Source organism: Gorillibacterium timonense (genome assembly GCF_001457415.1).
GTDB lineage: Bacteria > Bacillota > Bacilli > Paenibacillales > NBRC-103111 > Gorillibacterium > Gorillibacterium timonense.
This window is the reverse complement of the sequence record NZ_LN881724.1, coordinates 2,247,054-2,362,396: the sequence shown is the minus strand read 5'-3', so window position 1 is coordinate 2,362,396 and position 115,343 is coordinate 2,247,054. Positions and strand designations below refer to the sequence as shown.

The 115,343-nt window shown below is 49.6% G+C and carries 105 protein-coding genes and 2 pseudogenes (2 of these 107 cut by a window edge); 77 read left to right on the top strand and 30 right to left on the bottom strand.

The features are described from left to right. The 4 genes from BN2684_RS23470 to BN2684_RS23455 form a co-directional block, all read left to right on the top strand. Window positions 1-55: the final stretch of an MFS transporter gene (locus BN2684_RS23470; protein ID WP_058304489.1), read on the top strand. It extends 1,409 nt beyond the left edge of the window; 55 of the gene's 1,464 nt are visible here — the last part of the coding sequence; its start codon lies off the left edge, out of view; the stop codon is at window positions 53-55. 182 nt (window positions 56-237) lie between these two features. After that, the gene (locus BN2684_RS23465; protein ID WP_058304488.1) at window positions 238-585 is read left to right on the top strand and encodes a hypothetical protein; all 348 of its coding nucleotides are present in this window, start codon (window positions 238-240) and stop codon (window positions 583-585) included. 236 nt (window positions 586-821) lie between these two features. After that, on the top strand, window positions 822-1,232 hold the full coding sequence (locus tag BN2684_RS23460; RefSeq protein ID WP_262360947.1) for a GntR family transcriptional regulator: 411 nt from the start codon (window positions 822-824) through the stop codon (window positions 1,230-1,232). Next, window positions 1,229-2,623 carry a DUF5808 domain-containing protein gene (locus BN2684_RS23455; RefSeq protein ID WP_058304486.1) on the top strand — a complete coding sequence of 465 codons (1,395 nt, stop codon included), beginning with the start codon at window positions 1,229-1,231 and terminating at the stop codon, window positions 2,621-2,623. The genes BN2684_RS23460 and BN2684_RS23455 overlap by 4 nt, the downstream gene beginning before the upstream one ends. A 47-nt stretch (window positions 2,624-2,670) precedes the next feature. On the opposite strand, the gene BN2684_RS23450 is transcribed toward BN2684_RS23455, so the two are convergent. Further along, window positions 2,671-3,180, bottom strand: coding sequence for a TetR/AcrR family transcriptional regulator (locus BN2684_RS23450; RefSeq protein ID WP_082652155.1), 510 nt, complete (start codon window positions 3,178-3,180; stop codon window positions 2,671-2,673). Between the two features lie 36 nt (window positions 3,181-3,216). On the opposite strand from BN2684_RS23450, the gene BN2684_RS23445 reads away from it, so the two are divergent. Next, entirely contained in the window at window positions 3,217-3,615 is a 399-nt protein-coding gene (locus BN2684_RS23445) for a hypothetical protein (RefSeq protein WP_058304484.1), read from the top strand. 139 nt (window positions 3,616-3,754) lie between these two features. On the opposite strand, the gene BN2684_RS24800 is transcribed toward BN2684_RS23445, so the two are convergent. Beyond that, the gene (locus tag BN2684_RS24800; RefSeq protein WP_187385797.1) at window positions 3,755-3,922 is read right to left on the bottom strand and encodes a hypothetical protein; all 168 of its coding nucleotides are present in this window, start codon (window positions 3,920-3,922) and stop codon (window positions 3,755-3,757) included. 144 nt (window positions 3,923-4,066) lie between these two features. On the opposite strand from BN2684_RS24800, the gene BN2684_RS23440 reads away from it, so the two are divergent. The 14 genes from BN2684_RS23440 (at window position 4,067) to BN2684_RS23375 (ending at window position 20,209) form a co-directional block, all read left to right on the top strand. Continuing rightward, entirely contained in the window at window positions 4,067-4,750 is a 684-nt protein-coding gene (locus BN2684_RS23440; RefSeq protein ID WP_058304483.1) for a response regulator transcription factor, read from the top strand. Then, the gene (locus tag BN2684_RS23435) at window positions 4,747-6,126 is read left to right on the top strand and encodes a sensor histidine kinase (RefSeq protein WP_058304482.1); all 1,380 of its coding nucleotides are present in this window, start codon (window positions 4,747-4,749) and stop codon (window positions 6,124-6,126) included. The genes BN2684_RS23440 and BN2684_RS23435 overlap by 4 nt, the downstream gene beginning before the upstream one ends. A gap of 69 nt (window positions 6,127-6,195) precedes the next feature. Then, a complete protein-coding gene (locus BN2684_RS23430) occupies window positions 6,196-7,314 on the top strand; it encodes an ABC transporter permease (protein WP_058304481.1) in 1,119 nt (372 codons plus the stop codon). Further along, complete coding sequence (locus tag BN2684_RS23425) at window positions 7,311-7,991, top strand: ABC transporter ATP-binding protein (protein ID WP_058304480.1); 681 nt, start codon at window positions 7,311-7,313, stop codon at window positions 7,989-7,991. Before BN2684_RS23430 ends, BN2684_RS23425 begins: the two co-directional genes overlap by 4 nt. Window positions 7,992-8,306: 315 nt before the next feature. Beyond that, window positions 8,307-9,164, top strand: a complete 858-nt coding sequence (locus BN2684_RS23420) for a VanW family protein (protein WP_058304699.1) — start codon at window positions 8,307-8,309, stop codon at window positions 9,162-9,164. Window positions 9,165-9,355: 191 nt separating this feature from the next. After that, window positions 9,356-10,075, top strand: a complete 720-nt coding sequence (locus tag BN2684_RS23415) for an ABC transporter ATP-binding protein (RefSeq protein WP_058304479.1) — start codon at window positions 9,356-9,358, stop codon at window positions 10,073-10,075. A 326-nt stretch (window positions 10,076-10,401) separates the two neighbouring features. After that, window positions 10,402-12,504: a COG1361 S-layer family protein gene (locus BN2684_RS23410; protein ID WP_058304478.1), complete on the top strand. Its 2,103-nt coding sequence runs from the start codon at window positions 10,402-10,404 to the stop codon at window positions 12,502-12,504. Then, complete coding sequence (locus BN2684_RS23405) at window positions 12,497-13,846, top strand: ABC transporter permease (protein ID WP_058304477.1); 1,350 nt, start codon at window positions 12,497-12,499, stop codon at window positions 13,844-13,846. Before BN2684_RS23410 ends, BN2684_RS23405 begins: the two co-directional genes overlap by 8 nt. 338 nt (window positions 13,847-14,184) lie before the next feature. After that, a complete protein-coding gene (locus BN2684_RS23400) occupies window positions 14,185-14,934 on the top strand; it encodes a response regulator transcription factor (protein WP_082652152.1) in 750 nt (249 codons plus the stop codon). A 3-nt stretch (window positions 14,935-14,937) separates the two neighbouring features. Further along, window positions 14,938-16,077 carry a sensor histidine kinase gene (locus BN2684_RS23395; RefSeq protein ID WP_058304475.1) on the top strand — a complete coding sequence of 380 codons (1,140 nt, stop codon included), beginning with the start codon at window positions 14,938-14,940 and terminating at the stop codon, window positions 16,075-16,077. A gap of 117 nt (window positions 16,078-16,194) precedes the next feature. Further along, window positions 16,195-17,130, top strand: a complete 936-nt coding sequence (locus BN2684_RS23390; protein WP_058304474.1) for an ABC transporter ATP-binding protein — start codon at window positions 16,195-16,197, stop codon at window positions 17,128-17,130. 105 nt (window positions 17,131-17,235) lie between these two features. Then, window positions 17,236-18,363, top strand: a complete 1,128-nt coding sequence (locus BN2684_RS23385; protein WP_058304473.1) for an ABC transporter permease — start codon at window positions 17,236-17,238, stop codon at window positions 18,361-18,363. Window position 18,364: 1 nt separating this feature from the next. Then, entirely contained in the window at window positions 18,365-19,513 is a 1,149-nt protein-coding gene (locus BN2684_RS23380; RefSeq protein WP_058304472.1) for an ABC transporter permease, read from the top strand. Window positions 19,514-19,819: 306 nt separating this feature from the next. Continuing rightward, window positions 19,820-20,209: a MerR family transcriptional regulator gene (locus BN2684_RS23375; RefSeq protein WP_058304471.1), complete on the top strand. Its 390-nt coding sequence runs from the start codon at window positions 19,820-19,822 to the stop codon at window positions 20,207-20,209. Window positions 20,210-20,269: 60 nt separating this feature from the next. Here BN2684_RS23375 and BN2684_RS23370 read toward each other — a convergent pair whose 3' ends face one another. From BN2684_RS23370 to BN2684_RS23355, 4 genes are all read right to left on the bottom strand, one after another. Further along, on the bottom strand, window positions 20,270-20,926 hold the full coding sequence (locus BN2684_RS23370; protein WP_058304470.1) for a DUF998 domain-containing protein: 657 nt from the start codon (window positions 20,924-20,926) through the stop codon (window positions 20,270-20,272). Between the two features lie 381 nt (window positions 20,927-21,307). Further along, entirely contained in the window at window positions 21,308-22,501 is a 1,194-nt protein-coding gene (locus BN2684_RS23365; protein WP_058304469.1) for a trans-sulfuration enzyme family protein, read from the bottom strand. Between the two features lie 39 nt (window positions 22,502-22,540). Continuing rightward, a complete protein-coding gene (locus tag BN2684_RS23360) occupies window positions 22,541-23,359 on the bottom strand; it encodes a class I SAM-dependent methyltransferase (protein ID WP_058304468.1) in 819 nt (272 codons plus the stop codon). Window positions 23,360-23,374: 15 nt separating this feature from the next. Beyond that, on the bottom strand, window positions 23,375-23,779 hold the full coding sequence (locus BN2684_RS23355; RefSeq protein WP_058304467.1) for a CBS domain-containing protein: 405 nt from the start codon (window positions 23,777-23,779) through the stop codon (window positions 23,375-23,377). Window positions 23,780-24,051: 272 nt separating this feature from the next. Here BN2684_RS23355 and BN2684_RS23350 point away from each other — a divergent pair, with 272 nt between their 5' ends. The 3 genes from BN2684_RS23350 (at window position 24,052) to BN2684_RS23340 (ending at window position 27,158) form a co-directional block, all read left to right on the top strand. Beyond that, entirely contained in the window at window positions 24,052-25,020 is a 969-nt protein-coding gene (locus tag BN2684_RS23350; protein ID WP_058304466.1) for a LacI family DNA-binding transcriptional regulator, read from the top strand. A 137-nt stretch (window positions 25,021-25,157) separates the two neighbouring features. Then, entirely contained in the window at window positions 25,158-26,042 is an 885-nt protein-coding gene (locus BN2684_RS23345) for an ROK family protein (protein WP_058304465.1), read from the top strand. Between the two features lie 123 nt (window positions 26,043-26,165). Next, window positions 26,166-27,158 carry a phosphotransferase family protein gene (locus BN2684_RS23340; protein WP_058304464.1) on the top strand — a complete coding sequence of 331 codons (993 nt, stop codon included), beginning with the start codon at window positions 26,166-26,168 and terminating at the stop codon, window positions 27,156-27,158. Window positions 27,159-27,530: 372 nt separating this feature from the next. Here BN2684_RS23340 and BN2684_RS23335 read toward each other — a convergent pair whose 3' ends face one another. Further along, window positions 27,531-28,157 carry an acetate uptake transporter gene (locus BN2684_RS23335; protein WP_058304463.1) on the bottom strand — a complete coding sequence of 209 codons (627 nt, stop codon included), beginning with the start codon at window positions 28,155-28,157 and terminating at the stop codon, window positions 27,531-27,533. A 156-nt stretch (window positions 28,158-28,313) separates the two neighbouring features. Beyond that, complete coding sequence (locus tag BN2684_RS23330; RefSeq protein WP_058304462.1) at window positions 28,314-29,168, bottom strand: helix-turn-helix domain-containing protein; 855 nt, start codon at window positions 29,166-29,168, stop codon at window positions 28,314-28,316. Window positions 29,169-29,275: 107 nt separating this feature from the next. On the opposite strand from BN2684_RS23330, the gene BN2684_RS23325 reads away from it, so the two are divergent. Together BN2684_RS23325 and BN2684_RS23320 are read left to right on the top strand one after the other, a co-directional pair. Then, the gene (locus BN2684_RS23325) at window positions 29,276-30,427 is read left to right on the top strand and encodes an epoxide hydrolase family protein (RefSeq protein ID WP_058304461.1); all 1,152 of its coding nucleotides are present in this window, start codon (window positions 29,276-29,278) and stop codon (window positions 30,425-30,427) included. Window positions 30,428-30,573: 146 nt separating this feature from the next. Further along, window positions 30,574-31,473, top strand: coding sequence for a copper amine oxidase N-terminal domain-containing protein (locus BN2684_RS23320; protein ID WP_148450060.1), 900 nt, complete (start codon window positions 30,574-30,576; stop codon window positions 31,471-31,473). 133 nt (window positions 31,474-31,606) lie between these two features. On the opposite strand, the gene BN2684_RS23315 is transcribed toward BN2684_RS23320, so the two are convergent. Then, window positions 31,607-32,959: an MATE family efflux transporter gene (locus BN2684_RS23315; protein ID WP_058304459.1), complete on the bottom strand. Its 1,353-nt coding sequence runs from the start codon at window positions 32,957-32,959 to the stop codon at window positions 31,607-31,609. A 133-nt stretch (window positions 32,960-33,092) separates the two neighbouring features. Between BN2684_RS23315 and BN2684_RS23310 the strand changes: the two genes are divergently transcribed. The 3 genes from BN2684_RS23310 (at window position 33,093) to mnmH (ending at window position 36,025) form a co-directional block, all read left to right on the top strand. Next, the gene (locus tag BN2684_RS23310) at window positions 33,093-33,779 is read left to right on the top strand and encodes a TetR/AcrR family transcriptional regulator (RefSeq protein ID WP_058304458.1); all 687 of its coding nucleotides are present in this window, start codon (window positions 33,093-33,095) and stop codon (window positions 33,777-33,779) included. A gap of 86 nt (window positions 33,780-33,865) precedes the next feature. Next, on the top strand, window positions 33,866-34,927 hold the full coding sequence (gene selD / locus BN2684_RS23305; protein WP_058304457.1) for a selenide, water dikinase SelD: 1,062 nt from the start codon (window positions 33,866-33,868) through the stop codon (window positions 34,925-34,927). A gap of 54 nt (window positions 34,928-34,981) precedes the next feature. Continuing rightward, window positions 34,982-36,025 (top strand): tRNA 2-selenouridine(34) synthase MnmH, encoded by a 1,044-nt coding sequence (gene mnmH, locus BN2684_RS23300; protein WP_058304456.1) that lies wholly within the window; start codon window positions 34,982-34,984, stop codon window positions 36,023-36,025. Window positions 36,026-36,195: 170 nt separating this feature from the next. On the opposite strand, the gene BN2684_RS23295 is transcribed toward mnmH, so the two are convergent. Beyond that, entirely contained in the window at window positions 36,196-36,663 is a 468-nt protein-coding gene (locus BN2684_RS23295; protein WP_148450058.1) for a hypothetical protein, read from the bottom strand. Between the two features lie 242 nt (window positions 36,664-36,905). Here BN2684_RS23295 and BN2684_RS23290 point away from each other — a divergent pair, with 242 nt between their 5' ends. The 9 genes from BN2684_RS23290 to BN2684_RS23245 all read left to right on the top strand — a co-directional run bounded on the left by BN2684_RS23290 (window position 36,906) and on the right by BN2684_RS23245 (window position 45,117). Then, window positions 36,906-37,361: a CBS domain-containing protein gene (locus BN2684_RS23290; RefSeq protein WP_058304454.1), complete on the top strand. Its 456-nt coding sequence runs from the start codon at window positions 36,906-36,908 to the stop codon at window positions 37,359-37,361. A 180-nt stretch (window positions 37,362-37,541) separates the two neighbouring features. Continuing rightward, entirely contained in the window at window positions 37,542-38,195 is a 654-nt protein-coding gene (locus BN2684_RS23285) for a TetR/AcrR family transcriptional regulator (RefSeq protein ID WP_058304453.1), read from the top strand. Beyond that, a complete protein-coding gene (locus tag BN2684_RS23280) occupies window positions 38,192-39,106 on the top strand; it encodes an alpha/beta fold hydrolase (protein ID WP_058304452.1) in 915 nt (304 codons plus the stop codon). Before BN2684_RS23285 ends, BN2684_RS23280 begins: the two co-directional genes overlap by 4 nt. 200 nt (window positions 39,107-39,306) lie before the next feature. Further along, window positions 39,307-40,920: a copper amine oxidase N-terminal domain-containing protein gene (locus tag BN2684_RS23275; RefSeq protein ID WP_058304451.1), complete on the top strand. Its 1,614-nt coding sequence runs from the start codon at window positions 39,307-39,309 to the stop codon at window positions 40,918-40,920. Window positions 40,921-40,940: 20 nt separating this feature from the next. Further along, window positions 40,941-41,825, top strand: coding sequence for a helix-turn-helix transcriptional regulator (locus BN2684_RS23270; RefSeq protein ID WP_316245530.1), 885 nt, complete (start codon window positions 40,941-40,943; stop codon window positions 41,823-41,825). A gap of 76 nt (window positions 41,826-41,901) precedes the next feature. Then, window positions 41,902-43,113 (top strand): multidrug efflux MFS transporter, encoded by a 1,212-nt coding sequence (locus BN2684_RS23265; protein ID WP_058304449.1) that lies wholly within the window; start codon window positions 41,902-41,904, stop codon window positions 43,111-43,113. A 15-nt stretch (window positions 43,114-43,128) separates the two neighbouring features. Next, window positions 43,129-43,722: a hydrolase gene (locus tag BN2684_RS23260; protein ID WP_058304448.1), complete on the top strand. Its 594-nt coding sequence runs from the start codon at window positions 43,129-43,131 to the stop codon at window positions 43,720-43,722. A 478-nt stretch (window positions 43,723-44,200) separates the two neighbouring features. After that, entirely contained in the window at window positions 44,201-44,566 is a 366-nt protein-coding gene (locus BN2684_RS23250; protein ID WP_058304446.1) for a MerR family transcriptional regulator, read from the top strand. Window positions 44,567-44,613: 47 nt separating this feature from the next. Next, on the top strand, window positions 44,614-45,117 hold the full coding sequence (locus BN2684_RS23245; RefSeq protein WP_058304445.1) for a GNAT family N-acetyltransferase: 504 nt from the start codon (window positions 44,614-44,616) through the stop codon (window positions 45,115-45,117). Window positions 45,118-45,221: 104 nt separating this feature from the next. On the opposite strand, the gene BN2684_RS23240 is transcribed toward BN2684_RS23245, so the two are convergent. Then, window positions 45,222-46,097: an AraC family transcriptional regulator gene (locus tag BN2684_RS23240; protein ID WP_058304444.1), complete on the bottom strand. Its 876-nt coding sequence runs from the start codon at window positions 46,095-46,097 to the stop codon at window positions 45,222-45,224. Between the two features lie 213 nt (window positions 46,098-46,310). On the opposite strand from BN2684_RS23240, the gene BN2684_RS23235 reads away from it, so the two are divergent. Both BN2684_RS23235 and BN2684_RS23230 read left to right on the top strand, forming a co-directional pair. Continuing rightward, entirely contained in the window at window positions 46,311-46,880 is a 570-nt protein-coding gene (locus tag BN2684_RS23235) for a 2'-5' RNA ligase family protein (protein ID WP_058304443.1), read from the top strand. A 15-nt stretch (window positions 46,881-46,895) separates the two neighbouring features. Next, complete coding sequence (locus BN2684_RS23230) at window positions 46,896-47,384, top strand: GNAT family N-acetyltransferase (RefSeq protein ID WP_058304442.1); 489 nt, start codon at window positions 46,896-46,898, stop codon at window positions 47,382-47,384. 25 nt (window positions 47,385-47,409) lie between these two features. On the opposite strand, the gene BN2684_RS23225 is transcribed toward BN2684_RS23230, so the two are convergent. Together BN2684_RS23225 and BN2684_RS23220 are read right to left on the bottom strand one after the other, a co-directional pair. Then, window positions 47,410-48,486, bottom strand: a complete 1,077-nt coding sequence (locus BN2684_RS23225; protein WP_159065839.1) for an SGNH/GDSL hydrolase family protein — start codon at window positions 48,484-48,486, stop codon at window positions 47,410-47,412. 13 nt (window positions 48,487-48,499) lie between these two features. After that, window positions 48,500-49,471 carry a LysR family transcriptional regulator gene (locus BN2684_RS23220; RefSeq protein WP_058304440.1) on the bottom strand — a complete coding sequence of 324 codons (972 nt, stop codon included), beginning with the start codon at window positions 49,469-49,471 and terminating at the stop codon, window positions 48,500-48,502. Window positions 49,472-49,610: 139 nt separating this feature from the next. On the opposite strand from BN2684_RS23220, the gene BN2684_RS23215 reads away from it, so the two are divergent. The 3 genes from BN2684_RS23215 to BN2684_RS23205 all read left to right on the top strand — a co-directional run bounded on the left by BN2684_RS23215 (window position 49,611) and on the right by BN2684_RS23205 (window position 53,997). Then, window positions 49,611-50,735: an SGNH/GDSL hydrolase family protein gene (locus BN2684_RS23215; RefSeq protein ID WP_082652148.1), complete on the top strand. Its 1,125-nt coding sequence runs from the start codon at window positions 49,611-49,613 to the stop codon at window positions 50,733-50,735. A gap of 28 nt (window positions 50,736-50,763) precedes the next feature. Further along, window positions 50,764-52,008: an SGNH/GDSL hydrolase family protein gene (locus BN2684_RS23210; RefSeq protein ID WP_199825335.1), complete on the top strand. Its 1,245-nt coding sequence runs from the start codon at window positions 50,764-50,766 to the stop codon at window positions 52,006-52,008. Window positions 52,009-52,083: 75 nt separating this feature from the next. Next, a complete protein-coding gene (locus BN2684_RS23205; protein ID WP_108722244.1) occupies window positions 52,084-53,997 on the top strand; it encodes a cellulase family glycosylhydrolase in 1,914 nt (637 codons plus the stop codon). A gap of 140 nt (window positions 53,998-54,137) precedes the next feature. Here the strand turns inward: BN2684_RS23205 and BN2684_RS23200 are convergent, their stop codons facing one another. The 3 genes from BN2684_RS23200 to BN2684_RS23190 all read right to left on the bottom strand — a co-directional run bounded on the left by BN2684_RS23200 (window position 54,138) and on the right by BN2684_RS23190 (window position 57,504). After that, window positions 54,138-55,742: a M4 family metallopeptidase gene (locus BN2684_RS23200; protein ID WP_058304439.1), complete on the bottom strand. Its 1,605-nt coding sequence runs from the start codon at window positions 55,740-55,742 to the stop codon at window positions 54,138-54,140. Window positions 55,743-56,248: 506 nt separating this feature from the next. Beyond that, on the bottom strand, window positions 56,249-56,503 hold the full coding sequence (locus BN2684_RS25465; protein ID WP_058304438.1) for a GNAT family N-acetyltransferase: 255 nt from the start codon (window positions 56,501-56,503) through the stop codon (window positions 56,249-56,251). A gap of 155 nt (window positions 56,504-56,658) precedes the next feature. After that, entirely contained in the window at window positions 56,659-57,504 is an 846-nt protein-coding gene (locus BN2684_RS23190; protein WP_058304437.1) for a lipase family protein, read from the bottom strand. Window positions 57,505-57,670: 166 nt separating this feature from the next. Here BN2684_RS23190 and BN2684_RS23185 point away from each other — a divergent pair, with 166 nt between their 5' ends. From BN2684_RS23185 to BN2684_RS23175, 3 genes are all read left to right on the top strand, one after another. Then, window positions 57,671-58,261 (top strand): TetR/AcrR family transcriptional regulator, encoded by a 591-nt coding sequence (locus BN2684_RS23185; RefSeq protein ID WP_058304436.1) that lies wholly within the window; start codon window positions 57,671-57,673, stop codon window positions 58,259-58,261. Continuing rightward, on the top strand, window positions 58,258-59,367 hold the full coding sequence (locus BN2684_RS23180) for an aminopeptidase (protein ID WP_058304435.1): 1,110 nt from the start codon (window positions 58,258-58,260) through the stop codon (window positions 59,365-59,367). The genes BN2684_RS23185 and BN2684_RS23180 overlap by 4 nt, the downstream gene beginning before the upstream one ends. A gap of 71 nt (window positions 59,368-59,438) precedes the next feature. After that, window positions 59,439-60,314, top strand: coding sequence for a PhzF family phenazine biosynthesis protein (locus BN2684_RS23175; RefSeq protein WP_058304434.1), 876 nt, complete (start codon window positions 59,439-59,441; stop codon window positions 60,312-60,314). Here the strand turns inward: BN2684_RS23175 and BN2684_RS23170 are convergent. Beyond that, window positions 60,311-61,192, bottom strand: a complete 882-nt coding sequence (locus BN2684_RS23170; protein ID WP_058304433.1) for an alpha/beta hydrolase fold domain-containing protein — start codon at window positions 61,190-61,192, stop codon at window positions 60,311-60,313. The two genes, BN2684_RS23175 and BN2684_RS23170, sit on opposite strands and share 4 nt — an antisense overlap. A gap of 140 nt (window positions 61,193-61,332) precedes the next feature. Here BN2684_RS23170 and BN2684_RS23165 point away from each other — a divergent pair, with 140 nt between their 5' ends. The 15 genes and pseudogenes from BN2684_RS23165 (at window position 61,333) to BN2684_RS23100 (ending at window position 79,360) form a co-directional block, all read left to right on the top strand. After that, on the top strand, window positions 61,333-62,226 hold the full coding sequence (locus BN2684_RS23165; RefSeq protein ID WP_058304432.1) for a LysR family transcriptional regulator: 894 nt from the start codon (window positions 61,333-61,335) through the stop codon (window positions 62,224-62,226). A 266-nt stretch (window positions 62,227-62,492) separates the two neighbouring features. After that, the gene (locus BN2684_RS23160; RefSeq protein WP_058304431.1) at window positions 62,493-62,873 is read left to right on the top strand and encodes a hypothetical protein; all 381 of its coding nucleotides are present in this window, start codon (window positions 62,493-62,495) and stop codon (window positions 62,871-62,873) included. 77 nt (window positions 62,874-62,950) lie between these two features. After that, complete coding sequence (locus BN2684_RS23155) at window positions 62,951-63,463, top strand: DUF2971 domain-containing protein (protein ID WP_159065838.1); 513 nt, start codon at window positions 62,951-62,953, stop codon at window positions 63,461-63,463. A 207-nt stretch (window positions 63,464-63,670) separates the two neighbouring features. Further along, on the top strand, window positions 63,671-65,716 hold the full coding sequence (locus BN2684_RS23150) for an ATP-dependent nuclease (protein WP_058304429.1): 2,046 nt from the start codon (window positions 63,671-63,673) through the stop codon (window positions 65,714-65,716). After that, a complete protein-coding gene (locus tag BN2684_RS23145) occupies window positions 65,713-67,419 on the top strand; it encodes a UvrD-helicase domain-containing protein (protein WP_058304428.1) in 1,707 nt (568 codons plus the stop codon). The genes BN2684_RS23150 and BN2684_RS23145 overlap by 4 nt, the downstream gene beginning before the upstream one ends. Before the next feature lie 135 nt (window positions 67,420-67,554). Next, entirely contained in the window at window positions 67,555-68,298 is a 744-nt protein-coding gene (locus tag BN2684_RS23140; protein WP_058304427.1) for an RNA-dependent RNA polymerase family protein, read from the top strand. Between the two features lie 174 nt (window positions 68,299-68,472). Beyond that, complete coding sequence (locus BN2684_RS23135) at window positions 68,473-68,787, top strand: hypothetical protein (protein ID WP_058304426.1); 315 nt, start codon at window positions 68,473-68,475, stop codon at window positions 68,785-68,787. A gap of 17 nt (window positions 68,788-68,804) precedes the next feature. Next, window positions 68,805-69,362, top strand: coding sequence for a hypothetical protein (locus BN2684_RS23130; protein WP_058304425.1), 558 nt, complete (start codon window positions 68,805-68,807; stop codon window positions 69,360-69,362). Between the two features lie 113 nt (window positions 69,363-69,475). After that, a pseudogene (locus BN2684_RS24100) lies at window positions 69,476-69,634 on the top strand (DUF255 domain-containing protein); the annotation flags it as partial. 231 nt (window positions 69,635-69,865) lie between these two features. Beyond that, window positions 69,866-70,477, top strand: coding sequence for a DUF6273 domain-containing protein (locus BN2684_RS23125; RefSeq protein WP_058304424.1), 612 nt, complete (start codon window positions 69,866-69,868; stop codon window positions 70,475-70,477). A 169-nt stretch (window positions 70,478-70,646) separates the two neighbouring features. Further along, complete coding sequence (locus BN2684_RS23120; protein WP_058304423.1) at window positions 70,647-72,989, top strand: transglutaminase domain-containing protein; 2,343 nt, start codon at window positions 70,647-70,649, stop codon at window positions 72,987-72,989. Between the two features lie 81 nt (window positions 72,990-73,070). Beyond that, window positions 73,071-73,994: an SDR family oxidoreductase gene (locus tag BN2684_RS23115; RefSeq protein WP_058304422.1), complete on the top strand. Its 924-nt coding sequence runs from the start codon at window positions 73,071-73,073 to the stop codon at window positions 73,992-73,994. Between the two features lie 117 nt (window positions 73,995-74,111). After that, the gene (locus tag BN2684_RS23110; protein WP_058304421.1) at window positions 74,112-76,199 is read left to right on the top strand and encodes a thioredoxin domain-containing protein; all 2,088 of its coding nucleotides are present in this window, start codon (window positions 74,112-74,114) and stop codon (window positions 76,197-76,199) included. Between the two features lie 262 nt (window positions 76,200-76,461). Continuing rightward, on the top strand, window positions 76,462-77,481 hold the full coding sequence (locus BN2684_RS23105) for a LacI family DNA-binding transcriptional regulator (protein ID WP_058304420.1): 1,020 nt from the start codon (window positions 76,462-76,464) through the stop codon (window positions 77,479-77,481). A gap of 250 nt (window positions 77,482-77,731) precedes the next feature. Beyond that, window positions 77,732-79,360 carry a glycoside hydrolase family 13 protein gene (locus BN2684_RS23100; RefSeq protein ID WP_058304419.1) on the top strand — a complete coding sequence of 543 codons (1,629 nt, stop codon included), beginning with the start codon at window positions 77,732-77,734 and terminating at the stop codon, window positions 79,358-79,360. Between the two features lie 65 nt (window positions 79,361-79,425). Here the strand turns inward: BN2684_RS23100 and BN2684_RS23095 are convergent, their stop codons facing one another. Next, window positions 79,426-80,259 carry an oxidoreductase gene (locus tag BN2684_RS23095; protein WP_058304418.1) on the bottom strand — a complete coding sequence of 278 codons (834 nt, stop codon included), beginning with the start codon at window positions 80,257-80,259 and terminating at the stop codon, window positions 79,426-79,428. A 97-nt stretch (window positions 80,260-80,356) separates the two neighbouring features. Then, entirely contained in the window at window positions 80,357-80,917 is a 561-nt protein-coding gene (locus BN2684_RS23090) for a sugar O-acetyltransferase (protein ID WP_058304417.1), read from the bottom strand. Window positions 80,918-81,086: 169 nt separating this feature from the next. Here BN2684_RS23090 and BN2684_RS23085 point away from each other — a divergent pair, with 169 nt between their 5' ends. Further along, on the top strand, window positions 81,087-81,500 hold the full coding sequence (locus BN2684_RS23085; protein ID WP_058304416.1) for a MerR family transcriptional regulator: 414 nt from the start codon (window positions 81,087-81,089) through the stop codon (window positions 81,498-81,500). 66 nt (window positions 81,501-81,566) lie between these two features. On the opposite strand, the gene BN2684_RS23080 is transcribed toward BN2684_RS23085, so the two are convergent. Continuing rightward, window positions 81,567-82,247, bottom strand: a complete 681-nt coding sequence (locus tag BN2684_RS23080; RefSeq protein WP_058304415.1) for an SDR family NAD(P)-dependent oxidoreductase — start codon at window positions 82,245-82,247, stop codon at window positions 81,567-81,569. A gap of 151 nt (window positions 82,248-82,398) precedes the next feature. On the opposite strand from BN2684_RS23080, the gene BN2684_RS23075 reads away from it, so the two are divergent. The 4 genes from BN2684_RS23075 (at window position 82,399) to BN2684_RS23060 (ending at window position 86,343) form a co-directional block, all read left to right on the top strand. Beyond that, a complete protein-coding gene (locus tag BN2684_RS23075; protein ID WP_058304414.1) occupies window positions 82,399-82,974 on the top strand; it encodes a TetR family transcriptional regulator in 576 nt (191 codons plus the stop codon). Window positions 82,975-83,056: 82 nt separating this feature from the next. After that, entirely contained in the window at window positions 83,057-83,602 is a 546-nt protein-coding gene (locus BN2684_RS23070) for a recombination protein NinG (protein ID WP_058304413.1), read from the top strand. Further along, window positions 83,580-84,326, top strand: coding sequence for a type I methionyl aminopeptidase (gene map / locus BN2684_RS23065; protein ID WP_058304412.1), 747 nt, complete (start codon window positions 83,580-83,582; stop codon window positions 84,324-84,326). Before BN2684_RS23070 ends, map begins: the two co-directional genes overlap by 23 nt. A 265-nt stretch (window positions 84,327-84,591) precedes the next feature. Next, a complete protein-coding gene (locus BN2684_RS23060) occupies window positions 84,592-86,343 on the top strand; it encodes an alpha-glycosidase (RefSeq protein WP_058304411.1) in 1,752 nt (583 codons plus the stop codon). Between the two features lie 205 nt (window positions 86,344-86,548). Here the strand turns inward: BN2684_RS23060 and BN2684_RS23055 are convergent. The 3 genes and pseudogenes from BN2684_RS23055 to BN2684_RS23045 all read right to left on the bottom strand — a co-directional run bounded on the left by BN2684_RS23055 (window position 86,549) and on the right by BN2684_RS23045 (window position 89,255). Next, window positions 86,549-87,011 (bottom strand): annotated as a pseudogene (locus BN2684_RS23055) (STAS/SEC14 domain-containing protein). A 60-nt stretch (window positions 87,012-87,071) separates the two neighbouring features. Next, on the bottom strand, window positions 87,072-87,827 hold the full coding sequence (locus BN2684_RS23050) for a PIG-L deacetylase family protein (protein ID WP_058304409.1): 756 nt from the start codon (window positions 87,825-87,827) through the stop codon (window positions 87,072-87,074). 90 nt (window positions 87,828-87,917) lie between these two features. After that, window positions 87,918-89,255, bottom strand: coding sequence for an MFS transporter (locus BN2684_RS23045; protein ID WP_058304408.1), 1,338 nt, complete (start codon window positions 89,253-89,255; stop codon window positions 87,918-87,920). A gap of 220 nt (window positions 89,256-89,475) precedes the next feature. On the opposite strand from BN2684_RS23045, the gene BN2684_RS23040 reads away from it, so the two are divergent. Both BN2684_RS23040 and lpdD read left to right on the top strand, forming a co-directional pair. Then, complete coding sequence (locus tag BN2684_RS23040) at window positions 89,476-91,260, top strand: methyl-accepting chemotaxis protein (RefSeq protein ID WP_058304407.1); 1,785 nt, start codon at window positions 89,476-89,478, stop codon at window positions 91,258-91,260. Between the two features lie 249 nt (window positions 91,261-91,509). Beyond that, window positions 91,510-91,869: a prenylated flavin chaperone LpdD gene (gene lpdD / locus BN2684_RS23035; protein WP_058304406.1), complete on the top strand. Its 360-nt coding sequence runs from the start codon at window positions 91,510-91,512 to the stop codon at window positions 91,867-91,869. 161 nt (window positions 91,870-92,030) lie between these two features. Here lpdD and BN2684_RS23030 read toward each other — a convergent pair whose 3' ends face one another. Next, on the bottom strand, window positions 92,031-92,642 hold the full coding sequence (locus tag BN2684_RS23030) for a beta-class carbonic anhydrase (RefSeq protein ID WP_058304405.1): 612 nt from the start codon (window positions 92,640-92,642) through the stop codon (window positions 92,031-92,033). A 155-nt stretch (window positions 92,643-92,797) separates the two neighbouring features. On the opposite strand from BN2684_RS23030, the gene BN2684_RS23025 reads away from it, so the two are divergent. Then, entirely contained in the window at window positions 92,798-94,315 is a 1,518-nt protein-coding gene (locus BN2684_RS23025) for a carboxypeptidase M32 (RefSeq protein WP_058304404.1), read from the top strand. Between the two features lie 778 nt (window positions 94,316-95,093). Here the strand turns inward: BN2684_RS23025 and BN2684_RS23020 are convergent. Beyond that, window positions 95,094-95,741, bottom strand: coding sequence for a hypothetical protein (locus BN2684_RS23020; RefSeq protein ID WP_058304403.1), 648 nt, complete (start codon window positions 95,739-95,741; stop codon window positions 95,094-95,096). 401 nt (window positions 95,742-96,142) lie between these two features. On the opposite strand from BN2684_RS23020, the gene BN2684_RS23015 reads away from it, so the two are divergent. The 6 genes from BN2684_RS23015 (at window position 96,143) to BN2684_RS22990 (ending at window position 103,286) form a co-directional block, all read left to right on the top strand. Next, window positions 96,143-98,623, top strand: coding sequence for a glycosyltransferase family 39 protein (locus tag BN2684_RS23015; RefSeq protein WP_058304402.1), 2,481 nt, complete (start codon window positions 96,143-96,145; stop codon window positions 98,621-98,623). 21 nt (window positions 98,624-98,644) lie between these two features. After that, window positions 98,645-99,667: a glycosyltransferase family 2 protein gene (locus tag BN2684_RS23010; protein WP_058304401.1), complete on the top strand. Its 1,023-nt coding sequence runs from the start codon at window positions 98,645-98,647 to the stop codon at window positions 99,665-99,667. A gap of 304 nt (window positions 99,668-99,971) precedes the next feature. After that, the gene (locus tag BN2684_RS23005; protein ID WP_058304400.1) at window positions 99,972-100,970 is read left to right on the top strand and encodes an ABC transporter substrate-binding protein; all 999 of its coding nucleotides are present in this window, start codon (window positions 99,972-99,974) and stop codon (window positions 100,968-100,970) included. Between the two features lie 41 nt (window positions 100,971-101,011). Further along, a complete protein-coding gene (locus tag BN2684_RS23000; protein WP_058304399.1) occupies window positions 101,012-101,800 on the top strand; it encodes an ABC transporter ATP-binding protein in 789 nt (262 codons plus the stop codon). Continuing rightward, a complete protein-coding gene (locus BN2684_RS22995) occupies window positions 101,797-102,624 on the top strand; it encodes an ABC transporter permease (protein ID WP_058304398.1) in 828 nt (275 codons plus the stop codon). Before BN2684_RS23000 ends, BN2684_RS22995 begins: the two co-directional genes overlap by 4 nt. A gap of 164 nt (window positions 102,625-102,788) precedes the next feature. Continuing rightward, a complete protein-coding gene (locus tag BN2684_RS22990) occupies window positions 102,789-103,286 on the top strand; it encodes a GNAT family N-acetyltransferase (protein ID WP_058304397.1) in 498 nt (165 codons plus the stop codon). A gap of 202 nt (window positions 103,287-103,488) precedes the next feature. On the opposite strand, the gene BN2684_RS22985 is transcribed toward BN2684_RS22990, so the two are convergent. Beyond that, a complete protein-coding gene (locus BN2684_RS22985) occupies window positions 103,489-104,454 on the bottom strand; it encodes a helix-turn-helix domain-containing protein (RefSeq protein WP_058304396.1) in 966 nt (321 codons plus the stop codon). 227 nt (window positions 104,455-104,681) lie between these two features. Then, a complete protein-coding gene (locus BN2684_RS22980) occupies window positions 104,682-105,482 on the bottom strand; it encodes an AraC family transcriptional regulator (protein ID WP_234340307.1) in 801 nt (266 codons plus the stop codon). Window positions 105,483-105,980: 498 nt separating this feature from the next. Here BN2684_RS22980 and BN2684_RS22970 point away from each other — a divergent pair, with 498 nt between their 5' ends. Together BN2684_RS22970 and BN2684_RS22965 are read left to right on the top strand one after the other, a co-directional pair. Beyond that, window positions 105,981-108,656, top strand: a complete 2,676-nt coding sequence (locus BN2684_RS22970; RefSeq protein ID WP_058304393.1) for a glycoside hydrolase family 9 protein — start codon at window positions 105,981-105,983, stop codon at window positions 108,654-108,656. 33 nt (window positions 108,657-108,689) lie between these two features. Then, on the top strand, window positions 108,690-111,605 hold the full coding sequence (locus BN2684_RS22965; RefSeq protein WP_058304392.1) for a glycoside hydrolase family 48 protein: 2,916 nt from the start codon (window positions 108,690-108,692) through the stop codon (window positions 111,603-111,605). Window positions 111,606-111,914: 309 nt separating this feature from the next. Here BN2684_RS22965 and BN2684_RS22960 read toward each other — a convergent pair whose 3' ends face one another. Next, window positions 111,915-113,240 (bottom strand): glycosyltransferase family 39 protein, encoded by a 1,326-nt coding sequence (locus tag BN2684_RS22960; protein WP_058304391.1) that lies wholly within the window; start codon window positions 113,238-113,240, stop codon window positions 111,915-111,917. Window positions 113,241-113,407: 167 nt separating this feature from the next. After that, window positions 113,408-113,554, bottom strand: a complete 147-nt coding sequence (locus tag BN2684_RS24635) for a hypothetical protein (protein ID WP_159065837.1) — start codon at window positions 113,552-113,554, stop codon at window positions 113,408-113,410. A gap of 319 nt (window positions 113,555-113,873) precedes the next feature. Between BN2684_RS24635 and BN2684_RS22955 the strand changes: the two genes are divergently transcribed. Continuing rightward, the gene (locus BN2684_RS22955; RefSeq protein ID WP_058304390.1) at window positions 113,874-114,845 is read left to right on the top strand and encodes an aromatic acid exporter family protein; all 972 of its coding nucleotides are present in this window, start codon (window positions 113,874-113,876) and stop codon (window positions 114,843-114,845) included. 20 nt (window positions 114,846-114,865) lie between these two features. Here the strand turns inward: BN2684_RS22955 and BN2684_RS24630 are convergent, their stop codons facing one another. After that, window positions 114,866-115,030, bottom strand: a complete 165-nt coding sequence (locus BN2684_RS24630; protein ID WP_159065836.1) for a hypothetical protein — start codon at window positions 115,028-115,030, stop codon at window positions 114,866-114,868. Between the two features lie 56 nt (window positions 115,031-115,086). On the opposite strand from BN2684_RS24630, the gene cotE reads away from it, so the two are divergent. Beyond that, window positions 115,087-115,343 carry the 5' portion of an outer spore coat protein CotE gene (gene cotE / locus BN2684_RS22950; RefSeq protein ID WP_058304389.1) on the top strand. It continues 304 nt past the right edge of the window, so only the first 257 of its 561 coding nucleotides appear in the window; its start codon is at window positions 115,087-115,089; its stop codon lies off the right edge, out of view.

Here is a 115,343-nt window from a genome sequence, read left to right as displayed (position 1 = left end):
CTGGCGGATGTTGAATGCTCGCAAACGGGCAGGAGAGGAGCAGGTCGAGGCTTGATCTGCCCTGCGATTCCCGCATGCCTCGTTCATGCAGCCTTACTCGCATGGATACGAAACGGCGTTGAGGGGGAAGATGCTGGGACTGGCAGCTCGTCGTACTGGAGTTGACAACAGATCAGGCGTAATCGTACTCCTGTCCGCATACAGTTATAGGAAAGGACGCGGATAGGAGGAAGTGCTATGAAAGAGGAATTGGCACGCTATTATGAGCTGAAGGGACTTGTTCGCGAAGCGGAAAGGGAGTTGGCTGGGCTGCGGGAGAGCCTGCTTCGCGAATGCGAGGAGCAGGAATGCTCTGAGCTGTTCGGAGAAGGGTATCGGCTGAAGCTGGTCCATCAGGAGCGCAAGGAGTTTGATGACCGGAAGCTCTATGAAGCCCTTCCGGATGCGGAGCTGTGGAGGCTTGCGTCCAAAGCGGACCCGGCGAAAATTGCCAGCCTGTTGAAGCTGGGCGCGATAACGGAAGAGCAGTTGAAGGGGACCTATGCGAGCAAGGAAATAACCTTACTTACGGTTGAGCGGCTTTAGATGCAGCTTTTCCGAAAAAAAGCGTATCGACTCAAAAGAGAAGTCACCTGACTCCATCCCCTACCATTTGACGCGAAAAACATAGCAAAACATAAACCCGCTACCGACAAAGGTTAGCGGGTTTTGAATGTCTTGCTGCGTTGGCGGCAGCCGAAGGATTCGACTTGTTGGAATTAAGTATTACTTGTTATAATACAAGTAAGATAAAATTCGTGGAGAAGGTGAACCTCTTGATCGTGACTCTGGATTTCGGCAGCGATCTGCCGCTCTATCTCCAACTGCGCAATCAGATCGTCCTCGGCATCGGAGCCGGGGAGCTGGGGGAAGGGGAACGGCTCCCTACTGTACGCCAGCTGGCGGAGGATCTCGGGATCAACCCCATGACGGTGAACAAAGCATATGCCGAGCTCAAGCAGGAAGGCTTCATTGAGATCGACCGAAGGCGAGGTGCCGTCGTAAGAGGCGCGGAGCCGCTGAGCGGCGCGGCGGCCGAAGCATTCCAAGTGAAGCTGGAGAAGGACCTCAAGCTGGTGATCAGTGAAGCCATGCTGCGGGGAATGCGCAAACCGGATTTCATACGGCTCTGTTCGGCGATCTTTGCGGGGATGCCTGCTGCGGCGAGCGGCATAGGGGAGGGAATGGAATGATCAGCTATACTCTGTTTGCGGTTGCGCTTGGAATCGGAGGAATCTTTTCGTCCGTTTGGCACTATCAAGCGAAGTATCGCAAGGGACGGCTGTGCGGCGTGACGCTTCCTCCCGACGGTATGGAAGATACCGAGGTGGAGAGCGTCCGAGCCGAGTTTCGCCGGAGCTCCCTCAAAGCTATGCTGTTCCTCTTGGCGGTCCTCGCTCCATTCTTCTTTTCGCGCGAGTATTTTGCCGTCAATTACGCGTATTTCTTCGTGTGGCTGATGATGGCTTTTCTCCTGTCCAGCCGGCCCTTCATACTGGCAAACCGCGCGCTGAAGCGGATCAAGAGGGAACGGGGATGGAGCTCCGGCAGCACTCGATTGGTTCAGGCCGACCTGCGGGTCTCCCGCGACAAGGAACGAGGCGCCCTGCCGCTTGCTTGGTTCTTGCTGCCGTTGATCCCGGCCGTTCTGCTGCTTGTCCACAGCGCACAGACTGGGCAAATTCCTGTCCTTCTCTCCAGCACGGTCTCAATCCTGATGACCTTGCTTTCTCTGATGATGACAATGCAATCCCGCAGGCTGAAAGCTCGGGTCTATCACTCGGACAGCTCCTTAAACCTTGAACTCCGGCAGAAGAAGCTCCATGTGCAATCGCTGTTTTGGCTGCTGCTGGCCCTGTTTGAAGCGGTGTTCTCCTTCCTCTTCGCCATATCGATTGAAGGAGAGAGCAATGGTGAAGGAGCTTTTCCGCTCTGGGGTGTGCTGATGGTGGCCGTTCCGGTGCTTCTCTTGATCTTTTTTCTGCGTTATTGGGAAGCTGTTAAGAACCGGGTCTTGCCCGAAGAGAGGGAGGACGCTTCCATTCTCTTGGATGAGGACGACTATTGGGTGGATGGACTCTATTACTGCAATCCCGACAATCCAGCGGTGTTCGTCGAGGATCGGACCGGCTTCGGAACAACCGTGAATTTCGCCACGAGGAAGGGGCGGGCAATCCTGAAGGGTAGCCTCGGGCTGACAGTGTTCCTAGTTCTAGGCGCAGGGATTCTGATCGGAGTGCTGGATAGTGTCCCGCCTAGGATGGAGCTTCATTCGAACGGCAAGGTTCGCATTGATTATCCGGTATACTCGTATTCGTTTGACCTGGATCAAGTGAAGTCCGTTTCCTTGACCGACAGCTTGCCTCGCGGTAAGCGTACAAACGGCTTGGGGACCGATCAAACGGCTCGGGGCAACTTCCGGCTCGACGGCTGGGGACGCTCGAAGGTGTATATCTACCGGAATAATCCACCCTACCTGGTGGTTGAACTGAGTGACATGCATGTGGTTTTCAACAAGAAAAACCCGCAGGAGACGCGAGAGCTATATGCGAGTCTGCGGGCGGCTTGGAAGGATGGGAAGTAGGTTGTGAACGGGAGAGGTGTGAGAGGGTCATGGAGCGAGCGGTATCGTCATGGGAGGCAAAGTCCGTCGATATGAGAGGACAGCACCCGGATGAGCCGCTCCGGTCCCAGCCGGTCCGGCTCGAGCAGTGCATGCAAGGCGAGGCCGTCAACCACAGCATACAACCGTTCCACCTCCAATTCCTTGTTAACCTCCGGCCGCAGCTGACCTTGCCTGTCCAACTCGTCCAACACCCACTCCACCAAACTTAGAATGACGTCCGGTTCTGTTCCAGACAGCTTTTTGGCATGGTTTCGTTGGTGGGTAAAGGCAAACCAAACATCCATCTCCGCCATTTTCTCCTCATTGACCGGTACTAATTCCAAGAGAAGGCGGAACGCCTTCTCCTTTGGAGGCAGATCGAGCTGTGATCCACTCCGGATTCGCGCTTCTCCGCGTTCCCTCACCAGGTTCATGGCAAAGGACAGCAGCTCTTCTTGCGCCGAGAAATAATGGCGCAGCGCGCCAAGGGAAATGCCGGCCTCGGCGGCGATGTTCCGCACGGTTGCACCTTGCATTCCATCCCGCAGAATGACCCGCCAAGTTGCTTCGATTTGATACTGCTCGTACTGACTGGTTATGACCTATACCGCGGAGCGACTGCCACAACGGCTCATGGACTCGCCGCGGTCTACATTGCCGTATCGGTCATGTTCGGTCGTGATCTGATTCGCTGGGCCGATGAACGATTCAAGTATTACCTCATTCGGACAGGTTCGAAGCCCGTCAAGCGTTTCGGCTTGGAGCATTCGCGCCACTATTTCAAGGGATTCCTGAAGCATGTGGGCGCTTATCTGATCGGCTCCGCTCTGTTGCTGGGGCTTGTCGCTCTTATTGATACCCCTCCCCGTACGACCGCGCTGTCAGGGGTAACGCAGGGTTGGGCCGTCATCCTTGGGATTGATTTGCTGATCACCACCAGCTATTTTATATGGCCAAGGAAGCAGTCTTAACGAACAGCATCCTGTTGAGGTGTTATGGGACAAGAGCAAGAACGCAGGGATGAGGGAGATTAAACAGAAGCCCCCTTTGTCCGGCTCCGCAAAGGAGCGGGACAAAGGGGGCTTTTCGGCTATATCGGTTACTATCGGTTTACGGTTCGTCTTCAACCAAATCTTCGGCATCCAGGCTTGCGGCGGGCTTAGCCACCCATTCATCGGCTTCCGGCTCGATATCGACGCCGCTTTCGATTTTTTTCTTCTCCGCGAGGGAATCGCCTGCTTCATCCAGCTTGTTGCGGACTTGCTCTTCGTTTGCCATTCGAACTCCTCCTTTGGATGCTGATTACATCGGCATTTCCCGTTTATTCTTACCCATTATCCAGGCGAATCATTCATCTTCAGGTTAAAGAACCGGGTTTGTCTGCCTCGCAAGGTATGCTATTCTTGTCCTGACAGGAGGAAGATAAGGATGAAGCACTTACTGATCGCGGATGACGATCTCCATATTCGAGCCTTGCTCCGGCATGTCTTGCTGCGGGAAGGATATCGCGTTACGGAAGCGGAAGACGGTCTGGCCGCGGACAAGCTGAGCCAACAGGAACGCTTTGATTTGGCGATTCTCGATGTCATGATGCCTGGACTAGACGGGTTTACCCTCTGCGAACGGCTTCGAGAACGGGAGGATATTCCCATTATTTTGTTGACGGCAAGAGACCAGTTGACCGACAAGGAGAAAGGGTATCTCCACGGAACGGATGATTACGTAACGAAGCCCTTTGAACCCGAAGAGCTGCTGTTTCGGATTAAGGCGCTTTTTCGGCGTTACCTGCGCACCTCAAATGATCGCATCCGTATGAATCGGATTGTCATCGACCGAAAGACGGCAGAGGTGACCGACGGAGACACGGTCTTTCTGCTGCCGCTTAAGGAGCTTGAGCTTTTGTCGCAGCTGGCTCAATTTCCGGGAAGGGTCTTTTCCCGCGAAGAGCTGATCCGGCTCATCTGGGGAGCGGATTACGAAGGAGACGACCGAACCGTGGATGTTCACATCAAGCGGCTGCGCCAGCGTTTCTCCGCCTATGAAGAGGATTTCAGCATTGAGACTGTCCGGGGACTCGGGTACAAGATCGAGGTGCCGGGACGATGAAATCGCTCTACTCGCGAGTTTTTCTCATCACCATCTGTACGGTTCTGTTCAGCAGCCTCTTTGCGTTCCTGATCTCGAATATCTACTATCATATCAAGCTGAAGCCCTATAACGATGAAAAGCTGACCTCCATCACCGAAACCATTCAACAATATGCGGAGAAGCATCCGGAGGACTTGACGGAGTATCTGCAAAATTCCGCTGCGCTCGGTTATGAGATGTATTTGGTCGATGCCAAGGGAAACGGCCGCTTTTTTGGAAGCCCGTTCCGCAATGCCAATTTGCCGCAAGAGATCATTGCGAGTGTGCTTGCGGGGGAGATTTACCACGGGGTAGCCCAATTTCCTAACAAGCCGTTTATCACTGGTTTTTTTGACAACCGGCTGACCAATACCATCGGCGTTCCGATCCGGGGGGACGGGGCGGTTTACGCTCTGTTTCTTCGCCCCGATGTTTTGCTGCAATTCGGCGAGCTGCGCATTTTCTTCGCGTTGATCGGTGCACTGACCGTGTTTTGCAGCCTCGTGTTTTTTCTCTTCAGCACCCGATTTATCGTGAAGCCGATTACCCGCTTGACCGAAGCGACCCAGGAAATGGCGGAAGGGCGTTTTCATAATAAGCTGCCGGAACGCCGTAAGGATGAGATCGGCCAATTGGCCGTGCATTTTGCGAAGATGAGCCGTGAGCTGGAACGGGCCGAGCTTGCCAGGCAGCAGTTCGTCGCTAACGTCTCTCATGAAATTCAATCTCCGCTCACCTCCATCCAAGGCTTTGCGCAGGTGCTCGCCGACAGCGAGCTGCCGGACGAGGAGCAGAGGCGCTATGCAGAGGTCATCGCACAGGAGAGCCGCCGCCTGTCCCGGCTCGGCAAGGAGCTGTTGACGCTGTCTGCCATCGAGCAGGGCAAGGAAGGTCTCCATGTGAGGCGCTTCTCGCTGAAGGCCCAGCTGCGGGAAGCGCTTCAGGTGCTTGAATGGCAGCTGGAGCAAAAGGAGCTGGCTGTGTCGCTTTCGGTGCCAGACCGTATGGAGCTGGAGGGAGACGACGTGCTGCTCATGCAGGTGTGGATGAACTTGCTCGGCAACGCCATCCAGCACATACCGGCGGGCCGTTCCATTCAGGTGAAGGCGGAGAAGGAACCAAGCCGAAACGTGATTCGAATAGCGGATACCGGCGAAGGGATCGCTCCCGAACATCTCCCCTTCCTGTTTGACCGGTTTTATCGGGTCGATCCGGCTCGAGAACGGGAATCCGGAAACACTGGTCTTGGCCTCAGTATCGCCATGAAGATCGTCCGGCTTCACGGAGGAACATTGGATGTGGAGAGCCGGCTTGGTGAAGGAACGGTCTTTACCGTGATTTTGCCGCAGCTGTAACGGGATGTTCATACGGAATTCATATTCGCCTCCTATACTGGTTTCATACAGACAGGAGGGAAATCTTACATGTATTTGGCCCTTAGAGAAATGCGCTATGCCAAGCTGCGCTTCGCGCTGATCGTAACGATCATGCTGCTGGTTTCGTTTCTGGTCTTGTTCGTGACCGGGCTTGCCCGCGGATTGGCTTACGATACGACATCCGCTTTGGAGACGATGAAGGCCGATCATTTCATTTTGGAGCAGGGCTCTGAGCAGCGCTTTGGACGCTCCATCTTATCCGAGAATCAACTGGATGAAGCGAAAAACGCGCTCGGAGCCGACAATGTCACACCACTTTCCGTACGCATGACTACCGTAAGCAATCAGGACGGTGTCAAGAAGGATGTGGCTTTGTTCATCGTGGATTCCGACAGCTGGCTGATGCCAAATGTGATGGAAGGGAACTCGTTACCCGGTGAAGCCTCCGGACAGGTGCTCGCTGACAAAAAGCTCAAGAGCTCGGGAGTTGAGCTCGGCAGCATCGTGAAGGATCAAGCCACCGGACTTACCTGGACGGTAAGCGGTTTTGTGGATCAGTCCTCCTACAGCCATCAACCGGTCCTATTCTTGAACGAAAAGGAGGGGGCGAAGCTTCTAGACGCATCGGGAACGCAAGCCTCCGGTGACGAGGGGAAAGTAAACTACAATGTGATTGCAGTGAAAGCAACCGCGGACCAAGCCGCAAAGCTGGCGGATCAGGTGCCGGGGACGGAGGTCATCACGAAGGGAGACGCCATCTCGGCGATTCCCGGTTACAGCGAGGAACAAGGCTCACTCAATATGATGATCGCCTTCCTGTATGTCATCGCTGCCTTCGTACTGGCTGTGTTCTTCTATGTCATGACGATTCAGAAGACAAGTCAATTCGGCATTCTGAAAGCGATCGGAGCCCGTACGAAAGTATTGGCTTCAGGGCTTATCATTCAGGTGCTCTTGTTGTCCGTCGGAAGCATGGGAATCAGCCTTCTGCTGGTACGAATGATGATGCAGGCGCTGCCGGATACGATGCCGTTTCGCCTCAGCGCGACGACGATGGGACTCACAAGCGTCGGGTTTGTCCTGGTGGCGATTCTCGGTTCGCTGTTATCCGTAGGTAAGGTTGCGCGCACCGATGCGCTGGAAGCGATGGGGAGGGTTGCCGGATGAAGACGAAGCTTGCACTCGACAAGGTTACGCATTCGTATCACGATGGGACAGATGAGCGATCGATTCTCCGCGAGTTGTCGCTGGACGTGAAGCAAGGCGAATTTATCGCTGTCATGGGGCCTTCCGGCTCTGGCAAAAGCACGTTTTTGTCGATAGCGGCCGCGCTGCTTACGCCGACTGGCGGCGAGGTGCGAGTCGATAGTGAATCGCTTGCAGACAAGACGGACAAGGAGCTCGCGGATCTTCGTCTTCACAAGTTCGGGTTTATCTTTCAGAGCGCTCACCTCGTTCCTTACTTGAAGGTGGAGGAACAGCTGCTGTTTGTCGGCAAACTGGCGGGGATGAGTCCTTCCGAGGCGAAAGCTCGTGCGAAGGAGCTGCTGAACCGGCTTGGTCTCGGCGACAGGCGCAAAGCCTATCCGGAGAGGCTGTCTGGCGGCGAAAAGCAGCGGGTTGCCATCGCTCGCGCGTTCATGAACAAGCCGGATATCCTGTTTGCCGACGAACCGACGGCCAGCCTGGATGCCGCAAGAGGCCAAGAGGTCGTAAAGCTGATCGCCGAGCAGGTGAAGCAGGAGGGAAGCTCCGCTGTCATGGTTACCCATGACGACCGCGTCCTTCATCACTGCGATCGGGTTCTCCATTTGGACAATGGCGTGTTGAAGATCGCCGGATAACGGATGAAGCCCAATTTCTTATTTAGAAGGACCTCGCCCTCCGCTTTAGCGTGAAGGATGAGGTCTTTTCGTGTGTTAGAGGGCCTGTACTCGTACCCTGCATGTCGATTACCCAAGTGTGACCGATGAAGTCATACGGATTTTAAAGGACGAATCCGGAACCTGCCTCCAAGTACATGAAGGAGGCAGGTTTCTTTTCATCCGAAGATGCTATCGACTATTCAAATGAATGGGCTTGAAAAAGGAAAAATCATGCAACGTTTTGGCTGCTTTCAACGTTATTATTATGCGAAAGAGAGTAAGAGGGGGGTTCTCATGAAACAAGCTCTTCTAAAACATTTTCCGATCCTGTATAACCTCAGAGTCAACCAACTGCGCATGACTAGACGGTTGAGTGACCACAGTCCTGCGATTACATTCGCAAGCTCTCGAAAACCTGAAGCTTACCCTTACACCTGCAAAAAGCACCAGTCTCTGCTTCGGAGAAGGCTCGGCTCAAGCGATCCTCAGCTGCAGGAAAACAAAGTGACCAACCTGAAGCTGGCTGTCGCCACCATGGACGGGATTCTAATTCGGCCAGGAGAAACGTTCTCCTTTTGGAAGCTCGTCGGTAAGCCGACCGCCGATAAAGGGTACATTGAGGGATTGCTCTTGTCCCAGGGAGAAGTAAAGACCGGTGTTGGCGGAGGACTTTGCCAGCTCGCGAATCTTCTCTATTGGATGGCTCTTCATTCTCCGTTGGAGGTAATCGAACGTCACCATCACAGCTTTGATCCTTTTCCGGATGATCATCGCGTCCTCCCATTCGGGAGCGGGGCCAGCGTCTTTTTCAATTACATCGATCTTCGATTCTATAACCCGACTTCCTCCACGTTTCAGGTGAAATTGTGGTTGACGGACCGCCATTTAAAAGGTTCGCTCTCCTCTGAAGAGGAGTGGCCTCTTTGCTATCACGTGGAAGAACGGAATCACCGGTTTCTTCGCAAGAACGGACGCAACTATCGGCAAAACGAAATCTGGAGAACCGTTGTCGACCGAAAGACCGGATGGACGACGAAGGAAGAGAAGTTGATCAGTAACTTTGCGGAAGTGAAATACGAGCTTCCGGTGGAGAACCCCGATCTGGAGGGGGAAATCAGCCTGCCGCAGCAACCGATCCAGAGCCAAGATTGAAGGCTGCGTCGAACCGGTCATACATGATCAATTCTTGGTCGGCTGCTTCGACAAAAATGGTAGTTTTTCCATTCTACATGAAACATTGAAGGCTCTTTTAGCGTCTAATCTATGGGTGCTGCCTTTCGTAAAAGGCATCGCCTGCCATACATAAGTAAGAACCATGGGGGACAGGAGGGAACACATGCATCGTGGGGACACCCATCATTGAAATCAAGGATTTGCGCAAAGTCTATCGGATCGGGAGCGAAAAGGTCGTCGCTCTCAACTCGATCAACCTCACCATCGAAAAGGGAGAGTGCTGCTGCCTGCTCGGCACATCCGGCTCAGGGAAGTCGACGCTCCTCAACATGATGGCCGGCTTGGAAAAGCCGACCAAAGGAACGGTGGCGATTCGCGGCGAGCTGGTGAATGCCATGAGCGAGAAGAAGCTGGCGCGCTTCCGCCAAGACTATCTGGGTTTTATTTTTCAATCGTACAACCTGCTGCCTTCGCTCAGCGCGCTAGAAAATGTCAGTTTGCCGCTCACCTTCAAAGGGATTTCTCGTAGAGTTCGGGAGAAACGTGCGAGCAAGCTACTCGAAGCGGTCGGACTCGGTACGCGCATCAAGCACAAGCCTTCGCAGATGAGCGGCGGTCAGCAGCAACGGGTGGGGATCGCCCGCGCCTTCGCGGCGAATCCGGAGATCATCTTCGCGGACGAGCCGACAGGCAACCTGGACACGAAGACGACCATTGAAGTCATGGAGCTCATGAAGAATCTCGCTCGGCAAAAAAATCAGACGCTGGTGATCGTCACGCATGATTTGGAGATTGCCTCTTACGCGGATCGGATCGTCCGGATTCGGGACGGCAACATTGAAGGAATTGAAGTCAAACACATGAATGAATCGGTCGGGGTGGTTAAGTGAAACGGAAAGTATGGGTAGCGGTATTGGCAATGGTCTGCATGATGTCCTGGATACTTCCAGCAAAGGTCTCCTTTGCGGCAGGACCGGAATTATATGTGCAAAAGTATAGTTTGCCAACCGGAGTGACTCAAATAAAAGCAAAAGAAAAAGTGAGTATTCGTCTAACTATAAACTCAAACAGCGAAGTTATAACAAAGTTAATTGCAGAAATTGATGAGTCAAGTTCATTTTACGGACAAAATTCAAATACAATTCCTGCGAAAGATGAAGATATAAAGGATCCTTCAATTCTACTGCCTCTCGTATACACAGGTGATGGAAATAAATTGAAGGTCACCTTAACTTATACGCTGGATGATGGAACAACGGGAAACATTCAACAAACACTAAACATTAATGAAGCAGTTTCTAATAGCGATATTCCATCACCGACACCCGCGCCTACGCCGATCAACATCGATACGAGCAAGATCGTTCCGCGGCTCAGCATCGTCGGTTCCGGTACGATCCCGACGGTCAAGGCGGGAGAGACTCTTGAACTCAAGCTGCCGATCAAGAATTCTGCCATGTACGGGGCACAAAACGTTACAGCTACCCTCGAACCGGAGGATAAGACCAAGATCCCTTTCCAGCCGGGAATGACGAACCTGCAGGTATTCATCGACTCCATCCCTGGGAATATGACGAAGTCGGCCGACTTCTCCATTCCCATCAAGGCGGAAGCCGCATCCGGAGTTTATGCCATTAAGGTAAATCTCCAATTCTCCAACGGGTTTGGCGACCCGCAGACGTACACGGAGACGGTCTATGTCAAGGTGAACAACGACTCGACAAGCCCGGTCCTCACCTTGGAGAAGGTCGAGAAGCAGCCTTCCCAGGCTGTTCCGGGAGGCAAGGTCACGCTGAAGGTGTCATTGTCAAACTCGGGAAGCCTTGCGGCGAACGACGTTCGCGTTACGTTGACGGGTTTGAAGCCTGACGGATTTACGCTGGATAGCTCCACCGATGTCCGCAAGATCAATCAGGTGAAGGGGTACAGCATGGAAAGCGTCAGCTATCCGCTGAGCGTGTCCTCTGCAATTGCCGGAGGCAGCCAGCCTCTTGGCGTCAAATGGCAGTACAAGGATGAGAACGGCACCGTTGTGACCGAAGAGAGCCAAATCTTCATTCCGGTCGCATCGAAAACATCCGGGCAAGCGGTGTTGACCCTCGACAACATCCAAGCGCCGCAAGCTACTCTTCTGCCGAAGGATGCCTTAACGGTTTCCTTTGTCGTGAAGAATACAGGAACCGCCAAGACCCAGAACATCAAGACGGCGCTTACCACGGACAAAGAAGTGATCCCGAAATCGCTCAGCACGGTCGTCATCCCATCGCTAGGTCCGGGGGAGAGCAAGAAGCTCACCTTCGCGTTTGAGATCGCGCCGGATGCGGCAACGAAGAGCTATCCCATTGGAATAGCAGTGGAATATGACGAGACAAAATCGACGGGTGAGCCTGTCAAGAATACGCTGAACCAATACGTTGGCGTCTATGTCGAAGGCAAAACGCCGGCCGCGGATGGGGAAAACAAGACCGTTCCTCGCATCATCATCAGCAAGTATCAGTTTGATCCGCAATCGGTGCTTGCGGGACAGGACGCTCTCTTGTCCATGTCCATTCTCAATACGAGCCGTCTCACCAACGTACGCAATATCAAGCTGACCGTGACCTCGGATGACGGGACCTTTACGGTGGACGGTAGCAATACCTTCTTCTTGGAAAACATCGGGCAGAACGCATCGGTAGAACGGGAAGTGAAGCTGCGTGCTAAACCGGATGCCGATCCGAAGATGTACGCCATCTCGCTGAACTTCGAATACGAGGACGAGAAAGGGAATCCGTTCACCTCCAAGGAAACGGTTAGCATTCCCGTCATGCAGAACAATCGTTTAGTCGCGGGAGAAGTGAATGTGCTCGGCGAGGCATTCCCCGGGCAGCCCGTTCCGCTGAACCTCGACTTCTACAACATGGGCAAATCCATTCTGTACAACCTCATGATCAAGGCCGAAGGTGACTTCACCATGACCGGCGGCAGCTATTACGTCGGCAACTTTGCTTCGGGCCGAACGGATACGTACGACGTATCGATTATCCCGAATGCGGCGGGCCAAGTGAAGGGCAATATCGTCTTCACCTTCGAGGATGCGGCAGGCAAACAGACGGAGATCCGCAAGGAATTCAACCTGAATGTCGTCGAGCCGCCGGTGATAGACCCCGGAGCAGGTGGGCAGCCGGGAATGGAGCCGCCTATGACACCCGGCAAGATCAAATGGAAGAAGCCACTCTGGATCGGCGTTCCTGCAGCCGTCGTTCTCGGCGCTTTGACGGCGGGACTGATCATCCGGAAGAAACGTCGCCGCAGAAAGGAACTCGAGCTGGATGAATAGCTTCGATCTGATTCGTCTGGCGACGATCAATTTCCTGAGAAGCAAGATTCGCTCGTTCTTGACGATACTCGGCGTGGTGATCGGAACCGCATCGATCGTCGTCATGCTGTCCATCGGGATTGGTCAGAACGAGAGCTTCAAGCAACAGGTCAGCCAGATGGGAAGTTTGACCACCATTGATGTCTACCCCGGCGGCAACGGAGGAATGTACGGAAATTCCACGGGAGGCAGTACAGCGAAGCTTGACGACCGGGCTATCCAAACGATAAGCACCATGAAGGGGGTTAAGGTGGCGACTCCCCTTGTCCAAACCTCTGCTAAGCTGGTTGCAGGCAAATATATCGCCTGGCTCAATCTCATCGGGATAAGGCCGGAGGCGTTGGAGAAGCTGGGGTATCAGGTATCCGCGGGTCGGCTCCTCACCGAGACCGATACGGATTCGCTGCTGTTTGGCTTCGGGATCACGAACAACTTTTATAATCCGAAAGCCCGAGGCTATCAGCAGCCCCCTAAGATCGACCTCATGACCGAAAAGCTGCAGTTAACATTCGATACCATGTACGGGGAAAACGTCGGGAATTCCGAAAACCCTGGACAAGAGGAAAAGCAGCCCGCCAAGCTGTATAAGATCAAAGCGAGCGGGATTCTCGCGGAATCGCGTAATGAGCGGGACTGGTCCGTGTATATGAACCTGGAGCATCTAAACAAGCTGATTCGAGAAAATGCGAAGGTGCAGAAGAACCAAGGCATGAACAACAGCACCCAGCAGGGGTATCAGCGGGCGATTGTCCAAGTCACCGACATGAAATATGTGGAGCCGGTTCGCGATGAGATCAAGACGCTAGGCTTCAGCACGAGTGCTCTGACCGATGTCCTAAAGGGGTTGCAGCAGCAATCCAAGATGATGCAGACCCTTCTTGGGAGCATCGGCGCGATCTCCCTCTTGGTAGCGGCCATCGGGATCGCCAACACGATGATCATGTCGATCTATGAGCGGACCCGCGAGATCGGTATCATGAAGGTGCTCGGCTGCGAGCTGAAGGATATACGCCGCTTATTCCTGTTGGAAGCCGGATTTATCGGTTTCCTGGGCGGCGTGATGGGCGTTCTGTTCAGCATTGGAGCCTCCTATCTGTTGAACAAATTCGGCGGAAGCCTGTTCGGTTCGATGGGTGGAGGCATGTATGATCCGAGCGGGGCACCGCTCAAGAGCTCCATCATCCCGACGTGGCTGATGGGTTCAGCCATCGTCTTCGCTACATTGGTCGGATTGATCTCCGGCTTCTACCCGGCCCGCCGGGCCATGAAGCTGAGCGCTCTTGAGGCCATCAAGACGGAATAGCCTGCCTCTCTTTTTCTTCCAGAATGCGCCATACGGCTGATGAGTTATTCATCGCCGTATGGCGTTTTTCGTTTCGCTTGATAGTCGAAACTCACCATCGAATGGAGAAACTGAACATGGCATGGGCCAAGGATTCGTGAACGCACAATTCGGAAAACCCGCTCCTCACCCGATTGCTAGAAAATGTCTTGCTTTTGCAGAAGGAATATTGTCTAATAAAGCCGTTGCTAGGGCGTGTTGATACGCAAAGGGAACTGAAGCGAGAACAACTCTCTTTCGGGAGCTTGTTGCTAGTTCCATACGGTATGAACACACGCTGTTGGGAAGGAGAACACCCTGTGAAGATTAAAGTGCTGATTGCCGATGACAATTCCTTCATCCGGGAAGGCATGCGCATCATCCTGACCAGCTTCGAGGAATTCGAGGTGGTCGCGGCTGTGGAGGATGGCGTACAGGCGGTTGACTACTGCAAGGCGAATCCGGTGGATGTCGTCTTGCTCGATATTCGCATGCCGAATATGACCGGAGTGGAAGCCGCGCGTCGGATCGTCGCAGAAACGCAGGCGAAGCCGCTCATGCTAACCACCTTCGATGACGACGAATTCATCCTGGAAGCGATCCAAGCGGGGGCGAAGGGCTACCTGCTCAAAAATAATGATCCCGAACGCATCCGCGACGCGATCAAGACGGTCCATCACGATCATCACGTCCTTCAGGACGTAGTGGTGGAGAAGATCCGGGCGAGCCTGGCGGCCGCCGCATCTTCCTCGGTTCCTTCCTCCGCGCCGGATAAGGAGCTTGGCCGTCCCTCGGCCCAGGAAAGGTCATCGGGGGGACCTTCAGGTGGACAATCGATTGGACCTTCTGACGGCCCGATCGACCGTTCTCTGTTTACGGAACGGGAGCTCGATATTATGGAGCTCATTGCGAAGGGACTGTCCAATAAGGGAATCGCTCGAAAGCTCTTTCTGTCGGAAGGAACGGTCGCCAATCACATTACATCCATTCTCGGCAAGACGGGGCTCTCTCATCGAACCCAGATTGCCATCTATTACTTGACTGGGGAAGTCCATTTGACGGAGGAATAGAGAATGCCGAGATCAGAGCTGTGGTCACTCGGTAATAAAATCGCGATTGTCATCTTTCTGCTGATGGATCTTTACTGGAACCGGACGGGATCGGCCTCGCTGCAGATCCTTGCTATTCTTCTCTATTTGGCCTTCGCTCTTGCCGTCGCGATCGCCCATATGTGGCGGATTCCTTATCGATTGCTTGCAGGTGTATCGGCAGTTTATGTGCTGCTGTGCGCCATTCGCTTGGAGGAGCCGTTCTACTTGCTTCTGCCGATTACCTTGTGTGAGCTGAACTTCGAGCATCGCATTCGCTGGCCAGTGACTCTGGCTGCGATTCTTCTTCCGGCACTCTTCCTGCCATTGGACCTTTTGCCGGAATATGGCCTGACGGCTCTGCTTACGTATCTTCTTCAGTACGGGATAGCTAGATTCACGGCACGCTTGACTAAACAAGAAGAGGAAGCGGAGCAGATGAAGGCCAAGCTCGCCGGGCTCACTCGCTCGCTTCGCGAGAACAGCGAGTTGTTCCGTCAATCCGCCTATACCATCAAGCTGGAAGAGAGGAATCGCCTCTCTCAGCAGATCCATGACGATCTCGGCCATTCGATGGCGGGAGCACTTATTCAGATGGAAGCGGCCAGGAGGCTGATGTCTCAAGACACCAGCCGAGCGGATGAGCTGCTTGGCAATGCCATCGCGATCTCCAAGGAAGGCCTCGACCGCATCCGACTGACCTTGAAGGATGTCAAGCCGAAGGCGGAGGAGCTCGGCGTCCAACGGCTGCGGCTGTTCGCGGAGAAGGTCTCCGCCGAGCATCTCTTTCAAGCGACGGTCTCCTGCAGCGGGGATATGAGTGAGGTGACGGCGCTGCAATGGAAGGTCATTCACGAGAATGCGATGGAATCCGTGACCAATTCCCTTCGTTACAGCCAAGGCAGCGCGGTCCATCTGGAGGTGCAGGTGCTCAATCGCTTCGTAAAATCGGTTGTCTCGGACAACGGCCGCGGAGCGGAGAAGGTTGTGAAGGGGCTTGGTATTGTCGGGATGGAGGAACGGGCTGCCACGCTTGGAGGAACCGTCACCGTTGACGGAACGAACGGGTTTTATGTGACAACTCTGCTTCCGCGTTCCGATCGAACCCACTCCGGCAAATCATGAGAAAACTCACGGGCTGTCTGAATAATTCCTATCCAAGGGATGAACTTCTGCACTGGCAGAGGGGCATCCCTTTTTTTACAATGAAGACATGAACGAACGGTATGGGGGGAACGATGGATGAACATTTTGGAGATTCGCAATCTAACCAAGAAATTCGGCGACTTCGTTGCAGTCGACAATATGAATCTGAACGTGCAGCAGGGGGAAATCTTCGGCTTTCTCGGCGCCAACGGAGCCGGTAAAAGCACGACGATCAACATGATCGCTTCTTTGCTGAGGTACACGCGGGGCGAAATTCTGTTGAATGGGAAGAGCATCGACTCCGAACGGCATTATGCCAAGATGAATACCGGAATCGTCCCGCAGGAGCTGGCGATTTACGAGGACATGACGGCTTATGAGAATGTCAGTTTTTTTGCGGGACTCTACGGCTTGCGCGGCAGCACACTCAAGGAACGGACAGAGGAAGCGCTCGAATTTGTCGGACTCGGCGACCGCATGAAGGGGATGCCCAAAAATTTCTCAGGCGGCATGAAGCGGAGATTGAACATCGCATGCGCAATCGCTCATCGGCCTCAGCTCATCATTATGGATGAACCTACCGTGGGCATCGATCCGCAATCCCGTAATTACATCCTGAAATCGGTCCGCAAGCTGAATGAGATGGGAAGCACGATCATTTACACGACCCACTACATGGAGGAAGCGGAGGAGCTGTGCACGCGCATCGCCATTGTGGATCACGGCAAGATCATAGCGGAGGGAACGTCGGAGCAACTGAAGGCGACGATCACCGACTCCAAGGAAATCTGGATCGGACTCAAGCTGGAGGATAATCCCGATTTCACAGCGCTGAATCGCCTGCCGGGCGTTACCGCTGTTCAACTGGAAGACCAGACCTTGAAAATCATATCCAAAGCGGAAGTGAGCAACTTGAACGGGATCATCCAGCAGCTCATTCACGATGGGATCGAGATTCGCTCCGTCGACGAGAAGGCGCCTAATCTAGAAGCGGTGTTCCTCACCTTGACGGGACGCAACCTGCGGGATTAAGTGGCGATCCATGTCCTGCAAATAACAGAATTTGGACATCGATCGGCAGCAAATCTTGTGCAGGTCCAAAGGGATTGAGTTGACAACGGACAGGAGGAAATCCCGATGAGGAACACCTTACAAATTGCATGGAAAGAGATCAAGGTCTATTTACGGCACAAGCAAACCTTTGCGTTCATGGTTGCGTTTCCTATCGCTTTGATGATGGTGCTTGGCTTTGCTCTGTCGAGTTCATTCTCCAGCCAACCTTCAATGGGGCATATCGAACTCCTCTACAAAGATACGGTGCAGAATGCGCAGCTTCAGCAAGCGTGGCAAAGCTTTAAGACAGGGTTGGAAGAACGGGGAATGAAATGGGAGGAGATCAAGCCTGCCGTAGACGGAACGAAGGAAGTAGCTCATGACCGGTACACCGCTTATCTGGAGGTGAGCGATGACGGAATTCGCTATGTCAATCGAGAGACAGGCGGGGTAGAGAACAACATTGTTCAAGGGATGCTCATCTCCTTTGCCGACCGATATAATCTGACGATTGCCGCCTTCGGACAATCGCCCGAAATCGGAGCGGAGATTGTTAAGGCTGGAATGGATAACGTCCCCACCATCAAGGAATCTTCTCTCAATCCGGATCGGGAACCCGGGGCGATGGATTATTACGCGATGGCAATGTCCACCATGATCGCTTTCTATGCTTGTATCTCCAGCAACTATCTGATTCGGGGGGAGAGAGTCCGCCACACCGATATCCGGCTTCTTTCATCCCCGCTTTCGAAAGCCGAACTCTTCGCGGGGAAGGTGATCGGGTCAACCGTCGTGAATTTTATTCTCGTCTTGATCGTGGTTTTGTTCAGCCGACTCGTCTTTAAAGCCGAGTGGGGCAGTCATTACTTGATCATTCTGGCTGTGCTGTTCACCGAAGTTCTGTTCGCGGTAAGTCTCGGTCTGGCATCCAGTTATTTGATCAAGGGAGAAGGCGGAGAAGCTGCGATGATCATCATCACGCAGATTATTTCCTTCCTTGGAGGGGCTTACTTCCCAATTTCGGAATTGGGCGATGTGTTCACGAAAATCGCCTGGATTTCACCGATTCGATGGGCTCATCAAGCCCTCATCGATATTGTGTACAACAACCAGGTGAGCGCAGCTGTTTTACCCATCTCACTCAATATTGGCGTTTCCGTGTTGCTATTGGCCATTTCGGCTGTACTCATGCGGCGAAAGGAAGGGCTCTGAGATGCAGAATATTCTATGGCTTATTCGAAAGATCTACAAGAATACGTTTCGCAAAAAAGGCAGCTGGATCATCTTTTTCTTCATGCCCATGATCGGAGTTCTCCTCTCGATGATGCTGTATGCGAGCAGCGGGACGATGCCGCTTCGAATCGGAGTCGTGAATCAGGATGGGCAAGAGACGATTGCGAAGGATACGATCGGCTATTTGTCCGGGCTGCAACAAGTCGCCTTAACGGAAATGACCGAGGAAGAGCTGAATTCCAAAATCTCAGCCGGAGACCTGGATGCGGGAGTCATCTTGAGAGCGGGTTATACGGAAAGCCTGTATCGGGGAGAGCTGGAAGGGTTGGAGCTGAGGTCGATGAAGGGAGCGGAATCGACTGCTTTCATCAAAGCCATGCTTCAACAGTACACGGGCAATCTGACGTCCATCGGCAAAGCGGCTGACAAAGACCGGGATGCTTTCGAACAGCTCTACACCAGCTTTCAGAATCAGAGCTTTGTCGTACATTCCGAACCGATTAAGGATCCGGTCGCTGCGCTGAGAATCACCTATCAAGCAATTGGTTTTCTGGTCATGTTCATGCTTTTCTCCGCAAGCAACATGACTCAGCTCATCCTTCTTGAAAAGGAAAACCGGACGTATCTGAGGCTGATGTCTTCCCCCATGTCAGCCCGGGCTTATGTGCTCTCGAATGCCATCGTCAGCTTGATCTTCCTATTCGTCCAGAATGTCTTTACCCTCTTGATCATGAACGAGGTACTCGGTATCGATCCCGGCGTCGCTTACTGGAAGATCCTGTTGGTCCTGCTTGTCTTCAGCCTGGTGGCGATCAGTCTGGCCCTCTTGCTTGTCGCCTATTCCAAATCGAGCAGCAGCCTAAGCTCTATGCAAAGTCTGGTGATCGTGCCTACCTGCCTGCTTGCCGGCTGCTTCTTCCCGATGGAGATCATGCCGAAGGCGGTGCAGCGAGCAGCGGCCTTCATGCCGCAGCACTACGTTCTCGATGCGATCACACGGCTGCAAGAGGGGACTTCCTTGTCCAGCCTCGGATTGAATGTGGCGATCCTGCTTGCTTTCGCCCTCGTCTTCAGCCTCATCGCCATCTACCGCTTCGGGCGTAACAATGATACCCGCATGTTTATTTAATCCGCTCTTCTTGGATGATCCTCATGAAGCTTAACTTTGTTGATGAGGAGCTACATGCCGAACGATAGCCTTATAAAAGCAACGGCACTCTAAGACTTTACCATCAAAGTCCTATAGTGCCGTTGCTATATTTTTATTCATTTAGAGCGGGGACTAACCTCTCATTCCTTCACTCAGCTCCAATTTGCTCCAACCTATATAAGTTGAATTAAAGGAATTCCGCTCTTTTCAAACATTTTGCACTTAAAATAGGTTTTGTTATATTAGAAATAGTGAAAAGAATTTTGAACGATTAGGGGAAGTGTGATGGAAGGAATGAGAATAAGTGTATTAGCCAAGCGATCTGGCGTAAACAGTTCCACGATACGTTACTACGAGGAACAGGGGATATTACCTGCGCCTAAACGCTCGGACAACGGGTACAGGGTATATTCTGAAGATTACCTAATCAAACTTGAACTTATTCAAAATGCCAAGTTATTAGGATACTCCTTAAATGAAATCAAAGAAATATTAAACATGTTAGCAGGCAACATGGATGAAAAAACGATTAGACTTTTACTGAAGGATAAATTTGAAGAAATCGATCGGCAAATCGCTGCTCTAAAAACAGTTAAGAGAAGCATCTTGGATTTATTAAAATCCTCCTCTGAAGAAGTAAGCGAGTATCTCCAACTCTTCAGAGAAGATGAATAATCATATAAATCACGTAAAGCCTAGTTTCCTTCAATCGGAAACGTAGGCTTTTTCATACGATCAGTTTAGTTCCACTTTGCTCTGCCTGTAATAATTCCTCAGGATGTTAAATCCAAAGAAAAGATCCCATGCGATGATTGTATAAACCGACATTCTTTCGAATACAGCAGGATACCCTAGATTGTGGGTCACCATCATGACTAAAGCAAAAATACCGACCATTCCTATTATCATGCTCACAGTACGTAGTCGAGGAAATAAGTGTCTACCCGCCAATCCAATCATAATCAAGGCAAGATTCCCACCCAGTATGGCCATTGTAGCACCGATGACATGAGTACTTACTTTATCGTAGGTTTCACCTGGGAACTCCGATACCAAAATGATACCAATCGAGTGAACAAAGACAGGAATTAATCCAATGATTTTCGACTTGCCTCTAAGCAATGGCAGGACCAGTAAATAAGCGATAAGGAATAGAATCCCGTGTGATTTAAAGCCGAAGTTCATCACATAGGCTAAAGGGGAGAGTACTTCCCTCCCTTCTACTATCAAGTGTTTGGAAACGCCTAGATCGCTTATATAATTATAAGAATAACTATATTCTGGAGTGCTCCAGGCGTTAGCTGTTATTGCTTCCGAAGCGAGATAAATGAAAGAAGCAAGGATGAATAAAATTGAACCCATGAGTAACCTTTTTACATGTTTATGTTTCATTTAAAGACCTCCATGACTAGAATCATTGATAGGATACTGCCCCTCGATTGATGTGAAATCGGCTCCCGATCGGTGACTTTGTTAGTATAAACCTTAAACCACACTTGAAGGTCAAGAGTGAATTTCAGACATCATGTGGGATAACGTTCTTGGCATCATTCTGGCTGTATGATGATAACAAGAACTCCAACGGGACATTGAAGAGTAGATCCATTTTTACAATAACGAATAGTTACAGGCCCAAAAAAACGGCCTCAGTCCGATGGAATTCAGGACCAAGGCCGCTTAAACATCTTTTCTTATTTGAACTGTCTACTTGACGGGGTGCAGTTCACAACTCATCATTGGATGCCCGCTCTTCCGGCAGAAGTGTAGTTCCGCTCACAACAGCCCCACTTGCTGAAGCGCTTGTTGAATGTCGTGAATAATGTCTTCCACGTCCTCAAGCCCAACGCTGAATCGGAAGAAGCCGCGGTGGAATTCCTCCGGGTACAAATATTGCCGTTCGTCGTCAGGTCCAAGGAAAACGATCAGACTCTCGTCATGTCCGAGAGATACCGCCGAGGTGATGACCTTCAGATGGCTGACAAAGCGGTTGTGGGTGTCCGCATCCGCATCCAGCCCAAACGACATCATGCCGGAGAAGCCCTTCTGCATCTGAGCGGATGCGATCCGATGGCCCTTGTGGCTGGCCAGACCGGGATAGGCGACGAACCGGATGGATGGCAGACCCTCCAGGAAGTGGGCGATCGCAAGCGCGCTTTCACTGTGCTGCCTCATCCGCAGCGGGAGGGTGACGGCCCCGCGCATGATCAGCCAAGCGTTGAAGGGGCTGATGCAGCCTCCCTGATTGACCATGGCGTCCGCCCGGATGCGGTCGATCAACTCCTTCGCGCCCATAACGGCGCCTCCCATGGCGTCTCCATGCCCGTTGATGTACTTCGTCAAGCTTTCCACCGTGAGGTCAGCTCCAAGCTCAGCCGGACGTTGATGATAGGGAGAAGCAAACGTGTTGTCCACAGAGAAAAGGGCACCTGCGGAATGAGCGATGGCGGCGATCTCCCGAATGTCGCTGATCGTCATGGCAGGGTTGCCTGGCGTCTCGATATGGACCAGCTTGGTGTTCGGGCGGATTGCGGCTTTCACCGCTTCCAGGTCCGAGGAGTCCACCAAAGTGGTATCAATGCCGTATTTGGTCTTCAGTTGATCCGTTAAAAGCCGGTATACTGCGATATAGGTGACGTTCGAGCATACGACATGATCGCCCGATTTCAGGAAGGTGAAGAAGATGCCGGATAAGGCCGCTACCCCCGAAGCCAGTACGACGCAATCCTCCGTTCCTGCCAGAGCGGCCAACTTCTCCTGCAGGTAGTTCTGATTAACCCCTCCGTTACGGGTATAGAGCGCTTTCTCGGCGCTGCTCCAATTGATGTCCGAAGGATCGTAGGGAAGCTCGTAGCTGTTGCCCATCGTGATCGGCCTCTTTATGGCGCCAGTGTCCTTGTCCACATCGTTACCCGTATGGACAGCACGGGTCATAAAACCGAATTCTCGGCCATAACTGCGTTCACTCATTTCTTTCCCCTCCTGATAGTTTCCCGGAAATACCCCAGATTATTTCACGCCAATTCTCATTCGATAGCAGAAGAGCACATCCTTGGGTTCATCGCCGAAGGCCCGCTCCGCCCGTTCGCGGAATTCCGCAACCGCCTCCGTCAAGGCATCCGCATCGGTACGGAGCACAGCTTGCAGTCCCCCTTGGCTGAGGGCGATGTTCACATACCGTTCCGCCGTACAGGGCTCCCAATTGTGAAAGACGATTTCCCGGCTATACCGGAACAAGCCGGATTCGCGGATCTGCTGCAGATGGCCTTCCTTATCCCACGGTTTGGCAAGGCTGTCTGGGTCCGGATGAGCCGCTAACAGCCGTTTGACCTCTTCCTGCAGGGATAGATAGGCGCTCTCAACTTCCCAGTTGAGTACCGGCGGCCAGTCGCAGTCGTAGGCGGCAAAGACGCCGCCTGTTCTCAGTACCCGGGCGAACTCCTTCAAGGTCGGCTGAGGGTTCATCCAGTGAAAGGACTGGGAGCAGGTGATGAGATCCGCTTCTGCATCCGCCAGATCAAGCTCATGCGAATACCCGCGAATGAAGCTCAAAGCTTCCGTTCGTTTTTCTTCGTCAAGTCGAGCTAGAGCTTCGGCGCGCATATCGTCATTAGGTTCGACGCCGATAATTCTCTTCGCATGATCGAGCCAGATGAACGAGGAGAGGCCTGTCCCGCATCCGACGTCTACGACCAATTCGGGCGTTTCTTCCACGTAACTCGTCAGAATGCGAATGACTTCCGTGGGAGGAATGGGCCGATTTTGACCATACAGGCTGCTGAACCCGGAAAATCGTTCCACATTGTTGGATAAGATTTCACGTGCCATTCCATCGCCTCCCGATCAATCCATGATGCTTTCGTTGTAGTATTCAATGATATCCTTGCGCCGGATGATGCCGAGAAAAAGACCGTCTTTGTCGACAACCGGTATAAAATTTTGGTCAGCGGCCAAGCTCAGCATGTCTTCCATTTTGGCATCGATCTGAACGCTCTCCAGCTGGAATCGCTGTTCCACCTCCGATAGAGGCACTTGGTCCATATTAGCGAAGGTGAGACCCGGCGTTCTCTTCATCTTCCAGAGCAAATCGCCTTCCGACAAGGTGCCGATATATTTCCCGTGATCGTCAATGATCGGAATTGCGGTATATAGATGCCGCTCCAGATGTTCGGCCGCCTCCAGCATACTGATGGTGGAAGCGAGATAGGACACCTGTTCTTTTGACAAGAGAAAGGATGAGACCTTCATGGTGTTCAGCTCCTTTGCTTGGTATGGCTTGATTCAGCATCAAAGCGCTTTCTACCATTAAAGCATAGCAGAAGGGGGAAGAAAAGGCTTGAGAGAAAATTCACATACTGGAAATCAATGAAAATTGGATTTGGATTGAGCAGACTGCCAACCGGAAATGAATGTGTTGAAACGTTTCATTTGAGGTGGTATAATCCGATTGTTGGGTTTGACGGATGAACGGAATCTCGGTTCCATTGATTTACATTCTTAGTAAAGCAGGTGGAGTCCTCATGCCGAGCATCAAGGACGTTGCCGCCCTTGCCGGTGTGGCGGTAGGTACGGTATCCCGCGTCATCAACAACAATGGGACTGTCACCCCGGAGATCCGGAATCGAGTCATCGCTGCAATTGAACAATTGAAGTATGTGCCAAATGAAGTCGCACGCAATTTCAAAATGCAAAAATCGAATTTGATCGCCCTGCTTCTGCCTACCGTTTGGCATCCCTTTTTCTCGGAGCTGGCTTATTATGTTGAAGATGAACTCGACGACTGTGGGTACAAGCTCCTGCTGTGCAACAGCGGAGGGAAGCCTTGGAAAGAGAGCTATTACCTCGATATGCTGGAGCAGAACAAGGTTGCAGGCATTCTCGGAATTTCGTACAACAATTTGGATCATGCGGTCAAGCACGACATTCCCATGATCAGCATCGATCGTCATTTCCGATCGAATATCGCTTGCGTTACATCGGATAACCAGACGGGAGGACGCATGGCATTGCATGAGCTCCGAAAGGCGGGAGTGCGGAAGCCAGCTTTTCTCGGCAGCACGCCCCAGGTCTCGAGCGAGATCACCTTGCGCCGGGAAGGCTTCGTGCAAGCGGCAGCCCAAGCCGGGCTGGAGGTCATCGTCTATGAACCGGATGAACCGATTGTGGACGAGGACACCTATTTCGCTGGGTTCTTTGAAGTAGCGGAAGAGATCGACGGTCTTTTCGCCATCAACGATCTTTTGGCTGCCAACTACATCATTCGAGCTGCAAAGCGGGGAATCCGCGTTCCGGAGGACGTAAAGCTCATTGGATACGACGGAATCCAGAATGACGGACTCTTTCATCCGAATCTGTCGACCATCCGCCAGCCGGTGGAAGAGATGGCGCGGATGTCGGTTCGTCTGCTGCTTCAGCTTATCGCGGGACAAAGCTTGGAGGAGAAGGTCTACCGGCTGCCGGTCTATTATCGCGAAGGCGATACAACATGACGTGACCTTTTGAAGAGGCAGCCACGTCGGATACGAATGCGGCTTATCATCTGGATCGTCTGATCTTCATCGCGAGAACAGCGATTCGAATTTATAGGGTTCTGCAGGAAGGAACCCAACCCAAGGAGGAATTCACCATGCGCATCGGGGCAGTTGAAGCTGGAGGAACAAAGTTTGTTTGTGGAGTGGGCAATGAGGAGGGCGTCATTGAGGACCGCATCAGCTTCCCGACAGGGATGCCGGAGACCACTCTCCCACAGGTAATCGAGTATTTCAAGGACAAGCAGGTAGAGGCCATCGGTATCGGCTCGTTTGGTCCGCTCGGCGTTGACAAAAACAGCCCCAACTACGGGCATGTGACGACTACCCCGAAGCCAGGCTGGAACGGTTATGATTTTCTCGGAGCCATGAAGGCCGCATATGACGTTCCGTTCGGCTGGGATACCGATGTCAATGCAGCGGCATACGGCGAAGCGATTTGGGGAGCTGCCAAGGGAATGAACAGCTGTGTCTATTACACGGTAGGAACGGGCATCGGGGTCGGGGTATATTCCCAAGGCCGACTCGTCCATGGGCTGGTACATCCGGAAGGCGGACATGTGCTGACCCGCCGTCATCCGAACGACAGCTATGTAGGCTTCTGCCCGTACCACAACGATTGCCTGGAAGGAATGGCGGCAGGTCCCGCTATTGAGAAGCGTTGGCAGATCAAAGGCAGCGACATCCCGAAGGATCATGCCGCTTGGGAGATGGAAGCTTTTTATCTGGCGCAATCGATCTCCAATACCCTCCTGGTGATTTCCCCGGAGAAGATTGTATTGGGCGGCGGAGTCATGAAGCAGGAGCAGCTGTTCCCCCTGATTCGCGCGGAAGTGCGGAAGAACTTGAACGGCTATGTCAGCGCCAAGGAATTGCTGGATGGTCTCGATGACTACATCGTGGCACCCGGACTCGGAGACAATGCCGGCTTGGCCGGATCGTTGGCGCTCGGACTCGCCGCTCTGCGCAATCAAGAGGTTTAATTACGTAAGCCACATCGACTATATCCAACAACGGGATGAACAGAAATTCTTTCTGCTTCATCCCGTTTTGCTATTTCTGCTCGCATATTGTCGATTTCCAAAGATAGATCTGGAGGTGAACAAATGGAAGCTATTAAAAGAATGATCAAGAAAATGTTGGACACCATGTATCCCAATTATGAGCTGCAAGAGAACACGATTACTCCGCTTAAGTCCGGATGGGCGGGAAGCGTTTATTCATTTACGATAGCCGTTGATAAGAATAACGATAAAGAAAAGAAGGACTATATCCTAAAAATCTATTCCGGAACTAAAAGCGGAGTAGAAAGTGTTGAAAAAGAATGTCAGGCACTTATCTTTTTAGGCAAGAGCGGTTACCCTGTACCCGAATATTTGGGGCATGATCTATCGATGAGTGAAGGGAATAACGCCTTTCTCGTAATGGAGCGGATTAACGGAAGGATGTTTTGGGATGTTTACGCGGAAGTGGACTCCGATCAAAAGAAGGATATGGTAAAAACATTTAGCAGATTGCTTTATGAACTCCATAAAAAGGACATAGGAATTGCAAAAATGGAGTATACGGAAACGGCCTCGATGAGCCTGATTGATAACGAATTGGCGGAAATAAAAGCGTTATTGGATCACAATCAGATTGAACAGCTATATCCCGTTTATTTCTGGCTGCAAACTAACAAGCAAACGGTAGAGGATTTGAGCCCGGCCATCCTTCATCGGGATTACCATCCATGGAATGTGATCCTGAACGAGAACCAACAGCCGGTCGTCATTGATTGGGTGTGGGGAATTGGCGATTACCGATTTGACCTTGCATGGACCCTTGGTTTGATGGAGAGAGGAGGATTTGATTCTTTTGCAGCAGAAGCGCTGGCCGCCTATACCCAATTATTGGGAAAGGAAATAAAGAACCTTGATTATTTCAAAGTTCTTTCGACTCTAAGATGGTTGCTTAATGTCTCGGTCTCCCTTATTTCCGGCGATAATCTTAGAGAGGGAGAGGGTCAAGCCTTCCGAGATTTTTTACAAACACCGGTTAGTAGAGCCTGTGAAACCTTTACCCAAATCATGAACACAGAAATCCTTTATCCATTATAGAGGTGGAATCAGGTCAAAAAAAGATTTCAGGCAAGTGATTCATTCGTCTGCTCCAATGAGTTGACAGCCGAATCCGCAGAGTATGAATTTGCGCTCGTATGATAAGAGGAGGATTCCTCTATACTGGGAATTACCGTATTGGGGATGGAAGGGGAGTAGCTACAGCCTGCCAAGCCCACAGAGAGCATTAAGACCGACATCAGGGAGATCAGCTTTTTCATGAGGATCGCTCCTTCGGGATGAAGTAAATCTACTGTCATCATAGGAGAAATTGCTTAAAAGGAAGTGAAAAATCCCTGAACAAGAGGTGAAAAATAAAAAAGACCGGGGCTGAGGAGATGTCTCCTTAACCCCGGCCTTCAGGTCATCGTTTCATTTCTTGAAGATGCCAAAAGGCTTGCCCACCGGCAGGAAGACCCGCCCGAAATGGGTGTTGAGAACCGATGCCGCGGAACCGTAAAACGAAGCGATCGCGATCAGGAATTCCGCAATTGCCGCCATCCGGTGGCTGGCATGCTCCGCGATCCCGAAGGCGTTCAGCGTAAGCCCGAGGAACAGGAAGATGATGAGGAAAAAGATGACGAAGAGAACCTTATTCGCTTCCATCGCTCCTATCGTCATGTAGACGGTGAAGATGAGATACCCGAGGAAGGCGAAGCCGAGCTGCTTGGGATCATAAGCGCTTGCCATTGCGGCCCCGAAGACGCCAAGCTTGATCATCCAGGTGAAGGCGACGCCGAGCCAGAAGAAGGCATAAGCGCCGAATGCCGTCGTCCCGAAGGTATTGTTGCGTTTCGAATCGTTGATACAGGCGAAGAGCTGGGCGCAAGCCCCGAGAAATATCGCCCAAGGGATGATGCCGGACACGCCGTTCGTCCATTCCAGCTTCTGGCTGGATGCGACCAGTGTGACCATGGCAAGGCCGAACAGTCCGATAGCGGACGGGTCGGCAGCCGTGACCGAGACGGTCTCCGGTTTAGCAGGCTTGACTTCGTTCACGTTGACAGATTCCCCCTATGCTCGTGTGAAACATACTCATTTATTCTACAAAAAATGTCAGAACGAAGTTGTGGAGATATTGTGAACAGGCCTCCCTTTACGCTTTATGAGAAGGGGTGCGCAAACGATGGTTTTTGAGTTGATACGCACGAGAAGTCATTGGGCATGGGCAACCTTTCGAGTTATGATCCGATATTGGGTAGGGGACATCCCTTTTTTAGCTTTAAACTGCTTGATCAAGTAGGTGTCATACTCAAACCCCGTAGCATGTGCAATGTCATTCAGCTTCATATCGGTATGGGTCAAAAGATCACACGCAACCTTCAACCGATAGTCAAGCAGGTAACCGATTGACGTTTTTCCGCATCTTTCCTGAAATAATTTGTTTAGCGTTACACGGTTCAAATGAGCACATTTCGTCAAATCCTCCAATGAAATCTTCCTCGAGTAGTTCGTGTGTATGTATTCTAATGCAAAATCCACAGGAGATCGTTCATGGGTCCGGCTTAACTCCTCAAGCAACCCCATAATCTGGATAAGGTACTTCTTAATTCGGCATACCCAGTTTGAATCGCTTTGCGCCTGAACTTCCATACCCAGTATAAAAAAACAATCAAATAGAAACGGAAACGCCTTTTCAGTTATACGAGGAACACCTAGAAGAGGATGATCCCGTTGAAAAAGGGAAAGACCGGTTAGTATTCTCGGACCCGTTGGATAAAACCCTTGCGTATCGGAAAGTGTAACGGTGTTGAGAAAATCGTTATCATAACAAAAGGATTGCGCCGCTACGTTAAGCTTCTCGTTGATCTGGATAACGTCATCTTCACTCAAGCAAAGGACACCCGGAGCGACTATGGATAGAGGATGCCCATTTAAAAGCCCGTTCAAGGTTCCTGAGGTAACTAAGATAATCGTGAACCGCCTAGCATAAGGAAGGTTGCTAAAATCCTCCACGGGGAAAAATTCAATGTTCACGGATCGATTTTTGTAACGGTCGGTCTGCGGCATACGATTCCCCTATCAAATAGTATAGTGAGATGCTTCGTTTTTGACATTGTACCCCTAAAGGTGAAGGGATATCATTTGCGATATCGACGAAAAAGGTGGGAAGCCTCATGACCATTGAACGTTTTCACATTCACATCACAGATGAAGTCCTGGATGATGTAAAAAGAAGATTACATCACATCCGTTGGCCGGGTCAACAGGTAAGCTCGGGCTGGGATCAAGGAACCGATTTATCTTGTTTAGAGTCGCTTGTTTCGTATTGGCGGGAACAGTATGATTGGCGCAAGCAGGAAGCTCAGTTAAACCGCTTTTCGCAGTTTCGCTGCAGCATCGAGGGAATGGACGTGCACTTTGTTCATGAGCGCGGCAAGGGACCGAATCCCATGCCCCTTATTCTCACTCACGGATGGCCAGACAGTTACCTTCGATATCAGAAGGTCATTCCCCTTCTTACAGATCCAGCGAGCTATGGCGGAGATCCTGCAGATTCCTTTGATGTCATTGTCCCGTCCTTACCAGGATTTGGGTTCTCTAGCTGCCCTGACCGTCCTGGTGTCAACAATGATCAGGTCTCCGAGATGTGGGCAACTTTAATGACAAAAGAATTAGGATACGAAAAATTTGCTGCAGCGGGCGGGGATATAGGCTCCGGAGTTACAAGATATCTGGCGTATAACCATCCTGAGCTTTTATATGGAATCCACCTAACGGATATTGGCATCATAAGAGATCTCCTTGCGCCTCATGGGCAGGGGGAATTATCAGAAGAAGAGCTTCACTATAAGAAAAAAGCATCGGAATGGATTTCCCAAGAGGGAGGGTACATGTCGATCCAATCGACACGTCCACAGACGCTTGCGTATGGACTTTCGGATTCACCAGCAGGCTTAGCGGGCTGGATTCTTGAAAAATTTCGTGCTTGGAGTGATTGTGGAGGCGACCTCCAGCAAAGCTATACCGAAGATGAGCTCATTACTCATATTATGGTTTATTGGCTTACGAACACAATAGGGTCATCTACGCGTATGTATTATGAAAATTCACATTCTCTGCCGCCATTAGGCTATATAAAAGTACCCACTGGACTTGCCTTATTCCCAGCAGATATTGTATTACCGCCAAAAGAGTGGGCCATGCGAAATTTAACGATTACTCGCTGGACGACAATGGCTCGCGGCGGTCATTTTACGGCCATGGAGGAGCCAGAGCTTTTTGCCCAAGACATTCGTTCCTTCTACAAGCCTTATCGTGAGAAATAGGCCGGAATATTCGTTCCCGCCAGTTCAAACGGTTCGTTAATCGCATATTTGGCGAGAATGGCTCGTTTTTTTGCAACAGAAAGGCGGGAGTTTTCGTTCTTTAAGTAAGGGGAAAGGATGAAGTTTCCAATGAAGGAGTGGAAAATGTGAGGAAGGGTCTACTGTTGATGATTGTCAGCACTCTTCTTATGGTTATGTTGGGGTGCAGGTCGGAGCCGGTGATGCAGGAGGTGCAAGCCACGGTTCCTGGAGTTCATCTGGATCAGGTGCAGATTTTCCCGAATGAATCATCCAACGACGATGACTACTTTATCCAGTATGAAGACGGTACGAAGGAAAAGATTCAACCTGGCTACGTGGGCTTGTTTCTCAACGGGTCGATCGTCAAGCAGGCGAAGGTCAAGATGGTGGAGAGCCAGCCATTTGTTGCTCTCCATCCGATCGTGGAACGATTCGATATTTCCATGATGGAAAAGGAGGGGCAGGAAAAGGTTGCTTTATCCGACGGCAACCGGACAATTGAGCTTACACCAGGGGAAAAAACGGTCTACCTGGACGGGAAAGCGATCCAATTGACGACTTCTCCCGAACGCATAGACGGGGAGCTCTTCGTTCCGCTTGAGTTTGTGACGGATGCTCTGCAGGGAGAGGCTTCTTACTTCAGCGGAATCGACGACAGTCCGCTTCGAATCATCCCCCGTCTGCCCCATGTGATGATCAGCCGTTATCCGGAGGAAGCCGTGAAGCTAACGGCAGAGGAAGCTCTCGCGAAAGTGAAGAATCAGTTGATTGAGGCCTATGAGAAGAGATACGGCCTTTTTGTTCCTCTGGCGGTGAACCAGCAGGACGATGGGGCATCCATGCGGAAGATCATCACGAATTTATCCATTCGATCCGAGAATGATCGTTTCTATGTGATACCCGTCGTCTACGATTTCTGGGTGGATAAATACACCGGCGATGTATATACCTTTTACAATGGACTCATCATGACGATTCAGCTTTTTGATCCCTATGCAGAGGGAGCGTTGGCGTTTCCGGGATGATTTCCGCTATCTCGAAGAAACGGCTTCTGATCCCGGGAATCATCTGTGATCCTCCGGAGTATTCCCGCTCATGTACATAAAGAAGGTAGGATCAGGGAGCACCCTTATCCTACCTTCTTGCGTGTTATGGTTTCTATTGGGCTAGAGCATCCAAATCCGGCTGTAATTTGTTCCGCAGAACATACAACATGATGGCTCCAACCAGGAATGCGACGGCATCCGCAAAGACGAGCGACCAGACCACTCCGTGGAAGCCATTCATTCGATTGGCTATATACAGCACGGGAATTAGCGTAACTCCTTGAGTAACGGACATAACAAACGCGGCGGTTCCTTGCGCAGTTGCTTGGAAGATTCCTGTAAACAATGTGGTCATTCCTGTGATGAACAAGGATAAGAACGTCACATGCAGAATGTAGCTGCCCATTTCAATTAATTGAGGGTCATTCGTAAACAAACCAATTAAGTGGTCGGAAATCAAATAAACGATAATGCCGAACACGACGGCTAACGCCACAATCGCTTTGATCGTGAATTGAATGGTATGCTTCATGCGTAATTTATTCGCTGTAAATGAGAAGGCAATGAGCGGTACGACTCCCTCGCATAATCCCATCAGAATAAACTCAGGAAATTGCAATAAACGGGATGAAATTCCGTAAGCCGCTACGGCTTGATCCCCATATTCGACAAGATAATGGTTAAAGATGAGTGACATGGCCCCCAAGAAGATGCTCATCACAAAGACGGGAACTCCGATTTTGAATACATTGCTCAGAATCTCCTTGGTAGCCTTGAACCATTTTATAGAGATCGTTAAGAAGGGGCTCTTATATCCGATATGGAAGGCGAAAAAGACAGTCGCAACCAAGTTTGAAAGGACCGTTGCAGACGCAACGCCAATCACGCCCCAATGGAAGACGAAGATGACAAGCGCATCGAGAATCATATTCACAACAACACTGAGAATCATACCGATCATCGATGTGATGGCAGCACCCTCCGAGCGTACGATATTCTCCAGCGTGAAGAATAATACGACGATGGGTGAACCGATAAGCATAATCGTGACATAATCCTTTGTATATCCGAAGGAATCCGGCGTTGCCCCCAGACCATGAACGATAGGATCGATGAACGGGAGACCGATAACCACCACGATAAGACCAAGAACCAAACTGCTGTAAAAAGCGAAGGAAGACACATGCTTGACATCCTCATCATTTTTCTCTCCCAACAAACGGGAGATGAATGTCCCGCTACCGATGCCAATCAAGTTGCCTAGAGCCATAATGACTGCAAATAACGGCAAGGTTAGTGCGAGGGCGGTTAACATGGCCGTATTGTGGAGTGTACCAAGGAAATAGGCATTCAAGATGGAATAGATAACACTCATTGACGTGCCTAGCATCATCGGTACAGCGAAGTGAGCTACGGCTTTTGTGATGGGTGCTTTTTCAAAATAATGAAGGTTTTCTGCATCCATGCGGATCACTGCTTTCTTTAGTTTAGTGTTAATCTAACGGTGTTAGATTGAACCTTACAGTGTTAGATGATATCATGAACCTAAGAAGCTGTAAAGCATAAACTTACACTGTTAGATAAAAGGGCGGATGTTGATGAAAAAGCAGCAGCCTCAGATTTCAGAGGATATGATTTTGGATGCCTCATGGAAGCTTCTGGGGGAGGAGGACATCGAGAAATTCAGCCTGAGACGATTGGCCGACCGGCTGGGGATTCAGGCTCCCTCTTTGTACTGGTATTTTAAGAGCAAGCAGGATCTTTACTACCGTCTGGCCAACCAAGTATCGAAGATTATCCTGGAGGAGCTCCTCTCTGAGGGGGATTGGAAGGAGCAGCTGACAGACCTTGCGGTAACCATACGGAGTGTGCTCAGTCGGTATCCTTGCTCCACACAGCTCATGATGATGACGCTGCCCCACGAACCGGACATGATCCGGTTCACCAACCGTATGCTGCTCTGCGTGGAATCGACGCCGCTAGAGGAAGAGCAGAAATTACAAGCGGTTCTTACGCTTGTGAACTATGTCTTCTTCTTCGTTCTGGACGATTATCAGCATCAGCGTAATGTCTCCGCTATTCTTAAGGAGCAGGGAGAGCATTCGAACAGGGAGATGATCCGTCTTCTGGATTCCATGAGCGAGACGGAAGCGGGACTGTTCCGGAGGATCTACAAGAGCGGGTTGTTCGATCTGATGGGGACGGATGGGGCATTTGAATTCGGCGTAAAGTTGATCCTGTTGGGGATTGAGCAGGTGATTCAGGCGAAGACAAACACACTCTAGCAGATGATGAACCCGTTTGGACAAACTCGAAACATGATGTAAGATGGAGGCATAGGCCGAATCCGGCATAAAGGAGCGGAAATAGAATGAATCAAGCCGAACCGATCAAATTGACTTCTCTCTCTTCAAAAGGAGGCTGCGGCTGCAAAATCGGACCTGCCGATCTGATGGAGGTCATCCGCAGTCTGCCGCCTGCCGTTCCCAATCCAAATCTGCTAGTTGGACTCGACACAAGCGATGATGCGGGAGTTTACCGGCTGACGGACGAGCTGGCAATCGTTCAAACCGTCGACTTCTTCACACCAATCGTGGACGATCCGTACTCCTTCGGGCAGATTGCCGCGGCAAACGCGCTCAGTGATATCTATGCGATGGGCGGCGAGCCCTTAACGGTGCTCAATATCGTGGCGTTCCCGATCTCTACGCTAGATAAGAGCATCCTCGCGGACATTCTCCGCGGGGCGGCAGACAAAGTGAAGGAAGCCGGTGCGACGCTGGTTGGAGGGCACTCGATTGACGACAAGGAGCCGAAATTCGGGCTTGCCGTTACCGGACTCGTTCACCCGGACAAGGTGCGGACCAATGCTGGTGCGAAGCCGGGAGACCAGTTGATTCTTACCAAGCCGATCGGAGTTGGAATCCTGACGACCTCCATCAAGAAGGATCAGCTTACCGAAGAAGAAACGAAACGCCTCACCTCGGTCATGTCGACCTTAAATAAAACGGCAGCGTCCATCATGGCTTCCTATGATGTGCATGCTTGCACGGATGTCACCGGCTTCGGTCTGCTCGGGCATGGCTCCGAGATGGCAAAGGGAAGCGGAATGGGGCTCATCATCCGCAAGGCGGCTGTGCCCATCCTGCCGCGTGTCCGCGAATTGGCCGAGCAGGGCTTCGTACCGGGCGGAACGCGGAATAACTTCGCCCACCTGGAAGGGAGCATCCGCTTTCCGGAAGAGATGGACCAACTCGACCGCTACATCCTCTGCGATGCGGTCACCTCAGGCGGGTTATTGATTGCCGTTGCTCCGGAGGACAGCGATGAGCTTTTGGCCAAGCTGAAGGAAGCCGGCGTCGAGGCCGCCCTGATCGGTGAAGTTACCGTCCAGCATCCCGGAGAGATCACGGTCCTGGCCGATTCGAACTAGACAAGTTCCCCATGCTGAACGCCGGACCGTAATCGGGCAGAAGGAGAGAATCTCTTGTTCCAGGACCTTTCAATTGAGAAAATAAAGGAGCGTCAAGCCACCAAACCCGTCGCATTGATCGATGTGCGCTCCCCTTCGGAGTTCAGAGATGCGACCATTCCCGGGAGTCGAAACATCCCGTTCTTCACAGATGATGAGCGTGCCGAAGTGGGAACCTTGTATGTTCAAGTAGGCGTGCATGCCGCCAAGGAACGAGGGCTCGAAATCGCCTCCGCCAAGCTGCCGCAGTTCGTTAAGGAATTCGCCGCCATTCCGGGCGACAAGGCTGTTTTCTGCTGGCGGGGCGGTATGCGCAGCAAGACGGTTGCGACGGTGCTATCCTTGATGGATATCCATGTCTATCGCTTGTCAGGCGGTTATCGGGCTTACCGGCAATGGGTGTTGGACAAGCTGGAAGCCTTCGATTTCCAGCCCAAACCGTATGTCATCCACGGCTTGACGGGCACTGGGAAAACGAATCTGCTGCGGCGACTAAAGGCGAAAGGGTACCCGGTGCTTGACTTGGAAGGGATGGCCGGACATCGCGGCTCTGTATTCGGTCAAATTGGTCTTCAAGCGAACAACCAGAAGACCTTCGATGCCCTTCTCGCAGAAGAGCTGCTGGGGCACCAACATCGTCGGTATCTCTTATTCGAAGCTGAGAGCAAACGGATCGGCAAAGTCGTCATGCCTCCTTTTCTCGCGGAACAGAAGGATCAGGCGACGCAGCTCTGGATTGAAATGCCGCTCGAAGCCCGCGTACGTCAAATTCTTGCGGATTATCGACCGGAAGAGCATAAGGAAGCTTATCTCGAAGCGTTCCGGTTCATCAAAGGGCGGATACATATTCCGGTTGCAGCCGAGATTGAACAATGTTTAGGAAACGACGAGTTCGGGGAAGCGGTATCCCTCTTGCTAGAGCATTACTATGACCCGAGGTATGAGCATTCCTCTCCGATTAGGGAGAACGTCGAGAAGATCATCTTTGACGTTCGGAATGCGGATGAAGCGGAAGCGGCCATTCTGGCCTATCTAGCTTCACGCGATGGCTCCTCATAAGGTGGGGTAGGGATGCTCGGTCGTGTTCCCGCAGTTCTCTGCAAAAGGGATCGGCATTATGCCTCACAGACGGTCTCTCCTTACCCACTTCGCAAAAAAATCGCCCTCCGCTTGGCTGAGATGCCAAGAAGACGGGCGATTTTTTATAGAGGGTGGTTGACGGTCCAGCCTCATTCATCATCCGAAAAGAAGGCTTTCAAGCTTGTAAAGAGGGTGTCCTTCGGGCGGGACCGCAAACGAATCGCTTTTTTTCCACCGTTCAGGCTAATGTCGCCTTCGCTGCTTATGACCAGACTCACGTGTTTTTCCTTGCCGTCATCCACGCAAACCAGAATCATCATCATGGACTTTGGGGCAACAATGCCATTTCGTCCTCCCAGCAACCGGACGCCACGCACTTCACGAAATTTATCATAAAACTCCGAGATCCTTTCCCGATCCTTGATATAAATGTCCCTACCCTTAAACTCTCTATCTGCATAGAAGGTCCCATACATAATCGCTTGAATCTTTTCCTCAGGCGGGAGATACCGATCAGCTGTATAGGGGAATTTATACCATACAATCCCCCCCGCGAGTAGCAGGGCCAGGAATACCAGACCGATAGGGTAAAGTCTTCTCGATTCCTTCTGTTTCATCTTGTTTGCCCCCCAAAAATACCTGATATTCCAGATCCACCTTATCACTATAACATTCTGAAAAAAACGAGCTACTGTGAATAATGTAATCATTTGTCGTTCACAAAAAATCAATATATCCATATACTCTGCGAGGGAACTCTAAACCTGCCATATTGCAGAAAGATGATACGAAAGCGTATACTTTTTATTGCATCCTGTAAGAGTACGGCAATCAGACTGATCGACAATGGAGTGGACGCATGAAGGCTCATGAAATCATGATCCAGCAGGTTTATAAAATCAAAGAGACCGACACGGTTCGGACGTTTATCGAGAAATGCATTACTTATCGCATCAGCGGCATGCCCGTTGTGAACGAACGAAATGAGATCGTCGCTTATCTGAGCGACGGCGACATCATGCGCTGCTTGGGCAAGCATGAGGATTTAATTGTTGATTTTTATTTCCACACCGTCCTTCTCAAAGGGGATGACGACGAATTCGAGGAACGTGCCCGGAAGCTGCTCGATCTTCATGTCATGTCCATCGCCAAGAAGAAGGTCATTACTGTGCAATGGGACGAGGAGATCGAGAAGATCGCCGCCATCCTCGGCAAGAAGCGGATCAAGAAGGTTCCGGTCGAGCGGAACGGGGTGCTGGTCGGTATCATCAGCCGAGGCGACGTGATCCGCCATGCCTTCAAGGCGCTGCTCTAAGTACCTATTCGGGATTAGGTATCCGAATCCTAGCATTTATAACGAAGGAAAACTTCTTCACCGCATAGGCGGGGAGAAGTTTTTTTAGTTGATGCCAAATTTATCTTGATTACTTAACGAACGTTAAGTAAAGTGGAGATGAGTCTTAATCGATTCCAATTGGAAGGAGTAATGTCTGTAATGGTAAAGGGAGACGAGGATCGAACCGATACGAAGCAGCTCATTCTAGACACGGCATTGGAATTATTTTCGATAAACGGCTACCAAGCGGTATCCATTCGTACCATCAGCGGCGCCATCGGTATGAAGGAGAGCGCCATCTATTATCACTTTAAGAACAAACAGGACATTTTCGACCATTTGCTGCAGCAGGTCCAGGTTCGAATGGATCACATGCAAAGGATGTTTGATGATCGCTTTGATACGGTCAATGAAATATGGCCGGATGAATTTGCCTTGGTGGCGATCGGCATCGTACAAGGCTACCTTATGCATGAACCCATCAACAAAATGCTGCGCATGCTGACGATTGAACAGTTTAGGAGCCGCGAAGCTGCAGAGCTTTATAATCGATTGATGTTTGAACAGCCCTGGAATCAGTGCCGGAAGACGTTTGCCAGAATGATCGAGCGCGGGTTTTTTATCGAAGCCGATCCCGGCCGGCTCGCCAGCGAGTATTACGGAATGATTTGTTTTCTCTATCAACGGAATTTGGGCAACGCGGAATCGAATGCGGAAGATCGCGCGCAACGGATGCAGAACGTTCAACAGGAGCTAAGCGGCTTCGCTCATACCTTTTTTGCCCGTTATCAAACAGGAGGGTCCATTCTATGAACATTTACCGAAGCGCAAAAGCCGAACAGCGGATCATGAAATCCTATGACGAACTTCTGCAGCAGTGGGGGACGGATTTCGAAGAAAAGGAGATTGCGACTACCTATGGTACGACCCATGTCATCGTTTGCGGGAAAGAAGAAGGAAAACCGGTTGTCCTTTTTCACGGTGTCGGAGATGATTCCGCGCTTATGTGGATCTATAACATGAAGGCATTGGCAGGAGAATTTCGCTTGTATGCCGTTGATACGATCGGCGGACCGGGGAAAAGCCGACCGAATGATCATTATGGCAAAGAGTTTGACGACGTCACCTGGATCGATGAAGTGTTGTCCGGCCTATCTCTCGTAAAACCTGATCTGATGGGGGTCTCGAATGGCGGTTATTTAGCCCAGTTGTACAAAGCGGAACGCCCTGATCAAGCAGGTAAGGCTATCGTTATCTCTTCAACCGTTCCGGTGGAGAAGGTGGGTTCGGTTCTCAAGACCATGATGAAAATTTTCATGCCGGAGGCTCTGTTTCCCACGCGAAAAAACATCATTCGCTTGTTGAGAAAGCTTACGGGAGACCGATATTCTGTGTTTACGGAGCACGAAACAATCATGAAGCATTATACCGAGCTCTTGAGAGGTTTCAACAACATGGCGATGAAATTCCACAAAGTTGGTTATTTTACCCCGGAGCAGATCGAACGAATAAAACCGGATGCCTATTACATCGTCGGGGAAGAAGATCCTTTTCAAAAGCTGGGCGGCAAGGACGCATTGCTTCAAATGAACATGAATGTAAGGTTTTATCCGGGAGTCGGACATGGACTCAACCATGAAATCGCCGACGAAGCGAATGCTTTGATCAGCCAGATTCTCAATGATCGAGTAAAGGACATCCGGAATTCAGAATCTGCAGAATGACTTCGCAATTGATGATGCGGGTTGACTTTAGGGAAATTATGTATAGACGGACATCGACAAAAAACCATATAATTCGAAATTATAGGATGAAGCACGAGGAGGAACTCAATGAAAGGCATAATACGATCAAATGAGGCATCTGAAACGCTGAGCGAAACCAGCATAATCGATTGCACCAAGGGATGGGAGCGGATGAGCGTATGAAGCTGTCGAAACGGTCTCTAGTCCTTTCTCTTCTGATATGCCTTCTTATCTTCATTCCTGTTCTTCCGCAAGCGGATGCAGCCGGGGAGAGGCCGATCAAAATCATCATCAACGGGACCGCGCAAACGTTCGATACCCCTGCCCGATTGGTGAATGGCTCCGTACTTGTGCCTATGCGAAGCATTTTCGAAAAGCTGAAGGCTACGGTAAACTGGGACAATGCCAACCAGCGCGTGACTGCGACGAAGGATTTTACCAACATCCAGCTCACGATCGGGTCCAAAACGGCCCATGTGAACAATAAGAGCGTTAGCCTCTCGACAGCACCGCAGCTCCTAAACGGGAGTACGATGGTACCGCTGAGGTTTATCTCAGAGGCTATGGATGCGGATGTGAAGTGGAACTCGTCGGCCAATACCGTCACCATTACCTACTCAAGCAAATGGGAGCAGCTTCCGAAACCGAAAGTTACGGCGATCACCTCTGTAGCCTGGTCCCCTGACGGCCTGTTGACGATCGGTACGAACGAAGGGATTCAACAGTACGCTTCGGGTAATTGGGAGAGCTTCGGGGGAGCCGGTTCCCCCGTTTCGAACCGGTTTGTCAAAGATCTGAAATGGTCTGAGGACGGGAAGCTTGTCGCCGTCGTGCAAGAGGAGAACAAGCTCGATTATTTGTGGATGTACGAGAAGGGAATCTGGAGTAAAATCCCGCTTCCTCAAGCAACGAGTTCATTAGGGGGGCAGCCCATTAAAGCCGCCGTATTCAGCGACGATCTTTGGTATCTGAACTGGACCTCAGACGGTGCGCTCACAGCATCATTTGGTTCCTGGAAATATGGAGTGAACTTCGGAGGACTCTGGCAATACCGGGATCATCAGTGGACTCAGCTTCCCGGTTCCGATCAGGCAGGAACCATCAGCGACGTCGTCATCCAATCCGACAGCTGGTATATGATCAATTCGAATCATGAAGCCTGGAGATACTCGAATGGACAAGCTCAACCCTTGAAGGGGGCCGGGATAAAACTGGATCGTCTCTTTGTTCAGGGTGACTCGGTATATGGCGTCGGGGAATCCTTTGGGGCCTACAAACTGGCGGGAGACTCCTGGGTAAAAGCAACCGGAACCCCATATGATGATCTGCAGAATACGCAAATCCGAGGGTCGAGAGTGTCAGCCGTAGGAGCAGCGGTATCACTAAGCGGCAGCAAGATGAATTCTCTCTGGTTATCCGCTTCGGCTCTATGGGCCAAGCTGGATGAATCGGCAGAACCGTTTGTTACCGGGCCGCAAAATGCTCCAATACCAGATAGCTGGAAAAAGCGGATCGAGGAAGGCGGGAAGTCAACGACAACCGATACGACCTGTTACAAAGGAAAATGCGAGACGACGAAAGGGAGCAAAACGTACTCCATCTTCACCAAGTTTTCCGAAGGGGCCTTCATCGAGCAGATTCATCTCTCTTCTTCCGGGAAGTCCCTCTTCTTAGCCACCTACAAGAATCTTGAGCTTACCTACAAGAATCCCATGACGAAAAAGGACGAAATGATCGATTATGTAGAAGCTCCCCTCCAATTCTGGATTTACAAGGGGGCTTTCAATCCTTAACAGATCACATCACGAAAACCATGATGGAGCCTCGCAGCCCCTCATGGTTTTTGCTTATCTCGAAGGAGGATAGTATGATTTTGCCACATCTCTTTTTTCACATTCATACCTGCAACGGAAGGAGTGGGAAAGCTCCCGCAGCGTATTCCCGGCACATTTCGCGGACACTCCAGCATCATATGCTCGCATTGGTTACCGAAGGGAAGGGAGTTCTCCAAGTGGGAGATCATCGGCATCCGGCCAAAGTGGGCATGTTGTTCTATATCGCCCCAGGCGTTCCCCACATCTTAGAGCGAGATCATGAAGACCCCGCCCTCTTTTTGACGGTTCATTTCAGTTATGCGCGAGTGAGCCTCCAGGAGGGGAAATGGGACATAAGCGACGAGACGCCCGCGCTGTCGCTGCAGCCTGTTCAAGTCGTTAAGGAGTATTATCCGGTTGAGGATACGTTTGGTAAATTGATCGATTGCTGGAATACGAAGCTGCCCGGCTATGAATTTATGGCAAAAACCTTGCTTCAGCAGCTGATCATCACCCTGTATCAGGATGAGCGAAAACAGACGCCGAATTTTGCTGCTTCTCAAAAAGTAGAGAAGATGATTCACTTCATGCATCAAAATAGCCAACAGAAGATCACGCTGAAGGAGCTGTCGGGTCAGGTGGATTTGTCTCCGGCTTATCTGTCCCGCATGTTTAAGGAAACAACAGGGTATTCTCCAATTGAGTATTTCAACAAGATCAAGATGGACAAGGCCAAGGAGCTCCTGATCGAAGGGAACCGTAAGGTCAAGGAAGTGGCGCAGGCGCTCGGCTATTCAGATGAATTCTACTTCAGCAGGCTATTTAAGCGAATGGAAGGGATCAGCCCCTCCGAATATTCCAGCAAAAAAGTCCATGGATTATAAGATGATGCATGGGATAAGCCTGATTTCAGTGCGATAATGAGGATCGAAATGGTCATGGAAAGGAAGGCTTGTCCGCATGCCGTTATGGAAACGTAATTTGTGGGTCTGCTGGTTCGGCATGTTCGTAACCGGCGTGGGAATGAGTCAGATCGCTCCGGTCATGCCAATCTTCATCAAGCAGCTAGGCGTGAACGATCCTGCGTCCGTCGCCCAATTGTCGGGGATCGCGTTTGGCATCACGTTCATCGTCTCGGCGATCTTCTCGCCGATTTGGGGGCGCCTCGCGGATAAATACGGACGCAAGCCGATGCTTTCGCGAGCAAGCTTGGGGATGGCGGTGGTCATCGGACTCATGGGCTTTGCCCCAAACGTATACACCTTGATCGGACTTCGTCTGCTGCAGGGGGTTATTACCGGATACAGCACAGCCTGCACGACTTTGATCGCGACCCAAACGGATCAGGAGCACGCCGGCTATGCATTAGGAACCCTGTCAACCGCGAACATTGCGGGTTCTCTGCTCGGACCGACGATCGGCGGGTTTATCGAAGTGAATCTCGGAGCGCAGAACGTGTTCTTTATCACCGGCGGGCTGATGTTGATCGCCTTTCTCACCACTGCTTTGTTCGTAAAGGAAGCGTTCGTTCGTGAGGATCAGCATGTACCTGGTATCAGGGACGTATGGGGAATGGTGCCCGAGAAAGGGCTGACGATCACCTTATTCGTGACATTCTTTGTCCTGAGTGTCGCCTTGTATTCCGTTGAGCCCATCATCACCGTCTATGTTGCCGAGCTTGCTCCGAATACCCGACATGTTGCCCTTCTCGCCGGCATTACCTTCTCCGCATCCGGGCTGGCCAATATCTTGGCCGCAACGAGGCTGGGCAAGCTTTCCGACAAGATCGGAGCGCATAAGGTCATTCTCGTTTCCCTTCTTGCGGCCGGTATTCTCTTTATCCCCCAAGCCTTTGTTCATCAGGTTTGGCAATTGATGGGCCTTCGTTTTTTGTTGGGGTTAACAGCGGCTGGCTTGAATCCCTCCGTGAATATTCTCGTCAAGAAAATTACGCCTTCGGAGCTAACCGGGAGAGTATTTGGTTATACGATGTCGGCGGGATATTTGGGTGTATTCGCCGGGTCCGTTCTCGGTGGACAGATCGCCGGCTGGTTCGGAACCCGCTATGTCTTCGTCATCACGAGCGCCCTGCTACTGCTCAATGCGGTCTGGGTCTATTACAACGTATACAGAAAGCTGTCGGCTGCACCTATTCTACCGACAACCCAATGAAAAGGAGAGATCGAAATGAAGGAAACTCATGCAAAGGCAGAAGGAAGCTTGAACGCTGGGAAAACAGCACTGGTTGTAATCGACCTGCAAGAGGGAATCGCATTCCGGCCCGGCCTTGCCCCTTATTCAGGTGAGCAGGTGATCGAGAAGGCCGCCGGTCTGGTGGACGCATTCACGGAAGTAGGAGCTTTCGTGGTGCTTGTCCGGGTTTCCTTCGCGGATGGCAAAGATATGCTGAGGCCGAATCTTGATGTAGAGCTGCCCAACACCCCCACGCCGGTAGGCTGGAACAGCATTGTCCCCGCATTGGCGAACGCCAAGAACACCCATCTGGTTACGAAACGGCAATGGGGAGCCTTCTACGGCACGGATCTTGACTTGCAGCTTCGCCGCCGCGGGATCGACACGATTGTGCTGTGCGGCATATCGACTTCGATCGGAGTCGATACGACAGCGAGAGACGCTTATCAGCATGGCTATCAACTCGTATTCGCGGAGGATGCCATGACCGCTTCGACCCGAGAAGAACATGACTATGTCTGCAAAACCATCTTCCCGAGAATTGGCCGGATCCGGACGAGCGAAGAGGTCGCGTTGATGCTGGGATAACCCCGGCCCCGTAAATAGGTTCTTTTAGTAACCGCTAATGCCCCCAAATCAGGTGCCCACCTCCCAGCGGAGGAGAGGCGCCTGTTTTTGATTTTCTCTGGAAACTTCCTGAAATGAGGATGCTCTAAAGGAAATATCCCAACAGCAGGCTGACGGATATCACGCACCGAATCGCGAGGTGTACAGGATTTATCCGGCCATTCAGGACGATTCCATTCAGACCCGCACAGAAGAGAAGCCCCAACAGCCCGATTGGGATGAATATAGAAGAGAGAACACCTCCGACCAAGCTGCAGGAAAACAATAGATTTGCTGTGGTTAAGCGAATGCCGAGCTTTTTACGCTGAGATACCGCCGCGATACTCATTAGAACGGCGTATGCAAGGATCATGAGAAGAATCATATTCACAGGCCCCCTAGATGTGGTATAGAAGAAGTAAACCATAGGGGGTTAACCCCATGGCAAGGGGGGAGTTCCATGCGGATGGGGCAATATGTGAACCAGATGAGTACGACCTTGGATACGGTTCGGTATTACATGGAGCTGTCTCTGCTACGTCCCGAGCTGAAGAATAACCGTTACGACTTCACTCAACGGGAAATGGACAACTTCGAAACGATCGTCCAACTGAAGGAATGGGGATTTGCGATGAAGGAGATCCAGGAGCTGTTTGAACACAAGGAACGTACAGGCTGCGGCTCTGTTGAATTAATAGTTTATGCACGTGACATGCTGCAAGCCAAATGCGAATCGATCGAGTGCAGCATCGTAACACTGAACAAGCAGAAGGAAGAGGTCCTGCACCATTTGGGAGAAGTGGAGCAGCTGTTGGCGGAGGCGTGATAGGGGCCGAGTTCATCGGCTTATACATTAAGATAAGAGGGGATTCTGTGAACATTTCGCTAAAGCCTCGAACGAGGGAACATGTCACGATGTATTGGGATCGGATTCAGGACGAAGAAATCAGCAGATGGCTACCCTCTGGCGTGGAATCGCTGGATCAAGCGTTGCTTCTTTTTGAAGAAACTCTCAAAGAAGGAGCCTCCAGCTATGGCAGAGTGGTGGAGTACGAGGGAACCTATATCGGAGATGTCTGGTGCTACGGCATAGATGAGCAGGATGAGAAAATGGCGATGGTCAGCTTTGTTCTCTTTGCAAAAGAATGGTGGGGCAAAGGAATAGCGGCGCCGGCAATCGCTAGGTTTCTCGAAGAGGTATTCGGCAAATTCGCTATCGATAAGGTGGGGGCCTTCACCTACGCCAATAATTTCCGATCAATCGGAGTGTTGAAGAAGCTTGGATTTCAAGAAATGGAAGCTTTCACGGAGGACGGGGTAGATTCCCTCTATTTCGAAAAAGGAAAAGAATCGCTTACCTGCCAAAAGGAGTCCTGATGAACGACTTTATGCAGGTCGGTTATAGGCGACGGTTCATCAGCCTCATCCTATTGAACGGTCAAAGCTCCTGCCATTGAGAATAGCAGGAGCTTTGCAGTTGCTCACAAAGATGCTGTAGCCCCTTTCTTCACGATCGGGAGCCAGATTTCGGAGCGGTAGGTTGGGGCTTGCTGATCCCCATCCGAGTAAACTTCGATGTCGGGAGCATCTGCATACTCGTACCCGGAGGTAGGCAGCCATTCCGTAATGATCCGCTTCTGAAGCTCTTGCATGGCGTGCGGCAGCGGACCTATACACTCGAACACAGCCCAGGTTGCAGCCGGAACTTCATAGGAAGCCATCCCCTCCGGTGCCGGAAGGTCTGATGCGACCGCAATGTAGTAGGCGAGATCGGTTCCGTTCATGCAGGTGCTAACCCCGAGCACGCCGAAGGGAGGCTGGTTCATCAGCCCGATGATCTGGGGAAGCATCCCGCTCTGTGCGGTTTGCTGCCAGAACAACGGCACTTTCGTGAAGTTCTCTTCCAGGTTGATGTCCATCTGTTCGTTCACGCCAACAATGCGAAACGAGGCTTTGCTTTCGATCCGATAGTTCATTTCCTCTTCTCCTTTGATCGATAGGGTGAAGGTGATGCGGGGGTAGGCTTTTAGAGCGATTCCTTCTTTACGGGCGGCAGACGGGGCGATCCCATGCAAACTCTGAAAGGCCCGGTTAAATGAAGTCGGAGAGTCATACCCGTACTTTAAGGCGAGATCGACGATTTTCACATCGCTTGTCTGCAGATCAAACGCAGCCGCCGTCATTCTTCTGCGCCGGATGTACTCGGATAGAGGAATACCGGCTATGTACGAGAACATTCGTTGAAAATGAAAGGGGGAGCAGCAAGCGATCTTCGCGGCCTGCTCGCAGTTGATTTCGCCAGACAAGTTCTCTTCGATATACTTCAAGGCTTGATTTAATCGGTCCATCCATTCCATGCCATCATCTCCTTCTTTGTTAGAATAGCGTAGAGTGGAAGGATATTCCTCTCTTTTTTTGCACGAAATTGCGAGATTTCTTAGGAGTGAAACCACCCACAGTACTTACGTCAACTTGATCGCATTTACTGAGGGGATCAAGCATATGCGCCTATTTCCAACAGGACCACCATTTTCGATAAACACTAGATACCAGATGGGGAGAGGAAAACAATGCCTTTTGCAATAGTTGGTTACTTTGATCCGGATTCGGACAAGGCCGTTCATGCATTATGGAAAACATTCGCAGACACTGGCGTCTGCGATTACTTGCATCGCTCGGACAATCATCCCCATATCAAGTTTGCGATGTTTGATTCGGTCGATATTGAGGAGACTCGGGCTAGGCTTGCCGATATCACTCGGCAGACAAAGAAGCTTGAGCTTCATTTCAAAAATTATGGCTTGTACCCGAACGAACGGCCCATCGTGTTTCTGGATATTTCCGCGACAATCGAAATTTTAAACCTGCAGTTAGCTATTCAAGAGGTGTTTGCTTCATTCGGGACGCGATCTGCCGGGCCTTATTTCGACCAAGGGATCTGGAAGCCGGACTGCTTCTTGACGATCGGGCTTGAACCGAACAAGCTGGACAAAGCGACTCGCCTCTTGCTGGAATCGCCGCTGCCTTTCAACGGAAGCTTGGATCGGATCGGATTGATTGAATTTCATCCGGCGAAGCGGTTGTTCGATTATCCTCTTCAGGAGAATGGAGCGGGTAACGATCATGATCATGAAGATTAGCAGAGGACCAGAGATATGAAGATTATTGCCACGAATGAAGTGGAGAAACGCCTGCTTACCGATTTCTTTACCGTTCATTGGGGAAGTCCCCGAATGGTCCTCTCAAGCGGAGTTTATATCTGTGATGAGTTGGATGGCTTCGTTGCGATGAGTGATGCGGGAAGCCTAATCGGCTTATGTACCTATACGGTAGAGGGAGACGACTGTGAAATCATCTCGCTGGACAGTTTGGAGGAAAACAAAGGAATCGGGACGGCTCTGATGAAGCGAGTGGAAGAGGAAGCCGAAGCAAGAGGCTGCCAAAGAGTAAGGCTGATTACAACGAACGACAATGTGCATGCGCTGGCCTTTTATCAAAGGAGAGGGTACAGGCTTATGGAGTTGTTTCCCAATGCCGTTGAGAAGGCAAGGAAAATCAAACCCGAAATCCCCCTTATGGCCGATAACGGCATTCCAATTCGGGATGAGCTATTGTTGGGGAAGGATTTAGTATTACACAGTTAACTCCGATGTCATCCTAAATCGTGTGCTACACGACCAATACGCCAAGCAAGACAAACCCCATCGCTTCGGAATCCTCGGCCATGCTAAGGACAATCTCATAATCCTGCGGATCGGGACCGTCAATGACTCTACTGCATACGGGATTGTGCCAGCCGTATAGGCTCTCCCCGTTAACGGTTGCCGCCACGATCCCATTCACGCTCACCGAGAGCTTGCCATACTCCAGATGCTGGCTGCTCACCTCATAGACAAGAAACAATTTGCTGCAGCGAAGCGATAACGATAGGCTACCATTTTTATTCGGCTGATAGGTCCAGCCGTTTGGAAACCGTTCGTGTGTAAGCGAAGGAAGGCATCCGCCTAAGGCATGAACGGGCAGAGTCTTGTTATCGTAATACATCAGCCGTTCAAGAGAATTGCCATAACAGCAATCCCGGGGGATGGGAGGGAGAGCTTGAACAGAAGCGGCTTGGTCGGATGAGGCTGATTCTTCGAATAAACGCAGGATACAATCCGCGATCAGCCTGTGACCTTCTTCGGTGGGATGCACGGTATCCCAGGAGTAGTCCGACCACAGCATCCCATGCTCCCGTCCATAATCAATCGCCGCTCTTACACTGATGAGAGGCAAGTCGTAATGCTGCGCGATTTCGGCCATATAGGGTTCGCAGGTATAACCCGATTCCAGAAGCGTACAGATGATGACAACAGCCACCTGCGGATCTTCGAGCAGGATTCTTCGGATCAAGCTCTCAAAGCTGTCGGCGCTCTCCTTATCGAAGCCGTTATTCACGGCGAATTCCACAAATACCATCGAAGGCCTGCTGCGACCGAGCTCTTTTGCAGCGGTGGCGATCCCCATATCGGAGTTATAGCCCGATAATCCCCAATTCTCATGCTCGACAACACAAGCATCTGCCAAGTATTTGCGGCAGCCGTCTGTGACAAGCTTCGGATAGCATGCCTCCATAAGACCGTTCGGGTCATACCCATAGGTAATCGAGCCTCCGAGGAAAGACAGTTGATGAGGGGATTTCTTCTTAACCTGCTGAATGAATCTTGAGTTGGTTCGCGGCCACACAATCGCTTGATCCAGCATCATGCGATACTCCCTGTTATCCATAAACTCTCCATGTTCCGCTTGATATCAGCTGCTTGAGGATTTGGCTGTACATCATCGCCGCCTTGGTCAGATAGCGATTTTTTCGCATGATCAAGCAGATCTCATTCTGGACGTATCGGCTCTTGATGCTGTAATAGGACGGATGCAGCCTGAGGTTTCCATATTTGATGAAACTATCGGGGATCAAGGCAATCCCCATTCCAGCGAGAACGAAGGACATGACCGTGTTGAGATTTCTTGTCCGGAGGGATATGGTCGGCTGCAGGTTCGCTTCGGCAAGCAGCTTCGCGGTCAGGCGGGTAATATTCTCGCCTTGTTCAAATACGATAAAGCTTTCCTGTTGAAAATCGCTGATGCTGCAATCGGGCACTTTTAACAGTCGCAAAGTATTGTGAAGGATATCATCCGCCGTGATCCGGTACTCCGCGAGCTGATCGGACAGCCGATTTCCATCCGGGACCGCCAGGTACAATTTTTCTCCCGACAGAACCTCGACATGGAACACCTGTTCATCGAATTCACCGGAGGCAATGCCGATATCGATTTCGCCGTTTTGCACTCCGTGTGATACCTCCTCAACGGTCCCCTCGAAAATCGAAATCGCGACAGTAGGGTATTCCTTATGAAACTGATAGACGCTTTTCGAGAGGAGGGTCGACCCCCGGAATGGAGTGGTCCCGATTCGCAAGGTGCCGTACTTCAAGTCCTCCAGATCCGCAATCCGGTTTTTGAGGTTGTCGTGAATGGCCTTTGTTTGCAGTGCAGCCTGATAATAGGCCTCGCCGGCCGCCGTCAGCTTTACGGGGGAGGATTTTCGATCAATCAGCTTCGCGCCGAGCTGGTTTTCGATTTTCATGATAAATTGACTGAAGGAGGGCTGGGTTACGTAGAGCCTTTTGGCCGCCTTGGAGAATGATTTCTCTTCCACGAGAGTGAGAAAGTAGTGGATTTGCTGCTCCGTCATATAGTCTCCTGATTATAGGTTTTATATCAATATACCAATTTGGTTATGAATGCACAATTTGATAAAGTAAGATTACTTACGTATTTCCTATCTGCCATTCTCTCGCACCAACCATACCATTCAGGAAGGACGTTCCACCATGTCAAACGATGCAGCATCCAACAGCTTCTCTCAGCCGGCGCCAATAGATGGAGAAGCCGCAACTCTTCAAGTCTTTAAAGCGAATGATGACACGGTCAAAAAAATCGGGCGGACTTACTTCCATAACGATGCATTATGGATGGCCTTGTCCGGTTGCGGCGTTGAATTTCGTTTCTATGGGAAAAAGGCGGAGATCGCCATAAAGGGGGATGAAATCGCTGTCAGCCCCACCAATCATACGAGAATCGGGATCGTTGTCAACGGCGAACGCGTGATCGACGATCAGGTGGACGCTCCGTTGAAGACGTATACCGTATTCGAGAGCGATACCGCACAAAACGTAACGGTTCAGGTCATCAAATTATCCGAGGGCATGTCCACGATCGGGATTCACGAAATTCGAGTGGATGCCGAAGGCGGGATCAAGCCAACCCCTGAGCATGCACGCAAAATCGAGTTCATCGGCGATTCCATCACCGCTGGCTATGGGGTTGACGCGGAGAATGAGCTGCGGCCGTTCTCGACGGTAACCGAGGACGTTACGAAAACCTATGCATACAAAACGGTGCAAGCGCTTCAGGCCGATTACAGCATTGTGGCTTACAGCGGGTTCGGCGTACTATCGGGCTATACCAGCAATGATCAACGATCTGACACGATGAGGGTTCCTCTCTACTACAAGAAAATCGGCTTGTCTTCCGGTCATTTCGACGGCACGGTAGAGGTAGAGTCTCTCCCTTGGGATTTCACGACCTTCGTGCCCGATCTGATCGTGCTGAATCTGGGTACGAATGACGACTCCTACACCAAAGATGATGAGGACAAACAGGCGGAGTATGCCAGCCGGTACGTGGAATTTCTTAAGCAGATCAGAAGTCATAATACCGACGCCATGATTCTCTGTGCTCTCGGGATCATGGGAGACCGGCTGTATCCCTTTGTTGAAAAAGCGGTTGCCGATTATACGAGCGAGACAGGAGATTCCCATATCGCTACGATGAAGTTTGATGTCCAGCTGGCAGAGGATGGTTATGGAGCAGATTGGCATCCGTCGGAAGTGACCCAAACCAAAGCAGCCGCGAAGCTGATTGCTCGAATCAAGGAACTCATGAACTGGTCATGAGCCATCACTTTCCAAAGGATGATGTCCATTGGCAATTTCCAAAAAAATCGTGTTAATTGGATTAGCCTTTACGATGCTTCAACTAGCAGGCTGCTCATCGAGCGAACGTTCTTCCGAGAGCAGTCCTGCATCCACAAAACAGATCGAGAAGGAGAACACCGTGCAGCCTGAGCCCTCTTTGACAGCCAATCCGGATAACCAAACCATGGTGGAGCGATCCCTCGTTAGCACCGGCAATACCTACCGGATGAAAAAGGCCATTGAAAAAGCCCGCAGCGGGCAGGAAACCACCATCGCCTATTTGGGAGGATCGATCACGCAGGGGTTCAACGGAGGAGAGGAGAACTACGCGAAGCTTTCCTTCCAATCCTTTGCCGATCAGTATGGAACAGGCGACAACGTCAAGTACGTCAACGCGGGGATGGCCGGCACCCCCTCCATGCTCGGGTTGATCCGAGCGGAGCGCGATGTGCTGCAGCATGAACCGGATATCGTCTTCGTCGAGTTCGCGGTCAATGACGCGAATGACGAGCTGAACATGACCGCTTACGAAAGTCTCTTGCGCCGAATCCTGGATAGCAAGAAACAGCCGGCTGTGGTGCTGATTTTTACAGTAACCGATACCGGATACTCCGCTCAGAAGGAAATGGAGAGCATTGGGCGCCATTACGACTTGCCGATGATCAGCGTGAAAGATGCGATCATGCCGGAGATCGAGGCGGGCGCCATGACTTGGCTTGACTATTCCGACGACACGGTTCATCCGGATGTGAAGGGACACGCGCTCATCACGGAATTCGTCCGGCATTATTATCAGGTCCTCGAAAGCGAGGAGAAAGACAACAAACCGGTGATCCCCGATACGACCGTCTACGGCAAAGTCTTTGAGAACATGGTGATGCTGGATGCCACAAATACGAAAGCGGTTACAACGGGAAGCTTCGCCGAAGAGGCGACGATTCAGCAGTTCCCGAGCGGCTGGACTCATCGGGCGGATGGGGGAAACGACAGCTTCGTGCTTGAGCTGACAGCCAGCAGTCTATTCATCGTGACGAAGGAAAGCAATGATGCTTCGACCGGTACCATCGTCATTCTGGTCGATGGCGAGCCAAAGCTCTCGATTGACGGATACAACACCTCCGGCTGGAACAATCCCGCGACGAAGCTTGTCTTCCAAGAAGAGAAAGCCGGAAAACATCGGATTGAGATTCGTATGGGTTTGGGCTCGGAGACAAAGGAGTTTTCTATTCTGGCATTTGGGGTCGCGAAATGAAGAAGGAATCGAGTTCCGAATGAGCGTCTGACGACAGTACAACCAGGTCTTGAATAAGGGAGAGTATCCATTAGCATGCGGAGAATGAGAGCACACCGATTTGGAAGCGCTTTTCTGTTGATTTGTCTATGCATGGGCTTGTTGGGGATCGGACTGCCGACTCGATCCGTTAACGCCGATCCGTCCGAAGCGGCCAGCGACTTGCAGCATTTTGTCGAGGCTATGCAGCCGGGCTGGAATATGGGCAATACCTTCGAGGCGAGCGGTGATGAGACGTCATGGGGTAATCCCGCTGTGACGAAGGAACTGATCCAGGCGATCAAAGACCAGGGCTATCGCAGCATCCGGATTCCGATCACGTGGAATCACCGATTGGGAGACGCGCCAGACTATAAAATCCAGGATGAATTCATGTCCCGGATTCAAGAGGTTGTCGATTGGTCCCTTGCTGCGGGATTAGCGGTTATCATCAACGTGCACCATGATTCTCACTGGATGCTGAACATGGCGACCGAGCACGATACGGTTATGAGCAAATACAACGCGGTATGGCGTCAGATCGCGGCTCATTTCAAAGACTACCCGAACACGCTCCTGTTCGAAAGCGTCAATGAACCGCGATTCTCTGACGATTGGAACAAGGATGATCCTACGTATTTCGAGATGGTGGATGAATTGAACACTTCGTTTACCAAGCTCGTAAGGGAGAGCGGAGGGAAGAACCGAACACGTCCGCTTGTCCTCTCCCCAATAACTGCGAATCATACTCAGGCGAGGCTCGATGAGCTGTACAAGACGATCAAGAAGCTGAACGATCCCAATCTGATTGCGACGTTCCACTACTACGGCTACTATCCTTTCAGCGTCAATGTTGCCGGGTCGACCACTTTCGACGAGACGGCCAAGAAGGAGGTTACCGATGCATTCGACCGCGCCTATAACACCTTCGTCGCTCGCGGAATCCCCGTCATTATCGGTGAATTTGGACTCTTGGGCTTTGACAAAAGTGTGGAAACGATCCAGCACGGAGAAGTGTTGAAGTATCTGGAGTACGTCACGTATTATGCTCGAGAGAAGAAGATGCCCGCCATGCTGTGGGATAACGGCCAGCATTTCGACCGGAATGCCTTCTTGTGGAAAAATCCCGACTTCTACGCCGTCATGAAAGCGGGTCTTACCGGACGATCGTCCAATGCGCTCTCCGACTCCATCTATCTGCGGAAGGGAGAGGAGATTCAAGATGTTACGGTTCCGATGAACTTGAACGGCAATACGCTAACCGGCATCAAGTCCGGCGATCGTGTGCTCGCAGCCGGAACCGATTATGTCATGAACGGGGAGAGCCTGATCTTGAAGGCGGATCTGCTGCGTTCTCTAGCGGCGGAGGAACTTGGAAGCAAGGCCACACTCACCTGTTCCTTCTCATCGGGAGCCGACTGGCAATTCCATGTAATCCGTTATGATACGCCGGTTACGCGAAGCGCGGAAGGGACGCGGGACTTGTCGGTTATCCCGGTCAAGTTCAATGGAGATCGGCTGGCGACCATGGAAGCCGCCTATACGGCGGGAGGCAATGCGGGACCAGATGATTGGACGCCTTACAAGGAATTCGGCAAAGCCTTCGAACTCGACTACGAGAACAATCTCATCAAGCTGCCAAAAGCATTCTTCGAGCAAGTGAAGGACGGCGATGTGCAGATCAAGCTGCATTTTTGGAGCGGCAACGTACTCGATTACAAGCTGTCTGTCAGCGGCAGCCAAGTAATCGGCACGTCGCCAACCGACGAGAAGGTTGCACAAGAAAGCAAGGAAGCGACGGTTTCTCCTACACCTGCCGCTGCGGCAACAACAACGCCAGCTCCTGATGTGAAACCGGCAAGCCAAGGGGAGTCGAGCCATCAGATTTATTATTGGGGTGGCGGAATCGCATTGCTGTTGATTTTGCTGGGGCTCGTAGTGGTGATGGTTCGGAGGAATCGCCGCAAATAGCCGTGAAGGCGCTCTAGCTCACACCGTGCGCTTGGATCATACACGTAACATCATAATAAGGACGCTCCTCAGCGGGAGCGTCCTTTTCCTTCATGGGTACTTGTCTGAAGAGCGCCTGAAATCCTTGTTAATCGTTGCTCTTAATTCACGCCAACCGCCGTATACGCCTTGGTGACGGCGGTCACTTGAGCCGAACCGGAACCGTACAGCTCGATTGCCGATTGAATCACCGCTGCGCGGGCGGCCGAGAAGTTGGAGGAGGTCGTCAGGTAGTGGACGAGTGCGTTGTAGTAGATTTGCACGGCAGCCTCACGTCCGATCCCCGTGATCGTTACGCCGTTGAACGTTCCGCCTTGGACAGCCAGGTAGAAGGCTTTGTTGTTGATTCCGCTGTTGGTATGAACGCCGCCGTTATCGCTGCTGCCGGTATAACGGTTAGCGTACTTGTCTGGTTGACCGTACAGGGTGGGGTTAGCCAGAGAGCGGAGGGCGTCTCCCGTTACTCCCGGAGTGTACACATCGTCTCCGATCAGCCAGCCGTCGGCTTCAATTGAGTTCCCGATGATGTCGGAAAAGGATTCATTGAGCGCTCCCGGTTCCCCGTAATACTCCAGGTTGGCGGTATGCTCGGTTACACCGTGGGTGAGCTCATGGCCGACTACATCCAGATCGCCGGACAGAGCTCGGAAGGTAACGCCATCTCCGTCTCCATAAACAATCTGGGAGCCATTCCAAAAGGCATTGTTATACGAGCTGGAGTAATGCACGGTGGATTTGATTTGCAGCCCGCTGCCATCCAAGCTCTTACGGCCAAAATGCGAGAGGTAGTAGTCATAAACTTTTTCCGCATAAGCATGGGCATCGACCCCAGCACGATCGGTCCAGACGTTGGTGGTGCTGGTCAAGAGCGTTCCGGGCAGAGAAGTCTTGTTCTTGGCCGTATAGGTTACGATGCCTTTCCCCCGGGTGCTGTCATAGAGCTGATAGGTGGAACCGGAAAGGCGAGTCTCGAAGGTCTTGGTATCTCCCAGCACCCCGGTCCCTGTGCCGGTAACATTTTCGAGAATGTTGTACTTAAAGAGGACGCTCCCATCTTCGGCGGAGATGAAATAGCGAATGCGGAGCGGTTCCGGTTCCAGGACATTGACCTCCGTTTTATAGGCCAGCTTGGGCACGCCATCAACGAAGAAATAATACAGATCTGCTTTCGGAGTAAGCTCATCCTCGCCAAGCGGTCCATACTCTAGTGCGGCATCCTTATCGGCAGCCAAGATGGCATCCTTCTCGGATAAGAGGCTGGCTTTCGATAGAGTTAGCGGATACGTCTGATAGACGGTTTGAACCACACTGCCCAGCAAGGCGGTTACATTCCCATCCTTATCCACGTGCAGCGTTTGGTCCGCTCCATATACCGGGATGCCGGAGATGGTCTGGGTTAACCGATAATGTGTCGTTCCCGTAGCGCTGTTCGTTTGCTGTTCTTGGATGACAAATTGATTGCGGATATCGTCTTGTGCATTGACCTTTAAGCTGTCTTTGACGCTGTCCAGATAGGCCCAAACCTTGTCCTCTGAGCTGATTCCCGCAGGTGCCTTCCAAGCATCACCCGATAAAGTGATGGTCGACGATTCCGTGAAAAGCTCGCTCGGTTTGCCGTAATCTTCACGCTCAGCCGCAGTTCCCGCCGAAGCGAATGAACCCAAAGCTAGAAAGCCTGCAAGAAGGGTTGCCATTTTCTTTTTCATAAATCATAATTCCTCCAATCTGAATAGTTGGATTTTGGGTAATGAACTGACACATAGGCATTCTTCTTGGCTGATTCCAGGTGCGATCTAAGAGGCAAAGAAAATCGCGACAGGACGACAGGCAACGGAACCGGAAGCTAGATTATTGGGCTTAGGGCATCACCCCTCTCGCAAAATGGATATAATTACCTAAATGATCTATTATTTAGTGATTCTACAATTAAAATTAAAGAATGTGAATATGAATTTAGAAATAATGGTATTGTAAGCGATATTAAGTTTGACAAAATAGTGAATGGAGCAATTACAACCAATCACAGGACTGATGAGCAGAATGATAGAAAAGCCGCCTACCTCTATCAAAGAGATAAGCGGCTCGTATTCATTTATTCGTACATCATTCGGAACGTGAGACCTTCATACAGAGCTGCGGTTCCGTGTCAGGCTTTCGGCAAGGCTCGCATTCGGTAACCCCAAACTTTCTGGCACTTGCGATCGATGCTTGGTTATGGGGGTGGGTCTTGCTTCCGCTCTTGATCCCAATAATGATACCCGCATGTTCCAATAAACGCATCGGTTTCTATATCGAACATTCCATAACGAAGGTAGTCTTTTCCCTCTGGTTGCAGGTAATGGTCAATGATAGCGATGGCTTCTTCTCGATCACAAGGCGGTTCACTGAAATAGCTGCACATATCCGGGTCGGAGAATTGCCTATGAACAGCCTCTATATCTGCATGAGTAAGCAAGCGGAATTTCATCCGTTTTGTCTCAAAAGGGTCTGATAACCTCATTACGATCCCTATTTCGTGGAGGGAAGAAACAAAGATTCTAATCCTTAGGTCAATCGGATCTAAGATCGTCAGGCTTCTTTCCCCTCATTCATTTTGGATAACACATCGATCCTCTCCTTTCCTCAAAATTTAACCGTTTCAATCCTATCCCTATCTTTTCCAGGAGTCAAGGGTTGATCTTCTTTCATAGCCGGACAGAAGCCTGGATTCGCCCTGCATAATGCTAGTGCATAGGTGGGCTGAAGCTTGGCGAGCTCAGTAAAATAGCTGGAGATGACATGGTTGAGACCGAAGGCACCGTTCTGGAAGGACATGGAGATGTGACCGGGAACGTGGCGATAGAAGTAGGTTATCTCTTGCTTGGGGAGCTTGTAGGCGGTTGGAGGGACATAGGTGACAACATCGAAGAGATTGGCAAAGCGATAGCTGTCGGGCACATAGCCCGCAAAAGCTTCGGAGAACGCCGGATCGCCTACGCGGGGAGAGCCGAAGGTGTAGAGGCTGAAGGACGGGAAATCCGTATTCGTGGCGATGTCAAAGGCACATAAAGTCGCAAGCGCCGCGCCGAGGCTGTGTCCGGTTATGGTCACTCCTTTATCCGTTGGCAATTGCGTCAGAGCGGTGAAGATCCCGTCGCGTGCGGACGAATAAATGTCGGTAAAGCCCCGATGGGTCATACAGAGCTCATGGACATAGCGGAACTTCTGTTGCGAGGCGATGACGTCCGATATCCAATCATTGGCGGAGCTGGTGCCCCGAAAAGCGATGAGAATCTCCAGCGGCGATTCCAGGATAAACCCGAAGGGCTCCCAAGCCGAGCTGAACGAGGTCGCTTGGATCGTATGCCGAAGCGAATAGCCCTCCGGAAGAACGAACGAGCCGTTCGGATTCGAGTATTGCGCATAGGTCTGGGAGCAGACTGCGGCGAGAAAGATCGCCCGCTGTTCAATGTCGGATTTTCGGAGCATCCCAAGCCCACCTCCCTTCCTTATCCATGTATGATTCGGAAAGGGGATCGGTGCTTGCTCGTTTTTGTGCGCTGCTCTTGAAATTGGAAATCATCAGTGATATGATTTTATTGAAAATAATCTCAATGAGAAATTTCTCAACAAAAATCCTTCCGAGGTGAAAGGTATGGGCAAACGCGAGGAGCAAAAGGAACAACGCCGCAATGAAATCCTGACTGCAGCCTTGGATTTGTTTGTTAAAAATGGCTACGGGGCAACCCGAATCGTTGATATTGTCGAACAGGCAAAGATCAGTATGGGACTTCTGTTTCATTATTTTGGATCCAAGGAGCAGCTCTACCACGAGCTCATCAAAACGGGTTACCATACGATCAATTATGAGCTGAATGGTGAAGGCTCTCCACTGGCTATATTTGAAGCTGTAGCCCAAAGCATCTTCGATAAGTTGAGAGATGAACCGGATGCCGGGAAAATCTTTGTTTTGTTGGGGGAAGCTTTGCGCAACGACAGCATACCGGCCGCATCAAGAGACTTGATGGCTCAAGTGGATGTGGTCACTCGAAGCGTTCCCCTTATCGAGAAGGGACAAGCATTGGGCGAAATTCGGGAAGGAAATTCTTTGGCGTTGGCCCTTGTTTTTTGGGATGCGATTCAAGGGATAGCGGAGAGGGTTGCCGTCAACCCGGAGCTGCCTTCACCTGAGGTAGACTGGATTCTTGCGATTTTAAGAAAAGATAGAGGAGAGAGGCTGTTATGAACAAGATGCTGATCGCAAATTTAGTGAAGAGTATGGAATTGAAGAGAGAGGATATCGTTCTGGTGCAGTTGTGGGGAGAAAATGAGCAGCTCGGAACTCTCGATGACTTCTGTGTAGAAATTGCCTCATGGGGAGCCGCATTTATCAAGCTGCAGCATTCAAGATTGCTTTACAAGGACATTTTCGAACGGACACCGGAGGACGCCGACTGTTATACGGAAGATTATTTCAAGGTCTTTGAGCCCGTAACGGTTGTGATTGATTTAATGGCTTACCAACCGGCCGTTCCCCATCCAGATTTTCCAATAACCAAAATGAATTCGTATAAGCGATATATGAGAAGCTTAATGACGGCTTTGGCATCCAAAGAAACTTTTATCCAGCTTCGACTTCCTACGATAGAGATGGCGATGGAATCCGGGGTCGCCTATCCGAAATTTAGCCGCATGCTAGAAAATGCCTATGCAGTCGATTATGACGACCTGAAGGACCGATGTGAAACGGCAATCAGCCGCTTTAAAGGAACGAAATCGATTGAAATTGTGACGGACAACCAACATACGTTGACTTTATCCGTTGAAGGCAGAGAGTGGTACAAAGATGCCGGGAATGGCGATTTCCCTTCTGGCGAAGTCTACATAGCACCTTTGGAAGCATCCGCTAAGGGCAGTTTGTTCATGAAGGAGGCTTTCTTCGAGGGGACCTCCTATCGAGAGCTGATTCTCGTATTTAGCGACGGGATTCTTGCATCTACGAATCATGACGATCTCAATGACGTGATCGAACAACTGCCTGAACGTGCGAATGTTCTATGCGAGTTTGGAATTGGTTTAAACCTAAACATCGATGAACTTACTGGCTTTCCGGTCTTTGATGAAAAAGCATATGGCACCTGCCATATCGGTCTTGGAATGAACAGCCTATTTGGCGGTCAAAACCATTGCGCGTACCATACGGATATCGTGTTTAAAGGCGATGTGTCAATCGATGGGAAGCGAGTCGTCTCAAATGGAGAATTGGTGGACGAGTGGATTGAAAAACATAACGAACAAGAACGATTAAAGTTAATGCCTTCTTCTAGTCATTATAGTGGGATTTCCATGTGAAAAGTTGAGAGACACAATCATTTTATGACGGATTTGTGTCTTGATCGAAGCAATAGGAGTGTGGGAAAAAGATGGAAATAAAGGTATATACCTTACATGCATTTGCGAAAACAAAAGAAGGCGGAAACGCTGCAGGGGTTGTCATGAACGCAGATTCATTATCAGAGCTAGAAATGAAAAGAATTGCTGCTTTTCTAGGATTCAGTGAAACTGCGTTTGTGATGCAATCAGACGTGGCCGACTTTCGGGTAAGATTCTTTACACCTAATCAGGAGGTGGATTTATGCGGTCATGCTACGATCGCAACCTTCTATGCCATGGCAAGTCTGGGATGGGTAAAACAAGGATTCTATAAACAGGAAACCAAGGCTGGGATACTGGGAATCGAAATTAATGAAGATAACTCCATCATGATGAATCAGTCCGCCCTTGTTTTTTCGGAAATCATCGATAAAGATGAGCTTGCAGATTCATTAAACATCAAGCCTTCGCAGCTTCTAGAACATTTGCCGGCACAAGTTGTATCAACAGGACTTCGCGATATTCTGGTTCCGGTAGCTAGTATGGAGGTTCTACATGCAATCCAACCTGATAGAGAGAAGATTAAGGAAATCAGCAGGAAGTACAACGCAGTTGGCTATCATGTTTTTACCCTAGAATCCTTATATGGTGCTAATGCTCATTGTAGAAACTTTGCTCCGCTCTATGAGATCCCGGAGGAATCGGCAACAGGAACATCAAATGGCGCACTTGGTTGCTACTTGTATCATTATGGAAAGATCAATGACAAACAAGCCTCAAACATAATCTTTGAACAAGGGTATTCCATGAGCAAGCCATCTGAAATTCGGGTTTCTTTAGTTGTAAAAGATCATGAAATTCATGAAGTCAAGGTTGGAGGGAGTGCGATGAACTTCACTTTAATGGAAGTTGAGAGCTTAGGTTAATCCATAATGATTTCTATCATTTTTTGCATAGCTTTTTTTGCTTCTGGAATGGGGAATACAGGGAACACATGGTTCATTTTGGGGTACTCGTGATAATGGATGAATACTTTTTCTTTATCAGCTAGAGTCTTGAATTTTCGGGCATCCGGCAAGAACAATTCGTGAGTACCAACGAATAATGAAATTTTACCTAAGCCTTGAAGAGGTCCGTTAATCGGACTTAATAAAAAGTTACTTGTTTTCGTATCCCCAGCAAACGTTTTGCCAACCTCAATCAAAAGATTTACATCAAGCATAGGTTCTTTCGCTTCCATTGCGGTTATTTTCGGGTTCTGTAATGAGATGTCCAGCCATGGGGAGAGAAGGATGATATTGCCTGGCTGGGGAATGCCCTTTTCCAACAAGAGTTGTGCTAAAGCAAGTGCAAAGCCACCCCCAGCGGAGTCACCCATCAAGACAATATTGTCTGGCGAAGTCTTAGTTAGCAAGTCTTCATAAATGGGAAGGACCTTCTCGAAAGCTTCCTTGTACTGATGATTCGGTGCTTTGGGATACACGGGTACCGTTATTGTTCCATTCAACTTTTGGGATAACTTGTCCAAAAAACGCCAATGCCAGGAAAGGGGTTGTTCAATATACCCTCCACCATGCAGATACAGAATTTGTCGGGTATCCGGGTGTAAGGCTGATTTCAACATGTAGGTATCTAATGAATAGGAATTATTAATCAGGATGTTATAGTTTTGCTTCAGCTTAGCGGGTAGTACATAAGGGGTTTCATTGGCTATCCTTCTTTGTTCCATATAAGTAGAGGTGTTGATTTGTTTTTTATTTAGGAAAAGTAACCGTTCGACAAGAAAACTTTGCCAACTTCTCATCCTGATGACCTCCTTGCTGTGAATAAAAAAACTAAGTCTATAATAAGTACCCTTGATTTATGTATCATACCAATGAATTGTGGTAAAATAAATTTAATTAAAATTTACTTATATAAATTATTTATTTAGGATGAGGGAGCATGAATATCACGCAACTCCACTATTTGATTACGGCTGCTAGTTGTGGAACTTTCACTAAGGCGGCCAGTATGCATCATATGACAGTGCCTACGATTAGCCAATCGATACGGCAGTTAGAAGATGAATTGGATACTGTTATCTTTCATCGCACGAAGAAAGGGATCGTTCCAACGAAAGAAGGACAACTGATCCTTAAACACGCAGCATCAGTTCTCAAAAATGTGGAGATGATGAAACAAGAACTATCCCAACTTAAAGAGGACTCTTCAGAAACGATTATTATTTCCACCATACCTGGAATGGTTCCACAAGTTGTCCAAACGACGATTGAATTTGCTAAAAAATATCCTTTACTCAATGTTCAAATGATCGAGGGGGATACGCAGACCGTACTAAATCACGTCAATGAAGGGTATGCAAGCATGGGGGTGATTTCTTACAGTTCTGAACAGCAGGATGATTCTATGGAGTGGATGCCGATCATTCAAGGTAAAGCCGTGTTGATCGTGAATAAGAAGTCCTCTCTGCGTTTTTTAGATGCTGTAACTGCTGAAGATTTAGAGAATGAAGGATTTGTCCTTTATAAAGATGAATTTATTGAATTGATTGCTCAAGAATTGATATCTGCACATCCTACAAATCGCATTGCCCTCTCTACCAATAATATGGATGCCTTATATCAAATGGTTGTTCATGGGGACACCATTACGATTGGACCTGATTTTATCATTCATTCCTTGCCTTCGAGTTATCAAGAACAGATCGTGACGATTCCATTGAAGCAGTATCATTCAAAACCGGTTTTTTTAGGAAGGATCACTAGAAAAAAGGAACAAGCTACGAGGATGGTTGAGGAGTTCACAGCGAGGTTATCCGAATTGTTCAATAGATAGGTAATGGGTGATACAAGCCTGTCTTCCCACACGTACTTCTCATTGATGGGATGTTCGCGCGGGTCTATTTTTGATGCTTTCGCCGTTGGATTTGGCGGAGGCTTTTTATTTTGGTGGAAAAGGACATCGTTCGTCATATTTTTCCATTTCATTGTATAATAAGTGCAAAGTCTATAGGACAATTTGAGTCTCGTGGGAGATTAACAAACTTCGTGAATATTACGTTATAAGAAATCCACGCACATTATATTGATAGGAGCTAAAGCATGCAACCAGATTCATGGATTGATGAATATATTAAGCTACTATTTCCAATATCTAATAGTGATTTGAAAATTGAAGAGGCATTAAAACTTAAATTTAATAACACTCCAAATTCACTCTATAAATTTAGGAGCTGTAATGAGTATTCCTTTAAGAACCTAGAAGAAGACTGTATTTGGATGTCAAACCCTGTTAACTTTAACGATCCATATGATTGTGGTATTTCATTTAAATCGGAATCACTTCTAGTTTCTTTACTACGTTCCAAGCTAAATGATATTGGAAGTTATATGGGTGTTAATCTAAGTGAAAAAGATATTTTGTTTCTTGAAAGTAGTAATAATTTTGTTCACGATTTTTTTCACTTACTTTTTCTAAAATAGATATCAAGCTAACTGGTGAGGATGTAAAACTCTTTGCTCAGAGTATGAATAACTACTTTCAAAATGAGCACAAGATAATGATAGAAAATCATAAGAATATGATTTTGAGTAGTAACTATGTTTCATGTTTTAGTGAAACTTATGAATCAATTCTTATGTGGAGCCATTATGCAGATTATCATAGAGGCTTTTGTATAGGATATGATTTTAAATCATTAGGTCTTTCTGATATGAGATTCAGGATGTTAGAACCTGTTGTGTATAGAAACGACATGTTTGATCTATCTTCATTTTTTAATCCTGATACATTAATAAATAATTCTACTAATATTTTTGTCGCACTATACGCTTCGATAGTAAAATCGTCTGAATGGGCATATGAGAAAGAATGGAGAATAGTATCTTCTAATGGAGTATTTGAGAAAGAATGCGTCTTTGTAGTTCCAAAACCAAAAGCAATCTATCTGGGTGTAAAAGTACTTAATAAAGACAGAGAGAAATTATTAATGATTAGTGAAAGAAGAAATATACCAATATATCAAATGAAAATGAGTGAAAATAAGTTTCAATTATATAGTGAGAAAATCTGATGAGTTTATCCAAATTAGGCGTTGACATCTTATAACACCGTATCTTCGCTGCGGGCCATTTATTCGTATGGTACAATATACCTAAATTAGCTATTATCAGACATAGAATCGTAATTTAGAAGCACATTTAGTAATTTGCTGATTTTGGAAATGGATAACTATAAGTATGATTTGATCGTTATATCTCATGAAACGAGGAGGTTAACCATGTATATACATAAAATGATGATTAATAATTTTAGAAATTTCAAAGAACAAGTAATAGAATTTAATGATGGAGTGAATGTAATTATTGGTCATAATAATGCTGGAAAGTCAAATTTATTTAAAGCATTAGCTTTGGTACTTGATTCTCAAAGAACAAAGAGATTGAATGTATATGATTTCAATAAAAATGTTACACTGGCAGAATTGATAGAGAATCCACCTCAAATTAACATATCTTTAGTAATAAAGCAGAGCTTAAATGAAAATTTGAATTCTGATGATTTAGTGACAGTTGGGAATTGGCTTACCAAGTTAGACGAACCATACGAGGCAGTATTAACCTACGATTTTTTTCTTCCTGAAAAAGAAAGAGTTAGTTATGTAGAAGCTATTAGAAATGCCCCTGATTTAGATATAGCTTGGAAAATAATTAATCATGACTTTATAAGGCACTATGTCTATAAAATATGGGGTGGAGATAAGACTACTCGAAACGTTGCTGATAGTGAATCATTACAGAAGTTTGATTTTCAATTTTTAGATGCCATCCGTGATGTTGAGAGAGATATGCTTTCAGGAAGAAATTCTCTTCTTAGAGATGTGTTGGACTTTTTTATGGATTACGAAATCAAATCAGATTTAGATAAATCTGAGGAAGTTAAGAAAATGGAGATTAAGCAGAAAAAGAAGGATTTTAGTGAGATTGCAGATACGTTGTTACGTGACTTACAAAACAGAATGAGTGTTGGTAAGGAACAGATTTTATCATATGCCAAAGATACGGGAGCTTCATTTAACAAAGCAATACCTAATTTTGAAGGAAGTCTCTCAGATGTGGAAATTTTCTCTGCACTTAGGCTTATTGTTGAATATGAATCCGGTATAAAGATACCGGCTACACATAACGGTCTCGGATATAATAACTTAATTTTTATGTCACTGCTTCTATCAAAAATGCAAGTCAATGCTGACGGAAAATATCTAGGGAGTAATGCGAAGGTATTTCCGATATTGGCAATTGAAGAGCCTGAAGCACACCTGCATCCAGCCATGCAGTATCAGTTTTTAAAATTCTTAAAGAAGAATAAAAATGAAAAAAAGGTTAGACAAGTTTTTGTTACTACTCATTCAACACATATTACCTCCTCTGTTTCTCTAGATGAGATGATTTGTTTGCATAGCGATGGAGGAAACACCTCTGTTGGATATCCAGGAAAAGTATTTTCCACTGATGAAAGTAGTAAAAAATATGTACAGCGATTTTTAGATGCGACCAAATCAGATATGCTTTTTGCTCAAAAAGTAATTTTAGTAGAGGGTTTAGCAGAACAATTGTTGCTGTCAGTTTTCGCTAAATATGAAGGTGTTTCTTTAGAAGAAAATCATATTGCAGTTATAAATGTGGGTGGTAGATATTTCAATCATTTTTTACATCTGTTTGACAGTGAGAAAATAAATACTATAAGCAAAAAAATTGTTTGTTTGACAGATCAAGACCCTGAAAGAAAGAAAAAATCATCTAACACTAATTTCAAAAAATGCTATCCGTTTGAATACGACGCTAATACTAAAGAGTATGAGTATAAAAGAAACACTATATCATATCAACCAGGTACTCACCCTAATATTGCATTTTTTAGTCAAGATGAAGTTGAAGGAAAGACATTTGAATATGATTTGATTTTATTTAACCCTTCCCTAGAAATATTAGTGACAGATTCTATGAAAAATCAAGATGAAATTAAAAACTTAATGCAGCTTTATGCATACCAAAAACCACAGACCGATTACGAATCCATACTGAGAAAAAGCGATGAGAATAATAGAATTAATGAAGGTATTAATCAAAATACTTCTTGGAGCGAGAAGCAAAAATGTAGAGGATTAATTGCTTCACGATATCTTAATTTAGTAGGGAAAGGAGAAAACGCTTTGGAGCTTGCATATATTTTGAATGAAAATTTTGAAAACAAAGGAACTGATAAATATTTAAATTTTATTGTTCCTGATTACATAAAAGAAGCCATTGCGTGGTTATGTAAATGATCCCAATAAACTCTGATACATTGATTCCTATTGAGCACCATTTTCGAGTCTCTGCGGGTCCAGGGGCAGGGAAGACTCATTGGTTAGTTGAACATATTAAAAATGTTCTCCATAAATCAACAAGATTAGAGAAAACTCGTAAAGTAGCGTGCATTACGTACACTAATATTGGAGTAGAAACGATTTTGAACCGTTTAAACACTACAATAAACCAAGTGGAAGTATCTACTATCCATAGCTTTCTATACAAACATATTGTAAAACCATACGCTGTTTTCCTTGTTGATGATTATGGATTAAAAGTGGAAGCAATAGACGGACATGATGATATTATTTTATCAAATTATTCTTTTTTAAACGAATGGAAAGACCGAACTCAACAGCAAAGATTCAAGGAAGATAAATTAATTGTTGAAGCTCTTAATTCAACAAAATGGAAATTTGATGATTTAGGAAATTTAGTAGTAAAGCCTGATTATCCTCGTAAGATTGGTAAATATTCTATCAAGAATGATTCGTACTATGAATATAAAAAAATGGCTTGGGAAAGAGGTATAATTCACCACGATGATGTACTCTTTTTTAGTTATCAATTAATTAAGAAGCATCCATTTATTTTAAAAGTGTTACAATCCAAATTCCCATACTTTTTTGTTGATGAATTCCAGGATTCAAATCCTATACAAGTTAAGATTATGGGGTTAATTGGCAAAGAAGAAACGATAGTTGGGATAATTGGTGATAAAGCTCAGTCTATCTATAGCTTTCAAGGAGCAGAACCATCTCAGTTTCATTCATTTAGCTTAAACAACATAGTTGACTATGTAATGGAAGATAACAGACGAAGCACAGATCAAATTATAGATATTTTAAATACAGTACGTGTAGATATAAAACAAAACAAATACAGAAATATAAATGGAGAAAAACCCATAATCATTGTGGGAGAGCGGCTTGATGCTCTAAGATTAGCTAAAGAAGAGAGTAATAACGAGTTGGTAAATTCTTTGTCAAGAATAAATATAATCTCGAATGTAATGAAAAATGAAATAAAAGGAGATTTATTTAACGATAAGCTAATTGAAGAACTTTTAACCGAAGATAATCCTAGCAGTAGCAATAAATACAGAAGTAAAGTGATTATTGCTTGTATAAAGGCAACTGAGCTAGCTCGCCAGAACGAATTTAAAAGTGCAATAAAAGAATTAGAGAGAATTTTCAAAGATAAGAATGACAAAGATAAAGGGAGAAAAGAAGCTTTGAAATTTCTTTGTGTACTCCTTTCTCAGTATGGGGACTTTAAAGAAAAAAGCCTACTAGAATTCCATTCTTTTGTAAAAAGAATAATAAAACCTGATATATCAAATTTATCAAGGGGCGCAGCTAAAACTTTCTATGAAAATCATAGTTACCGGCAATTGGCTTTGTGTGTAAGAATTGATGAAGATACTAGCAGACACAAAACAATTCACAAAGCAAAGGGAGATGAATTTAAAAATGTCTTGGTTGTTCTAAAAGAAGAGAGCGACATCGAATTTTTACTTAATCCTAACTTAAACGATAACGATAAAGAAGAGCAAAGAATAAACTATGTAGCAATAAGCAGAGCTACCGATCGTTTATTTATCAATGTGCCAACATTATCCGAAAAAGAGTCGAAGAAGTTAAAATCACTGTTTGACATTGTAAGAACTGAAACATAAATATTTCATTAGCGATTAGAATCATTCCACAGGAACCAAAGATATTAAACGTACTCATTTCCAATTAATGAAATAACTAAACTAATGACTCCCAGAAGTTTCTCGGAGTTTTTAGCAGATAATAGGGAGAAGAAAATGATAGACGAGTTATTGAAATACTATAAGAGTAACTTATCAACCTATTCATTAGTGTTCAAGTATATGCCATTTTTAAATGCTATGGTCTCATTCCTGTTCGTATTACTTATAATTTCCGGCTACATTCTGATAATAATCTTACCATTAAGTTTCGCTGCTCCAAGTTATGTTAAAGGGTCAGCTATTTTTTTCGGAGGAATATTGATTCTGTCAATACTAGTAATAAGTTTTTTTAACACAAAGGCTAAAAGAATTTTGAATAATCATTATTCTATTCAAGTTAAAAAAGGGGGGTGGAGAACAGAGCAGTTTGAAGATATGCAGAGAAAATTTCTATCTGAATATTTGAAAAGTAAGGGATTATATTCTGAGGAAAAGTTGAATTTATTAATTAAAATATTAGAAAAAGAAATCGTACGAAGTAAACCCCCAACCTTTTTAGCTCCCGGTGCTTTTTTAGCGTTATTTATACCAGTTTGGTCACAATATGCTGTATTCTTTTTTAAAGCTTTTGATAGTACAAAATTCAATGAATCAACCAGTGTTTTTGTAACTTTTACTGTAGCATTATTTATTTCAGTATGTATAGGAACTTTTAAAGCGATGTTTAGTTTAGTTGAAGATTTTTTTATGATAGAAATAAATATTAAAAAGAGATTTTTGGAAAAAGTGGAAGATGCGTTGCTCTTTTATAATGATACATGTGTTGATTTAGAATACGTTCTTAACAGAAGTAATTAGAATAGTGAAACTACTACTCTTGATTAATTGGAAATATTATTAAGAGAGAGAATAGATGGTTGTTTGAAATAAAATGGAAACATAATGCTAGAGTTAATTCGAAAGGGTTCTTTAGGTCGATTTATATGACACGGATCAGGGTTGGAATAATTATCATCTAAGGAGTTTTTTATTATGAACGAAGAGCAGAAAATTAGAGAACTAAGTTATCTTCGCAATCAAAAAGAGAATCCTACGTCAGGTAATTATAGAAGATATATGGTGAATACTTACAATTATATTTTACAAAATTCCAATGCAGGAAATATGGGTTGGAGCAAAGCAAATACTCGGGAAATGCTAAATTTTGTATATGAAGGAACTCCGGATCATATGGGCTATGAAATGGTGGAGAAATTCAAAAAAACTCTTAGAGATTTAGGATATATTAAGACAGTAAAAGAAGAGAATGAGTGGCGTACTTACATACTCAAAGAATTGGATTTTTAACTGTTTTAAGGAGAATTATGAAAAATACAACTATTATATTTGAAAATGCAAATAAAAAATTCTTAAATAATGAAGTGGATTTGATTCTTAGTGGTGTCTCAGAACGAACATTATGCGGTTCTTTAATGAAATATCTTCAGGAAGAGATTAAAGAAACTAATTATTCGAAATATCATGTGGATGTGGAATATAACAGAAACAATGGGAAAGTAAAGACCATTATTGATCAAAACATCGAAGTAATACCTATTAATTGTGATATCATAGTGCATAGCCGTGGCGAGATTCCTGAACAAGATAATATAATTGCAATAGAAATGAAAAAATCCACAAATAGAAATTCTGAAAAGATAAAGGATAAGAATCGTTTGATAGCTCTAACTAAAGAAACGTTCGATGATGTTTGGTCATTTGACGGAACAAATCTTCCTGAGCATGTGTGTAGATATAAATTAGGTATTTATTATGAAGTCAACATTAAAAGAAGTGAAGTTTATGTTGAGTACTATAAGAAAGGGCGATTGAGTTCTACAAAAATATTTAAGTTAAAGCTTGGGAGCAATCATGACAGGTAACCCATACCATATGGAGGTACTTTGTTTGCTTTACCTGCGCTTTCTCCCACCTTTTTGGGTAAACTAACCCTAAGTAATACTTCACCAAAATCCCACCGAAGAGGTGATGCCCCATGGCAACTCAAAAGATACCCAATAGATTAGCTAAGGAAAAGTCACCATATTTGCTGCAACACGCACATAATCCGGTGAATTGGTTCCCTTGGTCAGAAGAGGCTTTTGAAGTCGCCAAACACCACAACAAACCTGTCTTCATATTTATTAGGTATAGCTAATTATTGACCCACACGTACATTTCATTGATGGGATGTTCGCGTGGGTCCATTTTATGTTGCTTTCGCCGTTGGATTTGGCGGAGGCTTTTTATTTTGATGGAAAAGGACATTGCTCGTCATATTTTTCCATTTCATTGTATAATAAGTGCAGAGTCTATAGGACAATTTGAGTCTCGGTAGAAGGAGTGTTTAAGGCAGATTACCTATTACAAAGAAAGAAGGGCTTAAATGGAAGAGATTACAATCGACTCCTTATTATCATTCGGCGGTTATATTTGGCGTGTACTTGACATTCAAAACAAGACGGCATTGATTATAACCGAAAATATTATTGAACAACGCCCTTACCATGATGCTTATAAAGATATAACATGGGCTGACTGCGCGTTAAGAAAATATTTGAACGGTGAATTCTATGACAAATTCTGCGCAACGGATAAGTCAAGAATCATTCCGGTGTTAAATAAAAATCCTGATAACCAGTGGTATGGTTCAAAGGGCGGAACAGATACTCAGGACAATATCTTTCTATTAAGCCTTGAGGAAGTGTGCACCTATTTCGGTGATAGCCTTTCAAAACTGTACAACCCAGGAAAAAATCAAAGATATTGGTTTGAAAGAAAAGATGAAAACAACAGGAATCGACTAGCAAAGCTTCTGGGTAAAGAATGGGGTTGGTGGTGGTGGCTTCGGTCGCCCGGCCGCGTTAATGTAAAAGCCGTATACATCTTCGGGACGGACGGTAATATAGGGATCCAAGGCAACAATATATTGAAAGGCAACCTCAGCGATGGCAAATGTACAGGTGGTGTCCGTCCCGCTTTGTGGTTGAAGCTGTAATTTGCACAATCAGTACATCCCGAAGCCTCAAATTCAAAAAGGATAATATTGTCGAATTTTAGCCATTCTCTTGGTTGATTTTAGGTAGTTTATCATAGAATCACCCGAGATTTTGTAATAAGCTAGGGTCATACATACTATTAAGGGATCAAGAGGTGGCAATAGCGACGTGAAGAAACGATCGGCATTCCTGATGGCTGTACTATTGACCGTGATGGCCGTACTGCCAAGAAGTACCGCTTCAGCGGCTGCGCCTTATTTTTCAAACAATGCGGCACTGAACAGCATTTTTCAACAATTGGAGAAGCAATTTCTGCAATATCCCAAAGATGAGGTCGTTCCCTTGGAATACTATGAACTCATCGGCGACGAAGATGATAAGAAGGACAAGGTCACTCGAACGGTGAAGAAAATATCCGATCAGCAGAAGAAAGAAGCTGCAGAGCGGAAACTGAATGAGCTCCGGGCCAACATCGAGATCAAGGAAGAGGAATTAGGCGGACTTTCTGCACAGGAATACAAGATCATTGCGGACCATCTGGCCCAGCAAATGCTTCTAGGCAAACTCAGCAGCTACGGCTGGGATATAGCGGGCAAGAAGGTCAGCTTCTATCTGGACATCAGAGAAGAAGGGCTCTATGATTTCAAAGGCTTGGTGGGCAACCTTGCCCGCATGGGCAAGGAAAAGGACCAGGTCAGCAAGTCTGATTTGCTGGTCAAAAGTAAGATCGACCGGTATTTGAATCAATCGATCCAGAAGGGGAACAAGGTTGGAGCAGATATCCTGAAGCGGCTGCCCGGTGAAGTGGAGAAGCTGTTCGTAGAGCAGGGCTATTCGAAGATTGTCGCTTCTCGGGTGTTGGCGATCATCCATGATAATATCTTTAATCCGGAAGAAACCAAGTATGACGGAACGGAATCGGTAGAAGATCTGATCGACAGCATGGGCACATGGGCAGAATGGGCGGTTCAGGACAGGGAGAAGGAAATGGAGCTGGAAAATTTCGAGTACCCTGCCGATGTGCCTTCCTTCGATTTCAAAGATTACATAACCAAGCGAATCCTTAATGAAGAGTTATCTGAGTCATTTACATCCGGGTTTTCGAAAGCCATCACCTTGGATGAATTGGCGAAGCTGTATTTTAATAATCGGGAATTCAACGAGAAATTTGTCATTGATGATCCTGCCGTTTCTGCAGATAGCCCCGATTATATTAAACAAGCCTACATCTACGGTATGCTGGATAATACGAAAAACCTGACCAAGCCGATGACTCGGCTGGAAGCGGCCAGGCATCTGGTTGACGGTACGATCTATGACACCGGCTTTAACAATTGGTTGAGAATTACCGATGCGAACAAAATCCCGGTTGCCGATCAGAAGGTAGTGTCCATCACGATAACCGGCGGCATGGGCACCCGTAACGATAACTTTGATCCACAGGGCAGCTATACCAAACAAGAAGCGATCAGGGACAACGAATACTTTCCGTTTGATGGCTTGCGAGGCTATAATATTCCCATTGGTGAAAGATTAGTCTCGCAGGTCATCCTTGGAAAGAACACCATCCACCTGCTGTTTGATACGAAGGAAGATGTTACCTCCTATGTCGAGGATTATTTGGATGATACAGTCCTGAACAAAATCAACCCGAACGGGAAGTACACCAAGGTGGATACAGGCGGCGCGGTGATCGAGCTGTATACACCGGAGAACGGTGTGAAATTTACGATGAAATCGGGCGTGACCTTCTTTGATCTGAAAGAAGGCTCCTACGGTCCGGGAATGGAATACACCATCGAGCCGAAAGTCGTCAAAGCGAGCGATAAGCTGGATATGACAATCCAGCCCGATGCTATCAACAAGAAGCTGAATCCGAAGCTGGACGCCATTCTAGCCAAGATCTTCAAGCCGAACATGACGGACCAGCAAAAGGTGAAGGCGATTCACGATTATGTGGTAACCCATGTTTCCTATGACATCAAGCTGCGCGATGAACAGACGGTGGAAAGCATTCTGGTCTCCATCGACAAGGGAAAAGGCGTCTGCGGCGACTATGCTCTCCTGTTCATGTACCTGTGCCGACGAGCCTCCATTCCATGCGTCTATGAGGCTAGCGTTGAGATGGAGCATGCGTGGAATTCGGTATTTGTCAATGGGCAGTGGTTGTTCGTGGATACGACTTGGGACGATGATGACAGCAGCAAAATCAAGTATACGTATTTCCTGAAGGATCGGTATAGCTTCATGAGCGATCATGATCCGATCATGGGCGTCCCTGAGCCCGAGCTGTTCAAGAATCTCGATCCGTTGAAATTGAAATCGCAGGATGAAATAAGAGCTTATCTGATGCAAAATTTTGTTTGGACGGATGGATACAAGCTGACCTTCCGCGTGACCGACAAGTCCATCAAGCCGATCATCCCCTATATGAAGGATCGCGATGTCACGGTCAAGTTAACGTATGATGCCAAAACCAACCTGTATACGGTCACCGCAAAAGACAAATAAGGTTTATTGAAATCAGTATAAAGGCCCGCTCCCTGGAGTGGGCTTTTCCTGTAAAATGACAATAAGGAGATGAAATCAAGGATGGGCAAAATATTGGATAATCATATCGCGCTAGTTGCTGGAGCGACTCGAGGTGCGGGTCGAGCGATTGCAGTTGAACTCGCCCGTGCCGGGGCTTTTGTTTATGCCACAGGGCGAAGCAGCCGCAAAGAGGGTCCTTCCGATATTAATCGTCCGGAAACCATTGAAGAGACTGAAGAGTTAATCCGAAGTGTCGGGGGAGAGGGACTTGCTATCCGAACGGATCATCTAAACCCCGAAGAAGTTCGTTCCCTTATCCAACAGATTGACGATCGGCACCATCGTCTCGATATCGTAGTTAATGATATTTTTGGCGGCGATCGGTATGCTCAGTGGGATAAACGGCTGTGGGAGCATGACTTGAACGGTGGGCTCAAAATGATGCGCATGGGTATCGATACCCATCTAATCACTCTGCATTATGCATTGCCATTAATGCTTCGGGGAGAAAAAGGGATCGTCATTGAAATGACCGATGGAACAGCGGAGGCAAATACGGAGTTCCGGCAAAACGTAGGATTCTATTATGACTTAGCAAAATCAAACGTCGCGCGTATTGTGAAAGGGCTTACGTACGAATTAGCTAATGCTCCCGTGACGGCTCTTGGAGTTACTCCAGGATGGCTTAGATCCGAAGCCATGCTTCAAAATTTCGGTGTAACCGAGCAAACATGGCGGGAAGTTTGTCAAACCACACCTGGGTTTGCGATATCCGAGTCGCCAACCTATGTTGCTCGAGGCATTGCCAAACTGGCAGCCGACCCGGAGAATTCACGATATGCAGGAAGCATACTAACAGCCCGCCAGCTTGCCGAGTTCTATCATGTCACGGATATCGATGGATCGCGACCCGATTGCTGGGGACTTATCGCCAAGCATGGCTGGAACTGCGAAGATGGTAACGTAATCCAAAAATTCCGCTGATGACGGACTTCCATCTCCTTGCGCTTTCCCGCGCCATTTTGGGTAAACTAAAGCTAAGGATGGTTTTGCCCAAATCCCATGTTTTACCCAAATCCCACCGTAAAGAGGTGATGCCCCATGACAACTCAACAAGTACCCAATCGATTAGCCAAGGAAAAGTCGCCGTACTTGCTACAACATGCCCATAATCCCGTGAACTGGTTTCCTTGGTCGGAAGAAGCATTCGCGGCGGCGATTAGAGAGGACAAGCCGGTGTTCCTCTCCATTGGCTATTCCACTTGTCATTGGTGCCATGTCATGGAGCGGGAGAGCTTCGAGGACGAGGAAGTCGCGGAGCTGCTTAACCGCGAATATATCGCGATCAAGGTGGACCGCGAAGAGCGTCCCGATGTGGATCAAGTCTACATGGCAGTCTGCCAAGCGATGACGGGCCAGGGAGGCTGGCCGCTAACCGTTCTTATGACGCCGGACAAGAAACCGTTTTATGCCGGGACGTATTTTCCAAAACGGAGGAAATACGGGCGGTACGGCTTGATGGAGATTCTCGAAGGGCTGGCGGAGAAATGGCGAGAAGACCCGGACAGCATTCGAGGGACAGCGGAGAAAGCCGTTCAGCAGCTGAGCGGCTTTGAAGCAAGGACGGCTCCAGAGGGGGATGGCGTCACGGCTGAATGGATGCGGACGGTGTTGGATCGGGCCTTCACGATGTATGACCGCTCCTATGATCCCATTCACGGTGGATTCGGCGGAGCGCCGAAATTTCCGGCTTCACACAATCTTTCGCTCCTGCTGAGGTATTCTCATGAAGTCGGCAGCGCTGCTGCGCTTGAGATGGTCGAGAAAACGCTGGATGCGATGAGAAGGGGCGGCATCTACGATCACGTGGGCTTCGGATTCGCGCGGTATTCCACCGATGAGAGGTGGCTGGTGCCGCATTTTGAGAAGATGCTGTATGACAATGCCTTGTTGGCCATGACCTATATCGAGGCTTACCAACTTACGGGTAATGAAAGCTATGCGGAGACGGCCAAAGAAATCTTCACTTATGTGCTGCGGGACATGACCGATACGGAAGGGTCCTTCTATTCGGCGGAGGATGCCGATTCGGAGGGAGTCGAAGGCAAGTTCTACATATGGACGCCGGAGGAAGTTCAGGAAGTGCTGGGCGAGGAGGACGGTTCGCTCTATTGTGATCTCTTCGCAATCACGCAGGAGGGGAACTTCGAAGGCAGTAGCATTCCGAACTTGATCGGTATGAACTTGGCAGAGTTCGCAGAACGGCATGGTTTGACTGAAACAGAACTGCACACTCGCGTAGAGGCTTCTCGGCAGAAGCTATTTCTGCACCGAGATAAGCGGATTCATCCCCACAAGGACGACAAAATCTTGACCGCCTGGAACGGCCTGATGATCATGGCGCTTGCCAAAGGCGCCAAGGCGCTTCATGAACCCGGCTATACGGAAGCGGCGGAGCGGGCGGCTCGATTTATCCGAAAGCATCTGATTCGGGAGGATGGAAGGCTGCTGGCCCGCTACCGGGACGGGGAAGCCGCTTACCCGGCATATCTGGATGACTATGCCTTTCTAGCCTGGGGGCTGGTGGAGCTGTTCGAAGCCACCGGGAAGGCAGAGCATCTGGAGCAGGCGGCCAAGCTTGTGGAGGAGATGCTCCGGTTGTTCTGGGACGCGCAGAACGGCGGGTTCTACTTCACGGGCAGCGATGGTGAAAGCCTGTTCCTGCGGCCGAAGGAGATCTATGACGGAGCGATGCCGGCCGGCAACTCCGCAGCCCTGCTGGTCCTGAGCAAGCTTTCGCGCTATCTGGATAATAGCGAGTGGAGCGAAACCGCCGAGCGGCTCGTGACCGTCTTTGCGAAGGAGGTGGAGACGTATCCGCCGGGCCATTCCCTGTTCCTGGCGTCCGCTCAAGTGGCGATGGCACCTGGCAAGGAAATTATCATTGCTGGCGCTGTGGATGATCCGACGGTCCGCGCCATGCTTGCAGAGAGCAGAAGACGATATGCGCCGGGTGATCTGATCCTGTTCCTTCCAAACGGCGAGGAAGGGGACGCTCTCCGCAAGCTGTGTCCGCTCGTACAGGACAAGGGCATGCTGAACGGTAAGGCGACAGCTTACGTCTGTGAGCGGTTCGCGTGCCTTGCTCCCGCAACCGATTATGAGACGTTCCTGGAGCGGCTTGGGTGACCGGCGCCCTCCTATATTCATCGGCAGAGAGCAGAAAACACGCTTGCTGGAAGGCACGCGCGATTTCTGCTCTTTTCGATACGATGAAATTAGCCAAACCGCCACCGGGTTACGATCCTTCCTTTCATGGGCGAGCACTTGAATGATTAAATTGACATTCAGTCGGCCAATTTTCTATACTCGGATTAAACGTTTACTTTAACCAGCAAAATAACTTTCACTTAGAGCGTAGATGCAATCCGGCTCTAGCAAAGAGGTCATAATGAAAAACCCGCCAACGATTAAAGATGTAGCCAAAAGAGCCAACGTATCCGTAGCCACCGTCTCGAGAGTTCTGCACAACTTATCGGGTTATTCGAGTGCAACCAAGGATAAGATTCTGGATGCGATTGAGGAGCTCGGTTATCAGCCGAATGCGATTGCTCGGGGGCTTGTCAATAAACGAACTCAAACCATAGGAGTCTTATTCCCAGCGGTATCCGGTTACTTTTCATCCACTCTCTTGCATGGGATTGAGGAATATGCCCATAGCAAGGGATTCAGCGTAATTGTCTGCAATACGCAAGATGACGGCAAGCGAACGATGAAGTATTTGCAAGTCCTTCGAGAGAAGCAGGTGGATGGGATCATTTTTGCCAGCGCAGAGGTTAAGGATGAATACGATCAAGCGATCTCTGAGATGCGCGTACCGGTTGTGCTCGTGAACACCTTTTCCCAGAAACAGATAATCCCGTACGTGAAAATAGACGATCGTCTGGCGGCTTACCAAGCAACCTCTTACTTGATTCAGAACGGGCATCGCGAGATTGCGATGATCAGCGGAACGGTAGGGGACAGGATTGCAGGTTCTCCTAGACTTGAGGGGTATCGTCAAGCATTAGAGGACCACGGGATTGCTTGCGTAGAATCAAGAATTGCTTACGGCACTTTTAATATGGAAAGCGGATCACAAGCGATGGAGCGTCTGCTTGAGGGGGGGGTATCGTTTACGGCTGTGTTTGCTGCAAGCGACGAAATGGCGATTGGAGCCATGGGAGCCGCAATGAAGAAGGGGATCACCATTCCCGAGGAGCTCTCTGTAATCGGCTTCGATGACCTTGAGCTTTCCAGAGCGGTTTATCCTTCTTTAACGACAATCCATCAGCCTCTTGCTCAAATGGGACGAATGGCGTGCGAGAAGCTGATTGCGCTTATTGATGACGGGGAAGATGTCGCGAGCAGTATGGTGGCTCACAAATTGATCGAAAGAGAGAGCGTATCTCCCTTGCATCGACCATCGTGAATTCGTGAATTCGAAGTGACGAATGAAACGAGCACGAATTCATTGACAACAAAATAAAATCATTGTACACTCCAGGTAAACGTTTACGTATATCGAAAAAGATATTTTTTTGAGCTCTTACGTAAACGTTTACTGTAAAAGCTGTGAAAGAGTATACATGCGAAATCCCCCGGATTGTTCATGACTTATGCTTCACCATGCATCAGGACGTAAACGTTTACTGAAATCATTAAGCTTAGGAGTGAGGAAATTGAAATCAAAATGGTGGCATTCCGCAGTCATTTATCAGATTTATCCGCGAAGCTTTCAGGATAGCAACGGTGATGGAATTGGGGATTTGAAAGGCATCATCCGCCGCTTAGACTATTTGGAGACTCTTGGGATTACGGCAATTTGGCTCAGTCCCGTGTATCAATCTCCGAATGATGATAATGGCTACGACATCAGCGATTATCAGGCGATCATGACGGAATTCGGAACGATGGAAGATATGGAAGAGCTCATTCATGAGGCCAATCTCCGCAATATTAAAATCATCATGGACCTTGTCGTGAATCATACATCGGATGAACACCGGTGGTTTATCGAAGCTCGGAAAAGCAAGGACAACCCGTATCGAGACTATTACATCTGGCGCGATCCGGTTGAAGGTGACGTACCGAATTCTCTTCGTTCGACGTTCAGCGGCTCGGCGTGGGAGTTTGACGAGCAGACGGGTCAATATTTTCTACACCTCTTCAGCAAGAGACAGCCTGACCTGAACTGGGAGAATGAAAAGGTCCGGCAAGAGGTTTGGAAGATGATGAACTTTTGGTTGGACAAGGGGATCGGTGGATTCCGCATGGATGTCATTGATCTTGTCGGTAAAATTCCCGATGAAGAAATAACGGGGAACGGCCCGAAGCTGCATGAGTATTTGCAGGAGATGAATCGCGAAACCTTCGGCAATCATGATGTGCTGACCGTAGGGGAAACGTGGGGGGCAACCCCGGACATCGCCAAACTTTATTCCGATCCGAAGCGAAATGAATTGTCGATGGTCTTTCAATTCGAACATGTGGGGCTGGATCAACAAGACGGAAAAGATAAATGGGATCTCAAGCCATTGGATATCCAAGAATTGAAGCGAGTTCTGAGCAAATGGCAGACTGCGTTAGGCAATGAAGGCTGGAACAGCTTGTTCTGGAACAACCATGACCTGCCCCGAATTGTTTCGCGTTGGGGCAATGACAAGAGCTATCAGGTGGAAAGCGCGAAAATGTTCGCGATCCTGCTGCATCTGATGAAGGGGACTCCCTACATCTATCAAGGTGAAGAGATCGGGATGACCAATTATCCGGTTCAAGATGTAAGCGAATTGAATGATATCGAAAGTATAAATATGTACAACGAGCGCTTGGCCAACGGATACTCCAAAGAAGAGATTCTGGTTTCCATTAACGCCAAGGGAAGGGACAATGCCCGAACACCGATCCAGTGGGATGATTCCGAGAATGGCGGCTTCACAACTGGAACCCCTTGGCTCCATGTCAATCCCAACTATAAGAGCATCAATGTGCAAGCCAATCTGGCCAATCCGAATTCGATCTTCCATTGCTATCGGAAGCTGATTCAGCTGCGAAAGGATCACCCGATCGTGATCTGGGGCGACTTCGAGCTCGTTACGGATGTACCGGATCATGTCTTTATGTACTTGCGCCAGTACGAGAATCAGACATGGGCGGTTGTAGCAAACTTCGGAGAGGAAGAAACCGTGCTGCATTTGCCGGATAGAGGCCAGAATCATGAAGTCATTATCAGCAACTACGAACGGGAAACGGTTGATTTCCATTCATTGACCTTGAGGCCTTATGAGGCATTCGCAGTAAAGCTGGGATAATCATGAACCGTAAAAAGAAACCTGAAAATCAATCGATTTTCAGGTTTCTTTTTATGTTTTTTCGTTCAATCTTGGAAATCGGCGTTCACCGATACCTCTTTCCATTTTTCAATGGTTTTCAGTAACTCCGTATATTTGTTCACTGCGATATGATAAGCATCCGATCCAAGCAGCAAACGAAGCGGCGGCTCTTCAGACTGCACAATGCTAACGATTGCCTCTGCAGCTTTTTTAGGATCACCGGGTTCTTTTCCGTGGTTTTCTTCATTTACAAATGGAGAGATGAGATCCGCATACTCCTTGATAGCTGATTTGGTTTTCGCTGCCGAGCGTCCGGACCAATCCGTACGGAAGCCGCTCGGTTCAATCAACGTTACGCGGATATTGAAAGGAGCAATCTCTTGGGCAAGGCCCTCAGAAATACCTTCAACCGCATATTTGGTACCATTGTAATAGCCCACCCCAGGGAATGAAGCTAATCCACCAATGGACGAGATGTTGATAACGTGTCCCGACCGTTGGTTTCTCATATGCGGCAAAACAGCATTGGTCATATGCATGAGACCCCATACGTTGATTTCAAACATTTTCCGTGTTTCTTCTTCAACAGCTTCCTCAACGGAACTAAAATACCCGATCCCAGCGTTATTGACCAGCACGTCAATCCGACCAAATTTCTCTATTGTCGCATTCACTGTTTTTTCAATTTGATCGGGCTTTGTAACATCTAGCTCCATGGCCAGCACATTGTCCGGATTCCCACGGACAAGATCAGCAATGGATGGGAGATTCCTCGCGGTAACAACAACAGGATAGCCTGCTTGAATCGTTGCTTTTGCGAGTTCTCTGCCGAATCCAGTGGAACATCCCGTGATCAACCAAACCCTGTTATTCCTCATTTGTTTCTCTCCTTAAGAATAAAGTTTTTTGATGCAAACAAACTCTAATCCTTAGAGACTGCTCGAAGTCAAGCATTTAAATGCTTATCGACATGACCTACGATTCTAACTCTTTGATGAACTTAGCAGGCACTCCTCCCACAACGCAATGATCGGGAACATCTTTCGTAACGACAGCTCCAGCCGCAATAATGACATTATTGCCAATGGTCACTCCCGGAAGAATGACACAGTTCGCGCCGATCCAAACATCGTTGCCAATCGTCACAGGTTTGATGATGGATAACTTTTCTCTTCTCCCTTTAGCTGTCATAGGATGATTGACTGTGGAAATTATGCTATTAGGCCCGATCATGCAAAAGTCACCGATCCTAACTTGGTCAACATCAAGAATGGTAACGTTATAATTGGTTAGAAAATCTTCTCCTACATGAATGTTTTTGCCTACATCACAGTTGAAGGGTGGCTGCATGTACACCTTGTTTCGGTAGGATCCGAATAACTCCTGAATCACTTTATTTTGCTCTTCCAAATCGGACGTATCAATCTCATTGAATTTTTTACAAAGGCGCCTTGCATTCTCTTTCATCGCAGCAATCTCTGGGTCGAGAAAGCAAAAAGCTTCGCCAGCAAGGTATTTTTCCATTTCTGTTTTCATAAAAGATCCTCCTTAAAAATCTGCTATCCATTAACGATAAGCCTTAGAGAAAACTCTAAGGCAAACATCTTTTCTTGAGATGATCAAGGTTTTGGATACTCTTTTTTGACTTAGAGTATACTCTAACCTATACAATCAATATTATTTCGTAAAGAAGGTGGCTTATACATTGGGATACACAATTAGTCAGGTTGCGGATAAGACAGGAATAACGGCACACACCTTGCGTTTTTATGACAAGGAAGGCTTATTGCCCTTCGTTGATCGGAATAAGGCAGGGAATCGAGATTTTAAAGAGAGCGACTTTGAATGGCTTGCCGTCATAACCTGCTTGAAAAAGAGCGGCATGCCCGTGAAAAAAATCAGAGAGTTTGTGGATTGGAGCATGGAAGGAGACGGTACGTTACAGCAGCGTCTTGAAGTCTTTGAAATCCATAAAAAAGCTGTTATGGAGAAAATAGCGGAACTCGAAAAGTATATGGAGAAAATTGAGTATAAGATTTGGTATTTCAAAACGGCTATTGATTATGGAACAGAGGCGGTGCACTCACAAAATAAATGTGTATTGGCCGATGATGAATGATCCTGTAAAAATGCAAAAGGACAGCCATTTCCACATGGCTGTCTTTTTTTCAAAATGCTTATTATTTCAGAGGTTAGTCGGATCAAAGCCTTGTGGGAAAAGTTCTTCAAAGCGGTCTTGCTTCTCATATAAGCTATACCAAAGCTCAGCAATGAGATCGGGGTCACCAGCTGTTCCGGCTTGGATAGCGGTCCCGATTGAAAGAAGTCCGACATATATACCCTTATCTTTCAACTCATTGTGCAAGTTTGTTGCATAATTTCGAATACCCGACATTACGATTCCGCCATTCCCAACAAAAGGTAATGGGTACATAGCAGATAATCCTGTTGTAAATAGAATAGCTCCTGAATCGGTGTTCATCATATCGGGCAGCACCTCATTGACGGAAAGAACAGCGGGGAGTAGATAGCTGTTTATTTGCTCTAATACACTTGCGGGTGTTGTTTCCAGCACATTTGTGAACGTATGCCAGCCCGCATAGGGGCTAAACTCCAAGACATCGATGGAACCAAATTCGGTTTTCACAGCTTGAAGAGCTTGTTTTAAAGCAGCCAAATCCGTAACGTCAGCTACAAAAGATCGCGCTGTAATCGCTAGTTCTTTAAGTTCCTTCATGAGAATCGATAATTTCACAGGATTACGCGAAATAACGGCGATTTGAAATCCCTTTTCACCGAATTTTTTGGCTAGAGACAAGCCCAAACCAGGTCCAGCCCCAACGATTACAATCGTTTTCGTATTCACAATAGATCGGCTCCTTATCTGTGATATAGTAAAGTAACACGTGTTGCTTTAATAAGAACTATACATCGGACAATTCGCCGTAACAACCAACAACCGTATTGCGAATGTTGCTATAGCAACAAAATTAAACAATTGTTGAGCAGGAGGAAGCATGGCTAATAAAATGATGAATATCCGGATGACTCAAACGAAGGGATCGCTCATCAATTCCTTTTTTGACCTGGTATCCAAAAAGGATTTTGATAAAATCACCATTTCAGATATAGCTGCAGGAGCAAACGTAAACCGGGCGACATTCTATGCCCATTTTCAAGATAAATTTGAAATGCTGGATTACATCATGGGAGATTCCGCATTAGCGGCCATCGCAAAACAAACGAATGGAGAAGCTAAATTTGATTTGGAGAGCATGGAGCAGCTTGTTCTAGCGGTCTGTGATTTCTATCAACAACCCGACATGCAATGTCGCAGCAGTTATGTAGGATTAATCGTGCCCCAATTGAAAGACAAGATGGTACATGAATTGAAGGCCTATTTGATGAAAGGCTTGGATTGCAGAGCTTTCACAAATAACATGAAGCATTTATATGGCTCTATCTTTGCGCAAGCCATCCACGAAGGGGCTATTCAATGGGTCACCGGGAATACCATGGAGAGTAAAGAGGAAATTGCAAAAAGAGTTGCATTGCTACTAGTAGGCGGATTCCAATCTTCGATCAGCGATTGATTGAAACACAGAAGTGTGGTATAAATGCATTGAGTGTATCAATCCATTTAATCCAACATAGACTAATAAGGAGCAGCTAACCATGAGTCCCACTTTGTCGCGGGAAAATTACTTTCTGACCGTGATCAATCGTATAGAGGAGCATCGAGTAGATGCGGGCAGTCTGGAGCAGGAGCTGCAGCAGCTTTTGCTTGACCTTGCCCATATGGTGCTTGAGAAGCGGAGCTTTACGGAAGCGATGATCCAGCGAATTAACTTTCTATTCGAGCAATATCAAGCCATCCATCTTAAGCTTAGGATTGTGCCGTCGACGGGGGATGGGGCCGAGCATGCTCCGAATGAGCGGCATGTCACAGGAGAACGGCAGTCCATTTTGCTGTACACAGATTTTACCGACGGACCCGACCATCTTAAGAGAATGTATATGGAAGCCATCATCAGCTTGCTGGAGACGATGGAGAGGAAGCCGTTGGACCTGCAAACCTGCAGGCAGTGCGGCAGTTGGTTTATTCCGTACGAACGAGCACAGGTAACCTGGTTTTGCAGCACCAAATGTCGCAATCGTTATCATTACTTGCTTGCCAAGAAGAAACGGGAGGATGATCATGATCATCTTGAAGTCCGATGAAGAGATCAAGCTGATGCGGGAAGCGGGTCGGATCGTTGCCGAATGCCATGAGATGCTTGCAGACGTCATTAAGCCAGGAGTAGATACGTTAACGCTGGACCAACTGGTGGAGGAGAAGATCCGTTCACGGGGGGCGATTCCCAGCTTTAAAGGGCATCAAGGATTTCCAGCTTCGATCTGCGTAGCGCGCAATGAAGTGATCTGCCACGGCTTCCCGGATTCCAATCGCCTGATGGAAGGCGATGTGGTGACCATCGACTTGGGAGCATGCTACAAGGGCTATCATGGTGATTCCGGTTGGACTTATGCGGTTGGAGAGATATCCCGTGAGCGAAAGCAGCTCATGAAGGTCTGTCATCAAAGCTTGCTTCTTGGGATCGATCAAGCACGGGAGGGCAAACGAATCGGGGATATCGGTTATGCGATCGACATGAACGCCAAGAAGTTCGGATACGGGAACGTGAAGGAATTTTCGGGGCATGGAATCGGAAAGGATATCTGGGAAGAACCGAGTGTTCCAAATTATGGCATGAAGGAAAAGGGGACCCGGCTGAAAAAGGGCATGGTGATCGCGATTGAGCCGATGTTCACGCTCGGCGGGTGGCGCGCCGTCATCGAAAGTGACGGTTGGACGGCCCGCACAGTGGATCGTTCGATCTGCGTTCAATTCGAGCATACGGTTGCCATTACGGACAACGGCCCGCAAATTCTCACGATTTTATAAGGTGGGGCTTATCCATTTGGGCGAGCCTCGATACTAAGCCATTGCAGGATAAGAAAAAACTGGACATTGCGAACGAACGAATCTATACTCTAGATAGTAATGGTCAAAAATTAAAGGGCAATGCCTGTTTTTATCCAACGCGGATGGAAAACACAACCCCGAGCACTTCTTCGGGATTGTGTTTTTTTGTTTTTCCGAGAGCTTATTCAGAGCGGTCTGTAAGCGCAGTCATCAATCATGAAATCGTTTGGAGGAGGATTTGTCTATGTTCAAGGAAGCCATTTTTCACACGCCCAAAAGCAATTATGCCTATGCCTACGACAACAACACCCTGCACATTTCCCTCAAGAGTAAAAAGGGCGATCTGACAAACGTGAACTTGCTGTACGGAGATCCCTATTATTGGGCTGACGGGGAACAGGTGATGGAGAAGATGGCGATGTCACTCTCCGGTACGGATGACTTGTTCGATTATTGGTTTGCTGCCATTTCCATTCCGGTCAAACGGTTTTCCTATCTGTTTGAAGTATCGGACGGACAAGAGACGCTGATCTATGGGGAGAGAGGCTTTACCGCAGAGAAAGCCCGGAACCGGATTTTCCGCTTCCCTTATTTGAATGAAACCGATGTCTTCAAAGCGCCGGACTGGGTGAAGCGGACCATCTGGTACCAGATTTATCCGGATCGCTTTGCGAACGGCAATCCCGAAGGAAAGACCGGCAAGCTCAGTGAATGGGGAACGGAGTCACTGCCGGGTGCGGTGTTTGGCGGCGATCTTCAAGGCATTATCGATCATCTCGATCATTTGGTAGAGCTTGGGGTAAACGGCATCTATTTAACACCAATCTTCAAATCCCCGTCGGATCACAAATACGATACGATCGATTATTTCGAGATCGACCCTCAGTTTGGAGATAAAGAGACGTTCCGCCAACTGGTCGATGCCTGTCACGAGCGGGGAATCCATATCATCCTGGATGCGGTCTTCAATCACAGCGGGTTCTTGTTTGAAAAGTTCCAGCACGTTCTCACGCATAAGGGCCAGTCTCCTTATGTGAACCACTTCCACATTCAGGAGCTTCCTGAAGAGGGAGATCCGGTTTACGAAACCTTTGCTTATGTGAAGGAAATGCCGAAGCTGAACACGGAAAATCCGGAAATGAAGCAATATTTGCTGGATGTGGCGAAATATTGGGTAGAGGAGTTTGGCACGGACGGCTGGCGTCTGGACGTGGCCAATGAGGTGGATCATGCCTTCTGGCGCTCGTTCCGTCAAGCGGTGCGGGAGGCTAACCCTGACACGTATATTATTGGAGAAGTAGCCCATGACGCCAACGCTTGGCTTCAAGGGGATCAATTCGATGCGGTCATGAACTATCCGTTTACAGAGATGGTGGTCGACTTCATCGCCAAAAATCGCATCAATGCCGAGCAGTATGCGAATGAAGTGGTGAAGCAGCTGCACAATCATTCCGCCAATGCGAATGAGGTCGCCTTTAATCTGTTGGGCAGCCACGATACTCCCCGGATCTTAAGTGTTTGCGGAGATGATAAGGATAAGCTGCGACTGGCTTTCCTGCTGCTGTTGACGTACACCGGTGCCCCTACCATCTACTATGGGGATGAGATTGGATTAGATGGGGACGGTGGAGACTTTTCATACTACCGGAAATGTATGGAATGGGATAAGGAGAAGCAGGATCGGAACTTGTTTGCTTTCATGCAAAAGCTGATCTATCTCAGAAAAAATGTGAAGCCGTTGTACGCATCCTCCCAGCTGTCCATCCTTGAAGCGGATGGCGACGCTAACTATCTCGTATTTAGCCGGAGCTATGAAAAGGAGACAGTTCTGGTCGCCTTGAATAACGGGAATCGTCCGGTGACGATTCCTTGGCCGGCGAATGTAGCGGGCAAGCATGCGGTTGATCTTCTTACAAATGAAGTGCTCCACTTAAGCCCGGATGCAGAGCTCACCTTGCAGCCTATGCAATACTCGCTCGTCCATGTGGTTTCTTGAGGGCATCATCAAACTCCGGAGAATCTGACGGTGCTAAGAATGATCTAATAGCTTAGTGCTGTAAAAGCAAGAAGGCTGAACCCTCTATTCGGGGTCAGCCTTCTTTGTTTTTGGTTCTTTTCGAAAATAGTGATGCTAATGATAAGTCTGTGATTTTGTTCCAGCTGTTAGAATCTGCGATGAGCAAATGGTTCAATATAGGTTTTCATATTGGATATCCATTTAACCAAATAAATGCTTGTTCATCATTATCAAAAAATTTTACGGATTCTTTTGTATTGGATTGTTGTAAATAATTCATTATCTCTCCTTCTTCAAGGAGAAATGCGATTGCCTTACTATGATTCAAAATGATTTCATTGAAGAACTTATCTTTCCATGCTTTTTGAACGGAAAAATGATCAGGAGTGTACCCTTTTCGATCGACTAACAATTTGTATTTCCGACCCTCGGAAATGAATTGCTGACAAACCTGCTCGAAGCCAACAAACCATTCGTTAACATCATCTGTTGTAATCTTGCCAATTAGATGGGTAACAATTAAATCTCCTGAAACGGTTGTGCTAATATTCGGCTTGCTCAACTTGGAATCAACTCCCTCAGTTGCAATTATGCGTAAAAAACTTAATAAAATCAATAAAGATAAAGTTCTCACGCAATAAAGCGATTTACGAAAGGAGCCTTGATTTTGGAAGAGTTTAGCAACCAGGGAGCTGATGCTCTGACCTTTAAATCAAGGAAGCATCCACGAAGCAGTGGAGATGAAGCGGAGATAGCACCTTCAGGCCTTCTCCCCATTCGAAGCCCCGATCGGCGGCGAGCTGCTTGCCTTTTTGCCCGAAATAGAAGCGATACATCGCCAATATCTCAGCGTTGAACTGGCTAGCATGCATTGCCATCGCTTCGAATTTCCGCTCGAAGAAGGATGCGGCCTCGATAACCGTGTTCGGTTGGGCAGTAAAATAGAAGCCGATGGCTGAAGGCTGCCAAGGCTTAGTCGAGGTTCCGCGCGGATAGAGCGGAAGGCCCGAGGAGAGGAACGCCTGCGCGGTCGCTTTACCGGTGATGACGTGATCGTGATGCGCTTCATAAGTCAACCACGGATCGGGGCAAAAGACGGCATCCGGCTGAACGGTCCGGATGACCTCGGCCAGCTCGGCGGCGAGTGTCGGGATGCTGTCGAGCGTGCCGTCGCCATGCCCGAGGCTGTGGAACACCGATACGCCGAGATGGCGTCCGGCGTCCTCCAGCTCACGTGCGCGTATTGCGGCGATCTCCTCGTGGGATAGGGCCGGGTCAAGCGCTCCCAGATCGCCGTTCGTTACCGTCACATAATGGATTTCGCAGCCGCGCGCCGCGAAAGAAGCGATGATCGCCCCCATGCCGACCTCGTTGTCGTCCGGATGCGGCTGGACGCAGAGAATTTTACGACAGGCGGTGAGATCAGGTGGGGACATGAGAGCTTGCAGGGCGGAAGAGTCCATCGAAATTCACTCCTTATGTGTAGTTTCGTTACTATATGGATTTCGTCTGGACCATCGGGATCATCCGTTTCAGACCGGTTCTCAAACCCGTTAAGAGCTCCGGCTCTGATCCAATTCGTGAAGAATTTGCACGCGCTTCTTATCTGTTATGCTGTAGAAGAGGATCGGCAGAACGGCAGCGGCAAAGCAGATGGCGGGAAGGATAAACATGATCAGGCTGAGACCGTGTTGAAGCTGTGGCGTGACCGACTGATTTTCCACGTAATTCAGGATGCCGAGGCCTGCTCCGATGATCATGCGAGAGAGCGCGCCGCTAAATTTGGTGATGAAGGTATTGGTGGAGAAGACGATCCCTTCTCCGCGGAAGCCGAGCTTCCACTCGGAATAATCGATGGTGTCGAGCAGCATGGAGGTGCTCACGATGGTCGTCATCCCCGAGAAGAAGAAGCTGACCGCGAACCAGATGAGCGTAGGCAGAATCTGGCTGTCGCCTGCGAGGTAAGGGATCAGGCACGAAAGGCTTCCCAGGAGGCAGGAGGTGATGAACAGCAGCTTTTTGGAAAAGACATTCAGCAGCTTAGGGGTTACGATCATGCCAAGCAGCATCCCGACGACGAGGCTCAAGCCGAGCTGGGTGACATAGGCGGCATCGCCCCATACATAGATGACGTAATAGAGTTGGATGGCCTGCCGTATGCCGATGATCATGTTGATGATGAGGAGCGATCCGAGCAGGGTGAGGAGCGGCTTGTTCGTATAGATCGTTTGCAGATTACGGCGAAAGGGGATCTTTTCGATGGAGGGGGCTACTCGCTCACGGGAGGTAAGCCCGGTCAGGAAAATGGCGAGCGCGGCAATGACGGCGATGATGATTGCAGAGTACTGGTAGGCGGAAGGGTTTCGCTCACCGCCGAAAGCGAGTAAGAGCTGGATGCCGCCGATCGTCACGATCACCGCGCCGAGAGTGCCTCCGATTTTGCCGAGGGTTACGATCAAGTTGCGTTCCTTCGGCTCTTTTGTGACGACGGATGATAACGCCCACAGCGGAGTATCGCAAACGGTATAAAGCATTCCCCACAGGAGGTACGAAGCCGCTGCTAGGAGCAGGGTTGCCGTAGCAGAGCCTTGAAAATCCGTAAAGCAAACGACGGTAACGGCGGCGATCAGGAAAGGAGCAAAGAGCAGATAAGGCCGGAACTTGCCCCAGCGTGTCCGTGTTTTATCGGCGATCATGCCCATGACCGGATCGAGACAGGCGTCCACGATACTGGCTGCGACCAGAATGAGGCTGGCCGTCGCAGCCTTAATGCCGAGCAGATCGGTGTAGAAAAAAAGGATGTACGCAGACATGAAGCTGTACAGAATGTTTTGCCCGAGTAGCCCTCCCATGTAGAACAGCTTCTCGCGTGCGGGTACCTTGGTCTCCATGACATCCCCTCTTCCAACTCACACTTTGATAGTTAGCTTCTATTATTTGGTGGTTTGGTAAGGCTGTCAATGAAATCTTGGGACGAAATGACCAGGGAACTGCTTCAAAACGACTTTTTGGCGAAATTATCCTTCCAAAGACCTACTCTGTTTCTTATAATGAACTCATTGCGCAGAGCAACAGATAGAGAGTTTAGAAACGGGAATGGGGTAGAGATTCATGCGAAAGATTCGTTACAAGATTTTGCTCGCTTTCCTGATCAGCAGCTTGCTGCTAACCGGATTGTTTGGCGGGTACAATGTGGTTGTGCTGGAAAGGAATCATCATCGGGAGCTGGCAAGCTACCGGGATGAGCTCTACGAGCAGTATGATAAATTGATCAAGAGTGAAGTGGACAGCGCATACAGCCTGATCGCTTCTTATCAAAAGCAGGAGAAGGAGAAGGGGCTGACCGAGAAAGAGGCCAAGCAGGCCGCCGTGGATGCGATCAAGAGCTTGCGCTACGGAGAAGCGGGTTACTTCTGGATCGATCAGTCCGATGGGGTGCTGGTGGCCCACCCGATGAATCCGCAAGATGAAGGCAAGAACCGGATCGCGATCAAAGATTCAGAAGGAACGGAATTGATCAAGAACCTCATCGAAGCGGCGAAGGCTAATGAGAAGGGCGGATATACGAATTACCTCTGGGATAAGCCCGGTGATGACGGTGGGACCCAAGTTCAACCCAAGCGCGCTTATTCTCGCTATTTCGCTCCCTACGATTGGGTAGTCAGCACGGGAAATTATGTGGATGACATCGAAGCCCTGATCACGGCGAAAAATCACCAGCTGGAGAACGAATTTCAAAAAAGCCTGATCGTAACCGTTTCTTTCATCGGCGCTGTCTTGCTCGTCATTGCGATCGTCGGCTTGTGGCTCAGCGCCCGAATTTCCCGGCCGCTCCTGGAGATTGTGCAATCCATTCATCAGGATGATCAAGGTCGATTCGACATTCAACCGATTGCGGTCAAGACCCGTGATGAAATCGGCATGGTGGCTCGGGCGTTGAACCAGATGACGGAGCAGATTCGGCAGTTTGTCCAGGAAGCCAGGACGAGCACGGAACAGCTTGCGGACAATGCGCGGCAGGTGAACGACATCGCGGAGCATGTTCAGACGAGCACCCGTGATACCAACGATAAAACGGCTCAACTCGCGGAGGTGATGGACGATATCGCTGGATCGACCGAGCAGATTGCCGCGACGCTCGAGCAAGTCGATGAAGCGGTCAGCTCCATTGCCGTCCGAACCGAGGCAAGTGCAGCCAAGTCCAACGAAACAAGCGAACGCGCGAGAGTGCTTCAGGAGACATCCCTGCAAGCCATCACCCGCACCCGTGAAGTCTACGAGGAAGCGAAGGAGAAGATGAGACTGGCGATTGCGGATGTGGGGAAGGCGGAGGAGATTACTCTTCTCAGTGAAGCCGTCTCGCAAATATCCAATCAGATAAATCTGTTGTCCTTGAATGCGGCAATTGAGAGCGCCCGCGCTGGAGAAGCGGGCAAGGGCTTTGCGGTCGTGGCGGCGGAGATTCGCAAGCTGTCCGATAGCTCGAATTCGACGGCCCAGAGCATTCAACAATTGACTCAGGAAGCTCTGCAAGCGGTGGAGTCGCTGGTTCACTCCTCGCAAGGGATCATGGGGTTCATCGAAGAAGACATTTTAACCGGGTATGAGAAGCTGGTCGAATACTGCCAGCAATATCGGCTGGATGCGGAGAGCATCCATCATGTGATCATGGAGCTGTCTGCTACTTCGGAGGAGATCAGCGCAGCTGCAAACGAAGTTGCGGCTCGCACCGATGACGTTGCGAAGAAGATTGTGACAAGTGCCAGCTCGATCGAGGAAATCAGCGGTCAAACGGGTGAAATGCTCGAGCAAGTGAATCGGCTGCAGGTGAATGCAGATTCCAACCGCGAAAGCACGGAGCGACTGAAAGGATATGTGGACACGTTCAAGGTATGAGGGAGCGGGCTATTACGAACTGACTGCAACAAACGTAGGTACGTGAGTAAGCTCGAATTGTATGGACTGTAATGCGAGGCAGCGGGCAATCGCTTAAGGGCGATTGCCCTTTCATTGAAAAAATTCAAAAAATAGGTATGAAAAAGGTCACACTCATTTGAAAGTTGAAGTGAATGCGCATACAATGGAAAAGAGACGTTGAGAACGTTTCGCAATGATGTAATCATTCTCAGGAATGGGGGAAACCGAATGAACAAGGCAGCGAAACCGCCGTTTGATATCCGTATCCATACCGAGCGGATGGGGAAGGATTACTTGTTTCTCATAACAGGTGGAGAAGCTCACATCGGTGCGACCGCGATGGCTTTTTATCAGGACGGCAAGATCCATACGGAGCTTGCCGTTGTTCCCGGACATCGGGAAGACAGGCTGGCCTTGGAATGCGCGGGTATGGCCTGCACCCGGCTTAGCGCTACGGTTACCGTGGTCATGGGAATCCACATTGAGGCGGCGTCTCGCTCTGATATCGAACTGGCCGTACAGACCGTTCGAGAGGAGATGAACCGGGTGCTGGACGAACTTCTTCCGGTCGTTCACTCACAATCCTAATCGTGTCGGTAGAAGCGGGCGTCAATGGATATGGGATATTGGAAAAGGTGCGAAACCTTGGAATTTTGAATGGATAGCTCTAGTTGAATACAAGTGGCCGCTCCGATGGGGAGCGGCCTTTTCTTTAAGTCACGAGGGTAGACCCGAGTAGGACGGCGTGATTATTCGTGCGGATGATGATGAACCGGGATTGCCGAAGAATCCTCGCCTTCTTGCTCTTTGCCGCGTGTGACGATGCTGAGCTCGCCCGTCTCGGGGTTCATCACAAGCCCGTGAACGCCGATATCGGAAGGCAGGAGCGGGTGATTGCGGATGACGCGCACGCTGTCGGCGACAGCATCCGAGACCGAATGAAAGCCGGTCAGAAACCGTTGAAGGTTGATGCCGGAATTCTCCAAGGTACGGATGGTTTCGCTCGAAATGCCGCGAGCCGCCGCCTGATTCAGCACTTCCTCCGAGTTCAGGCTGGTCATCCCGCAGTCGTGATGGCCGATCACATAGACTTCCTCGGCCCCGAGGGAGTAGATGGCGACGAGAATGCTGCGCATGATACTGCCGAATGGGTGGGCGACGATGGCTCCTGCGCTTTTGATGATCTTGGCGTCGCCGTTCTTGAGATCCATCGCTTTGGGAAGAAGCTCCACGAGGCGGGTGTCCATGCACGTAAGAATGACCATTTTCTTTTCGGGAAATTTGGTGGTACGGAAAGCTTCAAATTCATGGTTTTGCACAAACGAGCGGTTGAATTCCAGGATTTCTGTCAGACGCGACATGGTGTCCCTCCTTTTGGGATGAGAATGAGATGGGTGTTCGGTTGTTATTCAGTGTAGCACAAGCGCGGCTGCGGCTCCAAATCAATGACGAATTGAAATTATTTCCGAAAATCAGTAAGATCGTATAGAGTACATATCGGAAATGAGGCGAAACCATGGGTGTTTTTGAAGACAAACAAAAAGGTTTTATGGAATTAATCCGCAGGATGAAGAGCTATTATGAGGCAGTCGGCGTGATGTATTGGGATCTGCGGACAGGCGCTCCGAAGAAGGGGGTTCCAACCCGCTCCGAGGCCATCGGTCTCTTGTCCACTGAAGCGTTCAAGATGTCCATCTCCGAGGAGATGGCCGGATACCTCGCTTTCTTCGAAGAGGAAGAGAATGCGAAGCAGAGCGATCCGATCACGAAGAAGCTGGTGGAAGAATGCCGCAAGCAATACGACCGCAGTGTGAAAATTCCGTCCGATCGCTATAAGGAGTATGTGGTTCTGACCTCGCAGGCCGAATCGGCTTGGGAAGAAGCCAAGCATGCGGACGATTACGGAAAGTTCAGCCCTTATCTGGAGAAGATCATCGCGTTCACGCGGGAATTCGTGGAGATCTGGGGCTATGACGCGCATCCTTACGACTCTCTGCTCGATCAATATGAGCCGGGAATGACGGTGGCCAAGCTGGATGAAGTGTTCGGGTCCTTGCGCGAGAAGCTCGTTCCGCTTGTTCATGCGGTTCAGAATGCCGAGCACAAGCCGCAAACGGACTTCCTCTACAAATCCTATCCGATCGACGATCAAAAGGTCTTCAACCGCTATATCTTGAACCAGCTCGGGTATGACTTTGAAGCGGGCCGGGTGGATGAGACGGAGCATCCGTTTGCGACCGGGTTGAACCTTGGCGACGTGCGGATTACGACGCATTACAAGGAGCATCATTTCGCGGATGCGCTGTTCAGCACGATTCACGAATGCGGACACGCTCTCTACGAACAGAACATCTCGCCGGAGCTGGACGGAACTCTGCTTTGCTCGGGCACGTCGATGGGCATTCACGAATCGCAATCCCGCTTCTGGGAAAATATGATCGGCCGCAGCCGTCCGTTCTGGGACCGGTATTATGCCGATCTGCAAAAGCAATTCCCCGAGCAGCTGGCTGGCATCTCGGAGGAAGCCTTCTACCTCGCCATGAACGAAGCGAAGCCTTCGTTGATCCGTACGGAATCCGATGAGCTGACCTATAACCTCCACATCATGATTCGTTATGAGCTGGAGAAGGACATCATCGGCGGCAAGGTGACGGTTGACGAGCTTCCGGCTCTGTGGAATGCCAAGTATGAGGAATACCTCGGCGTGACGCCTCCGAACAACACGCTGGGCATCCTGCAGGACGTGCATTGGGCTGGAGGAAGCTTCGGTTACTTCCCGTCGTATGCCCTCGGCAACATGTACGCCGCTCAGTTTGAACGCACCCTGCGGAAGGAGATCCCGAATCTTGACGAGCACGTTCGAGGCGGAGATTTCCGTCCGATCAAGGCATGGCTGACGGAGAAGATCTACCGTCACGGCGGGCTGAAGACTCCGTACGAGCTGATCACCGGAGTGACCGGCGAAGAGCTGAACCCGGATTACCTGGCTCAGTATCTGACGAAGAAGTACAAGGATGCTTATCAGCTGGCGTAAACCGGGTGCATACTAGCATTCGGTGAGCTCTATACACGATTTGATGAGCGTATCGCCATAGGGATGATGATTACGCGATTTTGAAGAGCCTATCGCCGATGGTGATTAAGATTACACATTTGAAGAGCCTATCGCTGATGGTGATATTGGTAAGGTTCGTTCATACACTACCCTGGCGCACATAAAAAAGCAGAAGAAGCCAACCTATGTGAGGGTTGGCTTCTTCTGTATTGGTGATGCTGCGGATGGAGAATGACCCCGACAAGGAGGAAGCTCTGTACAGAGGGAGTTATAAGCGCAGGATAATGCTCGAATTATGATAGAGGGGATGCAGGAAGCTCGCCGTTCGCGCGAACCATTAAGGCGGATAAGTAATAAGCACAGTACAATATGGAATACCTCAGCGATGAGGGTGACTAGGAGAGCGACGTCGCAAATTACCTTTGGGATCTACAGCGAATGCGATCCACATCGAAGGCATATGAGGGGTTTTCTCTTCGCGATCCGCGTCGAAGGATGATGCGATTTTTCTAACGGAAACAGCTGCAGCTAATTAGCTCAAAAAGGCACCTTTTCAACTCTAACGGAAGTGTGCGATGCTATTTGTCATACTTCTGAGTAAAAGGCGGCCATTGACTGCAATTAGCTGCGTGTAGCTCCGTTAGAAATTCAAAGCACTCTCTATCGATAAAATAGTGGCTCTTGCCGCCGTTAGAAAATTCGAACGAGTTCGGCTGCCCCACCTTCCGAATACGAGAAAAAGGAGGTTACCCCCCACTTACTGTCCGAGCCGATAGGTGCGATATCGCTGATTGCCGCTAGCGACAACAAGCATTTTTTTGTTAACTAAATGATGAAGAATGTCCCTTGTGTGGCGATCGGATAACCTTAGATGGGCTGAAAGCTCTCGTGGCAGGAAAGGACGCATCAATCTACGGGCGAAGCGAAGAGTTTCGGCTTCACCCCAGTTTAACTCGGACGGAGTTGCGGTGGACAGAAATTTCCCAACAAAGGCAAGCGTCAGTTGTTTGCATACAGCAGGGTCGTCTCGAATTGACAAGTAAGCAATGGGTAAGAAGAGCCAATCATCCAGCGTGAGCAAGGCTTGCTTCAAACATAAATCCTTAAATCGACCGGTTTCAATGTCTCGGGCGTGAGTTCGGTAATCCTGGATCTCAATACAGCCCTTGGCCCCTGGCAGGATGTAAGCCAGATCAAGATATCGGAAGCTGTTGTTCATGTCCCGAACCTCGTACTCTGGGTATAGATGATCGAAGTTTCCAACGGCAGGGAACCATATCGAGCTCAAATAGGCTATGGTACTATGTCCTAATCCTTTTTTCAGAAGTTCCCGCCTTCTGGGGTTCCTTTCCTCGGCGATCTGCTTAGTCATCCATTGCTCACAAGCGTCATCGAACAAACTCATCTCATCACACATCCCCTCGGAATAAACAAAAAGCCGCCCTCATACGAAGTTAGCTCAAATGAGCTGATCGTATCAAAGCGGCATGTGCTTCACGCCAATCAATTGATTCAAATGTAACATATCATGTTGGATTTTTCCAGGGTGAGGTTTTCACAGACCTTTTAGTTCATTCGATCATCGAAAGGGTTTAAGCTTGAAGCTCGGCTGATCGATAAATGCGCAGAAGAATCTGCTTAGTTGTCGGTCATTTTCTTATGCAGAAGATGAACGACTCGGATGATTATTTTCGCTCTTAAGGTTCTTTTAAGCTAACGATAACGTGCGGTTAAGGAGGAAGGTTCACAATACAGAAAACAAGCCGCGAGATGCGGATGCATGGATGAGAGAAGGAGTCGGTGGGGATGGAGAAGAAAGGGAGAAAAATCGACTGGTATTTAACCGCGATAACGGTGATGTCGTTATTCTTGAACGTATTTGGCATCTGGAAGGATAAATACTCGAACTCGTATTACACGGCTGCTGTTGCGAGCATGATGGAGAACTTTAAATCGTTTTTCTTCGGCTCGCTTGATCCGGTCGGATTCGTGACGGTGGATAAACCGCCGGTTGTCTTCTGGATCCAGACCTTGTTTGCGAAGATCTTCGGCCTTTACGGCTGGAGCGTCATCCTTCCGCAGGCGCTCGCGAATGTGGGTTCGGTGCTGCTGTTGTACTTCCTGCTTAAGCCGACATTCGGCAAGCTGGCGGCGCGGATGGGGGCGCTCATTCTGGCGTTAACGCCGATCGCGGTTGTGATCAGCCGCTCCAACAACATCGACGGGATGCTGGTCTTCGCGCTACTGCTTGGCACCTGGATGCTGATGAAGGGCGTTCGCGACAAGAAGGCGGGCTGGATCATCGGCGCTTTTGCCATGATCGGAGTCGCGTTCAACATGAAGATGCTTCAGGCGTATATGATTGTTCCCGCCTTTTATCTCTTTTATTGGATAGCCGTTAAGCTCAACTGGAAAAAGAAGCTTGGCATTCTCTCCGGAGCAACGGCTGTGATGTTGGTGATCTCCGTTTCTTGGGCAGTCATTGTCGATTCGATTCCCGCTGACAAACGACCCTATATCGGCAGCAGCCAAACCAACTCGGTTCTCGAGCTTGCATTTGGCTATAACGGAGTAAGCCGCCTGACGGGGGATCGAAATAACGGCGGCGGAGGAGGCTTTGGCGGACAAGCGCCAAGCGGTTCGATCGAGCGTTCCGATCGGTCCGGCGCACAAAACGGAACGAGTGGAGCCGATGGGGGGCAGGCCCCTGCCGGAGCAAATGGCAATAACCAAGGACAGACTGCTCCATTTGGGCGGGATGGTCAATCTGGGCAAAATGGCCAAGCTCCCGGAGGCAGCCAGAACGGCGGCAACGGAGGAACGATGCCGCAGGGAGGACGGGATGGCCAAGCGGGGACAACCGGAACAACAGGAACGACCGGCAACGATGCGGTAGCCGCGGCTTCCCAAGGAACCGACGGGGAGCAGGGTCAACAGCCCGGCTTCGGGGATGACGGCGGAGCTGGCGGGCAAGTGCCGGGCGGAATGGGCCAAATGCCCGGCGGAGACGGCGGCACGAATCGCAGCGGTGGGGGCGGCGGAATGTTCAACACCGGTCAGGCTGGAGTATTCCGGCTATTCCAATCCGAGCTTTCCGGCCAAGCGAGCTGGCTGCTTCCCTTTGCGCTGCTTGCGAGCATCGGCCTGCTCTCCGGCATCCGCTTCCGCAGAAGCATGACGGATCGGGAGAAGGAGACATTGTTCTGGTTGGCCTGGCTCATCCCGGTCGGCGGCTTCTTCAGTATTGCCGGCTTCTTCCACCAGTATTATCTGATCATGCTGGCTCCTCCGGTCGCAGCACTTGCCGGTGCTGGCTGGAGCGCTCTGTGGTCCTTTTACCGCGACAAGCAAGGCTGGAAAGCATGGATTCTACCGGCTGCGCTCCTTGTCACAACCGCCTTTGAGCTTTACGTGCTGAATCCCTATTCGGAAACGATGGGCAAAGGCTGGGTCATCGGGGTCGGAGCAGGCGGGATCGTCGTAGCGCTTCTCCTGCTGCTTCGCCTTCTTGAGAATCGTCTGGCTTTTGCCGCATCTGTTCTGGGGATGCTCGTGCTGCTCGCCGCTCCGGGTTATTGGTCTTATCTTCCTTCAACCCAGGACAACCCAAATTCCTCCGTTCCGGCGGCGGGACCGACGGGTTCGACGGGATTCGGAATGGGGAACCGGAACGTAATGGCTGGGATGATTGGCAACTTCGGCGAACGAGATGGTAACCGGGAGCGATTGAACGCGAACGGAACGAACCCTTTCGGTACTAACCAAGGCGGGTCAAACCAAACTGGAACAAACCAGGACGGCCAGACCCCGACCGACTCAAACCGGACGGACACCAGCGCGGCTAATAGCGGAGGAGGCTTCAACTTCTCGCGGGGTGCTTCCTCGGTGGATCAGGATCTCATCAACTACTTGACCGTGAACAATACGGGGGAAAAATACCTGTTTGCCACGACCAGCTCGCAGACGGCCGCTCCTTACATCATTCAAACCCGCAAAGCGGTTATGGCTATGGGCGGCTTCTCCGGTTCGGACCCGATCTTGACCGTCGACAAACTCAAGCAGATGGTCGCAAACGGCGATGTGAAGTATTTCCTGCTGTCCGGTGAAGGTGGCGGTGGTCGTGGTGGATCGTCCGAAGTCACCTCCTGGATTATCGAGAACAGCACCGCGATTACGGAAAGTGAATGGAAGAGCGCGACGGATACGCCGACTTCGACGGACAGCACCAGCGGAGTGATGGGGATGGGCGGCTTTGGCGGAACCACGCTCTACGAAATCAAAAAATAAGACGGAGGAGGAGAGTCAGCAATGGATGGACAAGTGCGTTACAGCATCGTCATTCCGGTCTATAACGAGGAAGCTGTGATTCATGAAACGTATCGGCGCTTGCAGACTGTCATGGATACAACAGGCGAGACGTACGAGCTGCTGTTCGTCAACGACGGCAGCCGGGACCGCACAGTCGAGATCTTGAGGGGCTTCTGCTCCGTGGACGATAACGTGAAGCTCATTGATTTTTCTCGTAATTTCGGTCATCAGGTCGCCATAACAGCAGGCATGGATTATGCGTGTGGGGAAGCGGTCGTCGTCATTGATGCGGACCTGCAGGACCCTCCCGAGCTTATCCTCGACATGATCGCCAAATGGAAAGAAGGCTTCGAGGTCGTTTATGCCAAGCGGATTGCTCGCAAGGGGGAGACGTGGTTCAAAAAAACGACGGCGCGCATGTTCTACCGCGTCCTGCGTGCTTCAACGGAGATTGACATTCCGGTGGATACCGGTGATTTTCGGCTGATTGACCGTCGGGTATGCGAGGAGATGAAACGACTCCCGGAAAACAATCGCTTCGTTCGCGGTTTGGTCAGTTGGGTCGGCTTTCGGCAGACGGCCATCGAGTATGTCCGCGACGAAAGGTTGGCCGGGGAGACGAAGTATCCGCTTAAAAAGATGATCAAGCTGTGCCTCGACGGAATCACATCCTTTTCCTACAAACCGCTCAAGCTGGCGGGTTATGCCGGTTTCCTGTGCTCAGTTGCGGGGTTCCTCTATATGATGACGGTCTTCTATCAAAAGCTGTTCACCGATCAGGTTGTCCCGGGCTGGTCTTCTCTCATGATCATCCAACTCTTCTTCAGCGGCTTTACCTTGATCATGCTTGGGGCGGTTGGCGAATACATCGGCCGAATCTACGACGAATCGAAAGGAAGACCGCTGTATATTGTCCGCGACTTCGTCACGAAACAGCAACAGCACCAACCCCTGCAAAGCGTTCCCGGCCGAATGGAGGCCTCCAATATTCGCGAGCTGGCCAGCAAAAGAAGACCGTCGTAAGACCAGCTATTCGATCAACAGGATTTGTTAGTTATGGCGTGTTTTAAACCGAATTCCGGACGAATAGACATGAAGATTTTACTTGATATGAGCGCCTTAGGCTCATTCTTCACGCGGTTATGATCGTCCGGTTCATTCCTATCCATGGTTTGATAACATGCAGTAGACAAACAACCGCAGGAAGCTCTGTGGGAAGTTTCTCCCCTGATGAAGGGAAGAGCTTCCTTCAGGGCTTTTTTCATGGACCCCTTCGCCCATAGGCGCATACACTGTCGTAAGCCAGAATGACATGGGAGGTATGGAGATGACGAAAAGCTTGAAGGTAGCCGCACTTGCCGTGCTGGCGCTGTCTTTGGCGCTTAGCGGCTGCGGCAAGAAGGACGCTTCGAAGGTCAAGGTCGGGGAAGTGACGCGCTCGATTTTTTACGCACCGCAGTATGTGGCGCTGACGCAAGGCTTCTTCAAGGATGAAGGGCTTGATGTGGAGCTTCAAACAACGGCGGGCGGCGACAAAACGATGACAGCAATTCTCTCTGGTGTGGTCGATATCGGGCTTGTCGGCTCCGAAACCTCCATTTATGTGGAGCAGCAAGGCTCGGAGGATCCGGTAATCAACTTCGCTCAATTGACGCAGACGGACGGGACTTTCCTGGTTGCTCGCGAGAAGAAGGAATCGTTTGATTGGAACGAGCTGAAGGGAACGACTTTCCTCGGACAGAGAAAAGGCGGCATGCCGCAAATGGCAGGCGAATTCACGCTCCGCAAGCACGGGATTGACCCGCAGAAGGATATGAAGCTGATTCAGAACGTGGAATTCGCCAATATCGCGACAGCCTTCGCTTCCGGTACGGGCGAATACGTCCAGCTGTTCGAGCCGCAGGCTTCGGTCATCGAGAAAGAAGGCAAAGGGACGGTCGTCGCTTCCTTCGGCGTGGAGAGCGGGCATCTCCCGTATACGGTATTTATGGCGAAGAAGAGCTTCCTGACGAAGAATCCGGAGATCGCCCAGAAATTTACGAATGCCCTGTACCGCGCTCAGAAATGGGTGGAGGAACAGCCGGTCGATAAAATCGTTGAGGCGATTGCGGAATACTTCCCGAATACGGACAAAGAGATCATGAATTCCGTTGTGAAACGCTATAAGGAGCAAGGCTCTTACGCCTTGAATCCGGTCATCGACGAAGCGGAATGGAACAATCTGCAGGATGTAATGGAGCAGGCGGGTGAGCTGAAAGCCCATGCCGACTATAAAAAGCTCGTGGATAACACCTATGCCGAAAAGGCGATCGAAACCGGCAAGTAAAGGAGTCACGGGAGGAGAAGCGCGTAAGGAGGGATGGAACGATGAGCGAGCCTTCTTTGCTTCTTGACGGGATCACGCATGTCTATGTCACCGAACGGGGGGCGTCGCTGGCGGTGGACGATATCACCTTCGCCATCCACCCGGGCGAATTTGTCAGCCTGGTCGGTCCAAGCGGCTGCGGCAAGACGACACTCCTCTCGATCATTGCCGGTTTGATTAAACCAACACTTGGGGATATTCGAGTCGCAGGCAAAGAGGCGGGGAAGCCCTCTCCGCGTATCGGCTACATGCTTCAGCAGGATTACCTGTTTCCATGGCGGACGATCCTCGACAATGTCATGCTCGGGCTCGAGCTGCACGGCAAAGCCGATGATACGAGGCGCAAATGGATTCTGCATCTGCTCGACGAGCTCGGTCTCCTGCCGGTGCGGGACAGCTATCCTCATCAGCTGTCCGGGGGAATGCGGCAGCGGGCCGCGCTCGTGAGAACCCTTGCGACCGAGCCGGATCTGCTGCTGCTTGACGAGCCTTTCTCAGCGTTGGATTACCAGACTCGCCTTCAGCTCGAGGAGCTGATTCTTGACATTCTGAAGGCGCACAAGAAAACGGCGCTTCTCGTTACCCATGACATCTCGGAGGCGGTCGCAATGAGTGACCGGGTGCTCGTCATGGAGCGAGGGCCGGGCCGTATCCGCCATGAGATTCGCATTCCCGATCCGATTCGGGCGGCCGGACCGATTGAGGCGAGAGAGCTGACCGGCTTTCATCCTCTCTTCCATGAAATCTGGAGAGAGCTTGAAGATCCGGATCGCAAGGAGGGGCGTCCATGAAGCAGGTGATGGCGGATAACGACAAGCTCAAGCTGACAATTGATGCCCATAAAACCTATTTGGCGGACAGAAAGCGTCTGCGCAGCCGGGTTCGCCTAACCCAGCTCGCGATTCTCGTAATCTTCTTCGGGCTGTGGGAATGGGCGGGCCGCGCGAAAGCCATCGATGTGCTGCTGTTCAGCTACCCGAGCAAGATCCTCTCCCTGCTTGCCGAGATGACGCGGGACGGTTCGATCTTTCCCCATATCGGGATGACGGTGACCGAAACGGTGATCGGATTTCTTCTCGGCACCCTGGTAGGGACGGCGCTGGCAATTCTCTTGTGGTGGTCTCCTTTCGTGGAGAAGGTGCTTGACCCTTACATTGTTGTTCTGAACAGCATGCCCAAAGTCGCCCTCGGCCCGCTGTTCATCGTCGGGCTTGGTCCGGGGATGCTATCGATCATCGGGACAACACTTGCAGTCAATGTGATCATCACGACCTTGGTCATCTTCGCCAGTTTCCGGGAGGTTGAATCCGGCTACAGCAAGGTGGTCCGCCTTCTCGGCGGCTCCCGCGCACAGGTGTTCAGCAAGGTCATCCTGCCCGCCGCATATCCGGCCATCGTCTCGACGCTCAAGGTGAATGTCGGGCTGTCTTGGATCGGGGTCATTGTGGGAGAATTCCTCGTCTCCCAGAAAGGACTCGGCTATCTTATCGTCTACGGCTTCCAGGTATTCAACTTCACCCTCGTGCTCGGAACGCTGTTCCTGATCGCCATCGTGGCTACTTTGATGTACCAAGCCGTGGCATGGCTGGAGAAGCGGTTGATCCGGTCGAAATGATGGGCAAGACGGCATTTCAGGATTTTTTTATTATAGAGATCTAAAGGGATTGACTGGAAAAAAGCGGTGAGGTACTTTTAGAGTAATTAACCACTCCTTCCCTTTTCGATCAGCAAGCGGATGGAGTAGCTAATCCAACCACAGGCTTACGAGAAGGAGAATACATGGGGATTTCCGAGCTTGAATTGAATTCGGAACGGCTGGTATTGGTATGTGACACCTATGAAGCGATGTGCCGGACAGCCGAGCAGGGCGATGAGTTGGCCATCGACTTCAGCCATGCTTACAAGTATCACAGGGAATTAGCGGAGCAGGGCTTATTTGCCGAAGAAGACCTGATCTGGTACAGGACTTGGACTTTTTATGAAAAATCCGAAAACAAGATCGTTGGCGGGGGGCTGTTCAAAGGCAAGCCCAATGAGAACGGTTATGTGGAAATTGGCTATGGCATATCGGATGACGAGCAGAGACGCGGATACGCAACCGAAGGGAACGGACGTCTTGTCCGTTGGGCCCTCGATGAAATGAACGTGGCGGGAGTTACCGCCGAGACGGAGAGGGATAACATCGCCTCCATCCGTGTGCTGGAGAAGCTTGGATTTGAGAAAACGCATGAAACCGATGAGTTTTCCTACTGGCTTAAGCAAAAAATAAGCGGATGACCACTTAAATGAGCAAGGGGAAGAAGAGAAGCGAAAGAGGCTTCTCTTCTTTTTTAGGTTAGAAGGAAGCCGACCCGCGGATTGGTTATCGCTCGGACCCGCGACCGTCTACTGCTAACGTTCGAACAGGCAGCGGGTCATGTATTCCGAGGAATGCGGCGGACAGTCGGTTCGATAAGCTGCTCACTTCGAAGGAGCTGGTTTACGTTTCGTGACCGCGAAGAGAGAGGTCATGCTGTTTTTTGACAATCGGGATGAACAAGTCCATCTGCTCTTTCATCGTTCCGTCTGCGAAATGCATCGCGCCGATGATATGCCCCATGTCATACCGCTCGAATTCGTCGTTTTCCAGCGAGGATGCCGCATACACCTGACTTTCGTCCACCCAGCGGTGTACCAGCCGATTGACTCGTGTAACGTCGTCGTCGTCGAAGGCGACTGCCGCCGCATAGAGTCCGCCTGGGAAATCAAACACCTCGAAGCCGTTCGAATCCGTCATGTCTTCGGGAAGGGCAAATAACCATTCAAAATCGTTGAGTTGGGGATGAAACCACATGAAATCTCGTGGGAAAAGATTTTGCGGAGGCTTGATCGTACTAAACCATTTGTCGAACGCCTCCAGATTGTTCTTGCCGGATCGCGCCATTCTGACGGATGGAAGGTTAACGATGCGGATATCCGGCTTTTTCTCAAGCTTATCGACGGCTTCGATCAGCTGATGGACCGGCTGCGCCTTCACCGCATCCTGATAGCCTTCAATGTACTGCCCCACTTCATTGGCTTTCTCATACAGAAGCTTGAGATTCACTTCATCTTGAGTGTCGAAGTCTTGGATCTGTTCGATCAATGCGATGATGATGGTCTTCACATGCTGCAGCAGTTCCGTCTCGTGATCGATTTTGCCGATTTTTTCACCTAGGACGTCGATGAGTACGGCCGCATTAGCGGATGCAAAGATCCGTTGGATGTCCTTGATACTGATGTCCAGCTTGCGCAAAATCAGAATTTGCTCAATGCGCTTTACGGCCTCCGCGTCGTAGCAGCGATAGGAGTAATCCTCGACGTGAGTGCTCGTGATCAGCCCCATTTCCTCGTAATATTTCAATGCCCGGGTGGTGATGTCATACTTCAGGGAAACTTCTCTAACCTTAAACAATGGAACGGACAATGCAATCTCCCTCCTAAAGCGTGCTTGCAAACACGCTCTTGCTCTGAATGGAGCATGTTGACGAATCGCAACCGTCGGGATTCCAATTAGCTGACATGCTCAAGACCTATCTTAAACTACGACGCAGGAGCAGAGTCAATAACCCAGTCCCATCCGGCTTGTTTCGAGCGGGAGAGCCGTTCGAGCCATGAATGGGACTGGGTTAAAGCTGCCTATAGTTCAGGAGGTCATTTTTGAACGGGGATGTAGATCTCAACATGACTACGATCGGAAACATCGTCCCATTCAATGTATTTCTCGATGGTGGGTAAGTCCAATTGCTTGTAGGGACTTTGAGGCATAAATTCACCGTAGATCCGCTTCCAGGTCTGTCCAAGAACTTCGCTTGTAATCGCTCCTTCCGCTGTGAAGACAAGCCATGCGGTTGCAGGATAGTGGTAGTGATCAAAACCCGGTACAGCCGTTCCTTCATATTCGACTCCGCACATGTAATCGTTATTGTCTTCCTGATCGAAGCCGAAGCACAGCCCCAAATCACAGGAATGCCCACTGATGTCACGCAATTGCTCAGCTGACCCATCTGTTTTGACGATTGCCCATGTGCCGCCGCCTTGCGGTGTGGTGCGGCGGATGCCCAGAACTCCAAAAGGTTCCTTTTCTATGTAACGATAATTCATTTCACTTACCCCCGTAATCCTAAATGTGAAAGTAAGGCGGGGATGAAATTTCAGGTTGGCCTCCGGTTTGCGCGCTTCATGCGGGGTGATCCCGTGCATCCGTTTAAATGCAGCCGTAAATGCATCTGCAGAATCATAGCCATATTTGACCGCAACATCGATCACGCGTTTGTCTGTGTTCTGAAGGTCATATGCAGCACGGGTCAATCGTCTACGGCGAAGATAGTCCGATAGCTGCATTCCGGTGATCGGAGCAAACGAACGCTGAAAGACGGAATATGGACATGCCAAGATTCGATTTAATTCATCGGGATTCACCTCCTCCGTCAAATGCGCTTCCAGATAATCCATCGCACGGTTCATTCGGTCAACCCATTCCATGGTCTCGCCCCTTTCCAACACAAGAATATCAAAACGGTTCGGCTCGCATCCTGTTTTCAGCGTACAGGTTTACACGGGGATATAGGGGGATTGTAACGCACATCTCCATCATTGCACAGATGGTTTCTAGTCGCGGATGACGTTGACGCAGCCAAAAGCATCGAAAGAATGATCGAGCACGATGAGGACGAGCCGTTCTGTCCAATATGGATCAATGAGGTACTCGCATGTCTGAAGACAATTGGCGAACGGAAGGAAGAAAAGTCGATCAAAATGGAAGGCAATTGGGAAAAAGGTTGTATTTTTTATAGAAAAGTCACTTTATCACCCTATGAAATATGTTAAATAAAGGTAATACTGGGCTTGTCAGATGGAATTCCTCCTCTGATAAATAAAGGGAAAGGAGGAAGTGAAAGCGCTTCAAGTTAACCGGAATGTGGCTTCCATCTTGAGAAAGAGGGTGAAAGGATGAGACGCAAGAGCCGGAATTTCAAGCGAGTAAGCATGTGGCTGTTGACCATCTGTTTAGCGGCGGGAGCTTTTCCCGCACTGCGGATCGGCGGGATTACCCAGGCGGCAGGTAGCTACAACTATGCGGAGGCCTTGCAAAAAGCACTGTATTTCTACGAAGCTCAGCGTTCAGGAGTATTGCCGACGAACAATCGAGTGGAATGGCGCGGCGATTCAGGTTTGACGGACGGCGCCGATGTAGGCGTGGATCTGACGGGCGGCTGGTACGATGCCGGAGATCATGTGAAGTTCGGCTTCCCGATGGCCTTCTCCGCCACCATGCTGGCCTGGTCGGCATATGAGTACCGGGATGGCTACGCCCAATCCGGACAACTCGACAAGCTGCTCGAGAATCTGAAGTGGGCGACCGACTATTTTGTGAAAGCGCATACAGCCCCTAATGAGCTGTGGGGTCAGGTCGGCACAGGGGGAATCGATCACGCTTGGTGGGGACCTGCAGAAGTGATGCAGATGGCGCGTAAATCGTATAAGATCGACGCGACTCATCCGGGCTCTGACTTGGCCGGGGAAACGGCCGCCGCTCTTGCCGCTGCTTCACTGGTCTTCCGTCCGACGGACGCCGCTTATGCCGATAAGCTGCTAACCCATGCGAAGACGCTCTATACCTTCGCGGACACGTACCGCGGCAGCTATTCAGACAGCATCACGGATGCCGGCCAATTCTACAAATCGTGGAGCGGCTATCAGGATGAGCTGACGTGGGGAGCGGCATGGCTCTACTTGGCGACAAAGGATACCGCCTACCTGACCAAAGCGATTGCGGCTACCGCAAATTGGGGCAAAGAACAGGACGGCAGCTGGCCGGTCAAGTGGACGATCAACTGGGATGACAAGCGTTACGGCGCCCAATTGCTGCTGGCTCGGATCACGAGCGAGCTTGGCATGCCGGAAGCACAAACCTTTGTCCGGGAAACCGAACGCAACCTCGATTTCTGGACCGTGGGCACTGGCGGGCAAAAGGTCAAATACACCCCGGGCGGCCTTGCTTGGCTGGATACGTGGGGTTCGCTCCGCTACTCAGCGAATGCTTCGTTCCTCGCGTTCGTCTATTCCGATTTTGTTACTGATAGTGTGAAAAAAGCACGCTACCGCGACTTCGGAGTGAGTCAAATCCGCTATATGCTGGGCGACAATCCTTCGAATCGAAGTTATGTGGTGGGATACGGCAATAACCCGCCTCAGCATCCTCATCACCGGACAGCGCACAGCTCCTGGACGGACAGCTTGTCCAATCCGGCAAACCACCGGCACATCCTGTACGGAGCGCTTGTCGGCGGTCCGGATGCTACAGACGGATATGCCGACAGCGTTACCGACTACGTGAGCAACGAGGTGGCGACGGATTACAACGCCGGCTTCACCGGAGCGCTTGCGAAGATGAATCTGATGTATGGAGCCGGGCAGCTTCCACTTGCGAGCTTCCCTGCGCTGGAGACGAAAACGGACGAGTTCTTCGTCGAAGCATCCATCAATCAAGCTAGCTCCAACTTCACCGAAATCAAGGCTTATCTCAACAATCAATCCGGCTGGCCGGCGAAGATGGGGGATAAGCTGTCCTTCAAGTATTTCCTCGATCTGAGCGAGGTCTACGCGGCTGGATATACGGCTGATCAGGTGACGGTAGTCTCGAACTATAACCAAGGAGCCGTCGTCTCAAAAGTGCTTCCCTATGATACCGCCAACAAAATTTACTATGTGAACGTGGACTTCACCGGAACGAAGATCTATCCCGGAGGTCAACCGTATTACCGCAAGGAGATCCAGTTCCGGATCAGCGGTCCGCAAGGAGCGTGGGATGCGTCTAACGACTACTCCTTCACGGGTCTGACCAGCTCCGCGGTGCAAAAGACGGCGAAGATTCCGGTGTACGATGCGGGAGTGCGGGTATTCGGCCAAGAGCCGGGAGGAGTAACTCCGACACCTACACCGACGGCTACGCCGACAGCCACACCAACGGCCACACCGACGGCTACGCCGACTGCGACACCAACGGCTACACCGACGGCCACACCGACGGCTACGCCGACTGCAACGCCAACGGCTACACCGACGGCGACACCGACGGCCACGCCGACGGCGACACCGACGGCCACGCCGACGGCGACACCGACTGCAACGCCAACGGCTACACCGACGGCTACGCCGACGGCAACACCGGGAAGTCTCAAGCTGCAGTATAAAGCGGGGGACACCAACACGACCAACAATGCGATCATGCCGCACTTCAATATCGTGAACAACGGGTCGTCCGCGGTTGATCTCAGCACGATCACCATCCGCTATTACTTCACCAAGGACAGCCAGACCGCACTCAACTTCTTCTGTGACTACGCACAGGTTGGAAGCGCAAATATCCAGGCGCAGTTTGTGACGATGGCGACGCCTACGACAACGGCAGATACCTACCTGGAGATTTCCTTCAAAACAGCAGCAGGAACCGTTGCGGCAGGAGGGCAGAGCGGTGTCATCCAAACCCGCTTCCACAAGGCGGATTGGTCGAATTTCAACGAAGCAAATGACTACTCCTATGACGGAACGAAACTTAATCTGGCCGATTGGAATCAAGTGGCCTTGTATCAGAATGGAAATCTCGTATATGGCACGACTCCGTAATGAAATCCAAATGGAAGAGGAGGCTGTAAGAAGATGAAGAAGAAAAAGCTTCGCACCGGTCTTGCCCTCGTTCTCAGTTCCGCACTTCTTCTGACGGGATTCGCTGGCTTGCGTCCGCAAAAAGCGGTGGCGGCCGAGACCGAATACCAGACCCGATTCATGCAAATGTACAACCAGATTAAGAACCCGGCTAACGGATACTTTTCTCCTGAAGGCATTCCCTACCACTCCATTGAAACCCTGCTCAGCGAGGCGCCCGATTACGGCCATATGAGCACATCGGAAGCTTACAGTTATTGGCTGTGGATGGAGACGTTGTACGGGCACTACACCGGAGATTGGACCAAGCTCGAAGCGGCTTGGGACAACATGGAAAAGTATATCATTCCGGTGAATGAAGGAGACGGCAAGGAAGAACAGCCGACCATGAGCTTCTACAACCCGAATAGCCCGGCAACCTACGCGGCGGAGAAGCCTCAACCGGATCAGTATCCGTCTCAGCTGTCTGGCCAGTTTGCGGCCGGGAAAGATCCAATCGATGCCGAGCTTAAGGCCACTTACGGCAACAACCAGACGTACCTCATGCACTGGCTGATCGACGTGGACAACTGGTACGGGTACGGCAACCTCCTGAACCCGAGCCACACCGTCACTTACGTCAACACCTATCAGCGGGGGGAACAGGAATCTGTCTGGGAGACGGTGCCGCATCCTTCGCAGGACAACAAGACGTTCGGGAAAACCGGCGAAGGCTTCATGAGCTTATTTACGAAGGAAAGCCAGGCTCCCTCGGCGCAATGGCGGTACACGAACGCATCGGACGCGGACGCTCGCGTAGTCCAGGTTATGTACTGGGCGAAGAAAATGGGGTACAATAACGCGACTTATCTCAACAAAGCCAAGAAGATGGGCGACTTCCTGCGATATGATATGTACGACAAGTACTTCCAAAAGGTCGGAAGCGCTTCCGGCGGAACGCCTACGGCCGGGACCGGCAAAGATTCCAATATGTATCTCATGGCCTGGTACACCGCTTGGGGCGGCGGGCTCGGCGAGAACGGAAGCGGTAACTGGGCTTGGAGAATTGGAGCCAGCCATGCTCACCAAGGGTACCAAAACCCGGTTGCCGCGTATGCTCTGTCGCAATCGGCAGGCGGCTTGATTCCGTCTTCTGCAACGGCCCAAACGGACTGGAACGCTTCACTGAAGCGCCAGCTGGAATTCTATACCTGGCTGCTCTCAAATGAAGGGGCTGTCGGCGGAGGCGCCACAAACAGCTACAACGGAAGCTATGCCAAGTATCCTGCGGGCGTCAGTACTTTCTACGGAATGGCCTATCAGGAAGCTCCGGTCTATCGCGATCCAGATTCGAATACATGGTTCGGCTTCCAAGCCTGGCCGCTGGAACGGGTAGCGGAGCTGTATTACATTCTCGCTTCGAACGGGGACATCACCTCCGACAATTTCAAGATGGCGAAGACGGTTATCTCCAAATGGGTGGATTGGGCGATGGATTACACCTTCGTCAACCAGAAGCCGGTCACGGATGCGGACGGGTACTACCTGAACGCAGCCGGACAGCGTATCCTCGGCGGGACTAACCCGGTCGTGGCAACGACCGCCGATCCCGGCCAGTTTTCCATTCCGAGCTCGCTTGAATGGCAGGGGCAGCCCGACACCTGGAATGGGTTCTCTTCCTTCAGCGGCAATACCAATTATCACGCAGTCACGAAGAGTCCCGGACAGGATGTCGGCGTACTCGGCAGCTACATCAAGGCCCTGACCTTCTTCGCAGCAGGGAGCCGTGCCGAAACGGGTGGAACGGATACGGCGCTCGGAGCTCAAGCGAAGACGCTTGCGGCGCAGCTGCTTGACGTTGCATGGAACTTTAACGATGGAGTAGGCATTGTGACGGAAGAAACCAAAGGCGACGCTTACCGTTACTTCACGAAGGAAGTTTATCTGCCCAGCGGTTGGACGGGCAAATTCGGACAAGGCAATACGATTCCCGGTTCGGGAGCCGTCGCCTCCGATCCGGCGAAGGGCGGTAATGGGGTCTACGTTAGCTTTGCCGATCTTCGGCCGAAAATCACCCAGGATCCGCAATGGCAATATCTGCTCAACCTGTACAACACGTCCTGGAATCCGGTAACGAAGAAGTGGGAGCACGGAACCCCCACCTTCAAGTACCACCGGTTCTGGTCTCAGGTGGATATCGCAACGGCCTATGCCGAATTCGACCGGCTCATCGGCAGCTCGGGCCCGTCTCCGACGCCGACACCAACGGCCACGCCGACTGCCACACCGACTGCCACACCGACCGTAACGCCGACGGCCACGCCGACGACAACACCGACAGCAACACCGACGGCCACACCTACAGCAACGCCGACTGCCACGCCAACGGCAACACCGACAGCAACACCGACGGCCACACCTACAGCAACGCCGACTGCAACACCAACCGCTACCCCGACAACGCCTCCGGTCAGCCTGAAGGTGCAGTACAAAGCGGGTGACACAAACGCGACCAACAACGCCATCTCGCCCCATTTCAATATCGTGAACACGGGGACGGGTGCGGTGGATCTCAGCTCGTTGAAGATTCGCTATTACTTCACGAAGGATACGGCAAACGCCGCTCTCAACTTCTTCTGCGACTATGCGCAGGTTGGAGGCAGCAATATTCAAGGACAGTTCGTATCCATGGCAACCCCAACAGCCACGGCGGACACGTATCTGGAAATCTCCTTTAAGGCTGGAGCCGGAAGTCTGGCGGGCGGAGGCCAAAGCGGCGTGATCCAAACCCGCTTCCACAAGGGAGACTGGTCCAACTTTGATGAAACGAACGACTACTCCTTTGATGCGACCAAGACGAACTTGACCGATTGGAGCCGCGTTGAGCTCTATCACAATGGCTCATTGGTGTACGGCTCGGCACCGCAATAAGACAGGAACAAGGGGGTGAAGGATAGCGCCTGCAGCTGGAAATAGCTGATCATGCTCTTCATCTGACGGTAGCCTTAAGTGAGGGAAGGCACCTTCGCTTAAGGAAAAGGTTATCCTGGCAACGAACCAAAAAGACTCCAACGCCACGTTTATTGGGCGCTGGAGTCTTCTGTTTCATTTAGTCCCACAGGAAAGGGGCCATGTGCTGGCGGCTCGATTGGCTAAGCCTGCGCGTTCTACACATCCTGCAGCACAGCTTGATTCATGGAGGTGTCCGGTCATCCACTGCTTTGAATCCAATCCGCCTTGTTAGAAGACGAACTTTAGAACAAACAGAATTGAATAGAAGCAAAGGGTGAACGCCAGAATGATATCAACGCCGGATCGGACGTAATTCGGCGCTTTCCTCAGAAGCAGGGCGCCCATTAGATAGAGCACGAATAATCCGCCGACATAGCGGGGACCGCTCAGAAGCCCCGTCGGCGAGAAGGAAATGACCAGATAGACGAGGGCGTACGCCGCATAGGAGAGACGCAGCTTCTTCGCGCAAACGATGATCAGGATCATTCCGACGAAGAACAACAGAATACCTGGCATCCAAATTCCGAAAGCATAACGGGTCTCACCGGTAAAGATTTTGCCGGTATGTCGAGCGAGCAGGTCTGCGAAGAATCCGAATTTTTGCTTCCAATGCTCTCGTTGATACACGAGGAACTGAAACCAGTGACCGGTGACCACCTTATTGATGACCACATAGATACCGATCCCGACGAAGGGGAACAGGACGGCAGCAATTCGTTGAAGCATGCCGCTCAGGAATCCCTTGCGATAGCCCCGCTCATTCCGGTAGCTGCGAATGAACTCATGATCGTAGAGGATCTCGATCAGGATCGGCAGCACGAGCAGTACCCCTTGGTTGCGGGTGAGCGACGCCAGCATGGCGAACAATCCGGCAAGCAGCCATTTCTTGCGCCGTAGGGCATAGAACGTAAGAATCGTAAACGCGATGAACACGGATTCCGTATACGCGATGCTGAAGAAGAAGGAGAACGGGAAGAGAAGGAGAAGCTTCGCCGCAAGAATGCCCGTCTGCGAATCTTTGTACTCCCCCTCCACAAGTCGAACCAGGTAATAAAGAGCGATCAGTAGGAACAGGTTGGAGACAACGACTCCTGCGGTGAAATAACCAGGTATGACATAGTGAAACAGCTTAACGAGAGCCGGATACAGCGGGTAAAAGCAGATCGACAGCCGATCATGGCCGGTCGTCCGATACCCGAATTGGGCGATACCGAGGTACCATTCCGTATCGTAGATCTTGAACATCTTGATGAAGGTGGCGACCAGTGGCGGCCAAGCCTTGATCGTTATTGCTTTATAACAGTAAGTGCCTACAAAAATCAGGATCCGAGAAACTGCAAAATAGAAGAAGAGGATCTTCCAAAGCTTGGCGCGCGGCAAAGGTTGAAAAGTGGAGGAATCCGCATCCCGATAGGTGAGCCGGTCTCCGGGTTTGCCTACATGCAAAGTTCCGCCTATGTATTCCTGAACGAATTTGACGAGCAGGACGCAGAGGCAGACAAAGACGATAAGGATCGAGGAATAGCGGACGAGATCGGGTGCGAATGATGACATGGGTAAACATCCTTTTCCACATATTGATGGTCAAGCGTTCCTCTCGATTATAGGGATTGACCACTCACTTGGCAATGGGAGGAAGTGTCATGCAGCTCGTACTCTTGAAGAAGGAAAAACCGGAGACATCGGTCTCCGGCTGCGCACTTGTTGGGAAGCGGCTCCATTTACTGGTCTTCCGTAACGTACTCATTCGGATAGAGCGAGTCCGTCGTGCTTTCATTCTTGATCATGCTTTTGCGGCCGTTTCTCTTTTCACCCGTGTGTTTGACTTTGTCTGGCTCATCTCCCGGCCTTTTTTCATGCTTGGTCATGGTCTGTCCTCCTATCGGGTCATCGGTAAGGTAGCCGCATTCACCATATAGATGGGTTTCCTTCAGGCAGGCATGTGGGTAGTGTTCCCCGGTAGATATCCATCTACTCCCTTTGAGTTTACATAGCCCCACGGAAGCTTCTCTTCCAGATCTAAGGCGATCTAAGGCATCATCCGATAAGGATTCGACCGAATGATTCTTGTTGGCGGCGAAGGAAACGCGTATACTGTCAAAAGATATTTCTGATGAGGGATTCCAGAGAATCCCTGTCGAAAGCAATTATTCATCGGGGGAAAACAGAAACGGGGGGTTATGGAACATGCTTGTCCGTGTCGTCAAATCGTCCGTTGCGGCCGCCGCAGCCATCGAAGGCTCGCTGCTGCTTGGATTGAGCAACTCGTATACGGCCGGTCTGTTCGCCATTCTGGGCATCGATACGACTAAGAAACGCAGCGTGCAGAGCATCATCATCCGCTTCATCGCTTCGGTCATCGGGCTCCTGGTGGCGACGGCCGCTTTTTATCTGCTCGGCTATCATGTATGGGTTATCGGACTTTACATCTTTGTGCAGTACTTAGCCTTGTACAAGATGAAGATGCAGGACGGCATCGTCATGAGCTCCGTCATCATGCTGCATCTCTACGCGGCCGGGGAAACGACGCTGAAGCTGATCGGCAACGAGGTGATGCTGCTCGCCATGGGTCTGGGAGTGGCGGCGATCATTAACCTCATCTATACACCGCGTTCCGAGAAGCAGATGATGCAGACGAAGGAAGCGGTGGAGGCGAATTTTTCGGCCATTTTACGGGAGATTGCCGGACACCTGCGCGATTTTAACCGGGTTTGGAACGGCACCGAGCTCCTCACGGCGATGGAGAAGGTGGACGAAGGCGGTAAGCTCGCCATGAATGCGGACGAGAACGCGCTGTTTCAGAACAAAGGGGAATGGCACACCTATTTCGAGATGCGCCGGCAGCAGCTTTTTTCGATTCAACGCATGCTGGACCTCGTCTCTCAGGTCTATCAAAACCTGCCGCATGGCGAAGCCGTTGCCGAGCTGTTTGATTCACTCGCCGAGGATTTGAAGAATCCCTATTACACAGGCCGGATCGACGAGGAGCTGTCCAAGCTGGACGCCGCGTTCAAGACGATGCCGCTGCCGGAGAACCGCCGCGAATTCGAGGTCCGATCGGCTCTTCTGCAGATCAACCTGGAGCTGAAGACGTTCTTGTCCATCGCGAAGCAACTGAAGAAGAAGCGGCCGCAAGGGCGTGCCGAGGCGCTGCAATAACGCAACAGGGATGAAATGTGTTAGGGATCCAATCGAGAAGGAAGAATAAGATAGAAAGAGAGACGAAGCGGTCCGAATCGAAGGGCCGCTTCTTCCTTGCCACGCAGCTCATCCGGTGGAAAAAACAGAGCATCCATCGGCTTTTGAAAAATATCTTGGCCGACTTCCGCCCGGGTAATCAACATCTGCCCATGTCCTGCATACACTTCTAAAAGAATGATTGTATGGAGGAGGTTGAAACATGTCGTTCACAGATAAGGACTTGCAAAGCAGAGAAATTATAACAAAAGCTGTATGCGGCAAAGGTCGTAAATTCAGTCAGGTGAGCCATACCGTAACTCCTTCTAACGCTCCAACCAGCATCCTGGGCGCCTGGATCATCAATAACCAGTATGAAGCGGTCCACTCCACGAGCGGCGTAGAAGTAATAGGGTCGTATGATATCAACATCTGGTACTCGTACGACCGGAACACGAAGACGGATGTGGCGAAGGAAAC

What these genes read in the sequence shown, in the direction of transcription:
- BN2684_RS23465 (WP_058304488.1), top strand. Translation starts at nt 238, where the DNA reads ATGAAAGAGGAATTGGCACGCTATTATGAGCTGAAGGGACTTGTTCGC.
- BN2684_RS23455 (WP_058304486.1), top strand. Translation starts at nt 1,229, where the DNA reads ATGATCAGCTATACTCTGTTTGCGGTTGCGCTTGGAATCGGAGGAATC.
- BN2684_RS23450 (WP_082652155.1), bottom strand. Translation starts at nt 3,180, where the DNA reads ATGCAAGGTGCAACCGTGCGGAACATCGCCGCCGAGGCCGGCATTTCC.
- BN2684_RS24800 (WP_187385797.1), bottom strand. Translation starts at nt 3,922, where the DNA reads ATGGCAAACGAAGAGCAAGTCCGCAACAAGCTGGATGAAGCAGGCGAT.
- BN2684_RS23435 (WP_058304482.1), top strand. Translation starts at nt 4,747, where the DNA reads ATGAAATCGCTCTACTCGCGAGTTTTTCTCATCACCATCTGTACGGTT.
- BN2684_RS23430 (WP_058304481.1), top strand. Translation starts at nt 6,196, where the DNA reads ATGTATTTGGCCCTTAGAGAAATGCGCTATGCCAAGCTGCGCTTCGCG.
- BN2684_RS23425 (WP_058304480.1), top strand. Translation starts at nt 7,311, where the DNA reads ATGAAGACGAAGCTTGCACTCGACAAGGTTACGCATTCGTATCACGAT.
- BN2684_RS23420 (WP_058304699.1), top strand. Translation starts at nt 8,307, where the DNA reads ATGAAACAAGCTCTTCTAAAACATTTTCCGATCCTGTATAACCTCAGA.
- BN2684_RS23405 (WP_058304477.1), top strand. Translation starts at nt 12,497, where the DNA reads ATGAATAGCTTCGATCTGATTCGTCTGGCGACGATCAATTTCCTGAGA.
- BN2684_RS23395 (WP_058304475.1), top strand. Translation starts at nt 14,938, where the DNA reads ATGCCGAGATCAGAGCTGTGGTCACTCGGTAATAAAATCGCGATTGTC.
- BN2684_RS23390 (WP_058304474.1), top strand. Translation starts at nt 16,195, where the DNA reads ATGAACATTTTGGAGATTCGCAATCTAACCAAGAAATTCGGCGACTTC.
- BN2684_RS23385 (WP_058304473.1), top strand. Translation starts at nt 17,236, where the DNA reads ATGAGGAACACCTTACAAATTGCATGGAAAGAGATCAAGGTCTATTTA.
- BN2684_RS23380 (WP_058304472.1), top strand. Translation starts at nt 18,365, where the DNA reads ATGCAGAATATTCTATGGCTTATTCGAAAGATCTACAAGAATACGTTT.
- BN2684_RS23375 (WP_058304471.1), top strand. Translation starts at nt 19,820, where the DNA reads ATGGAAGGAATGAGAATAAGTGTATTAGCCAAGCGATCTGGCGTAAAC.
- BN2684_RS23370 (WP_058304470.1), bottom strand. Translation starts at nt 20,926, where the DNA reads ATGAAACATAAACATGTAAAAAGGTTACTCATGGGTTCAATTTTATTC.
- BN2684_RS23365 (WP_058304469.1), bottom strand. Translation starts at nt 22,501, where the DNA reads ATGAGTGAACGCAGTTATGGCCGAGAATTCGGTTTTATGACCCGTGCT.
- BN2684_RS23360 (WP_058304468.1), bottom strand. Translation starts at nt 23,359, where the DNA reads ATGGCACGTGAAATCTTATCCAACAATGTGGAACGATTTTCCGGGTTC.
- BN2684_RS23355 (WP_058304467.1), bottom strand. Translation starts at nt 23,779, where the DNA reads ATGAAGGTCTCATCCTTTCTCTTGTCAAAAGAACAGGTGTCCTATCTC.
- BN2684_RS23350 (WP_058304466.1), top strand. Translation starts at nt 24,052, where the DNA reads ATGCCGAGCATCAAGGACGTTGCCGCCCTTGCCGGTGTGGCGGTAGGT.
- BN2684_RS23345 (WP_058304465.1), top strand. Translation starts at nt 25,158, where the DNA reads ATGCGCATCGGGGCAGTTGAAGCTGGAGGAACAAAGTTTGTTTGTGGA.
- BN2684_RS23340 (WP_058304464.1), top strand. Translation starts at nt 26,166, where the DNA reads ATGGAAGCTATTAAAAGAATGATCAAGAAAATGTTGGACACCATGTAT.
- BN2684_RS23330 (WP_058304462.1), bottom strand. Translation starts at nt 29,168, where the DNA reads ATGCCGCAGACCGACCGTTACAAAAATCGATCCGTGAACATTGAATTT.
- BN2684_RS23325 (WP_058304461.1), top strand. Translation starts at nt 29,276, where the DNA reads ATGACCATTGAACGTTTTCACATTCACATCACAGATGAAGTCCTGGAT.
- BN2684_RS23315 (WP_058304459.1), bottom strand. Translation starts at nt 32,959, where the DNA reads ATGGATGCAGAAAACCTTCATTATTTTGAAAAAGCACCCATCACAAAA.
- BN2684_RS23310 (WP_058304458.1), top strand. Translation starts at nt 33,093, where the DNA reads ATGAAAAAGCAGCAGCCTCAGATTTCAGAGGATATGATTTTGGATGCC.
- selD (WP_058304457.1), top strand. Translation starts at nt 33,866, where the DNA reads ATGAATCAAGCCGAACCGATCAAATTGACTTCTCTCTCTTCAAAAGGA.
- BN2684_RS23295 (WP_148450058.1), bottom strand. Translation starts at nt 36,663, where the DNA reads ATGAAACAGAAGGAATCGAGAAGACTTTACCCTATCGGTCTGGTATTC.
- BN2684_RS23290 (WP_058304454.1), top strand. Translation starts at nt 36,906, where the DNA reads ATGAAGGCTCATGAAATCATGATCCAGCAGGTTTATAAAATCAAAGAG.
- BN2684_RS23285 (WP_058304453.1), top strand. Translation starts at nt 37,542, where the DNA reads ATGGTAAAGGGAGACGAGGATCGAACCGATACGAAGCAGCTCATTCTA.
- BN2684_RS23280 (WP_058304452.1), top strand. Translation starts at nt 38,192, where the DNA reads ATGAACATTTACCGAAGCGCAAAAGCCGAACAGCGGATCATGAAATCC.
- BN2684_RS23275 (WP_058304451.1), top strand. Translation starts at nt 39,307, where the DNA reads ATGAAGCTGTCGAAACGGTCTCTAGTCCTTTCTCTTCTGATATGCCTT.
- BN2684_RS23270 (WP_316245530.1), top strand. Translation starts at nt 40,941, where the DNA reads ATGATGGAGCCTCGCAGCCCCTCATGGTTTTTGCTTATCTCGAAGGAG.
- BN2684_RS23265 (WP_058304449.1), top strand. Translation starts at nt 41,902, where the DNA reads ATGCCGTTATGGAAACGTAATTTGTGGGTCTGCTGGTTCGGCATGTTC.
- BN2684_RS23260 (WP_058304448.1), top strand. Translation starts at nt 43,129, where the DNA reads ATGAAGGAAACTCATGCAAAGGCAGAAGGAAGCTTGAACGCTGGGAAA.
- BN2684_RS23250 (WP_058304446.1), top strand. Translation starts at nt 44,201, where the DNA reads ATGCGGATGGGGCAATATGTGAACCAGATGAGTACGACCTTGGATACG.
- BN2684_RS23240 (WP_058304444.1), bottom strand. Translation starts at nt 46,097, where the DNA reads ATGGAATGGATGGACCGATTAAATCAAGCCTTGAAGTATATCGAAGAG.
- BN2684_RS23235 (WP_058304443.1), top strand. Translation starts at nt 46,311, where the DNA reads ATGCCTTTTGCAATAGTTGGTTACTTTGATCCGGATTCGGACAAGGCC.
- BN2684_RS23230 (WP_058304442.1), top strand. Translation starts at nt 46,896, where the DNA reads ATGAAGATTATTGCCACGAATGAAGTGGAGAAACGCCTGCTTACCGAT.
- BN2684_RS23225 (WP_159065839.1), bottom strand. Translation starts at nt 48,486, where the DNA reads ATGATGCTGGATCAAGCGATTGTGTGGCCGCGAACCAACTCAAGATTC.
- BN2684_RS23220 (WP_058304440.1), bottom strand. Translation starts at nt 49,471, where the DNA reads ATGACGGAGCAGCAAATCCACTACTTTCTCACTCTCGTGGAAGAGAAA.
- BN2684_RS23215 (WP_082652148.1), top strand. Translation starts at nt 49,611, where the DNA reads ATGTCAAACGATGCAGCATCCAACAGCTTCTCTCAGCCGGCGCCAATA.
- BN2684_RS23205 (WP_108722244.1), top strand. Translation starts at nt 52,084, where the DNA reads ATGCGGAGAATGAGAGCACACCGATTTGGAAGCGCTTTTCTGTTGATT.
- BN2684_RS23200 (WP_058304439.1), bottom strand. Translation starts at nt 55,742, where the DNA reads ATGAAAAAGAAAATGGCAACCCTTCTTGCAGGCTTTCTAGCTTTGGGT.
- BN2684_RS25465 (WP_058304438.1), bottom strand. Translation starts at nt 56,503, where the DNA reads ATGAAATTCCGCTTGCTTACTCATGCAGATATAGAGGCTGTTCATAGG.
- BN2684_RS23190 (WP_058304437.1), bottom strand. Translation starts at nt 57,504, where the DNA reads ATGCTCCGAAAATCCGACATTGAACAGCGGGCGATCTTTCTCGCCGCA.
- BN2684_RS23185 (WP_058304436.1), top strand. Translation starts at nt 57,671, where the DNA reads ATGGGCAAACGCGAGGAGCAAAAGGAACAACGCCGCAATGAAATCCTG.
- BN2684_RS23180 (WP_058304435.1), top strand. Translation starts at nt 58,258, where the DNA reads ATGAACAAGATGCTGATCGCAAATTTAGTGAAGAGTATGGAATTGAAG.
- BN2684_RS23175 (WP_058304434.1), top strand. Translation starts at nt 59,439, where the DNA reads ATGGAAATAAAGGTATATACCTTACATGCATTTGCGAAAACAAAAGAA.
- BN2684_RS23170 (WP_058304433.1), bottom strand. Translation starts at nt 61,192, where the DNA reads ATGAGAAGTTGGCAAAGTTTTCTTGTCGAACGGTTACTTTTCCTAAAT.
- BN2684_RS23165 (WP_058304432.1), top strand. Translation starts at nt 61,333, where the DNA reads ATGAATATCACGCAACTCCACTATTTGATTACGGCTGCTAGTTGTGGA.
- BN2684_RS23160 (WP_058304431.1), top strand. Translation starts at nt 62,493, where the DNA reads ATGCAACCAGATTCATGGATTGATGAATATATTAAGCTACTATTTCCA.
- BN2684_RS23155 (WP_159065838.1), top strand. Translation starts at nt 62,951, where the DNA reads ATGATAGAAAATCATAAGAATATGATTTTGAGTAGTAACTATGTTTCA.
- BN2684_RS23150 (WP_058304429.1), top strand. Translation starts at nt 63,671, where the DNA reads ATGTATATACATAAAATGATGATTAATAATTTTAGAAATTTCAAAGAA.
- BN2684_RS23145 (WP_058304428.1), top strand. Translation starts at nt 65,713, where the DNA reads ATGATCCCAATAAACTCTGATACATTGATTCCTATTGAGCACCATTTT.
- BN2684_RS23140 (WP_058304427.1), top strand. Translation starts at nt 67,555, where the DNA reads ATGATAGACGAGTTATTGAAATACTATAAGAGTAACTTATCAACCTAT.
- BN2684_RS23135 (WP_058304426.1), top strand. Translation starts at nt 68,473, where the DNA reads ATGAACGAAGAGCAGAAAATTAGAGAACTAAGTTATCTTCGCAATCAA.
- BN2684_RS23130 (WP_058304425.1), top strand. Translation starts at nt 68,805, where the DNA reads ATGAAAAATACAACTATTATATTTGAAAATGCAAATAAAAAATTCTTA.
- BN2684_RS23125 (WP_058304424.1), top strand. Translation starts at nt 69,866, where the DNA reads ATGGAAGAGATTACAATCGACTCCTTATTATCATTCGGCGGTTATATT.
- BN2684_RS23115 (WP_058304422.1), top strand. Translation starts at nt 73,071, where the DNA reads ATGGGCAAAATATTGGATAATCATATCGCGCTAGTTGCTGGAGCGACT.
- BN2684_RS23110 (WP_058304421.1), top strand. Translation starts at nt 74,112, where the DNA reads ATGACAACTCAACAAGTACCCAATCGATTAGCCAAGGAAAAGTCGCCG.
- BN2684_RS23105 (WP_058304420.1), top strand. Translation starts at nt 76,462, where the DNA reads ATGAAAAACCCGCCAACGATTAAAGATGTAGCCAAAAGAGCCAACGTA.
- BN2684_RS23095 (WP_058304418.1), bottom strand. Translation starts at nt 80,259, where the DNA reads ATGAGGAATAACAGGGTTTGGTTGATCACGGGATGTTCCACTGGATTC.
- BN2684_RS23090 (WP_058304417.1), bottom strand. Translation starts at nt 80,917, where the DNA reads ATGAAAACAGAAATGGAAAAATACCTTGCTGGCGAAGCTTTTTGCTTT.
- BN2684_RS23075 (WP_058304414.1), top strand. Translation starts at nt 82,399, where the DNA reads ATGGCTAATAAAATGATGAATATCCGGATGACTCAAACGAAGGGATCG.
- BN2684_RS23070 (WP_058304413.1), top strand. Translation starts at nt 83,057, where the DNA reads ATGAGTCCCACTTTGTCGCGGGAAAATTACTTTCTGACCGTGATCAAT.
- map (WP_058304412.1), top strand. Translation starts at nt 83,580, where the DNA reads ATGATCATCTTGAAGTCCGATGAAGAGATCAAGCTGATGCGGGAAGCG.
- BN2684_RS23060 (WP_058304411.1), top strand. Translation starts at nt 84,592, where the DNA reads ATGTTCAAGGAAGCCATTTTTCACACGCCCAAAAGCAATTATGCCTAT.
- BN2684_RS23050 (WP_058304409.1), bottom strand. Translation starts at nt 87,827, where the DNA reads ATGGACTCTTCCGCCCTGCAAGCTCTCATGTCCCCACCTGATCTCACC.
- BN2684_RS23045 (WP_058304408.1), bottom strand. Translation starts at nt 89,255, where the DNA reads ATGGAGACCAAGGTACCCGCACGCGAGAAGCTGTTCTACATGGGAGGG.
- BN2684_RS23040 (WP_058304407.1), top strand. Translation starts at nt 89,476, where the DNA reads ATGCGAAAGATTCGTTACAAGATTTTGCTCGCTTTCCTGATCAGCAGC.
- lpdD (WP_058304406.1), top strand. Translation starts at nt 91,510, where the DNA reads ATGAACAAGGCAGCGAAACCGCCGTTTGATATCCGTATCCATACCGAG.
- BN2684_RS23030 (WP_058304405.1), bottom strand. Translation starts at nt 92,642, where the DNA reads ATGTCGCGTCTGACAGAAATCCTGGAATTCAACCGCTCGTTTGTGCAA.
- BN2684_RS23025 (WP_058304404.1), top strand. Translation starts at nt 92,798, where the DNA reads ATGGGTGTTTTTGAAGACAAACAAAAAGGTTTTATGGAATTAATCCGC.
- BN2684_RS23020 (WP_058304403.1), bottom strand. Translation starts at nt 95,741, where the DNA reads ATGAGTTTGTTCGATGACGCTTGTGAGCAATGGATGACTAAGCAGATC.
- BN2684_RS23015 (WP_058304402.1), top strand. Translation starts at nt 96,143, where the DNA reads ATGGAGAAGAAAGGGAGAAAAATCGACTGGTATTTAACCGCGATAACG.
- BN2684_RS23010 (WP_058304401.1), top strand. Translation starts at nt 98,645, where the DNA reads ATGGATGGACAAGTGCGTTACAGCATCGTCATTCCGGTCTATAACGAG.
- BN2684_RS23005 (WP_058304400.1), top strand. Translation starts at nt 99,972, where the DNA reads ATGACGAAAAGCTTGAAGGTAGCCGCACTTGCCGTGCTGGCGCTGTCT.
- BN2684_RS23000 (WP_058304399.1), top strand. Translation starts at nt 101,012, where the DNA reads ATGAGCGAGCCTTCTTTGCTTCTTGACGGGATCACGCATGTCTATGTC.
- BN2684_RS22995 (WP_058304398.1), top strand. Translation starts at nt 101,797, where the DNA reads ATGAAGCAGGTGATGGCGGATAACGACAAGCTCAAGCTGACAATTGAT.
- BN2684_RS22990 (WP_058304397.1), top strand. Translation starts at nt 102,789, where the DNA reads ATGGGGATTTCCGAGCTTGAATTGAATTCGGAACGGCTGGTATTGGTA.
- BN2684_RS22980 (WP_234340307.1), bottom strand. Translation starts at nt 105,482, where the DNA reads ATGGATTATCTGGAAGCGCATTTGACGGAGGAGGTGAATCCCGATGAA.
- BN2684_RS22970 (WP_058304393.1), top strand. Translation starts at nt 105,981, where the DNA reads ATGAGACGCAAGAGCCGGAATTTCAAGCGAGTAAGCATGTGGCTGTTG.
- BN2684_RS22965 (WP_058304392.1), top strand. Translation starts at nt 108,690, where the DNA reads ATGAAGAAGAAAAAGCTTCGCACCGGTCTTGCCCTCGTTCTCAGTTCC.
- BN2684_RS22960 (WP_058304391.1), bottom strand. Translation starts at nt 113,240, where the DNA reads ATGTCATCATTCGCACCCGATCTCGTCCGCTATTCCTCGATCCTTATC.
- BN2684_RS24635 (WP_159065837.1), bottom strand. Translation starts at nt 113,554, where the DNA reads ATGACCAAGCATGAAAAAAGGCCGGGAGATGAGCCAGACAAAGTCAAA.
- BN2684_RS22955 (WP_058304390.1), top strand. Translation starts at nt 113,874, where the DNA reads ATGCTTGTCCGTGTCGTCAAATCGTCCGTTGCGGCCGCCGCAGCCATC.
- BN2684_RS24630 (WP_159065836.1), bottom strand. Translation starts at nt 115,030, where the DNA reads ATGTTGATTACCCGGGCGGAAGTCGGCCAAGATATTTTTCAAAAGCCG.